The organism is Methylobacterium brachythecii (assembly GCF_014196345.1).
Taxonomy (GTDB): domain Bacteria; phylum Pseudomonadota; class Alphaproteobacteria; order Rhizobiales; family Beijerinckiaceae; genus Methylobacterium; species Methylobacterium brachythecii.
Genome location: NZ_JACIDN010000003.1, coordinates 167,444 through 279,841 on the forward strand (window position 1 = coordinate 167,444; position 112,398 = coordinate 279,841).

Annotated in this window: 109 protein-coding genes and 1 riboswitch (2 of these 110 only partly in view); of the genes, 51 read left to right on the forward strand and 58 right to left on the reverse strand. The window is 67.0% G+C overall.

What is annotated here, in order from left to right; all coding sequences use genetic code 11:
• Window positions 1-375, forward strand: the 3' portion of a protein-coding gene (locus GGR33_RS08440; protein ID WP_183503952.1) for a cyclic nucleotide-binding domain-containing protein. 216 nt of this gene lie to the left of the window's left edge; 375 of the gene's 591 nt are visible here — the last part of the coding sequence; the start codon falls outside the window, past its left edge; it ends in the stop codon at window positions 373-375.
• A gap of 86 nt (window positions 376-461) precedes the next feature.
• Here the strand turns inward: GGR33_RS08440 and GGR33_RS08445 are convergent, their stop codons facing one another.
• From GGR33_RS08445 to GGR33_RS08455, 3 genes are all read right to left on the reverse strand, one after another.
• Window positions 462-884 (reverse strand): cupin domain-containing protein, encoded by a 423-nt coding sequence (locus GGR33_RS08445; protein WP_183503954.1) that lies wholly within the window; start codon window positions 882-884, stop codon window positions 462-464.
• A 33-nt stretch (window positions 885-917) separates the two neighbouring features.
• A complete protein-coding gene (locus GGR33_RS08450; RefSeq protein WP_183503956.1) occupies window positions 918-2,072 on the reverse strand; it encodes a complex I NDUFA9 subunit family protein in 1,155 nt (384 codons plus the stop codon).
• Between the two features lie 189 nt (window positions 2,073-2,261).
• On the reverse strand, window positions 2,262-2,945 hold the full coding sequence (locus GGR33_RS08455; RefSeq protein WP_183503958.1) for an esterase/lipase family protein: 684 nt from the start codon (window positions 2,943-2,945) through the stop codon (window positions 2,262-2,264).
• A 72-nt stretch (window positions 2,946-3,017) separates the two neighbouring features.
• Here GGR33_RS08455 and GGR33_RS08460 point away from each other — a divergent pair, with 72 nt between their 5' ends.
• From GGR33_RS08460 to GGR33_RS08470, 3 genes are all read left to right on the forward strand, one after another.
• Window positions 3,018-4,202: an MFS transporter gene (locus GGR33_RS08460; RefSeq protein WP_183503960.1), complete on the forward strand. Its 1,185-nt coding sequence runs from the start codon at window positions 3,018-3,020 to the stop codon at window positions 4,200-4,202.
• A 108-nt stretch (window positions 4,203-4,310) separates the two neighbouring features.
• Window positions 4,311-6,503: a primosomal protein N' gene (locus tag GGR33_RS08465; protein WP_183503962.1), complete on the forward strand. Its 2,193-nt coding sequence runs from the start codon at window positions 4,311-4,313 to the stop codon at window positions 6,501-6,503.
• Between the two features lie 59 nt (window positions 6,504-6,562).
• Window positions 6,563-6,925 (forward strand): SpoIIAA family protein, encoded by a 363-nt coding sequence (locus tag GGR33_RS08470; RefSeq protein WP_183503964.1) that lies wholly within the window; start codon window positions 6,563-6,565, stop codon window positions 6,923-6,925.
• Window positions 6,926-6,983: 58 nt separating this feature from the next.
• Here GGR33_RS08470 and GGR33_RS08475 read toward each other — a convergent pair whose 3' ends face one another.
• The 6 genes from GGR33_RS08475 to lptF form a co-directional block, all read right to left on the reverse strand.
• Window positions 6,984-7,382 (reverse strand): hypothetical protein, encoded by a 399-nt coding sequence (locus GGR33_RS08475; protein ID WP_183503966.1) that lies wholly within the window; start codon window positions 7,380-7,382, stop codon window positions 6,984-6,986.
• A gap of 440 nt (window positions 7,383-7,822) precedes the next feature.
• On the reverse strand, window positions 7,823-8,674 hold the full coding sequence (rsmA, locus tag GGR33_RS08480; RefSeq protein WP_183505004.1) for a 16S rRNA (adenine(1518)-N(6)/adenine(1519)-N(6))-dimethyltransferase RsmA: 852 nt from the start codon (window positions 8,672-8,674) through the stop codon (window positions 7,823-7,825).
• 5 nt (window positions 8,675-8,679) lie between these two features.
• Window positions 8,680-9,696 carry a 4-hydroxythreonine-4-phosphate dehydrogenase PdxA gene (gene pdxA, locus GGR33_RS08485; protein ID WP_183505002.1) on the reverse strand — a complete coding sequence of 339 codons (1,017 nt, stop codon included), beginning with the start codon at window positions 9,694-9,696 and terminating at the stop codon, window positions 8,680-8,682.
• Between the two features lie 27 nt (window positions 9,697-9,723).
• Window positions 9,724-12,318 carry an LPS-assembly protein LptD gene (locus GGR33_RS08490; protein ID WP_183503968.1) on the reverse strand — a complete coding sequence of 865 codons (2,595 nt, stop codon included), beginning with the start codon at window positions 12,316-12,318 and terminating at the stop codon, window positions 9,724-9,726.
• A 56-nt stretch (window positions 12,319-12,374) separates the two neighbouring features.
• A complete protein-coding gene (lptG, locus tag GGR33_RS08495; RefSeq protein WP_183503970.1) occupies window positions 12,375-13,463 on the reverse strand; it encodes an LPS export ABC transporter permease LptG in 1,089 nt (362 codons plus the stop codon).
• An 8-nt stretch (window positions 13,464-13,471) separates the two neighbouring features.
• Window positions 13,472-14,641, reverse strand: a complete 1,170-nt coding sequence (gene lptF, locus GGR33_RS08500) for an LPS export ABC transporter permease LptF (RefSeq protein ID WP_183503972.1) — start codon at window positions 14,639-14,641, stop codon at window positions 13,472-13,474.
• 208 nt (window positions 14,642-14,849) lie between these two features.
• Between lptF and GGR33_RS08505 the strand changes: the two genes are divergently transcribed.
• The 3 genes from GGR33_RS08505 to GGR33_RS08515 all read left to right on the forward strand — a co-directional run bounded on the left by GGR33_RS08505 (window position 14,850) and on the right by GGR33_RS08515 (window position 18,835).
• On the forward strand, window positions 14,850-16,346 hold the full coding sequence (locus tag GGR33_RS08505) for a leucyl aminopeptidase (protein WP_183503974.1): 1,497 nt from the start codon (window positions 14,850-14,852) through the stop codon (window positions 16,344-16,346).
• Window positions 16,343-17,044 carry a hypothetical protein gene (locus GGR33_RS08510; protein WP_183503976.1) on the forward strand — a complete coding sequence of 234 codons (702 nt, stop codon included), beginning with the start codon at window positions 16,343-16,345 and terminating at the stop codon, window positions 17,042-17,044. The genes GGR33_RS08505 and GGR33_RS08510 overlap by 4 nt, the downstream gene beginning before the upstream one ends.
• 84 nt (window positions 17,045-17,128) lie before the next feature.
• Window positions 17,129-18,835 carry an AMP-binding protein gene (locus GGR33_RS08515; protein ID WP_246412921.1) on the forward strand — a complete coding sequence of 569 codons (1,707 nt, stop codon included), beginning with the start codon at window positions 17,129-17,131 and terminating at the stop codon, window positions 18,833-18,835.
• 7 nt (window positions 18,836-18,842) lie between these two features.
• Here the strand turns inward: GGR33_RS08515 and GGR33_RS08520 are convergent, their stop codons facing one another.
• The 7 genes from GGR33_RS08520 to carB all read right to left on the reverse strand — a co-directional run bounded on the left by GGR33_RS08520 (window position 18,843) and on the right by carB (window position 27,107).
• Entirely contained in the window at window positions 18,843-19,109 is a 267-nt protein-coding gene (locus GGR33_RS08520) for a YARHG domain-containing protein (protein ID WP_183503978.1), read from the reverse strand.
• 178 nt (window positions 19,110-19,287) lie between these two features.
• Window positions 19,288-20,178, reverse strand: a complete 891-nt coding sequence (locus GGR33_RS08525; protein ID WP_183503980.1) for a LysR family transcriptional regulator — start codon at window positions 20,176-20,178, stop codon at window positions 19,288-19,290.
• A gap of 256 nt (window positions 20,179-20,434) precedes the next feature.
• Window positions 20,435-21,412, reverse strand: coding sequence for a thioredoxin-disulfide reductase (gene trxB, locus GGR33_RS08530; RefSeq protein WP_183503982.1), 978 nt, complete (start codon window positions 21,410-21,412; stop codon window positions 20,435-20,437).
• A gap of 56 nt (window positions 21,413-21,468) precedes the next feature.
• Window positions 21,469-22,485 carry a mitochondrial fission ELM1 family protein gene (locus GGR33_RS08535; protein ID WP_284210693.1) on the reverse strand — a complete coding sequence of 339 codons (1,017 nt, stop codon included), beginning with the start codon at window positions 22,483-22,485 and terminating at the stop codon, window positions 21,469-21,471.
• 28 nt (window positions 22,486-22,513) lie between these two features.
• Window positions 22,514-22,978, reverse strand: a complete 465-nt coding sequence (locus GGR33_RS08540; protein ID WP_183505008.1) for a hypothetical protein — start codon at window positions 22,976-22,978, stop codon at window positions 22,514-22,516.
• Between the two features lie 55 nt (window positions 22,979-23,033).
• Entirely contained in the window at window positions 23,034-23,510 is a 477-nt protein-coding gene (greA, locus tag GGR33_RS08545; RefSeq protein ID WP_183505009.1) for a transcription elongation factor GreA, read from the reverse strand.
• A 123-nt stretch (window positions 23,511-23,633) separates the two neighbouring features.
• The gene (gene carB / locus GGR33_RS08550) at window positions 23,634-27,107 is read right to left on the reverse strand and encodes a carbamoyl-phosphate synthase large subunit (protein ID WP_183503986.1); all 3,474 of its coding nucleotides are present in this window, start codon (window positions 27,105-27,107) and stop codon (window positions 23,634-23,636) included.
• Between the two features lie 310 nt (window positions 27,108-27,417).
• Here carB and GGR33_RS08555 point away from each other — a divergent pair, with 310 nt between their 5' ends.
• The gene (locus tag GGR33_RS08555) at window positions 27,418-27,861 is read left to right on the forward strand and encodes a pseudoazurin (protein WP_183503987.1); all 444 of its coding nucleotides are present in this window, start codon (window positions 27,418-27,420) and stop codon (window positions 27,859-27,861) included.
• A 76-nt stretch (window positions 27,862-27,937) separates the two neighbouring features.
• On the opposite strand, the gene GGR33_RS08560 is transcribed toward GGR33_RS08555, so the two are convergent.
• Both GGR33_RS08560 and carA read right to left on the reverse strand, forming a co-directional pair.
• The gene (locus GGR33_RS08560) at window positions 27,938-28,315 is read right to left on the reverse strand and encodes a hypothetical protein (protein WP_183503989.1); all 378 of its coding nucleotides are present in this window, start codon (window positions 28,313-28,315) and stop codon (window positions 27,938-27,940) included.
• Window positions 28,316-28,487: 172 nt separating this feature from the next.
• Window positions 28,488-29,717 carry a glutamine-hydrolyzing carbamoyl-phosphate synthase small subunit gene (gene carA / locus GGR33_RS08565; RefSeq protein WP_183503996.1) on the reverse strand — a complete coding sequence of 410 codons (1,230 nt, stop codon included), beginning with the start codon at window positions 29,715-29,717 and terminating at the stop codon, window positions 28,488-28,490.
• A 250-nt stretch (window positions 29,718-29,967) separates the two neighbouring features.
• Here carA and GGR33_RS08570 point away from each other — a divergent pair, with 250 nt between their 5' ends.
• Together GGR33_RS08570 and GGR33_RS08575 are read left to right on the forward strand one after the other, a co-directional pair.
• Window positions 29,968-30,432: a GatB/YqeY domain-containing protein gene (locus tag GGR33_RS08570; RefSeq protein WP_183503998.1), complete on the forward strand. Its 465-nt coding sequence runs from the start codon at window positions 29,968-29,970 to the stop codon at window positions 30,430-30,432.
• Between the two features lie 100 nt (window positions 30,433-30,532).
• Window positions 30,533-30,913, forward strand: coding sequence for a VOC family protein (locus GGR33_RS08575; RefSeq protein WP_183504000.1), 381 nt, complete (start codon window positions 30,533-30,535; stop codon window positions 30,911-30,913).
• Here GGR33_RS08575 and GGR33_RS08580 read toward each other — a convergent pair.
• Entirely contained in the window at window positions 30,894-31,166 is a 273-nt protein-coding gene (locus GGR33_RS08580; RefSeq protein ID WP_183504003.1) for a pilus assembly protein PilZ, read from the reverse strand. The genes GGR33_RS08575 and GGR33_RS08580 overlap by 20 nt on opposite strands.
• A gap of 313 nt (window positions 31,167-31,479) precedes the next feature.
• On the opposite strand from GGR33_RS08580, the gene dnaG reads away from it, so the two are divergent.
• Window positions 31,480-33,396: a DNA primase gene (dnaG, locus tag GGR33_RS08585; RefSeq protein ID WP_183505011.1), complete on the forward strand. Its 1,917-nt coding sequence runs from the start codon at window positions 31,480-31,482 to the stop codon at window positions 33,394-33,396.
• Between the two features lie 168 nt (window positions 33,397-33,564).
• Entirely contained in the window at window positions 33,565-35,574 is a 2,010-nt protein-coding gene (gene rpoD, locus GGR33_RS08590; protein WP_183504005.1) for an RNA polymerase sigma factor RpoD, read from the forward strand.
• Between the two features lie 161 nt (window positions 35,575-35,735).
• Here rpoD and GGR33_RS08595 read toward each other — a convergent pair whose 3' ends face one another.
• Window positions 35,736-36,098 (reverse strand): hypothetical protein, encoded by a 363-nt coding sequence (locus GGR33_RS08595; protein ID WP_183504007.1) that lies wholly within the window; start codon window positions 36,096-36,098, stop codon window positions 35,736-35,738.
• 375 nt (window positions 36,099-36,473) lie between these two features.
• Here GGR33_RS08595 and GGR33_RS08600 point away from each other — a divergent pair, with 375 nt between their 5' ends.
• Window positions 36,474-37,799, forward strand: a complete 1,326-nt coding sequence (locus GGR33_RS08600) for an adenylate/guanylate cyclase domain-containing protein (protein ID WP_183504009.1) — start codon at window positions 36,474-36,476, stop codon at window positions 37,797-37,799.
• Between the two features lie 36 nt (window positions 37,800-37,835).
• On the opposite strand, the gene GGR33_RS08605 is transcribed toward GGR33_RS08600, so the two are convergent.
• Window positions 37,836-38,228, reverse strand: coding sequence for a retropepsin-like aspartic protease family protein (locus GGR33_RS08605; protein ID WP_246412922.1), 393 nt, complete (start codon window positions 38,226-38,228; stop codon window positions 37,836-37,838).
• Window positions 38,229-38,550: 322 nt separating this feature from the next.
• Window positions 38,551-38,671: riboswitch (TPP riboswitch) on the forward strand.
• A gap of 65 nt (window positions 38,672-38,736) precedes the next feature.
• On the opposite strand from GGR33_RS08605, the gene thiO reads away from it, so the two are divergent.
• From thiO to GGR33_RS08630, 5 genes are all read left to right on the forward strand, one after another.
• Window positions 38,737-39,960, forward strand: a complete 1,224-nt coding sequence (thiO, locus tag GGR33_RS08610; protein WP_183504013.1) for a glycine oxidase ThiO — start codon at window positions 38,737-38,739, stop codon at window positions 39,958-39,960.
• Window positions 39,957-40,166: a sulfur carrier protein ThiS gene (gene thiS, locus GGR33_RS08615; RefSeq protein WP_183504016.1), complete on the forward strand. Its 210-nt coding sequence runs from the start codon at window positions 39,957-39,959 to the stop codon at window positions 40,164-40,166. The genes thiO and thiS overlap by 4 nt, the downstream gene beginning before the upstream one ends.
• Before the next feature lie 23 nt (window positions 40,167-40,189).
• On the forward strand, window positions 40,190-40,993 hold the full coding sequence (gene thiG / locus GGR33_RS08620; RefSeq protein ID WP_183504018.1) for a thiazole synthase: 804 nt from the start codon (window positions 40,190-40,192) through the stop codon (window positions 40,991-40,993).
• A complete protein-coding gene (locus GGR33_RS25870) occupies window positions 40,990-41,763 on the forward strand; it encodes a thiamine phosphate synthase (protein WP_284210697.1) in 774 nt (257 codons plus the stop codon). The genes thiG and GGR33_RS25870 overlap by 4 nt, the downstream gene beginning before the upstream one ends.
• 298 nt (window positions 41,764-42,061) lie before the next feature.
• Window positions 42,062-42,955 (forward strand): hypothetical protein, encoded by an 894-nt coding sequence (locus GGR33_RS08630; RefSeq protein ID WP_183504020.1) that lies wholly within the window; start codon window positions 42,062-42,064, stop codon window positions 42,953-42,955.
• Window positions 42,956-43,165: 210 nt separating this feature from the next.
• Here GGR33_RS08630 and GGR33_RS08635 read toward each other — a convergent pair whose 3' ends face one another.
• Entirely contained in the window at window positions 43,166-44,194 is a 1,029-nt protein-coding gene (locus GGR33_RS08635) for an alpha/beta fold hydrolase (RefSeq protein WP_183504022.1), read from the reverse strand.
• A gap of 276 nt (window positions 44,195-44,470) precedes the next feature.
• On the opposite strand from GGR33_RS08635, the gene guaA reads away from it, so the two are divergent.
• Entirely contained in the window at window positions 44,471-46,042 is a 1,572-nt protein-coding gene (gene guaA / locus GGR33_RS08640; RefSeq protein WP_183504024.1) for a glutamine-hydrolyzing GMP synthase, read from the forward strand.
• 125 nt (window positions 46,043-46,167) lie between these two features.
• On the opposite strand, the gene GGR33_RS08645 is transcribed toward guaA, so the two are convergent.
• Window positions 46,168-46,938, reverse strand: a complete 771-nt coding sequence (locus GGR33_RS08645; RefSeq protein ID WP_183504026.1) for an SDR family NAD(P)-dependent oxidoreductase — start codon at window positions 46,936-46,938, stop codon at window positions 46,168-46,170.
• 120 nt (window positions 46,939-47,058) lie between these two features.
• Between GGR33_RS08645 and GGR33_RS08650 the strand changes: the two genes are divergently transcribed.
• Window positions 47,059-47,562, forward strand: a complete 504-nt coding sequence (locus tag GGR33_RS08650; RefSeq protein WP_183504028.1) for a TetR/AcrR family transcriptional regulator — start codon at window positions 47,059-47,061, stop codon at window positions 47,560-47,562.
• A 66-nt stretch (window positions 47,563-47,628) separates the two neighbouring features.
• On the opposite strand, the gene GGR33_RS08655 is transcribed toward GGR33_RS08650, so the two are convergent.
• Both GGR33_RS08655 and GGR33_RS08660 read right to left on the reverse strand, forming a co-directional pair.
• Window positions 47,629-48,057, reverse strand: a complete 429-nt coding sequence (locus GGR33_RS08655; protein ID WP_183504030.1) for a type II toxin-antitoxin system VapC family toxin — start codon at window positions 48,055-48,057, stop codon at window positions 47,629-47,631.
• Window positions 48,057-48,299: a type II toxin-antitoxin system Phd/YefM family antitoxin gene (locus tag GGR33_RS08660; protein WP_183504032.1), complete on the reverse strand. Its 243-nt coding sequence runs from the start codon at window positions 48,297-48,299 to the stop codon at window positions 48,057-48,059. The genes GGR33_RS08655 and GGR33_RS08660 overlap by 1 nt, the downstream gene beginning before the upstream one ends.
• 226 nt (window positions 48,300-48,525) lie before the next feature.
• On the opposite strand from GGR33_RS08660, the gene purS reads away from it, so the two are divergent.
• Both purS and purQ read left to right on the forward strand, forming a co-directional pair.
• Window positions 48,526-48,765, forward strand: a complete 240-nt coding sequence (purS, locus tag GGR33_RS08665; RefSeq protein WP_183505014.1) for a phosphoribosylformylglycinamidine synthase subunit PurS — start codon at window positions 48,526-48,528, stop codon at window positions 48,763-48,765.
• Window positions 48,765-49,445, forward strand: a complete 681-nt coding sequence (purQ, locus tag GGR33_RS08670; protein ID WP_183504034.1) for a phosphoribosylformylglycinamidine synthase subunit PurQ — start codon at window positions 48,765-48,767, stop codon at window positions 49,443-49,445. Before purS ends, purQ begins: the two co-directional genes overlap by 1 nt.
• A 150-nt stretch (window positions 49,446-49,595) precedes the next feature.
• Here purQ and GGR33_RS08675 read toward each other — a convergent pair whose 3' ends face one another.
• The 6 genes from GGR33_RS08675 to GGR33_RS08700 all read right to left on the reverse strand — a co-directional run bounded on the left by GGR33_RS08675 (window position 49,596) and on the right by GGR33_RS08700 (window position 55,007).
• Entirely contained in the window at window positions 49,596-50,141 is a 546-nt protein-coding gene (locus GGR33_RS08675; RefSeq protein WP_183504036.1) for an adenine phosphoribosyltransferase, read from the reverse strand.
• A gap of 249 nt (window positions 50,142-50,390) precedes the next feature.
• Entirely contained in the window at window positions 50,391-51,635 is a 1,245-nt protein-coding gene (locus GGR33_RS08680) for a glutamate carboxypeptidase (RefSeq protein ID WP_183504039.1), read from the reverse strand.
• Between the two features lie 189 nt (window positions 51,636-51,824).
• Complete coding sequence (locus GGR33_RS08685; protein WP_183504041.1) at window positions 51,825-52,634, reverse strand: inositol monophosphatase family protein; 810 nt, start codon at window positions 52,632-52,634, stop codon at window positions 51,825-51,827.
• A gap of 137 nt (window positions 52,635-52,771) precedes the next feature.
• Window positions 52,772-53,452 (reverse strand): molybdenum cofactor guanylyltransferase MobA, encoded by a 681-nt coding sequence (mobA, locus tag GGR33_RS08690; RefSeq protein WP_183504043.1) that lies wholly within the window; start codon window positions 53,450-53,452, stop codon window positions 52,772-52,774.
• 29 nt (window positions 53,453-53,481) lie between these two features.
• A complete protein-coding gene (locus GGR33_RS08695; protein WP_183504045.1) occupies window positions 53,482-54,615 on the reverse strand; it encodes an Mrp/NBP35 family ATP-binding protein in 1,134 nt (377 codons plus the stop codon).
• Between the two features lie 110 nt (window positions 54,616-54,725).
• Entirely contained in the window at window positions 54,726-55,007 is a 282-nt protein-coding gene (locus GGR33_RS08700) for a hypothetical protein (protein ID WP_183504047.1), read from the reverse strand.
• A 106-nt stretch (window positions 55,008-55,113) separates the two neighbouring features.
• Here GGR33_RS08700 and GGR33_RS08705 point away from each other — a divergent pair, with 106 nt between their 5' ends.
• The gene (locus GGR33_RS08705) at window positions 55,114-55,617 is read left to right on the forward strand and encodes a pyridoxamine 5'-phosphate oxidase family protein (protein ID WP_183504049.1); all 504 of its coding nucleotides are present in this window, start codon (window positions 55,114-55,116) and stop codon (window positions 55,615-55,617) included.
• A gap of 144 nt (window positions 55,618-55,761) precedes the next feature.
• Here the strand turns inward: GGR33_RS08705 and GGR33_RS08710 are convergent, their stop codons facing one another.
• Complete coding sequence (locus GGR33_RS08710) at window positions 55,762-56,274, reverse strand: SRPBCC family protein (protein WP_183504051.1); 513 nt, start codon at window positions 56,272-56,274, stop codon at window positions 55,762-55,764.
• Entirely contained in the window at window positions 56,271-56,615 is a 345-nt protein-coding gene (locus GGR33_RS08715) for an ArsR/SmtB family transcription factor (RefSeq protein WP_183504053.1), read from the reverse strand. The genes GGR33_RS08710 and GGR33_RS08715 overlap by 4 nt, the downstream gene beginning before the upstream one ends.
• A gap of 179 nt (window positions 56,616-56,794) precedes the next feature.
• Between GGR33_RS08715 and pncB the strand changes: the two genes are divergently transcribed.
• Complete coding sequence (pncB, locus tag GGR33_RS08720; RefSeq protein WP_183504055.1) at window positions 56,795-58,087, forward strand: nicotinate phosphoribosyltransferase; 1,293 nt, start codon at window positions 56,795-56,797, stop codon at window positions 58,085-58,087.
• A 92-nt stretch (window positions 58,088-58,179) separates the two neighbouring features.
• Here pncB and GGR33_RS08725 read toward each other — a convergent pair whose 3' ends face one another.
• Window positions 58,180-58,560 carry a DUF983 domain-containing protein gene (locus GGR33_RS08725; RefSeq protein WP_183504057.1) on the reverse strand — a complete coding sequence of 127 codons (381 nt, stop codon included), beginning with the start codon at window positions 58,558-58,560 and terminating at the stop codon, window positions 58,180-58,182.
• A gap of 198 nt (window positions 58,561-58,758) precedes the next feature.
• Here GGR33_RS08725 and GGR33_RS08730 point away from each other — a divergent pair, with 198 nt between their 5' ends.
• Together GGR33_RS08730 and GGR33_RS08735 are read left to right on the forward strand one after the other, a co-directional pair.
• Window positions 58,759-60,147, forward strand: coding sequence for an aminotransferase-like domain-containing protein (locus GGR33_RS08730; RefSeq protein WP_183504059.1), 1,389 nt, complete (start codon window positions 58,759-58,761; stop codon window positions 60,145-60,147).
• 259 nt (window positions 60,148-60,406) lie between these two features.
• On the forward strand, window positions 60,407-61,426 hold the full coding sequence (locus GGR33_RS08735) for an N-acetylmuramoyl-L-alanine amidase (protein WP_183504061.1): 1,020 nt from the start codon (window positions 60,407-60,409) through the stop codon (window positions 61,424-61,426).
• A gap of 28 nt (window positions 61,427-61,454) precedes the next feature.
• Here the strand turns inward: GGR33_RS08735 and GGR33_RS08740 are convergent, their stop codons facing one another.
• The 9 genes from GGR33_RS08740 to ssb form a co-directional block, all read right to left on the reverse strand.
• A complete protein-coding gene (locus GGR33_RS08740; protein WP_183504063.1) occupies window positions 61,455-62,174 on the reverse strand; it encodes a spermidine synthase in 720 nt (239 codons plus the stop codon).
• A 74-nt stretch (window positions 62,175-62,248) separates the two neighbouring features.
• Window positions 62,249-62,710 carry a peptidylprolyl isomerase gene (locus tag GGR33_RS08745; RefSeq protein WP_183504065.1) on the reverse strand — a complete coding sequence of 154 codons (462 nt, stop codon included), beginning with the start codon at window positions 62,708-62,710 and terminating at the stop codon, window positions 62,249-62,251.
• A 278-nt stretch (window positions 62,711-62,988) separates the two neighbouring features.
• Complete coding sequence (locus GGR33_RS08750; RefSeq protein WP_183504067.1) at window positions 62,989-63,462, reverse strand: hypothetical protein; 474 nt, start codon at window positions 63,460-63,462, stop codon at window positions 62,989-62,991.
• Window positions 63,463-63,470: 8 nt separating this feature from the next.
• Window positions 63,471-64,010, reverse strand: a complete 540-nt coding sequence (locus GGR33_RS08755; RefSeq protein ID WP_183504069.1) for a peptidylprolyl isomerase — start codon at window positions 64,008-64,010, stop codon at window positions 63,471-63,473.
• Complete coding sequence (gene coaD / locus GGR33_RS08760) at window positions 64,007-64,534, reverse strand: pantetheine-phosphate adenylyltransferase (protein ID WP_183504071.1); 528 nt, start codon at window positions 64,532-64,534, stop codon at window positions 64,007-64,009. Before coaD ends, GGR33_RS08755 begins: the two co-directional genes overlap by 4 nt.
• Window positions 64,535-64,653: 119 nt before the next feature.
• On the reverse strand, window positions 64,654-65,481 hold the full coding sequence (locus GGR33_RS08765; protein WP_183504073.1) for an outer membrane protein: 828 nt from the start codon (window positions 65,479-65,481) through the stop codon (window positions 64,654-64,656).
• A 334-nt stretch (window positions 65,482-65,815) separates the two neighbouring features.
• Window positions 65,816-68,572 carry a DNA gyrase subunit A gene (gyrA, locus tag GGR33_RS08770; protein ID WP_183504075.1) on the reverse strand — a complete coding sequence of 919 codons (2,757 nt, stop codon included), beginning with the start codon at window positions 68,570-68,572 and terminating at the stop codon, window positions 65,816-65,818.
• A gap of 224 nt (window positions 68,573-68,796) precedes the next feature.
• Window positions 68,797-70,485, reverse strand: a complete 1,689-nt coding sequence (locus GGR33_RS08775; protein ID WP_183504077.1) for a methyl-accepting chemotaxis protein — start codon at window positions 70,483-70,485, stop codon at window positions 68,797-68,799.
• Between the two features lie 265 nt (window positions 70,486-70,750).
• Window positions 70,751-71,320 (reverse strand): single-stranded DNA-binding protein, encoded by a 570-nt coding sequence (gene ssb / locus GGR33_RS08780; RefSeq protein WP_183504079.1) that lies wholly within the window; start codon window positions 71,318-71,320, stop codon window positions 70,751-70,753.
• A 289-nt stretch (window positions 71,321-71,609) separates the two neighbouring features.
• On the opposite strand from ssb, the gene rph reads away from it, so the two are divergent.
• The 5 genes from rph (at window position 71,610) to GGR33_RS08805 (ending at window position 75,386) form a co-directional block, all read left to right on the forward strand.
• Window positions 71,610-72,323, forward strand: a complete 714-nt coding sequence (gene rph / locus GGR33_RS08785) for a ribonuclease PH (RefSeq protein WP_183504081.1) — start codon at window positions 71,610-71,612, stop codon at window positions 72,321-72,323.
• On the forward strand, window positions 72,320-72,955 hold the full coding sequence (rdgB, locus tag GGR33_RS08790) for an RdgB/HAM1 family non-canonical purine NTP pyrophosphatase (RefSeq protein ID WP_183504083.1): 636 nt from the start codon (window positions 72,320-72,322) through the stop codon (window positions 72,953-72,955). Before rph ends, rdgB begins: the two co-directional genes overlap by 4 nt.
• On the forward strand, window positions 72,952-74,139 hold the full coding sequence (gene hemW / locus GGR33_RS08795; protein WP_183505016.1) for a radical SAM family heme chaperone HemW: 1,188 nt from the start codon (window positions 72,952-72,954) through the stop codon (window positions 74,137-74,139). The genes rdgB and hemW overlap by 4 nt, the downstream gene beginning before the upstream one ends.
• A 62-nt stretch (window positions 74,140-74,201) precedes the next feature.
• Window positions 74,202-74,438: a DUF6894 family protein gene (locus GGR33_RS08800; protein WP_183504085.1), complete on the forward strand. Its 237-nt coding sequence runs from the start codon at window positions 74,202-74,204 to the stop codon at window positions 74,436-74,438.
• 186 nt (window positions 74,439-74,624) lie between these two features.
• A complete protein-coding gene (locus GGR33_RS08805; RefSeq protein ID WP_183504087.1) occupies window positions 74,625-75,386 on the forward strand; it encodes a Crp/Fnr family transcriptional regulator in 762 nt (253 codons plus the stop codon).
• A 13-nt stretch (window positions 75,387-75,399) separates the two neighbouring features.
• On the opposite strand, the gene GGR33_RS08810 is transcribed toward GGR33_RS08805, so the two are convergent.
• A complete protein-coding gene (locus tag GGR33_RS08810; RefSeq protein ID WP_183504089.1) occupies window positions 75,400-76,617 on the reverse strand; it encodes a penicillin-binding protein activator in 1,218 nt (405 codons plus the stop codon).
• A gap of 119 nt (window positions 76,618-76,736) precedes the next feature.
• Here GGR33_RS08810 and rsmI point away from each other — a divergent pair, with 119 nt between their 5' ends.
• Window positions 76,737-77,684: a 16S rRNA (cytidine(1402)-2'-O)-methyltransferase gene (gene rsmI, locus GGR33_RS08815; RefSeq protein WP_183504091.1), complete on the forward strand. Its 948-nt coding sequence runs from the start codon at window positions 76,737-76,739 to the stop codon at window positions 77,682-77,684.
• Entirely contained in the window at window positions 77,671-78,042 is a 372-nt protein-coding gene (locus GGR33_RS08820; RefSeq protein WP_183504093.1) for a YraN family protein, read from the forward strand. The genes rsmI and GGR33_RS08820 overlap by 14 nt, the downstream gene beginning before the upstream one ends.
• 4 nt (window positions 78,043-78,046) lie before the next feature.
• Here GGR33_RS08820 and GGR33_RS08825 read toward each other — a convergent pair whose 3' ends face one another.
• Window positions 78,047-78,436, reverse strand: a complete 390-nt coding sequence (locus GGR33_RS08825) for a response regulator (RefSeq protein WP_183504095.1) — start codon at window positions 78,434-78,436, stop codon at window positions 78,047-78,049.
• 273 nt (window positions 78,437-78,709) lie between these two features.
• Between GGR33_RS08825 and GGR33_RS08830 the strand changes: the two genes are divergently transcribed.
• From GGR33_RS08830 to GGR33_RS08840, 3 genes are read left to right on the forward strand one after another with little or no spacing between them, the layout of a single operon-like run.
• Complete coding sequence (locus GGR33_RS08830; RefSeq protein WP_183505018.1) at window positions 78,710-79,609, forward strand: glycine betaine ABC transporter substrate-binding protein; 900 nt, start codon at window positions 78,710-78,712, stop codon at window positions 79,607-79,609.
• Complete coding sequence (locus GGR33_RS08835) at window positions 79,606-80,787, forward strand: ABC transporter permease subunit (RefSeq protein ID WP_246412923.1); 1,182 nt, start codon at window positions 79,606-79,608, stop codon at window positions 80,785-80,787. Before GGR33_RS08830 ends, GGR33_RS08835 begins: the two co-directional genes overlap by 4 nt.
• On the forward strand, window positions 80,784-81,503 hold the full coding sequence (locus GGR33_RS08840; RefSeq protein WP_183504097.1) for an ABC transporter permease: 720 nt from the start codon (window positions 80,784-80,786) through the stop codon (window positions 81,501-81,503). Before GGR33_RS08835 ends, GGR33_RS08840 begins: the two co-directional genes overlap by 4 nt.
• Before the next feature lie 29 nt (window positions 81,504-81,532).
• Here GGR33_RS08840 and GGR33_RS08845 read toward each other — a convergent pair whose 3' ends face one another.
• On the reverse strand, window positions 81,533-82,603 hold the full coding sequence (locus GGR33_RS08845; protein ID WP_183504099.1) for a L,D-transpeptidase family protein: 1,071 nt from the start codon (window positions 82,601-82,603) through the stop codon (window positions 81,533-81,535).
• A gap of 165 nt (window positions 82,604-82,768) precedes the next feature.
• A complete protein-coding gene (locus tag GGR33_RS08850; protein WP_183504101.1) occupies window positions 82,769-83,590 on the reverse strand; it encodes an extensin-like domain-containing protein in 822 nt (273 codons plus the stop codon).
• Between the two features lie 503 nt (window positions 83,591-84,093).
• Between GGR33_RS08850 and GGR33_RS08855 the strand changes: the two genes are divergently transcribed.
• Together GGR33_RS08855 and GGR33_RS08860 are read left to right on the forward strand one after the other, a co-directional pair.
• On the forward strand, window positions 84,094-86,193 hold the full coding sequence (locus tag GGR33_RS08855) for a M3 family metallopeptidase (protein ID WP_183504103.1): 2,100 nt from the start codon (window positions 84,094-84,096) through the stop codon (window positions 86,191-86,193).
• 91 nt (window positions 86,194-86,284) lie between these two features.
• Window positions 86,285-87,133 carry a hypothetical protein gene (locus GGR33_RS08860; protein ID WP_183504105.1) on the forward strand — a complete coding sequence of 283 codons (849 nt, stop codon included), beginning with the start codon at window positions 86,285-86,287 and terminating at the stop codon, window positions 87,131-87,133.
• Between the two features lie 5 nt (window positions 87,134-87,138).
• Here the strand turns inward: GGR33_RS08860 and GGR33_RS08865 are convergent, their stop codons facing one another.
• Window positions 87,139-87,354, reverse strand: coding sequence for a hypothetical protein (locus GGR33_RS08865; RefSeq protein WP_183504107.1), 216 nt, complete (start codon window positions 87,352-87,354; stop codon window positions 87,139-87,141).
• 362 nt (window positions 87,355-87,716) lie between these two features.
• On the opposite strand from GGR33_RS08865, the gene GGR33_RS08870 reads away from it, so the two are divergent.
• On the forward strand, window positions 87,717-88,280 hold the full coding sequence (locus GGR33_RS08870) for a pilus assembly protein N-terminal domain-containing protein (RefSeq protein WP_246412924.1): 564 nt from the start codon (window positions 87,717-87,719) through the stop codon (window positions 88,278-88,280).
• Between the two features lie 73 nt (window positions 88,281-88,353).
• On the opposite strand, the gene GGR33_RS08875 is transcribed toward GGR33_RS08870, so the two are convergent.
• Both GGR33_RS08875 and GGR33_RS08880 read right to left on the reverse strand, forming a co-directional pair.
• The gene (locus GGR33_RS08875; RefSeq protein ID WP_183504109.1) at window positions 88,354-89,856 is read right to left on the reverse strand and encodes a phosphomannomutase/phosphoglucomutase; all 1,503 of its coding nucleotides are present in this window, start codon (window positions 89,854-89,856) and stop codon (window positions 88,354-88,356) included.
• Window positions 89,857-90,047: 191 nt separating this feature from the next.
• Window positions 90,048-90,296 (reverse strand): hypothetical protein, encoded by a 249-nt coding sequence (locus tag GGR33_RS08880; protein WP_183504111.1) that lies wholly within the window; start codon window positions 90,294-90,296, stop codon window positions 90,048-90,050.
• Between the two features lie 373 nt (window positions 90,297-90,669).
• Between GGR33_RS08880 and GGR33_RS08885 the strand changes: the two genes are divergently transcribed.
• From GGR33_RS08885 to ychF, 3 genes are all read left to right on the forward strand, one after another.
• Complete coding sequence (locus tag GGR33_RS08885) at window positions 90,670-91,365, forward strand: 50S ribosomal protein L25/general stress protein Ctc (protein ID WP_183504113.1); 696 nt, start codon at window positions 90,670-90,672, stop codon at window positions 91,363-91,365.
• 93 nt (window positions 91,366-91,458) lie between these two features.
• A complete protein-coding gene (gene pth / locus GGR33_RS08890; protein WP_183504115.1) occupies window positions 91,459-92,079 on the forward strand; it encodes an aminoacyl-tRNA hydrolase in 621 nt (206 codons plus the stop codon).
• A 64-nt stretch (window positions 92,080-92,143) separates the two neighbouring features.
• On the forward strand, window positions 92,144-93,241 hold the full coding sequence (ychF, locus tag GGR33_RS08895) for a redox-regulated ATPase YchF (RefSeq protein WP_183504117.1): 1,098 nt from the start codon (window positions 92,144-92,146) through the stop codon (window positions 93,239-93,241).
• 189 nt (window positions 93,242-93,430) lie between these two features.
• On the opposite strand, the gene GGR33_RS26520 is transcribed toward ychF, so the two are convergent.
• Window positions 93,431-94,072, reverse strand: coding sequence for a septal ring lytic transglycosylase RlpA family protein (locus GGR33_RS26520; protein ID WP_425488758.1), 642 nt, complete (start codon window positions 94,070-94,072; stop codon window positions 93,431-93,433).
• Between the two features lie 122 nt (window positions 94,073-94,194).
• Here GGR33_RS26520 and GGR33_RS08905 point away from each other — a divergent pair, with 122 nt between their 5' ends.
• From GGR33_RS08905 to GGR33_RS08935, 7 genes are all read left to right on the forward strand, one after another.
• Window positions 94,195-95,184, forward strand: a complete 990-nt coding sequence (locus tag GGR33_RS08905; RefSeq protein ID WP_183504119.1) for a MaoC family dehydratase — start codon at window positions 94,195-94,197, stop codon at window positions 95,182-95,184.
• 86 nt (window positions 95,185-95,270) lie between these two features.
• Complete coding sequence (locus GGR33_RS08910; RefSeq protein WP_183504121.1) at window positions 95,271-95,687, forward strand: MarR family winged helix-turn-helix transcriptional regulator; 417 nt, start codon at window positions 95,271-95,273, stop codon at window positions 95,685-95,687.
• Between the two features lie 48 nt (window positions 95,688-95,735).
• Window positions 95,736-96,116 (forward strand): tautomerase family protein, encoded by a 381-nt coding sequence (locus GGR33_RS08915; protein ID WP_183504123.1) that lies wholly within the window; start codon window positions 95,736-95,738, stop codon window positions 96,114-96,116.
• A 231-nt stretch (window positions 96,117-96,347) separates the two neighbouring features.
• A complete protein-coding gene (locus tag GGR33_RS08920) occupies window positions 96,348-97,622 on the forward strand; it encodes an MFS transporter (protein WP_246412925.1) in 1,275 nt (424 codons plus the stop codon).
• Between the two features lie 101 nt (window positions 97,623-97,723).
• A complete protein-coding gene (locus GGR33_RS08925; protein ID WP_246412926.1) occupies window positions 97,724-98,503 on the forward strand; it encodes a DUF4394 domain-containing protein in 780 nt (259 codons plus the stop codon).
• Between the two features lie 60 nt (window positions 98,504-98,563).
• On the forward strand, window positions 98,564-99,103 hold the full coding sequence (locus tag GGR33_RS08930) for a sigma-70 family RNA polymerase sigma factor (RefSeq protein WP_183504127.1): 540 nt from the start codon (window positions 98,564-98,566) through the stop codon (window positions 99,101-99,103).
• The gene (locus GGR33_RS08935; RefSeq protein WP_183504129.1) at window positions 99,100-99,867 is read left to right on the forward strand and encodes an anti-sigma factor; all 768 of its coding nucleotides are present in this window, start codon (window positions 99,100-99,102) and stop codon (window positions 99,865-99,867) included. Before GGR33_RS08930 ends, GGR33_RS08935 begins: the two co-directional genes overlap by 4 nt.
• Before the next feature lie 9 nt (window positions 99,868-99,876).
• Here GGR33_RS08935 and GGR33_RS08940 read toward each other — a convergent pair whose 3' ends face one another.
• Complete coding sequence (locus GGR33_RS08940; RefSeq protein ID WP_183504131.1) at window positions 99,877-100,122, reverse strand: hypothetical protein; 246 nt, start codon at window positions 100,120-100,122, stop codon at window positions 99,877-99,879.
• A gap of 162 nt (window positions 100,123-100,284) precedes the next feature.
• Window positions 100,285-101,382 carry an S-methyl-5-thioribose-1-phosphate isomerase gene (gene mtnA, locus GGR33_RS08945; RefSeq protein ID WP_183504133.1) on the reverse strand — a complete coding sequence of 366 codons (1,098 nt, stop codon included), beginning with the start codon at window positions 101,380-101,382 and terminating at the stop codon, window positions 100,285-100,287.
• 175 nt (window positions 101,383-101,557) lie between these two features.
• Between mtnA and GGR33_RS08950 the strand changes: the two genes are divergently transcribed.
• Together GGR33_RS08950 and GGR33_RS08955 are read left to right on the forward strand one after the other, a co-directional pair.
• Window positions 101,558-101,872, forward strand: coding sequence for a DUF2853 family protein (locus GGR33_RS08950; protein ID WP_183504135.1), 315 nt, complete (start codon window positions 101,558-101,560; stop codon window positions 101,870-101,872).
• 155 nt (window positions 101,873-102,027) lie between these two features.
• A complete protein-coding gene (locus GGR33_RS08955; RefSeq protein ID WP_183504137.1) occupies window positions 102,028-104,649 on the forward strand; it encodes a hypothetical protein in 2,622 nt (873 codons plus the stop codon).
• Window positions 104,650-104,661: 12 nt separating this feature from the next.
• Here GGR33_RS08955 and serA read toward each other — a convergent pair whose 3' ends face one another.
• The 5 genes from serA to cheB all read right to left on the reverse strand — a co-directional run.
• Window positions 104,662-106,254: a phosphoglycerate dehydrogenase gene (serA, locus tag GGR33_RS08960; protein WP_183504139.1), complete on the reverse strand. Its 1,593-nt coding sequence runs from the start codon at window positions 106,252-106,254 to the stop codon at window positions 104,662-104,664.
• A 190-nt stretch (window positions 106,255-106,444) separates the two neighbouring features.
• Window positions 106,445-107,617 (reverse strand): phosphoserine transaminase, encoded by a 1,173-nt coding sequence (locus GGR33_RS08965; RefSeq protein WP_183504141.1) that lies wholly within the window; start codon window positions 107,615-107,617, stop codon window positions 106,445-106,447.
• Window positions 107,618-107,832: 215 nt separating this feature from the next.
• On the reverse strand, window positions 107,833-109,698 hold the full coding sequence (locus GGR33_RS08970) for a response regulator (protein WP_183504143.1): 1,866 nt from the start codon (window positions 109,696-109,698) through the stop codon (window positions 107,833-107,835).
• On the reverse strand, window positions 109,695-111,419 hold the full coding sequence (locus tag GGR33_RS08975) for a response regulator (RefSeq protein ID WP_183504145.1): 1,725 nt from the start codon (window positions 111,417-111,419) through the stop codon (window positions 109,695-109,697). The genes GGR33_RS08970 and GGR33_RS08975 overlap by 4 nt, the downstream gene beginning before the upstream one ends.
• Window positions 111,416-112,398: the 3' portion of a chemotaxis-specific protein-glutamate methyltransferase CheB gene (gene cheB, locus GGR33_RS08980; protein WP_183505028.1), read on the reverse strand. It continues 70 nt past the right edge of the window; 983 of the gene's 1,053 nt are visible here — the last part of the coding sequence; its start codon lies beyond the right edge, outside the window; the stop codon is at window positions 111,416-111,418. The genes GGR33_RS08975 and cheB overlap by 4 nt, the downstream gene beginning before the upstream one ends.

Here is a 112,398-nt window from a genome sequence, read left to right on the forward strand (position 1 = left end):
AAGGACGTCGAGAAGGCCGCTTCCGGCGATCTCTCCCTCGACTGGCTCAAGCCATTCGGCAAGGCGCGCCAGTTCAAGGCGGGGCAGGTGATCTTCCGGATGGGGGACGAAGCCTCGGAGATGTTCACCATCGAGAGTGGGCGCTTCCGCATCCCCGAGCTCGACGTCGAACTCGGTGCGGGCGACGTCGTCGGTGAGCTCGGTATGCTCGCGCCAGACAACCGCCGCACCGGCTCGCTGATCTGCGTCGAGAGCGGGCACGCACTCTGCCTCGCTTATTCGGAGGTCAAGCAGCTCTATTATCAGAACCCGGAATTCGGGTTCTATTTCCTCAAGCTGACCAGCGAGCGGCTGTTCCAGCATGCCGGCCGGTAATCCTCGGCCGAGCCGCGGCACGCTACGGCCGAAGCGACCTGATCCATTGTCCCGTTGCTGCGCTTCGCTCTCAACGACGGACGGGCCTAATCCTTCTGCCGCATGAAGCTGTCGGGCGTGCCGGTGCCACTCTCGACGAAGCGGATGTCGCGCGGGGCACGGCGGGGCGTGTCCACTGAGAGGAACACCATCGGCTCCTCCAGGATCTTCGGCACGGAGTGGACCACGCCGCGCTTGAACACCACGAGCTTGCCCGGGCCGACTTCCACCGGCTCCTCGTCGCCGAACTTCATCAGGCAGCGGCCCGAGAGAGAGTAGAGATATTCGTCACAAGTGGAGTGCGTGTGCGGCGGCGTCGGTTTGTAGACGCGAAACACGCGGGCGCTCGCCGCCTCGTCGTCGGTGAAGCGATGGTCGGCTACCATCGTGTCCGAGGTCTGGGGCAGCCGGGCGGCGTATTCGGCCACGTCGAACACCGCGTGATCCACGACGGACGCTTCGCTCGACATCGTCTGCCTCCCTGGCTCTCTCGCTTCGATCGGCTAGCTGCGTGTTCCCCAGCGCTTGCCCATGGCGCCCGCCGTCGCGGCCCCCTGGCCGATCGCAGGTCCGCTCGCCGTGCGCGGATGATGCGCGGATGGCGCGCTCGCCGGCTGCGGTGCGAGCAGGTCGGGGACGGCTTCCTCGCTCTCGGTGCCGCGGCCCTGCGCGAACTGGCCGTGCTTGCGGTAGGTCCAGAGGTAGCCCGGCACGACGGCCTCGGCGGCGGTCGGCGCGATGCCGAGGCCCTCGATGGTGCGGCCTTCGGACTTCGCTGCTTCCGAGACCACGTTGTCGGTCTGCAGCATGATGACCTGATCGCGGGTCAGCTTGAGATAGTCAGGCAGCAGGCCGAGGGTCGCCGTGTTGACCAGCTCGAGCGCGCGCGCCTGCAGACGCGCCAGCGGCCAGGGCAGATCGACGACGACGCGCTGGCGCATCGTCACCTCGAGCATGTAGCGCACGAAGTATTCCAGCGTGCCGACCTCGGGTCCTCCGAGCTCGTAGACCTTGCCGGCCTCGGCCTTGCCGTCGACGGCCCGCGCGATTGCCTCGGCGACGTCACCGACGAAGACCGGCTGGAACCGGGTGAGGCCGCCGACCAGCGGCAGCACGGGCAGCATGGTGGCGAGCGTGGCGAAGCGGTTGAAGAAGCCGTCGCCCGGGCCGAATTGCAGGGAGGGCCGAAAAATCACCGCGTCGGGACGGGCCTGCAGCACCTCGGCCTCGCCCAGCGCCTTCGAGGAGGCGTAGACTGACTCGGAGGCCGCGTCGGCGCCGAGCGCGGACATGTGGATCACCCGCGCGCCGACCTCGGCCGCAGCGCGGGCGATCTCGCCGGCGCCCTCGGTCTGGAGCCGGGAGAACCGCTGGGGACCGCTCTCCTGCAGGATGCCGACGAGGTTGACGACGATGTCGGCGCCCTCGACGGCGCGGCGGATCGAATCGGGATAGCGCAGGTTCGCCTGCACGGCCACGATCTGGCCGACCCAGCCGAGCGGCTGCAGGAACAGCGCCAGATCCGGCCGCCGCACGGCGACGCGGATGCGGTAGCCGCGCTTGGCCAGCGCGCGCACCACGTGTCGGCCGACGAAGCCGGACCCACCGAAGATGGTCACGAGCTGATCTTGCGGGCGGGTCGGGGGATCGATGCTCATCGCCGAACGAACCTGTCTCAAGCGCATCCCGACGGGACGACCACCGTTTCGGCGGTCGAAGGGGCGCGGCAACACCAAGAACCGAGAGGCCCCACCACGGGAAGACCCGTGGGCCACGGCCTCGCGCAGGCCGCTTCTTAGAACAGTTTCGGTTCAGCGGGGAGCGGCTTTGAGACGCGAAAACGCGCTTCAGCGCGGATCGCTCGCGAAGCGACCCTCCCGCACGAAATGCAGCGCCTCGCGAATTACGCGGCGGTTCCACATCATGCTGACGTGGGTCGTGTGAAGGGTGAGGTGCGCGCTCATGCCGGGAACTCTCGTGCGGGCCACGGTGACGCGACCGTCATTCGGCCCTGGCAGCAGAAGCCAGGACTCGAGCGGGTAGAGGCTGCGGTCGGCCGCGATGACGCCGAGCGGATAGTCAACGGGGCCGAGCAGCCGCACGAGCCCCTCGCTCTGCCGCGTCACGAGTTGAGCCCCCGCAGGTCCGAAGAAGCTGCGGTACAGGCGCAGGCGATGTAGCGCGTCGGCGACCTCGCTCCCCCCATTCGGCGGTGCCAGCATGACCACCCGGCCGAGACGGACCGGCCGGTGCCGCGTGATCAGAGCGCGGGCGACAAGTCCGCCCATCGAATGCGTGACGACGTGAAGCTGCCCGACACGCGCTGAGAAGGCCTCGATCTCGGGACGAACGAGCCCGGCGATGGTGCCGAGAGCGGCCCGCCGTGCCGGATAGTCGATATTGAGCGTAGCATAGCCCGCCGTGGCGAAGGCCCGTTCCAGCTTTCGCATGGAGGCGGCCGTCCGCGCCGTGCCGTGCAGGAGCACGACGCCCTCCGGCCTGGCTTCCGCTGCATCGGCCGCGACGCTCATCGGGCATTCGGCTCGCAGGGCTGTAAGGTTGGAGCGATCATCGACCCATCGTAGCAGGCGAATCCGAACGCGATGACCAAGTCTGGCGCCGGCGGAGCGGGCAGGGGGCTCGGCGGCTACCTGACCCTGTTCGCCGCGCTCTACGGCGCATATGGCGCGCTTTCGCCCTTCCTGCCCGCATTCCTCGGCGAGCGGGGAGCGTCGCCGCAGCAGATCACGCTTTTCCTCGCGGCGGCCACCCTGACGCGCCTCGTCGGCGGCCCCCTCGCGGGACGGCTCGCTGACCGGACCGGCCGGACCCGGACCGTGCTCGCGGCGAGCCTCGCGCTCGCCGCAGCCTCGAACCTGGCGCTGATCGCGGGCCATGACTTCTGGTCGCTGATCGCCATCGGCATCGTCCAGGCAGTGTGGACGGCGCCGCTCGCGCCACTGGCCGATGCCCTGGCGCTGTCGGCGGCACGAGGCGGCAGGGCGTTCGAGTACGGTTGGGTGCGCGCCTCCGGCTCCGCCGCCTTCATCATGGCGACCATCTTGACCGGCTTTCTCGCCGATTTCTGGGGGAGTGCGGCGGGCCTTTGGGTCTGTGGCGCGGCTTTCGCCGGGGCGGCCGTCGTCGCGACACGGGTCGCCACATCGTCCCACCCACACTCTCATCCCGAGGTGATGAGTGGGACAATGCCCTCGCGGAGCGGCTTTCTCGCGCTTGTCGCGATCCCGGCCTTCCGCCGCGTCGTCCTCGCCGCCGCCCTCGTGATCGGCGCTCATGCCATGCACGACGCCTTCGCGGTGATCGTCTGGCGCGAGGCGGAAATCTCGTCCCGAACCGCGGGCCTGCTCTGGTCAATATCGGTGGCCGCCGAGATCCTCGTGTTCCTCTCTGCCGGTCCATGGCTCCTGGCGCGGATCGGGCCGCCCGGCGTGATCGCCCTCGCGGCCTTCGCCGGTGCCCTGCGCTGGGCGGTGCAGGGCGCGACGACGTGGCTGCCGGCACTGGTCGCCATTCAGGGGCTTCACGGGCTGACCTTCGCGGCTCTGCATCTCGCCTGCCTCGCGCTCATCGAGCGATCCGTGCCGGACGGGCTGCGCGCGACGGCGCTCGGCGTCTATGGAGCGCTCGGCCTCGGCCTCGCTTCGGCCCTGCTGACGCTCGCCTCCGGCCAGCTCTTCGGCGTCTTCGGCATTCGGGCCTTCTGGGCGATGAGCGCGCTCAGCCTCGCGGCAATCCCGCTGGCCCTGTCGCTTCGTGCCGGGAAATGACGTAGCGCTCCCCCGCCGCCGAGCGCATCCGATGCGCTGGATCGACAGCGAACCAGTACAAATGTAGAACAAAAGGCCGCGAGCCTGTAGCCTTCCTCGTCAGGTCTCATGCCTCAGATCGCCGACATCCTGATCCCTTTGGCCCTCGACACCGCCTACAGCTATGCGGTGCCGGCCGGCCTCACGCTCGATGAAGGCGATGTCGTGCAGGTTCCCCTCGGCCCACGCGAGATCGTCGGCGTGGTCTGGGGCGTCGAGGAGCGCGCCTCGGGCGGCAACCTGCGTCCCGTCAGCGGCCGGATAGAGGTCGCGCCCCTGTCGGAACCGCTGCGGCGGCTCGTCGACTGGCTGGCGCGCTACACCCTCGCGCCGAAGGGCTCCGCGCTCGCCATGGCGCTTCGCCTGCCCGACGAGACCGCCCGCACCGAGACCATGCGCGTCGGCGTGCGCTCTGCCGGCAAGCCGCCCTCCCGGCCCACCGCCGCCCGCGACAAGGTGCTCGCGGTCGCCGCGGATGGTGGCGTGCGCGGCAAGAGTGCGCTCGCAAAGGAGGCCGGCGTCTCGCTGAGCGTGGTCGACGGACTGATCGACGACGGCGCCTTGGAGTCGGTGGCCCTACTGCCCGAGCCGGTGGCTCTGCCGCCGGACCCGGATTTTCCGCGCGAGACGCCGCTCTCGGAGGCGCAGGATGCGGCGGCGCGAAAGATGATTGCCGCCTTTGACCCGACCCCGTCTTCCGCAGAGGGGAGAGGGTTCGGCGCCACCATCCTCCTCGAAGGCGTCACCGGCTCCGGCAAGACCGAGGTCTATTTCGAAGCCGTCGCCGAATGCGTACGGCGCGGCCGGCAGGCGCTCGTGCTGATGCCCGAAATTGCGCTGACGGCGCAGTTTCTCGACCGGTTCGCGGCGCGGTTCGGCGTGCGGCCGGCGACCTGGCACTCGGGCGTCGGTGGCCGGCGCCGGGAGAGGCTGCGGGCCGGTGTGGCGTCAGGCGAGGTGTCGGTGGTGGTCGGCGCGCGCTCCGCGCTGTTCCTGCCCTTCACCGATCTCGGCCTCATTGTCGTCGATGAGGAGCACGAGACCGCCTACAAGCAGGAGGACGGTGTCCACTACCATGCCCGCGACATGGCCGTGGTGCGCGGCCGGCTCGAAGGCTGCCCGGTGGTGCTCGCCTCGGCGACGCCCTCGATCGAATCGCGGGTGAACGCCCAGCGCGGCCGCTACGGGCATATCGTGCTGCCCGAGCGTTTCGGCGGCCGCCGGCTCCCCGACATCACCGCCATCGACATGCGGCTCGACAAGCCCGAGCGCGGCCGCTTCCTGTCGCCCCCCATGGTAGCGGCGGTGAAGAAGACCGTAGCGGATGGCGAGCAGGCCCTGCTCTTCCTCAACCGGCGCGGCTATGCCCCGCTGACGCTCTGCAGCGCCTGCGGCCATCGCTACCAGTGCCGCAACTGCTCGACCTGGCTGGTGGAGCACCGCTTTCGCAAGGCGCTGGTCTGCCACCATTGCGGCTACACCGAGCGCAAGCCCGAGGCCTGCGTCGAATGCGGCGCCTTCGATCATCTCACCCCTTGCGGGCCGGGCGTCGAGCGCATCGCCGAGGAAGCCGCCGCGCTGTTTCCTGACAAGCGCATCATCGTGCTGTCGAGCGACTTTCCGGGGGGCACCGAACGGCTGCGCCAGGAACTCGAGGCGGTCGCGGCCGGCGAGTGCGACATCGTCATCGGCACGCAACTCGTCGCCAAGGGACACAACTTCCCGCATCTGACGCTGGTCGGCGTGCTCGACGCGGATATCGGCCTCACCTCCGGCGATCCGCGCGCCGCCGAGCGCACCTTCCAGCTCCTGCAGCAGGTCACGGGCCGGGCAGGGCGCGGAGAGCGGCCGGGGCGCGCCCTGGTGCAGACCTATCAGCCGGATCACCCAGTGATCGCGGCCCTGCTCTCGGGAGAGGCCGAGCGCTTCTACGAGGAGGAGATCGGTGCGCGCGAGGCGGCCGGTCTGCCGCCCTTCGGCCGATTGGCGGCGCTGATCGTATCGGCGGCCGAGCGCGAGATGGCGGAAGCGCATGGGCAGGCCATGGCCCGAATCGCCGATCCGCCGGCCGGGATCATGGTTCTGGGGCCCGCCGAGGCGCCGCTGGCGCTGGTGCGCGGGCGCTACCGCTTCCGGCTGCTGGTAAAAACCGACCGGGGAATCGACATCCAGGGCTATCTGCGCGATTGGCTTGCCAGGAGCCCGAAGCCGCGCGGCAGTACCAAAGTCACGATCGACGTGGATCCGCAGAGCTTCCTCTAGGGTTTGGCAGCGTTCCTGCCTTCACACGCAGACTGCGTATCGCGAGGAGCTCGAAGACCGTGCTGACCTACGAGAAAAAGCCCAAATCCAATTTCGCCGAGATCGTCGTCGATGGGAAAATCACCGACGAGGAGATGAACACCGTCATGGCGGCGATGAAGGCCGACCTCGACTCGGGGACCAAGCTGAAGCTGCTGGAGGATATTCGCACATTCGAGGGCATGGAGCCGGCGGCCTTCTTCAAGGACCCCCGCTTCGGCATCTCGATGATGAAGGGCGTGAGCCACGTGGCGCTCGTCACCGATGCGCAATGGCTGAAGGTGGTCGCGGAGACGTTCAGCTTCGTCTCGCCGACGCAGATCAAGGTCTTCGAGCGTGCCAAGATCGACGAGGCGCGCGCCTGGCTCAACGCTGCCGCCTGAGGGCGAGGCAGCTCGCCGATAACGGCGGACCGGTTAACCCGGCCCGTCTTGAAGACCGCTAGTCGGCCTGCGCGGTCCGCGTGGTGTGACGATGCGCCGTCCAGCGGCCCGAGCAGAGCGAAGACACCTTCCAGGAGCCCGAGCCGCTCTGCGTCTGGAGGCGGCCTGAGGCGGAGCCGCTCGCCGCGCTGGTCGCGACGTTGAGGCCGACCGCTCCGTCCTTGCCGACCCGCCCGGTGACCGTGGCACCGCTGCTCGATGCCTTCGCGATCGGACGCACCTGCCCGTCGATCACCGAGAGCGAGTAGCTGTAGCGCGCATCGCAGAACGCGCCGCTCTCCGTCACCAGCTCAACCGACCAGGTGCCATCGTAGTTGGCGTCACGCGCACCCGCCGGCAGGGTGAGATGCGAGGTCAGGCCGGCGGCGAGGGCGAGCGTGAGAGCGAGCTTCGACATGCGTCATCCATCGGAGAGGGTCGGGCGACCCGAAGCAGTGCCCTGCCTCGAACCAGTGAGTACTGAGAATGAGCGCAGCATAGCTGACGAAACGGCGAGAATATGACGCACAGAAGCTGAGCCATAGTAAATCGACCGGATACGGCCAAGTTTGAGTAACATATTCTGTAAAAAATGTACCTGTTGTCGGATGCCAAGGGGCTAATCTTGAGCCTGCTGTCGAAGGTAGATTATTCCCCTTCGAACAGATCCGGGCATCTGACCTTTCACGAGCAGGGCGCCCCAGCCGTTCCAACAGGCAGGCTCGCGGCGCTGCCTCCCAAGCATGGCGACGAAAAAAAGCCCGCGCCGGACGAGCCGGGCGGGGGTGGGAAGGTTTCGCGCTCCTTGGAGGACGGCGCATTATGGTCAACGGCCGCGCGACGGGCCTTAATCCACGCTCACGCTCGTGCCGCGGCTGCCAGGGCACGGGCCAGGGCAACGAAACCCTCGACCGGCACCTCCTCCGCACGGGCCGTCTCCGGCAGACCCGTCGCCGTCAGGAGGCCGATCGGGTCGGGCGTCGCTGCCTTGAGGCTCTGGCGCAGCATCTTACGCCGCTGCCCGAAAGCGGCGCGGGTCACCATCTCCAGCGCTTTCATCGAGCAGGGCAGCGGTTCGCCTCGCGGCACGATCGACACCACGCTCGACGTGATCTTCGGCGGCGGCACGAAGGCGGAGGCCGCGACATCGAACAGGATCGAGGCCTGAGCGCGCCAGCCGCAGAGCACGCCAAGCCGCCCGTAATTCGCCCGATCGTCTGTGTCGGCGACGATGCGCTCGGCCACCTCGCGCTGGAACATCAGCACGGCCCGGTCCCACCAGGGCGGCCAAGCCGCATCGGTCAGCCAATCGGTGAGGAGGGCGGTGCCGACGTTGTAGGGAAGGTTCGCCACAATCCGCGCCGGACCCGTTCCGATCAGCGGACGTGGATCGAAGCCGACGGCGTCTGCGTCGATCACCTCCAGCCGACCGGGATAATGGGCCGCGATCTCGGCCAGGGCCGGCAGGGCGCGAGGATCGCGCTCGATCGCCACAACCTTGCCGGCGCCCTCCGCCAGCAAGGCTCGTGTCAGGCCGCCAGGTCCCGGGCCGACTTCGACCACGGTGACGCCGTCGAGGGGGCCTGCCGCGCGCGCGATCCGTCCGGTCAGGTTGAGATCGAAGAGGAAATTTTGCCCGAGCGCTTTCTTCGGCTCCAGGCCGTGCCGCCTCACCACCTCGCGCAGAGGCGGAAGGCCGTCGGAGGCCATCTCGCTCATGGCCGCGCCGCGAGGCGGTGAGCGAGGCGCAGGGCGGCGATCAGACTGTCGGGCCGCGCGATGCCCTGGCCGGCGATGTCGAAGGCCGTGCCGTGGTCCGGCGAAGTTCGGACGAAAGGCAGCCCGAGGGTGACGTTGACGCCGTCATCGAAGGCTAGCGTCTTGATCGGGATCAGCGCCTGGTCGTGGGTCGGCGTCAGCGCGACGTCATAGGCCGCCCTGGCCCGCTCGTGAAACAGGGTGTCGGCCGGCAGCGGGCCGCGGATGTCGATGCCCTCGGAGCGCAGCTTTGCCACCGCCGGGGCGAGGACGTCGCGGTCCTCGGTGCCCATGGTCCCGGCCTCGCCCGCATGCGGGTTCAGGCCAGCGAGCACGAGCCGAGGAGCAGGCAGGTCAAAACGCTCGCGCAGCCCTGCATGGACGACCCGCGCGGTACGCTCGACGAGATCCTGCGTCAGCAGATCCGGGACGCGGCGCAGGGCGACGTGGATCGTGACCGGAACTACGGAGAGCGTCTCGCTCCACAGCAGCATGACCGGCAGGGGCGCGTCGCGGCCCGGCTCCGTGGCGAGGGCCGCCAGGAACTCGGTATGTCCCGGATGCGCGAAGCCGACCTGGGTCAGGACGAATTTGGCGATTGGATTAGTCACGACCGCCGAGGCGCGGCGCGCACGGACCAGCTCGACCGCTGCGGTGATCGACTCGATGATCGCGCCCGCGTTGGCGGGGTCTGGCAGGCCGGGCGTGGTCGCGACTCGCGTGCCGCTCGGCAGCGGCCAAACCGGCAAGGCACGCGGAAACACCTCGACGGCGTATTCCGGATCGACCTCGGCCACCGGCACGAACAATCCGAGCCGATGCGCGGCGGCCTCCAGGAATTCCGGATCGCCGATCAGCAGGAAGGGCGGGACGTCCCGCTCCGCCCTGGCACGCCAGGCGGCGAGGGTGAGCTCGGGTCCGATCCCCGCCGGATCGCCAAGGGTGAGCGCCAGTGGCGTGTCGTCGGTCATGATCCGGCGACGCCTACAGCAATCCGGCGCTCAGCGCACCGCGGAGATACCGTCGGCGGTCGTGATCGTGTTGACGTTCTGCTTCAGGTCCGCCTCGCCGAGCGTCTTCAGCTCGACTCGGAAGAGCACGGTCTGGTTCTTCTCGCGGGTGCCGAGCGCCGTGGCGATCGGCGAGTTGATGTAGTTCAGCGAGACCGTGGTGCATTCGTCCTGGTAGCCGGCTCCGACGCTCAGCCCGGTCAGGAAGAAGCGGTCGCCGGGCGAATAGACCGGCGGTGCACCCACGGGGTTGGCGAGGTAGTTCGTCAGAGCGTCGTTGTAGAAGTCGCGATTGTCGAGATAGCGGGTCAGGTCGAACAGCACCGAGCCCGAGACGAACCAGTTCGGCGTGACGTGATACGTCGCGGAGGCGGTGATGCCCTCGCGCCGATGGTCGAAGCCGAGGGCCGGCTGCGCGCCGTTATAGGAATAGAACACCGAGGTATCGAGCGGCAGGAACGGCGCGAAGCGCGCGATCACGCCCGCTTCGAAGCGGTTCAGGCTGAAATCGTTCTGGGCGAGCCGGGTGCGGGCGATGAAGGAGATGTTCTTATTCGGCGACACCTGAGCCCGGCCGACGAAATCGGAATACTGGTTCTCCAGGCCGGAATCGAGCCCGACATTGGCGATGTCGCCGCGCCGGAACGAGTTCACGCCGGCGATGGCGATCGACTCGCCGGCCATCAGGTTGGCGTACCAGCCCGAAGGCGTGACCACCGAGTACTGGCCGCCGACATTGGCGCGAATGCCGCCCTCGACGCGATCGTAGCCGGAGAACTTGTCCCACTCGAACAGCGAGGTGTCGTCGAAGACGAGGCTCTGCGCATCCTCGTTCGGCAGACGGCCGATCCGGGTCTCGCTCGGCCGCGCAATCACTTGGGCGATCGGCTCGATCGTGTGAACGCCGAGCGCGCCGAAATCCGAGACGAAGGGATAGCGCCAGTCGATACCGATCGCCGGCATCACCCGGCTTACGGCACCGTCGTTGACCGACGCGATGCTGCTGACGTTGGCGTTCTGGTAACCCGTCAGGCTCGGGCTGTCGAAGAACGTGTCCGCGCGCAGATAGGTGAACGGCGTCCACGCCATCCCGTAATCGTCGATGAAGGTCCGCCGCCAGGAGGCCTGGGCCGACAGGCGGGTATCCGTCCCGGCGAGGCCGCGAACCAGGCAGGTGCTGCGCGTGAAGGTGCTGCAGGTCTCGTAGAGCGGATAGTTGACCCCGCCGACGCTCGGCGAGAACACGTAGGCGTTGGTCCGCGGGATGCCTTGGAAGTCCGTGGCGTCGCGGGTCATGCTCGTGAGGTTCGTCTGGAGGCGCAATTCGCCGCCGAGCACGCCCGGGCCGTTGATCCGCTTGTCGTAGTCGATCACCGGGGCGACGATCGGCTGCTCTTTCTGCCAGTCGAAGCTCGACAGGGACTTGAAGTAGTAGCCGCGCGCCTCGAACCAGGAGCGGTCGCCCTGGCCGATCAGGTAGGCCGTCGACACCGCCTCGCGGAAGTAGTCGGTGGTCACGTTCTGGTTGCGGATGCGGTAGTTGTCGAGGAACCACTTGTCGGTCACGCCGACGACATCCCAGCCCATGCGCCAGCGGTCGTTGATGTAGAAGCGGCCCTTCGACTCCACCGAGCCGCGGAAGTCACGATCCGCCGCGCCGAGCGGACCGGGCAGGAACGCGCTCGGCGTCTGCTGCGAGATGCCGGACAGGCGGATGCTGAATTGGCCGTTGTCGAAGCGCTGGCGGTACTCGGCCTGTCCGAGCACGCCCTGGCGGCTGACGAAGGTCGGCGTGATCGTCAGGTCGTAGCTCGGGTCGAGGTTGATGAAGTACGGAATGCCGGCGCCGGTGCCGAGCGCCGTCGAGGTCACGAAGCGAGGCGTCAGGAAGCCGGTCTTGCGCTTCACCGACGGGTCGGCCGACTCGAAATACGGCAGGTAGGCGATGGGGATGCCGCCGATCTCGAGGGTCGAGTCCTCGTAGTAGATCGTGTGAGTCTCGCTGTTCTGGATGATCTTGGCAGCCTTGATCTGCCAGAGCGGCGGTCGTTCGGGATGGTCCTTACAGGGCTCGCAGGCCGTGTAGGTCGCGTAATCGAAGCTCGTCTGCTCGCCGTCGATCCGCTCGGCGCGGGGCGCCGAGATGCGGGTGCGGAGCGGCTGACCCTTCGACTGGACCGTCGTCTGGATGCGCAGGCTGTCGATGAAGCCGCTCTTGAAGTCGTCCGTCAGCTCCATCCGCTCGCCGGTGACGACCGAGCCGGTCTCGTCGGTGAGTCGGACGTTGCCCTCGGCAAAGACCCGGCTGGTGCCGCGATCGTAGCGGACGCGGTCCGCCTGCAGGATGCGAGCGCCGTAATGCAGCTCCGCATTGCCCCGGGCAGTCACGGTGTTGTGGTCGTTGTCGTAGATCAGCTCGGCGGCCTCGACGAGCAGGCGCTCGTTGGGCTTCGGCTTCGAGGCGGCGGCGAGCTTGTTCTCGAATGCGCTCTGGGCAAGCGCCTGCGACGCCCCGGCGGTGATCGCACCCGAGAGCAGAAGCAGAGCCAAGCCGGCCTGGACCGTGATGTCGGCGACCTTACGCAACGGGTCTCCAAAACCTTTTCCCGGGTCGCCGTCGCGTCTCGCACCTGAAGGCGGGCCTAGCCGTCTTCCTGGTAGAGAAGCGTGAGCGTACCGAGCAAACTCCCTACCACGGCCGGGAACCACGCCGCCACTGGCGGTGTGATCAAACCCGAGGCTCCCAACCCTTCCGCGACCTGTCGGACCACGTAGAGAAGGAAGCCCGCCGCCACCCCGCCGAGCACCAGTTTCCCCACTCCACCAAAGCGGAAGAACCTTAAGGAAACCGTTGCTGCGACTAGCACCATCGCCAAAAACAGCAGCGGCCGGGCGGTCAGGACATCGTACTGAAGTCGGTACCGCGTGGCGTCCAAACCGGACCGTTCGGTGCGTGCGATGGTCTCCTGCAGTTGCCAGAAGGGCACAGATTCCGGGGGGGTAAAGCGCTGCCGCACCTGCCCCGGGTCGAGACTCGACGCGATGAGGTAGGTGTCGAAGCTCTCCGGAGGCGCGTCCTTGGCGAGGAGACGCACGTCCTGCAATTCCCAGTACCCATCGTGCAGGATCGCGCGGGCGGCCTCGATGTGGGCCTCGAAGAGGCCGGTATCGCCGAAGGTGAACACCGTGACTCCGGCGAGCGTCGTCGTCCCCTCCACCGCCGTCTCTGCGCGGATTATCGCCTCTCCGTCGAGGCCGCGCTGGCGCAGCCAGAGATCCTTGCCCGATCCCACCTTCTTCGACTTAGCGAAGATCTTCGCCTCGATCTCGGTGGAGCGCTGCTTCATCACGGCCGAGACCGGGTTGTAGATCCCGATCGACACGGCACCGATGCCGAGCGCGACGAACGCGCCGGGTTGGAGAAACTGCCAGGCCGAGATGCCGGCCGCCCGCGCCACCACCAGCTCCAACTTGCGTGAGAGCTGCAGCAGGGCCGCCATCGATCCGAACAGGACGGCGAACGGCAGGACGCCCTCGGCGACTGCCGGTGTGCGGTAGAAGGCGAGCTTCGCCATCAAGCCGGGCGAGGCGCCCTCGGCATCGCCGGCGCGCCGGAGCAGCTCGACGAAGTCGAGGGTGTACACCAGCGCGAACACGGTGACGAACACACCGAGGATGGTGCGCACGAAGCGCAGGGCGAAATAGCGCCCCAGCGTCGGCCCGATCAGCATCGCGGCGCTCAGCCCGTGCCGAGACGCGGCCGCCGCAACAGGCCGGCGAGCCGGTCCTTCGCGAAGCGTCCGAGAGAGGCGTTGAACGCGCGGACCCGGGCGCCCTGGAAGATCAGCAGGCAGGACAGGCCGGCGGCGACGAGCGGCACGGCGTAGATCGCGACGACGGCACCCTGGCTCCGTACAGCGGCGCTCGAGGCTGCGAAGCCGGCGATGCGGCAGGCGACCACTGCGGTGACCGCGCTGGCCATCGCCAGGCCGCGGCCCTGGCGCGTGGTGCGCGGATCTCCGAGTGCCGCGAAGGCGATCAGGGCGAGGGCCAGCGGGTAGAGCCACGCGGACAGCCTGTCGTGCAGCTCGGCCCGGAAGCGGCCCTTCTGAAGCTTGTACAGGTTCTCGGAGGTATCGGGGAACAGCAGCTGCGAGGTCGAGCGCTCGCGCGGCTTGTAGATGACGTCGCCGTCGGGCGGAGAAAACGCGGCGAGGTCGACCGCGTAGCGCTCGAAGGTCACGATCGAGGAATCGCGCGAGTCCTTCTGCTGGCGATGCACGCTACCGTTGGTGAGCGTCAGGTAGGTCTGCCCGTCATAGTCGGTGACCACGCCCTTCTCGGCGAGGTAGACCACGGTCTTCCCCGCTTCTCGCTTGTCCTGGATGAACAGCCCCTTGAGAGACCCGTCGCGGCCGCGCTCGCGGAAGTGGAAGGTGATGCCGCTATCGAGCGAGGTGAACTGGCCCTCCTTCACGACGTTCGCGACGAAGTCGCCGCGCACGCGGGTGAGCACGTCGCGCAATTCCTGGAAGGAAGAGGGCATCACCTGGATGGTCAGGAAGGCCACCATCACGCTCACCGCCATGGCGAGCGTGAAAAACGGCTTGAGGATATGCCGAGGCGCCATGCCAGCAGCCGACATCACGATCAGCTCGGAATCGCCGTTCAGCCTGTTCAGCGCGTAGATCACCGCGATGAACAGCGCCACCGGCGCGATCACCGTGATCAACGTCGGAAGCGACAAGCCTGTGATCAGCAGGAAGATCAGCAGCGTCTGACCCTTCGCCGTGACGAGGTCGAGCTCGCGCAGGGCCTGCGTCACCCAGATCGTGCCCGTCAGGCCGATCAGGCAGGCGAGGAAAGCGCCGAGTGTGATCCTGAAGATGTAACGCTCGATATGGGTCATCGCCCGTCGCGCCAAGCCGTTCTCGCCGCGGGTATTCCGGATGCCCGCCCGACCCGGAACCCACGGCTCAGATACCCTGAGTTGGGCCGTTTCACGGCGCTCCTCCGTCGCGTTGCGTTCTGCGCCTCAGAGGGTACACAAGACCGGGGCGCCGCTCGTGATCGGGCGAATGACGCCCCGAAGGCAAGAGGGTCGGAAAGCTTATAAGATGGCGGATGGTATCGGAATCGCCTTTCAACCCCTCTCCTCGAAGGGCTCCGGCGACCTCGTCGTCTTCGTGGGTGACGACCTTGCCCTCTCGTCGGCCGCATCGGACCTGCTCGGGACGGCCGGCGTCGAACTGGTCGCACGCGCAGCGGCCAGCGAGCGCTTCAAGGGCAAGTCGCAGAGCGCGTTGACGCTGCCCGCGCCGGCCGGCGTCGCGGCGGACCGGCTCGTCGTGGTCGGCCTCGGCTCCGACAAGGACCGCGCGAAGATCGACTACGTGACGCTCGGCGGCTTCGCCACCGGCAAGGTCGGCGGCCGGACGGCGCGCGTCGCCCTCGACTGGCCGGGTAGCGAGCCCTCGGCACGGGACGTGGCCGACTTCACCCTCGGCGCGCGCCTGCGCAGCTACAGCTTCGACCGCTACAAGACGAAGAAGAAGCCTGAGGCGGAGGACGAGCGCACGACGCAGCTCACGGTGCTGAGCGCCGATCCCGCCGCTGCCGAGAAGGCGGCCGAGGCCGCTCGCGCCGTCGCCGATGGCGTCATCCTCGCCCGCAACCTCGTCAACGAACCGCCGAACGTCCTCTTTCCGGAGGAATACGCTCGTCGGGCCTCCGAGCTGACCAAGCTCGGCGTCGAGGTCGAAATCCTCGACGTCGCTAGGATGCGCGAACTCGGCATGGGCGCGTTGCTCGCCGTGGCCCAGGGCTCGGCCCGCGAGCCGCGCATCGCCGTGATGCGCTGGAACGGGGCCGACGACAAATCCGCGCCGCCGCTCGCGCTGATTGGCAAAGGCGTGGTGTTCGATTCCGGTGGCGTCTCGATCAAGTCGGCCGGCGGCATGGAAGACATGAAGGGCGACATGGGCGGTTCCGCCGCCGTGGTCGGCACCATTCACGCGCTCGCCGCACGCGGTGCCAAGGTGAACGTCGTCGGCGCTATCGGCATCGTCGAGAACATGCCCGACGGCAATTCCTATCGGCCCTCCGACATCGTGACCTCGATGTCCGGCCAGACCATCGAGGTGATCAACACCGATGCCGAGGGCCGGCTCGTGCTGGCGGACGTGATCTGGCACGTGAACAAGGCCTACAAGCCGCGGGCGATCATCGATCTCGCAACGCTCACCGGCGCGATCATCGTGGCGCTCGGCCAGGACATCGCGGGCCTGTTCTCGAACGACGACGAACTCTCCGCCGCGATCACCGCTGCCGGCGAGGCCGCCGGCGAGAAGGTCTGGCGGATGCCGCTGATCCCGGCCTACGACAAGGCGATCGACTCGAAATTCGCCGACATGAAGAACACCGGCGGCCGCCATGGCGGCGCGGCAACCGCCGCGTCCTTCATCAAGCGCTACGTCGGCGAGACGCCGTGGGCGCATCTCGACATCGCCGGCGTTGGCATGTCGTCCAGCCCGAGCGAGATCAACCGCAGCTGGGGCTCCGGCTGGGGCGTTCGTCTGCTCGACCGGCTGGTGCGCGACACGTACGAGGGGTGAGCATCTCGGCGATCCTCGTGGCGGCGGCGCCCCTCGCCGCCGCGCTCGCCGCGCTGCTCGCCGCGTTCGTCACGGGATTCGACCAGAGCACGCCGGCCCCGGCCGAGATCGGGACGCGCTTCTACGGATTCTTCCTCGACCATTATCCGCTCTTCGCCTTCGCGATCATCTATGCCCTCGCGCGGGTGATCGCGGTGGCAATTGCCCCGGGGCCGTCGGCAATCTTGCGGCGCGTGCTCGGAGCGCTCGCCGGCCTCGTTCTGGTGCTCGCTCTCAGCCTGCACCCGACCTTCGGCGGGCTCGTCCTGCGCGGCGGCTTCATGACCGGGGGCATGGCGTTCCTCAACCAGATGCCAATGGGGGCCGCCTACGCGCTGGGCGCGGCGGTTGCCGCATCGGCGTTCGGCGCTGCCATGGGGCTCGGTGTGGTGATCGCCGGACAGCCGTCGCTGGAGCGCGTCGCCCGGTTGCGCCGCATCGGGCGTGGGTTGGCCAGCGTTGGCGGGCGGTTTCTGGCGCTCTGGTTTGCTCTCGCCGTGCTCGGCTTCGCCCGCACCATCGGCTTCGGACCATGGCCTCGGCGCCCGCTCGATGCCGGCGACGCCCTTCTGGTGGCGGCCTGTCTCGTCGTCGCGTTCCTGCCGCACGCGCTGATCTCCGCTGTGCGGGCCAATCAGTCGGCACCGACCGCGGGTTGATCGCTCCCGGCCGATCCCGTTAAGCCAGAGGGCAAGGCGGGCAACCGTACGAGCCGCGACAAGGCTCGACGTAGGGAGAACACCATGGCCGACTCATTGGCCGTAGACCGCAACGGCGCGCGCCCCTGGCTGGCGGCCTATCCGCCCGGCGTGCCGGCCGCGATCGACGTCGAGAGGCTCGGCACCCTCGTCGACCTGATCGAGCGCAGCATCGCCGCCTACGCGGATCGGCCAGCCCTGATCAGCTTTGGAAAGAGCGTCAGCTATCGCGAGTTGGGTGCCTCGGCCGATTGTGTCTCGGCTTGGCTCGGATCGCTCGGTTTGGCCAAGGGCGACCGTGTGGCGCTGATGATGCCCAACGTCGCCGCCTATCCGGCCGCGCTGCTCGGCGTGCTCAATGCTGGTTGCACCGCCGTCAACGTCAACCCGCTCTACACACCGCGCGAACTCATCGGGCAGCTCGAAGACTCCGGCGCCAGGATCCTGTTCGTGCTGGAGAATTTCGCGCACACCGTCGCGGAGGCGTTGCCCAAGCTGCCGAGGCTGGAGCGTGTGGTTCTCGTCGGGCCGGGCGATTGCCTCGGATTGAAGGGCAAGGTGATCGACTTCGCCTCGCGCTACGTCAAACGGGCAGTGCCCCACTTCCAGCTTTCGCCAACCGTCACGACCCGGTTCGATGCGGTGCTGCGCGCCGGACGCCGGCTGCCGCGCCACCGCGTCGCGGTCTCACCGAACGATCTCGCCTTCCTGCAATATACGGGTGGCACGACGGGGATCGCCAAGGCGGCGATGCTGACCCACCGCAACATCGTGGCCAATGTCGAGCAGAGCCGGGCCTGGTTTCAGGTCTCGGGTGGCGATGGCCGGAGACGCACCATGGTGACGGCGTTGCCGCTCTACCACATCTTTGCGCTCACGGCCTGTTTCTTCTTCTTCCTCGGGACCGGCGGATGCTGCCTGCTCATCGCCAACCCGCGAGACGTCAACGGCTTCGTGAAGACGCTGGCCAAGAGCCGTTTCACGCATCTGTCGGGGGTGAACACGTTGTTCAACCTGCTGCTGAACCACCCGAAGCTGCACGAAATCGATTTTTCCGGCGCTGACGGCTACCACATCGCCGGCGGCATGGCGGTCCAGGCGGCCGTGGCCGGCAAGTGGAAGGCGGCGACGGGCAAGGCCCTGATCGAGGGCTACGGGCTCTCGGAAACCTCGCCCGTGGTCTCGATCAATCCCGTCGACCTGCAGGAATGGTCGGGGACGATCGGCTATCCCGTGTCGTCGACCGACGTCGCGATCCGAAGCGCGGATGGCAGGGACCTGCCGTTCGGTGAACCGGGCGAACTCTGCGTGCGGGGGCCACAGGTAATGGCGGGATACTGGAACCGCCCGGAGGAGACGCGCGCTGCGATGACGCCGGACGGATTCTTCCGCACCGGCGACGTGGCGACGATGTCCGAGACGGGCTCCATCCGCATCGTCGACCGGATGAAGGACATGATCCTCGTCTCCGGCTTCAACGTCTATCCGAACGAGGTCGAAGACGTTCTCGCCAAGCACCCGTCCGTGCTCGAATGTGCGGTGGTGGGGGCCCGCTGCGAGGAGGGCGAAATGGTCGTCGCGCATGTGGTCATCAAGGGAGAGACCGTAGCGGCAGACGCCTTGAAGGCCCACGCCCGCTCGCAGCTCACGGGCTACAAGGTCCCGCGCCGCATCGTCTTCCACGACAGCCTGCCGAAGACCAATGTCGGCAAGGTCCTGCGCCGGGCGCTACGCGAGCCCGACGAGGCCTGATCGGAGATTATCGCGGGCAGCCGTAGGACTGCTCGTAGGCCTTGAGCTCGGCGACCTGCGCGCGCTGGCGCGCGGAGAGCGGCACGTCTTCGACGGCATCGTAGGAGCAGCCAGCATTCCCGAAGGTCTGGATCGCGCGCTGCGTCCGGAAGCAATAGCCCTGCTGCTTGTAGATGGCGTTACGCTGATACCAGGCGTCCTCGCAGCCACCAGCTCGGGCTTCGAAAACGCTGGCCGAAAGGGCGAGAATACCGATCGCCGCCAAGAATCGCATGAAGATCCTCCCAGAATGGGGATCTTTCGATCATGTCCCGGGCGGCCTGTCGAGCGAGCGCGGCCTTTAGACCAGGCTGAGTTTTGATGGAAACCATCAAAACTCAGAAAACATGATCAAATCAAAGAGTTAGAGCAGGCTTTCAGCGAAAAGCCGTTTCCACCTTTCGCAGCAGGCTCTAGAACGCCCAGCGCTGCGCCTTGGTCACGAGGAAGTCGCGGAAGGCCTGCACACGAGCGACGGAGCGCATCTCCTCGGCATAGACGAGGTAGCTCTCCATGCTCGGCATCTCGCTGTCGCGCATGATCTGCACGAGGCTCTGGTTCCCGTCGATGGCGTAGTCCGGCAGGATGCCGATCCCGGCGCCCGAGCGCATGGCCTCGTGCAAGGCCGCGACGTTGTTGACGGTGAAGCTGATCGGCCGCCGTTCGCGGCCCTCGCGCCCGATGCTGGCAAGGTAATGCGTCGCGAGCAGGTAGGACGGCTCGTTGCCGCCGAACGAGACCAGCCGGTGCTCATCGAGATCGTCGAGCGTCTTCGGCTCGCCGAAACGCTTGATGTAATCCTCGCTGGCGAAGGCGTGATAGTGCACTGTGAACAGCCGCCGCTGGATCAGGTCCGGCTGGGCGGGCCGCCGCATCCGGATCGCGATGTCGGCCTCGCGCATGGCGAGATCGAGCTCCTCGTTGGTGAGGATCAGTTCGATGCGCACCTCTGGATATAGGTCGAGAAATTCCGAGACGCGCTGAGCGAGCCAAGAGGTACCGAGGCCGACCGTCGTGGTGACGCGCAGATCGCCCGAGGGACGCTCGCTGGTCTCGACGAGGCGGGCCTGCGTGTTCTCTAGCCGGAGCTTCATGTCGCGCGCGGCACGAAACAGCAGGTCGCCCTGTTCGGTCAGGATCAGGCCTCGGGCATGCCGGTGGAAGAGCGGCGCCTTCAGCTCGCGCTCCAAGGCGCTGATCTGGCGGCTGACGGCCGATTGGCTCAAGCCGATATCGTCACCGGCGCGCGTAAAACTGCCGGCCTCCGCGACGTTGAGAAATATCCGGATCTTGTCCCAGTCCACGGCCGTGCCTCCCGTACGCATACCGGGCCGAGCCCCGTCCGGCCCCAGCCGAGCGGTTCATCGCCCCCAGCGTCTTCCGGCCAGCCCCCGATCCCTCGCGATACGTGCACCGAGATGTTCGGTCACACCTTCGCCAAACGGAACCCTGCGCTACCGGCTTCTACCGTCGCTGCATAGCTTAGGACGTCAGACTTGCGAATTGGTTGCGAACGTCCGCGTGCCAACATCTTAACAGACGATGACCTGCAACCGGAGATTATTCGGCGGCAGCCTGAGTTGGATTCTCGCCGACTTCGAGGTTCGCGAGGTACTTCTCGGCCTCGAGCGCGGCCATGCAGCCCATGCCCGCGGCGGTCACCGCCTGACGATAGACGTCGTCGGTGACATCGCCCGCCGCGAAGACGCCGGGGATCTCCGTCTCGGTGGTTCCAGGCTTCACCGTGAGATAGCCGCCATGGCGCGTGGGCAGCTGTCCCTCGAACACCTTGGTGGCCGGCTGATGGCCGATGGCGATGAAGACGCCTTCGGTCGCATGCTCCCGGATCTCGCCAGTGCGGGCATCCTTGAGGCGCAGATGCGTCACGGACGGCGCCGGCTCGGTCCTGCCGCAGATCTCCTCGACGCTGTGATGCCAGATCACCTCGATGTTTGGATGCTTGAACAGCCGCTCGCGCAGGATGCGCTCGGCCCGGAACTCACCGCGGCGGTGGACGACGGTGACCTTGCTCGCGACGTTGGCGAGGTAGAGCGCCTCCTCGACGGCGGTGTTGCCGCCGCCGACAACTGTGACCTCCTTGCCGCGGAAGAAGAAGCCGTCGCAGGTCGCGCAGGCCGAGACGCCGAAGCCCTGGAACTTCGATTCCGAGGGAATGCCGAGCCACTTGGCCTGCGCGCCGGTAGCGATGATCAGCGCATCGCAGGAATAGGTCTCGCCGGAATCGGCCATCAGCCGAAACGGGCGGCTCTTGAGGTCGACCTCGGTGATGTATTCGGAGACGATCGTTGTGCCGACATGCTCGGCCTGCAGGCGCATCTGCTCCATGAGCCAGGGCCCCTGGATTGCCTCGGCGAAGCCCGGATAGTTCTCGACATCGGTCGTGATCATGAGCTGTCCCCCGGGCTGGAACCCGGAGATCATCAGCGGCTCGACCAGCGCACGCGCGGCGTAGATCGCCGCCGTGTAGCCGGCCGGCCCGGAGCCGACGATCACGAGCTTCGCATGCGTATGGGCCATGTCATCCGTCTCCTGGTCCGCGCCGCCGGCTCGACTCCGGCGGCGCGTGAAAGGGCTTAAAGCCGGTCGCGCGTGCTGCCGCCCGCCGACGCGATCCGCCGCCGATGCTCGACGAAGGCCTTCGCCATCGCGTTCGCGATATCCGGCGTGGCGTCGATCGGGGCGTATTGCAGAGCTTCCAGCCGGCCGACGAATGTCTTCAGGGCGCCGGCCATGGCAAGCCCCGCGAACATCCGCCTGTGCCGGATGTAGGTCTTCGGCAGGTCGAACAGAAGGAGCGGCACGCCCGTGCTCGCCGCCTCCCCGACCATGTTGGCGGAGTCCGAGGTGACGACGACCTGATCGGCCAAGGCGAGCATGGCAACGTAAGGGTTGGTGCCGCTGCCATCCCAGTAGAAGCCGCCCTTCTCGGAGACCAGTGTCTCCAGGGCCGCGCGCAGCGCGTCCGGCGTGCGGCGCGACACCGTCAGCATCAGCGACGAGCCGCTGTCTGCGAGGGTGCCGAGATGCTTCACCAGCCGCTTCATGTCGGCCTCGCGATAGCTCAGATGCCGGCTGTTGCCCCCCACCAGGACGGCGACCCTCGGCCAGGAGAGGGCGGCGAGGCGCGGATCGGGCACCGCACGCGCCGCCTGCAGCCGCTCTCGCGAAACCTGATGCGGGGCCGTGAGCGTCGTGAAGACGTTCGGCCCGCGCAGGTCGTCGAAGTCGGGCACCCAGATGAAATCCGCGGCCTCGTGGCCGACGCGCGGGTCCTTGAGAAAGGTCGCGAAGGTTCGGTAGCCCGAGGCCTTTCGGATGGCCCGCATGTAGGGGACGGCGCGCCGGCCGGACGCGATCACGATGTCCGGCAGGGGGCCGGCCAGCGTGCCACCCTTGCGTCCCGGGGTATCGCGAGGATCGAGCGGCCCCCACGGCGCCGTCCAGTTGAACGGCCGGCGGGGAATGCGGCGCAACTCGTAGGGCAGCTTCAGGTACTCGGCGAGGCCAAGGCACTGGTTCTCGTCGCCGGCCTTGCCGTCGGTGACGATCCAGGTCGAGCAACGCGACAGATCCGGGATCGACTCACTCACCGATACGCCCTCGACCACGTTCGACCGGTCACTCGACCGGCAGCGAGCGCACGAGCCACTGGGCGTATTGCTCGGCGATGGCGGTAACGCGGCGGCGCTCCGAGGCGGGATCGTACCAGGCGCCGCCCGAACTCGAGGGAAGAACGGCAAGCTGCGGGTGGCGTGCCAGGATCTGCCCGTTCGCGCCGACGAGCAGTGCCTCGCCGTCGAGATAATCGTTCGATCCGCCACCACCGCCGCGCCCGCCACGGCCACTGTTCCCGCTGCCGGCATAGGGGTTGAGCGAGAGGCTGCGTACCACCACCACGAGGCTCGGCCCGCGTCCGCCGATACGACCGGCGAAGCTCTGCCTCAGCGCGGCAGTGAGGTCTGCGCGCAAGGCCTCGGCCTGCGCGCCGCCGCCCTCCGCCAGGAACGGCCGCACGTCGACCCACACGGAGGCGAAGCGGCCGAAACCGGAGGCGGCCTCGGTCACGCTGGCTTGCGCGAGCATCAGGCAGAGCAGCGCAGAAGCGGCGATCCGGCCTGCGATCGAGTTCCGTGCCACGTCAGCTGCCGTACTTGATCTCGAGCACTTCGTAGGACTTTCCGCCGCTCGGCGTGGTGACCTCGACGGCATCGCCGACGCCCTTGCCGATCAGCGCGCGAGCGATCGGGGAGGAGATCGAGACCCGGCCGGCATGGACGTCGGCCTCGGGCTCGCCAACGATCTGGTAGCTCTTCTCTTCCTCGGTGTCGTCATCGACGAGCTTCACCGTGGCGCCGAACTTGATCCGGTCCCCGGAGAGCTTCGAGACGTCGATGACCTCCGCGCGCGAGATCATGCTCTCGAGCTCGAGCACGCGGCCCTCGTTGTGAGACTGGGCTTCCTTGGCAGCGTGGTACTCGGCGTTCTCGGACAGGTCGCCATGGGCACGCGCCTCGGAGATGGCCGCGACGATGCGGGGACGCTCCACCTGCTGGCGATGCTTCAGCTCCTCTTCCATGGCTGCGAAGCCACGCACCGTGACCGGAACCTTGTCTATCGCCATCGTCTCACGCCGCAATTGAAGAGGCCCGGCCGGGAGCGGACGCTCCCTCCGGGCCAACTATGAAACGTCCGGACCGCCCGAGCGGCCGGACCTCGATGCATCTGTCGCCGTCGCGGTTCAGGCCGCGAAATATTCCTGCAACGCGCGCACCTGGAGGTCACCCTCCAGATAGGCTTTGATTCCCTCAGCCGCCGCCATCGCTCCGGCGAGAGTGGTGTAGTACGGCACTTTATGCAAGAGGGCGGTGCGCCGGAGCGACCGCGAGTCCGAGAGCGCTCCTGCACCCTCCGTCGTGTTGAAGACGAGCTGGACGTCGCCGTTCTTGATCGCGTCGACGATGTGCGGACGGCCTTCTAGAACCTTGTTCACCCGCTCGGCCGGGATGCCGTTCTCGGCGAGGTAGCGCTGGGTGCCTCCCGTGGCGAGCACGCCGAAACCGAGCTCGTGCAGCGCGCGCACCGCCGTCAGGATCCGCTCCTTGTCGTCGTCGCGAACCGAGACGAACACGACGCCCGCAGTCGGGACGGTCGTGCCCGAGCCGAGCTGGCTCTTGGCGAAGGCCACGCCGAAGCCGGCATCGAGGCCGATGACCTCGCCCGTCGAGCGCATCTCCGGCCCGAGCAGCACGTCGACGCCGGGGAAGCGGGCGAACGGGAACACCGCCTCCTTGACGGCGATGTGATCGAGCGTCTTCGGCTTGAGCCCGAAAGCCGACAGTCGCTCGCCGGCCATGATCCGGGCGGCGATCTTGGCGATCGGCTCGCCAATGACCTTTGCGACGAAGGGCACCGTGCGCGAGGCGCGCGGGTTCACCTCAAGCACATAGATCGTGCCGTCCTTGATGGCGTACTGGACGTTCATCAGGCCGCCGACCTTGAGGGCCAGAGCCATGGCCTTGGTCTGGCGCTCCAACTCAGCCAGGATTTCCGGCGACAGGGAGCGCGGGGGCAGGGTGCAGGCGGAATCGCCCGAATGGATGCCCGCTTCCTCGATGTGCTCCATGATGCCGGCGATGAAGACGTCCTCGCCATCGCAGACCGCGTCGACGTCGACCTCCACCGCATCCGATAGATAGCGGTCGAACAGCAGCGGGTTGCGGCCCAGCACCGTGTTGATCTGGCCCGTCTTGTCGTTCGGGTAGCGTGCCTTGATGTCCGACGGGATCAGGCTCGGCAGCGTGCCGAGGAGGTAGTCGGCGAACTGCGCCTCGTCGCGGATGATCGCCATGGCGCGGCCGCCGAGCACGTAGGAGGGTCGGACCACGAAGGGGAGGCCGAGCTCCGAGGCGATCAGCCGGCTCTGCTCGACCGAATAGGCGATACCGTTCTTCGGCTGCTTCATGCCGAGCTTGTCGAGCAGCCGCTTGAACTGGTCGCGGTCCTCGGCGAGGTCGATCGCGTCGGGCGACGTGCCGAGGATCGGCACGCCGGCCGCTTCCAAGGCGCGAGCGAGCTTGAGCGGGGTCTGGCCGCCGAACTGGACGATGACGCCGTGCAAAGTGCCGGCCTGCCGCTCGGTCTCGATGATCTCCAGCACGTCCTCTTCGGTCAGCGGCTCGAAATAGAGCCGGTCCGAGGTGTCGTAGTCGGTCGAGACCGTCTCCGGATTGCAGTTGACCATGATGGTCTCGTAACCGGCATCCGACAGCGCGAAGCAGGCGTGGCAGCAGCAATAGTCGAACTCGATGCCCTGGCCGATCCGGTTCGGGCCGCCGCCGAGGATGATGACCTTCTTCTTGTCCGACGGCAGCGCCTCATCGGCGACGGTGCCGGCGAAGGGGGCGACGTAGGTCGAGTACATGTAGGCGGTGGGCGCCTTGAACTCGGCCGCACAGGTATCGATGCGCTTGAAGACGGGCCGCACGTTCAGCGCACGGCGCTTGGCGCGGACGGCATCCTCCTCGGCTCCCGTCAGCACGGCGAGCCGTGCATCGGAGAAGCCGGCCGCCTTGAGTTGGCGGAAGGCGGCCGGGGTCGTCGGCAGGCCATGCGCCTTCACACGCGCTTCGAGATCGATGATCGCCTGCAGTTGCTCGAGGAACCACGGATCGATCTTGCAGGAGGCGAAGACCTCCTCATGGCTGATGCCGAGCCGCAGGGCTTGGCCGACCTTGAGCAGGCGGTCCGGCGTCGGGATGCCGATCGCCGCCTTGATGGCGTTGTGGTCGTCGCCCTTGCCGAGGCCCTCGATCTCGATCTCGTCGAGCCCGGTGAGGCCTGTCTCCAGCGAGCGTAACGCCTTCTGCAGGGACTCCGCGAAGCAGCGGCCGATCGCCATGGCCTCGCCGACCGACTTCATGGCGGTGGTGAGCGTCGGCTCTGCGCCCGGGAATTTCTCGAAGGCGAAGCGCGGGATCTTGGTGACGACGTAGTCGATGGTCGGCTCGAACGAGGCCGGGGTCGCGCCACCGGTGATGTCGTTGGCGATCTCGTCGAGGGTGTAGCCGACGGCGAGCTTGGCCGCGACCTTGGCGATCGGGAAGCCGGTGGCCTTCGAAGCGAGTGCGGACGAGCGCGACACGCGCGGGTTCATCTCGATCACGATCATACGCCCGTTCTCGGGATTGATCGCGAACTGCACGTTCGAGCCGCCGGTCTCGACGCCGATCTCGCGGAGCACCGCGAGGGAGGCGTCGCGCATCACCTGATATTCTTTATCGGTCAGCGTCAGGGCAGGGGCGACCGTGATCGAGTCGCCGGTATGCACGCCCATCGGGTCGATGTTCTCGATGGAGCAGACGATGATGCAGTTATCCGCCTTATCGCGGACGACCTCCATCTCGTACTCCTTCCAGCCGAGCACGCTCTCCTCGATCAGCACCTCGTTGGTCGGCGATGCGTCGACGCCGCGCTCGACGATGTCGAGGAATTCTTCCCGGTTATAGGCGATGCCGCCGCCGGTGCCGCCCATGGTGAAGGACGGCCGGATGATCGCAGGCAGGCCGATCTCGGCAAGGGCGATCAGGCCCTGGCCCAGCGCGTGCTCGATGTAGCGGCGCCGGCGCTCGCTCTCGCCGCTCGCCCATTGCCGCTCGAACTCGGCGAGTGCCGCCTCACGCGCTGCCGGCTCGGCGCTCCTGGCCTCGATCCGCGCCTTGTCGGCGAGATAGCGGTCCCGATCGGCCTTCTTGGCAGCGGAGGCGTTGGCCAGGGCGGATTTCGGCGTCTCCAGGCCGATCTTGGTCATGGCCTCCCGGAAGAGGTTGCGATCCTCGGCCTTGTCGATGGCCTCGGCCGTCGCGCCGATCATCTGCACGCCGAACTTTTCGAGGACGCCCATCTTCTTGAGGGAAAGCGCGCAGTTGAGCGCTGTCTGGCCGCCCATGGTCGGCAGGAGGGCGTCGGGGCGCTCCTTCTCGATGATCTTGGCGACGATCTCCGGCGTGATCGGCTCGACATATGTGGCGTCGGCCATGTCCGGATCGGTCATGATCGTCGCCGGGTTCGAGTTCACGAGCACGATGCGGTAGCCCTCCTCGCGCAGTGCCTTGCAGGCCTGGGTGCCGGAATAATCGAACTCGCAGGCCTGCCCGATGATGATCGGACCCGCACCGATGATCAGAATCGAGGAAATGTCGGTGCGCTTCGGCATCGTTCGCCTTGAGGTCGTGTGCGGGTCGTCAAACCGCGCGCATTCGCCCTCGCGCATCGCCGACGACACGGCGAGGTTCGAGGCCGGTCGGCACAGGAATGATCGTTAGCGCCCGCGTTTACACGCAGCCGCAGGGGTTTGAAAGGGCGAGCAACAGCCGAGTCCAGCGTCCGCTGCATGGCCGGCGGCAAGAGTATAATTATTCAATTTATCAAGTTGCGTCGGAGATTTGATCAAATTCTCGAAAGCACATAGTCAATCTTGCCGGTCAAAAACATCGGTCAAGTTCAGAATTATTATGAGGAAAAGGATGACGTCCTCCAGAACGCTTTTCGCGGCCGCCATGCTCGCCGCGACCTGCGCGTCGGCTCAGGCCGCCGAGTTCACGGTAAAGATGCTCAACAATGGCCCAGGCGGGATGATGGTCTTCGATCCGCCTTTCACGAAGATTGCGCCCGGAGACACCGTCAAGTTCGTGGCGACCGACAAGGGCCACAATGTCGAGACGATCAAGAACATGGCGCCGGAGGGAGCCGCTCCGGTGAAGGGCGCTCTGGGCAAGGACGAGACCGTCACCTTCGAGAAGGAAGGCGTCTACGGCTTCAAGTGCGCGCCGCACTACATCATGGGCATGGTGGCGCTGGTGGCCGTCGGCTCGAACCTCGAAAACCTCGAGAAAGCCAAGGGCCTCGACCAGAACAAGATGGCCAAGCAGCGCTTCGAGCCGCTCTGGGCCAAGGCGGAAGCCAAGTAGAATTCAGCGGAAGCCAGACAGCAAAAAGCCGGGCCGATCTCTCTCGGCCCGGCTCGATGATAAGAACGCGATGGTCTCAGAAAGCGGCGTGAAGCGCGGCGACGGCCCGGTCGATCGAGAGATAGAAGACGCCGAAGGCGACGACGGCCGCCGCAGCAAATTCATGAGCCTGGTTCGGGAGGGTCTGGAAACGGCGCATCGTCTCGCGGCCGAAATAGGCCGAGAGCCAGGCGAGCAGCAGAACCGCCGGCATGACGAAGAGGTAGGACAGCGTGCTCTCGACGCGAGCCGAACCGGCGGCGGGCTCGATCAGCGCGCGGATGTTGCGAACCCAAGGCGTGTAGAATGCGGCGTAGGACGCAGTGAGCCACGCGAGGCCGACCGCGACGCCGAGATGCAGCGTGAAGTGCCGATGCAACCGCGAGAAGTCGTCACGCGCGTCGTCGAGCGTCATCCCAAAAACCCCATCGAACCGAAGGTGGCCGGGAGCGATTCCGCTTGGATCCGCGTGCCGGCTGCGATGGGTGTCGAGTGCCGTTCAAGCTGGGAGTTTTTGTGGCCGGACAGTGCCGAGACCGTGCTTTAGGCCACCCGCTGCATCGCGTGGCGGCCACGTGGCCGAAAGGTCACGGCGTCTTGCCGACGGTCTCGGCACGGTTGTCGCGCATCAGGCCAACGAAACGCTCGAACAGGTAGTGGCTGTCGCGCGGGCCGGGCGACGCCTCCGGGTGATGCTGGACCGAGAAGGCCGGCCGGTCGGTGAGCGACAGCCCGCAATTTGAGCCGTCGAACAGCGAGACATGGGTTTCGACCGCCGTGTCCGGCAGGCTCTTTGGATCGACCGCGAAACCGTGGTTCATCGAGACGATCTCGACCTTGCCGGTGGTGTGATCCTTCACGGGATGGTTCGCGCCGTGATGTCCCTGGCCCATCTTCACGGTGCGTCCGCCGAGCGCCAGGCCCATGAGCTGGTGGCCGAGGCAGATTCCGAAGGTCGGCACGCGCTTCTCGAGCAACTCCCGGATCACCGGGACGGCGTACGTGCCGGTCGCGGCCGGGTCGCCGGGCCCATTCGAGAGGAAGACGCCGTCGGGCTTGAGCGCCAGGATGTCGGCGGCGGTGGTGGTCGCGGGCACTACGGTCACATCGCAGCCGGCCTGGGCGAGCAGGCGGAGGATGTTGCGCTTCACGCCATAATCGATCGCGACGACCCGGTATCCGTCACCGGCCGGCCGGGTGCCATAGCCGCCCTGCACCGTCCAGGTAGTCTCACCCCAGTTCGAGCGCTCGCGGCTGGTGACCGGGGGGACCAGATCGAGACCCTCCATCGGCGCCAGCGCCGCAGCGCGCGCCTTCAGCGCCTCCCGATCGAATTGCCCCGCTGGATCGTTTGCAATGACGGCGTTCGGCATGCCGTGATCGCGGATCAGCGCTGTCAGCGCACGGGTGTCGATCCCGGTGATGCCGACGATGCCGCGGGCCTTCAGCCAACCGTCCAGATGCGAAGAGGAGCGCCAGCTCGACGGCTGCGTGACCGCCGACGCAATGACCGCTCCGCGCACGCCCGAGGCCGGCGCCGCATCGAGGCTTTCCAGATCCTCGTCATTGGTGCCGACATTGCCGATATGCGGGAAGGTGAAGGTCACGATCTGGCCGGCATAGGACGGGTCTGTCAGGATCTCCTGGTAGCCCGTCATCGCCGTGTTGAAGCAGACCTCGCCGTCGGCGATGCCCTCATGGCCGATGCCGAAGCCTTCGAGGATCGTCCCGTCGGCGAGCACGAGCAGGGCTGTAGCGAGGGGCTCGGCCCAGGGTTCGGGTGCGGGGCGCGCGGAAGCGGCGGCGTCTGGCAGCATCGATCGGATCCGGATGGCTCTCAGCCGCATTCCAGAGCCCTCGGGGGCACGCGTGCGGCGAGCGATTGCGTTGCACATAGCGACCCGGCCGCGCGCGGGCAACGTGGGAGGTTGCGGGGCTCATGATCGCGCATGAACGAGGCGCTCCGGCACGCAGCCGAGAAACGTCCTGCCGCCTGACACGCTGGCGGAGGAGCGTCGGACGGTATAGGCAGCGCCGCTTGGAAGAACGAGCCGTCAGGAACCCACCATGCTGCGCGAGCGCCTCACCGCCGAGATGAAGGCCGCCATGAAGGCCGGCGAGAAGGAAAAGCTTTCGACGGTCCGCATGATCCAGGCCGCCCTCAAGGACAAGGACATCGAGGCGCGCGTCTCGGGCTCCGGCACCGGTCAGATCGACGAGGCCGAGATCCTCTCGTTGCTGCAGAAGATGATCAAGCAGCGCAACGAGGCAGCCGGCGTCTACGAGCAGGGCGGCCGGCCGGAGCTCGCGGCGTCCGAGCGCTCCGAGGCCGCGATTATTGCGAGCTTCCTGCCCCAGCAGATGGACGAGTCGGAAACGCGCGCGGCCATCGCAGCCGCCGTCGCCGAAACCGGCGCTGCCGAGCCGAAGGACATGGGCAAGGTGATCGCCGCGCTGAAGGCCAAGTATGCCGGCCGGATGGATTTCGGGAAGGCCAGCGGACTCGTGAAGGAGACCCTTGCCGCCAAGTGACGGCGCGGGGTCCATCGCTGACCGGTCGTTTCCGCGCGTTTCGAGACTCGGAAGGATCCCGACTCGCGGCTAGCCTCGCATCGATGACGAGGAGACGGCGATGGGTACCGAGATCATTCCTTACCTGTTCTATCGTGACGTGCCGGCCGCGCTCGACTGGTTGCGCCGCGTCTTCGGCTTTCAGGAAGAAAGCCGGCATCCGACGTCTGGCGGCGGCATGCACGCCTCGATGCTGCTCGACGGGCAGCGAATCATGATGGGGCAGGGCAGCGACGCCTGGCGGATGGTCGCGCCCAGCGACGAGACAAAGGCCACCGCTGGCATCTTCGTCTACGTGCCCGACGTTCGGGCGCATCACGCCCGTGCCGAGGCGGCGGGCGCCGAGATCTCACAGCCGCTCGCCGACCACGGTTATGGGCTGACTTACACGGTCTGGGATCTCGACCAGCATCCCTGGTACTTTACGCAGGCGTCGGACTGATCCCGTCCTCGAACACCACCCCGAGCCTCCTGCCGTCGCGCCGCACCACCGCACAGGGGCGAGCGCGCCGATGCGGACCGATCGCGAGGCTGAACCGATCGGGGATCTCCTCGGACCCGGCGACTTCGATCATCGCGCCGATCTGAGACTCGTCCCAGACGAGGCAATCGCGCTGCGATGAGAGGTCGTCGAGGAGGATCGAGCCGAATAGGAACGCGTTCGTGCGCGGCTCCAATCGGCGATTGTCGGTCATGGCGGATGTCCGGAACACGGAAGCCTTGACGGTTGCAGCCTCGTCTTAACAAACCGTTCGGCGGATACTCTAGGTTCGCATCGGTCGGTTGACGGGCGTCGCTCCATCGGCTCCGCGTAGAGCACGGCGACAGCGGCGGCTTGTCGTCGGCTCGTCCCAGGCCGAGAGGGCGCATCTGTGGATTGGATGTGGATCGCCGCCTGCGACCGACATCGAAGAGGTCGGACTGCCGAGCCGGCCTGGGAGCGCTGAGACTCGGCCGGGGTCGATGCGGTACTATGCCGAATCCGACGACCTCCACGACCGGACCCCGTTGCGTTATCCGCCCCACATCCTGGAAGAGATCCGCGCGCGGCTTCCCGCGTCGGACGTGGTCGGCCGGCGCGTGCGGCTGAAGAAGGCCGGCCGCGAATGGCGCGGGCTGTCGCCGTTCAACTCCGAGAAGACGCCGTCCTTCTACGTGAACGATCAGAAGCAGTTCTATCACTGCTTCTCCTCCGGCAAGCACGGGGACGTCTTCCGCTTCCTCATGGAGACGGAAGGCTTGAGCTTTCCCGAGGCCGTCGAGCGCCTGGCCGGCGAAGCCGGCGTGGTCCTCCCGAAGCCTTCGGCCGAGACCGAGCGTGCGGACGAGCAGCGCAGGGACGCGCTCGACGTGATGGAACTCGCAGCCGTTTATTTCGAAGACCAGCTCAGGGGGCAACGGGGCGCGCAGGCCCGCGAGTATCTCGACCGCCGGGCATTGGGGGAGGGGGTGCGCCGCCAGTTCCGCCTCGGCTACGCGACGGGCGAGCGCTATGCGCTACGCGACCATCTCGCCGGCAAGGGCGTCGACAAGGCGCTGATGCTTGAACTCGGCCTTCTCGCGACCAGCGAGACCGTCGCGGTGCCCTTCGACAAGTTTCGCGACCGGGTGATGTTTCCGATCACCGATATCCGCGGCCGTGTGATCGCTTTTGGCGGCCGGGCCATGCAGGCGGATGCCAAGGCGAAGTACCTCAACTCACCGGAGACGCCGCTCTTCCACAAGGGCCGCGTGCTCTACAATCTCAATGCGGCCCGCAAAGCCGCGCATGACCGCGGTACCATCATCGCGGTCGAGGGCTATGTCGACGTCATCGCGATGACGCTCGCCGGGCACGCCGAGGCCGTGGCGCCGCTCGGCACGGCGCTCACCGAGGATCAACTCGGCCTGCTCTGGCGCCATGCAGACGAGCCGATCCTGTGCTTCGACGGCGATAAGGCTGGGCAGAAAGCCGCGTTCCGGGCGCTCGACGTCGCATTGCCGATGCTGGAGCCGGGCAAGTCGCTGCGTTTCGCCATGCTGCCGCAGGGTCAGGACCCGGACGACCTGCTGCGCTCCGGCGGGGCCGGGGCGATCGACACGGTGCTTGAAAGCGCGCACCCCCTCGTCGAGGTTCTGTGGGCACGCGAGACCGAGACGTCGCCGCTCGATACGCCCGAGCGCCGGGCCGGGCTCGCCCGCACCCTGCGCGAGGCGGTTTCGGGCATCCGCGACGAGACCGTCCGCCGGTTCTATCGGGACGACATCGAGAACCGCCTGCGGGAGATGTCCGGTCCTCGCGGCGGACGCGGAGACTACCGAGGTGCCGCGCAACCGGGCCGGGCAAACGGCGAGCCGATGCGCAGGCGCCCGCGGCCGGGCGATCCCCCGCCGTCGCCCCGGATCGATTTCAAGTTCAGCCCGCTCCTGTCGAGCGCGACCCCGCCTCCGCAGGGGAGCGCCTTCCGTGAGCGCGAGGCGATGATCGTGTCGAGCCTGCTCGTCCACACGGAATTGCTGGCAATCGAGGAGGAAGACCTCTCGGAATTGGAACTCGACAATCCCGACGCGCAGGTCCTGCGCTCGGCTCTGCTCGACCACGTCGCCGAGGGAGCTTCGACCGATTCGGAGGTGATGGCCTCGCGCTTGGAACGCGCTGGGCTGTCGGAGGCGGCGGCGCGGCTCGCGGCTCTGGTGAGGCCCGGCGACCGCTGGTCGCTCGACCCGCATGCGGATCCTGCACGCCTGGAAACGACTCTCCGTCAAGCCGTGATCTTGCACCGCAAGGCGGGAACGCTAAATAGCGAACTCCGCCAAGCGGAACGTGCCCTTGCCGACGACCCATCCGAGGCCAATTTCGCTTGGCTATGTGACGTCAAGGAAAGGTTGGCGGTAATCGCCAGCGCGGATGCCGACGCGGAGGATCCGGAGACGGACGAGATTTGACGCCGTGACGCGCGATGCAGATCGCCGCGCATGGTTAACGGTCGGTCAAGCAGGGGTGCGTAGACCGAATTCATCTGCCGGTGACGACCGGTATCCGAATTGCGGCTTTCAACCGGGGCATGCGACCGATCGCATCCGGTGCGGCTGCCACGAAAACATAGGCTGAGCATGGCAACGAAGGCAACCGAGCGGGACGACACCGACGTCGCTCAAGAGCAGCAGACGGACGGTCCTCTGCTCGATCTGACCGATGCCGCCGTCAAGCGCATGGTCAAGCTCGCGAAGAAGCGCGGCTATGTGACCTACGAAGAGGTCAACGAGGTTCTTCCCGACGGTCAGGTCGACGGCGACCAGATCGAGGACGTCCTGGCTCAGCTCGACGACATGGGTATCCGTGTCATCGAGAGCGAGGAAACCGAAGAGACCACCGCCGACAAAAAGCCCAACGGCGAAGCATCGGACGAGGAAGAGGCTGCCGAGGGCGGCGAGGTCGCCGAGGCGGGTCCGACCCGTGCGGTCGCCGTCGCGACGACCACGACCAAGGAGCCGACCGACCGCACGGACGATCCCGTGCGGATGTATCTGCGCGAGATGGGCTCCGTGGAGCTGCTGTCCCGCGAGGGCGAGATCGCGATCGCCAAGCGCATCGAGGCCGGCCGCGAGGCGATGATCGCGGGCCTCTGCGAGAGCCCGCTGACCTTCCAGGCCATCATCATCTGGCGCGACGAGCTGATCGACGGAAAGGTGTTGCTGCGCGACATCATCGACCTCGAAGCCACCTATGCCGGCCCGGATGCCAAGACGGCACCGCAGGTGGCCGAAGGCGAGGAAGCCGAGGAAGAGGGCGACGCCGAAGGCGAAGGCCCGAACCCGCCCGAAGGCGGCGACGACGAAGACGACATGGAGAACAACGTCTCGCTCGCCGCGATGGAAGCGGAGATCAAGCCGCGCGTCCTGGAAACCTTCGACGCGATCGCCGGCAACTATCGCAAGCTGCGCAAGCTCCAGAACGAGGCGAACGAGCGCCAGGCCGCCGGTGAGGCGAATACCTCCGCCCAGGACAAGAAGCAGGCGGAGCTGAAAGACATCGTCGTCACCGACGTGAAGTCCCTCTCGCTCAACGCCAACCGTATCGAGGCTCTGGTCGAGCAGCTCTACGACATCAACAAGCGCCTGATCTCGCATGAGGGCCGCTTGATGCGCGCCGCCGAAGGCCACGGCGTCGCTCGCGACGAATTCCTACGCCACTACCAGGGCTGGGAGCTCGATCCGAACTGGATGGAGCGCGTCGGCACGCTCGGCGGCAAGGGCTGGAAGAACTTCGTCGAGAAGGGCGGGCGGCAGGTCGCGGACCTGCGCGAGCAGATCCTCACGCTCGCCTCCGAGACGGGCCTGCAGATCGGCGAGTACCGCAAGATCGTAAACATGGTCCAGAAGGGCGAGCGCGAAGCCCGCCAGGCCAAGAAGGAGATGATCGAGGCGAACCTCCGTCTCGTGATCTCGATCGCCAAGAAGTACACTAACCGCGGCCTGCAGTTCCTGGATCTGATCCAGGAGGGCAATATCGGCCTGATGAAGGCGGTCGATAAGTTCGAGTACCGCCGCGGCTACAAGTTCTCGACCTACGCGACGTGGTGGATTCGCCAAGCGATCACCCGGTCGATCGCCGACCAGGCGCGGACCATCCGCATCCCGGTGCACATGATCGAAACGATCAACAAGATCGTCCGCACCTCGCGCCAGATGCTACATGAGATCGGCCGCGAGCCGACGCCGGAGGAGCTGGCCGAGAAGCTGGCGATGCCGCTGGAGAAGGTTCGCAAGGTCCTGAAGATCGCCAAGGAGCCGATCTCGCTTGAAACGCCCATCGGCGACGAGGAGGACAGCCACCTCGGCGACTTCATCGAGGACAAGAACGTCGTCCTGCCGATCGACGCGGCGATCCAGTCAAACCTGCGCGAGACCACCACGCGCGTGCTCGCCTCGCTCACGCCGCGCGAGGAGCGCGTGCTGCGCATGCGTTTCGGCATCGGCATGAACACCGATCACACGCTCGAAGAGGTCGGCCAGCAATTCTCGGTGACCCGCGAGCGTATCCGTCAGATCGAGGCGAAGGCCCTGCGCAAGCTGAAGCATCCGAGCCGGAGCCGGAAGCTGCGCAGCTTCCTCGACAACTGATCTGGTCGAGTGGTGCAATCAAAAGCCCCTTCCTGTTGCACAGGGAGGGGCTTTTTCGTTTCGCCGTCAGTGCGAGGCGAAGCCGAAGCAATCCTGAGCCGAGGCGCCGACGCTAAGGATGTTGTCCTGGGTTGCTTCGCTACGCTCTTAAAGACGACAGCTCACTCGGCGACGAAGCGCGTCGTGCCGGCCTTGCGGTTCCAGAACAGGGTCACCTGGGTGATGTTGCAGAGGTTGACCTCGCGGAATTCGGAGGCGTCGCCGTCGTTGTAGACGACGCGGATGTCCCACTTGCAGCCGCCTCCACCCTGTAAGTTGATCTCGGCGCTCTCGCCGTCGCCGATCGCGTCCTTGCCCATCACGTCCTTGCCCCAGTTGGAGCTGCTGACAGGGCCGACATAGACCTCGTCGATCTGGTAGCCGGTCTTGTTGACGATGGTGAAATCTTGCTTGGCCTGAGCCATGGCGAGACCTGGCGCGAAGATCGCGGCCAGTGCGGTGAGACGGATGACGGAAGTCAGCATCGGTGAAGCCCCAAAGTCGTCGCGAGGAGCGGTCGGCTGAAGCCGATCCTTTGGACTCCTCGATTGCCGCGTAGGGCCTTCGGTTAAGCTAGGCTAAAGAAAATGTTACGAAATGTTTCCGGCCGGTGACTTGTGCACAACATGCGTTGAAGCTCGCCTCTCAAAGCGGCCGACGGAGGCATGCGTCCGCTCTGGAAAAGCGTTGACCATGCGAGCCAAGATTGGTTTCAGAGGTGGCGGCGTTTCGGTCTATGCTGACCGGGCATTCGCAGTGGTGGTCGGGCCCGTCCCCAAGCGATTGACGCCGCACTTTTCAACATGAATCGCCCAGCCGGCAAACCTTGCTTTGCCCCAGGGCGTACCCACCTTGGCCATATGCTCGACGAGGACGCCACCACGACGCCACCCAAAGAGCTTGCACCCACCGCTTTCGCCGACGGCTCCGAGGCGCAGGACGTGCCCTTCGGCGCGATCCAGCCGAGCGTCGGCATCCGCGACTGGCTGCTGGGCGAGGGCGCGCGGCTGGAAAATGCGAGCGATCTGCTGGCGGGGCTGGCGCAGCGCCTGATCGACATCGGCGTGCCGGTCGATCGCGCCTCGACGGCGATCGATACCCTGCACTCGGAATATTCGGGCGTGGGACGGGTCTGGACTCGTGAGTCGGGCACGACGGTTCGGCTGTTTCCGCACGGCGAAGCCTCGCACGAGGCCTATCACGCGAGCCCGTTCTATGAGGTCCATCAGAGCGGCGAATGGCTGATCCTCGATCTCACCGAGACCCCGGACGACCTGTTCTCGATCGTACCGGAACTCAAGGCCGAAGGTTTCGCGGCTTATGTCGTGGTGCCCGTCTTTTTCACCAACGGCACTCATAACGGCATCACCTTCGCCACGCGTGCGAAGGATGGGTTTGCGGACGAGGACATCGCGATCCTGCGCTTCATCATGCCGGCGCTCGCCGCGGTGATGGAGATGCGCATCGTCAACAAGCAGCTCGACCAGGTGCTGCGCATCTATGTCGGCGACGAGCCGCACCGCGCTATCCTGTCGGGCGATATCCGCCGGGGTCAGGTCAAGCGCATTCGCTCGGCGATCCTCTTCGCCGACATGCGCGACTACACGCGGCTATCGGCCGACCTGACGCCCGAGGAATCGGTCGAGCTTCTCAACCACTTCTTCGACTGCCTGGTGCCCGCCATCGAGCGGGAGGGCGGCGAGGTGCTGAAATATCTCGGCGACGGCCTGCTCGCGATCTTCCGCGAGCCCGGCGACGACCTCGGCGGCGCCGCCAAGGGTGCGCTTACGGCAGCGCTCACATCTCTCGAAGCACTCGCCGAGGCCAACGCGGTCGGTCGCTTCGGCGACAAGCCGGTCGCCGCCGGCATCGCGCTTCATCACGGCGAGGCGGCTTACGGCAATGTCGGCTCCGGCACCCGGCTCGACTTCACCGTGATCGGCCGGGACGTGAACCTCGCCAGCCGCCTGGCGCGGCTGAACCGGACGCTCGGCGAACCGCTACTCATGTCGAAGCCCTTCGTCGACTTTCTCTGGGGCGATCCGGTATCGCTCGGCGAACACCCCCTCGACGGTTTTCCCGAGCTGATGGAGGTCTATCGGCCGGGACGGGCGAAGGCGGCCTCCTGTATCCGCGTGAGCCAGCCATCCGAGACGAGCGCGGCGGCGGCGCTCACGGCGGACTGACGTCCGTCTTGGCCCTGACGATAGGTGGCGTGCTGCCTATCCGCGCAGGGTGATGCGTCCCTTGGCTACGTTGAACTCGCGCAGTCGCGACAGAAACGACATGCCGAGGAGGTTGGTGCCGAGCAGACCCCGCGGGATCACGGCGGCCTCGACGTCGCGCACTGCGACCGGCCCGATCTGCAACAGGCGGATGCGAACGGGGGCGACGCGAACCGTGCCGTTGGCGGTGCCGACCACCCGTGTGAAGTCGTTGGGGCCGATGCGGATGCCGAGACTCTCAGCTTCTTCCTCGCGGAAGGCGCAGTTGGTCGCGCCGGTATCGACGAGCATCGACACTGTGCGCCCGTTGACGAGGGCGCTCGTCGTGAAATGCCCGCTGCGGTCGGCGTGAAGCGCAATGGCGCCAGTAGAGGGAGCGGCTACCGACATGGCCATCGGCGGCGGAGCCGCGGCATCACCGTTCGCGGCCCTGGTGAAACCGTGTCGGCCAGCAATGATCAAGCAGAGCACGGCTGCGCACGTCACCCATCTGCCAAGGCCTGTCACAACCCGCCCCCTCCTGCCGCGGTGCCTGCCAGGGCACGGTTGTAGAGCTGCACGCTGTGCGTGAAGAAACTCTCGCTGCCCTGACGCCTCTCGCGTGAATGACTCACCTATCGCATGGCGCGGTGTGCGAAAGGTTCGCCTCATCCCAACAATTCTTGCGGTTCGCGACGGGGATTGACCACGCGGCCATCTCGGCCCACATCAGGGGCGTTCCAGGGAGATCCCCGACAAGGGGCTGAGACACCGCTATCGCTTTCGAGCAGCGCGGAAATCCTTCGAACCTGATCCGGTTCATACCGGCGTAGGGATTGGACCGCGGGCGTTTTCAGACGCTCACCCAGCTTCACGAGAAGCGCGGCAATCGATCCTTACGGGTAACCGTGGAGGTCTCGTGTCGGCTGTCTTGCATTCCCCGATCGGCCTGAGACGCGGCCTCGACCGGCCTGCGAATTCTGCTTCACTGCCAGGACGTTGCGACGTCGCAGTGGTCGGCGGCGGCCTTATCGGCCTTTCGATCGCGTGGCGTCTGGCCAAGGCCGGACGCTCCGTCACCGTCATCGAGCGAGGGACCGTGGGCGCCGGGGCGAGCCTTGCCGCGACGGGCATGTTGGCGCCGGCCGCCGAGCACGAGCCGGGCTCCGACCTGCTGCTGCCGTTGGCGCTCGACAGCCTGCGCCGCTGGCCGGAATTTCGCGATGAATTGCAAGCGGATGCGGGCATCGCAATCGACTATCGCGAAGGCGGCACGCTTGTGCTCGCCATCGGCCGCGACGAAGTCGAGCGGCTGCGATTTCGCTTCGATCTGCAGAAGCGGGCCGGCGTCGCGGCCGAATGGGTATCCGGTCCGGAGGCCCGTCTGCGCGAGCCGCTGCTGCGCCCGAACGTGTCCGCGGGCATCCATTGCCCGCTCGATGCCCAGGTCGATCCGCGCCTGGTCATGCAATCCCTGGTCGGCGCCTGCGAGAAGGCTGGGGTGAGGATCGTGGAGCGTTGCGCAGTCCGCCACGTCATGATGTCGGGATCGTCACCCGGTTTGCTCGAGACGAGCCGGGGCACGCTGCGCGCCGACACCGTGATTCTCGCCACCGGCGCCTGGAGCGGGGAGGGCGGACTACTGCCGGACTTTCAAATTCTCCCGGTCCGGCCACTCAAGGGCCAGTCGTTGGCGCTGAAGACCACTCGGCGTACCGGCACGCTGTCTAGCATGGTCTGGACCGACCAGATCCACATGGCCCCGAAAGGCGACGGCACGCTCATCCTCGGGGCGACAGTAGAGGATTGTGGATTCCGCGAAGGCGTCACGGCCGGCGGCCTGTTCGCGCTTCTGGAGAGCGCGCGCCGGGTTCTGCCGGGGATCGAGGAGATGGAGGTCGAGGCCGTCTGGAGCGGCTTCCGGCCGACCTCCGACGACGACGCCCCGATCATCGACGTGCTACCGAACGGCGTGATCGTCGCCACCGGCCATCACCGCAACGGCTACCTGCTCGCCCCCTCGACGGCCTACGCGGTGGCCGAGTTGGTCGAGCGGGGCAGCCTGCCGGATTACGCGCGCGGATTCGGCCTCGGCCGCTTCGCGCAGGCCAGCCAAGCCGAGCAACAGAGAGCAAGGGCATGAGACTGATCGTCAACGGCGAACCCTGGCCGCACGAGGCGGCCGACGTGGCCGCCCTGTTCGCCATCGAGGCGGAGGAGCGCGAGTTGCCGAGCGAGGGCATCGCCATCGCCCTCAACGGGCGCGTCGTGCGTCGGAAGGATTGGGCTGAAACCGCCTTGAGCGAGGGCGACCGCATCGAGATCGTCCGCGCCATGCAGGGCGGCTGAACAGGAAAACAAGGCTTTTCGCCATGACCCACCACGACACCGCACTCACCGCGCAAGGCACCGACGACCTCCTCGAGATCGCGGGCCAAAAGCTCTCGTCGCGCTTGTTCATCGGCACGGCCGGCTATCCGAGCCAGGGCATCATGGCAGAGTCGGTGCGCGCCTCGGGCGCCGAGGTCGTCACCGCCTCGATCCGCCGCGTCTCGCTGCAGGGCCACGGCTCGGATACGTTTCAGAAGCTGAAGGGCAAGCGCTTCCTGCCCAACACCGCCGGCTGCGAGACGGCCCGCGACGCGATCATGACTGCCGAGCTCGCCCGCGAGGCATTGGAAACGACCTGGATCAAGGTCGAGGTGATCGGCGACCGCGAGACCCTCTATCCCGACGTCACTGAGTTGATGGAAGCCTGCCGCCACCTCGTCGATGACGGCTTCACCGTGCTGCCCTATTGTAACGACGATCCGGTGATCTGCGAGCGCCTCGCCGACATCGGCTGCGCCGCGGTAATGCCAATGGGCTCGCTGATCGGCTCCGGCATGGGCATCGCAAACCCGGCCAATATCGAGCTGATCTGCCGGCGCGCGAAGGTGCCGGTCATCGTCGATGCCGGCATCGGCACGGCCTCCGACGCGGTGATCGCCATGGAGCTCGGCGCTGCCGCCTGCCTGATCAACACGGCCGTGGCCAAGGCGGACGACCCGGTCCGCATGGCGGCCGCCATGCGCCACGCGGTGGAGGGTGGCCGGCTGGCCTATCTCGCCGGACGCATCCCGCGCCGCGGTCGCGCCGACCCGTCGAGCCCGCAGCTCGGCCTCGTGGGCTCGTGATCCCTGCGCCACTCCTCGTCGTCACCGACCGGCACGGCGCGCACCGGCCGCTCACCGACACGGTGCGGGCGGTGCTGGAGGGTGGTGCCCGCTGGATCTGGTTCCGCGACAAGGATCTTGAGCCGGAGGCCCGGCGGGACTTGGTCGCTGAGCTGTTGCGGCTGGTACACGAAGCCGGAGGCTGCCTGACGATCGGCGGCAACGCCTGCCTCGCCGCGGAAATCGGCGCCGACGGCGTGCATCTCGGTGGCTCGGTTTTTTCGACCGCTGCCCCCACCGTCATTGCGAGCGAAGCGAAGCAATCCAGGAATCCGCAGCGCTCGACGGGAGAGGCTGGATTGCTTCGCTTCGCTCGCAATGACGGTGGGGAGGACAACGCGCTGGCGGCTCTCCCGGAAACCGTCGCCGCCGCCCGCTATGCCCTGAAACCTGGAGCCTTGGTCGGCCTCTCCGCCCACAGCCTCGCCGACATCCGCTCTGCGACGGCGGCGGGCGCCGACTACGTCACCTTCAGCCCGATCTTCGCGACCGCGAGCAAGCCCGGCTACGGCCCGAGCCTCGGCCTCGACGCCCTGCGCGAGGCGGCCGGCCTCGGCCTGCCGATCATCGCTCTCGGCGGCATCGGCGTGGACGAGGCGCGCCGCTGCCGCGAGGCTGGCGCAGCCGGTGTTGCGGTGATGGGCGGGTTGATGCGGGCCAGTGATCCGGCCGCGGAAACGCACCAACTTCTGGCCGCGCTTTCAGCTCCCCCACCCACCCCCTCATCCTGAGGTGCGGGTGGGAGAGTGGAGGTGGGCTTGCGTCGGCTCGCGCTGCTTTGCTCTGCCACCGGGCGGACCGGAATGTCGGTGCTCGTCGCGACGGGCCGCCATCGATCCTGATCCGGCGGAGCGCCATGCGCCCATCTCGGCCGCATCCCGAGGTCGTTTACTGAGATGCGAAGATTTTCCTGAATTTCCGTGGCCATCGCACGAGGCTTAGCGCAAAGCTTCGGGCGCACTGCCTGCGCGTCCGGGTCGACCGCGCAGGTCGATGACCACAGCGACGCCCTGTCGCTCGGAGGACGGTATGGGACGCATCGCCACGATCACGGCTTTCACCCTCTTGCTCGGCGGACCGTCGCTGGCGGCGGGCGAGACGCCGTTCGAGAAGGTCAAGGGCTGGGAGATCGAGCGCACGGCGCCCGGCTCGAAGGGTCCGGCCTGCCTGATGAGCAAATCGTACAAAGACCCCGACGACGACAACGCCGAGAACGCCTTGATCTTCGCGCTGGCAGGCAACCAGGCCATCGTGAGCTTCGTCTACGAGCACTGGACCTGGAGCAAGGACGAGAAACTCCAGGTTCCGCTGGTCCTCGACAAGAAGGTCGCCATCGCCAAGTCGGCCTGGACAGGTGACGGCCAGACCCTGACGGCTCTGCTTCCGGACAGCATCGTGCCGAACCTGCTGGCCGCCAAGACGCTGGTGCTCAAGCTCGACGGCGCCGACGCGGACTTCAAGCTCGGTGGATTCCCCGAGGCCTACGAGTCGCTGCGACGCTGCGACAGCGCGCCGGCCCAGACGGCCGCAGCCGCAGCCGCAGCTCCGCCGGCAGCCGCCGTCGCGGCCGCGTCATCGACGGATTCCGCCCATATCGAGAAGGCCATGACCTTCCCGGGGGAGGGTAACGTTCCGCCTCAGACGGCATTCGCTCGGACGACACCCAAGATCCTGTTGGCTCTGGCGGTCCGTGCCGTGAAGTCCGGCGACAGCCTCACGACGGCCTGGATCGCGGAGAAGACGGACGGCGTGCCGCCGAATTTCACGATCTCCTCCGTGCAGATCCCGCTCGGGGCGAGTCCCACCGTCTCGTCCAGCTTGAGCAAGCCGGATGCCGGCTGGCCTCCGGGCCAGTACCGTGTCGACGTGAGCCACAACGGCGGCCCCGTCGAGTTCAGCCAGCGCTTTACCGTCCAGCCATAGGGCGCCTGACTTCATCGCGAGCGACGAGAAGACGCGCCGTTCCGCGACACAGTTGAAGCCATCCGCACAGGCTGCGTGGCAGGTGCTTCGATGCGAGCGTGTCCCGCCTCGACGGGGATACTCTTTGCAGCGGGGATCGAAACCTCCGCCGGGGCCGGCTCATCGAACCCCGGCGCCCGTCTCGACCGCGAGCGGGCGCCGGGTCTGTCTCTATCGCTTTGCGATCCCCTCGATCAGCGCCTTGTTGAAGCCGTTGGGGTCCGACATCTGCGGGGCATGGCCGAGCTCCGGGAACTCCACCAGCCGCGATCCGGGGATGGCCTTCGCGGCGGCCTTGCCGAGTTCGGGATAGTGGCCGAGCGTCGGCTTCACCTCCGCCGGCGCAAGGTCCTTGCCGATGGCAGTGATGTCCTTCTGGCCGATCATCAGCAGAGTCGGCACCGTGATCTGCGGCAGGCGGTAGACCACGGGCTGGGTCATGATCATGTCGTAGAGTAGCGCCGAATTCCAGGCGAGCTGCTCCTTGCCGGGGCCGCGATACATCCCGGCGAGCATCTGGACCCAGGGCTCGTAGCGCTCTTCCCAATGGCCGGCGTAATAGGTCGCCTTCTCGTAGGCGCGGATCGTATCCGCCGAAGTCTTCAGGTCGCGCTCAAGCCATTGCGCCAGCGAGATCGGCGGCACGCCCTTGGCGCTCCAATCCTCAAGGCCGATCGGATTGACCAGCACGAGCTGCGCGGTCTCCTTCGGGTAGAGCAGCGCGTAATGCGCGGCGAGCATGCCGCCGGTGGAGTGCCCGATCACGATCGGGTTCTTCACCCCTAGCTTCTCGAGCAGGGCGTGGGTGTTCTCAGCGAGCTGCCGAAAGCTGAACTGGTAGGCGGCCGGCTTGCTCGACTTGCAGAAGCCGATCTGGTCGGGCGCGACGACGCGGTAGCCTGCACCTGACAAGGCGCGGATCTGGCTGTCCCAGGTCGCGGCGCAGAAATTCTTGCCGTGGAGCAGGACGGCGGTCTGCCCGTTCGGGTGCTCGGGGCGAACGTCGATATAGGCCATCTGCAGCGGCTGGCGCTGGGAGGTGAACTCATAGCGCTCGACGGGGAAGGGATAGTCGAAGCCCTGCAGCTCGGGGCCGTAGGCGCTGGCCGGATCGCTCTCTGCGGCCCTGAGGCCGCCAGCGGCGAGGAGGTTGGCCGCGAGCGCGATGGCCAATCCGAGGCGTCGGTTGAGTGTCAGCATGGTCTTCGTCTCGATCTTATCTCTGCGTCGGCGAGGCCGGACGGGCTTTCGGACGACGGGCCGCCTGTACGCCCTCGGTCGCCGGGTGGGCCAGGGCCTGCAGTCTGAAGACGTTCAAGATTTCGAGAAGTCCGGCGACGCGGGGATCGGCGGCACGGCGGCGCGCTGCCGCAAGGTGCGCTACCACACTCCGCTTCGCATGCGGCCCTTGCTCCCCGGCGCGTTGCGCGGTCGGAGGCGCTCGTCTAACTCGGGCCACGACACGCCCGAGGCCGCATGACTCCCCTGCTCGACACCTCCCAGCACGATAAGATCCTGATCGTCGATTTCGGCTCCCAGGTGACGCAGCTCATCGCGCGCCGCGTGCGCGAAGAGGGCGTGTATTGCGAGATCGTGCCCTTCACGAAGGCGGACGCCGCCTTCGACGAGCACCGGCCCAAGGGCGTTATCCTCTCTGGCGGCCCGGAATCGGTGACCTCCGACCTGTCTCCGCGTGCCCCCCAAAAGATCTTCGAGGCCGGCATCCCGGTTCTCGGCATCTGCTACGGCCAGCAGACCATGGCGGCGCAGCTCGGCGGTGAGGTCGAGGGCGGCCATCATGCCGAATTCGGCCGGGCCGAGGTCGAGATTCTCGCAGACTCGCCGCTTTTCCAGGGCGTCTGGCATGTCGGCGAAAAGTACCCGGTCTGGATGAGCCACGGCGACCGCGTGACCAAGTTGCCCGAGGGCTTCGTCACCATCGCGCTTTCGCGCAACGCGCCCTTCGCGGCCGTCGCCGACGAGTCGCGCCACTATTACGCGGTGCAGTTCCACCCCGAGGTGCACCACACCCCGCATGGCGCCCTGCTGATCCGCAACTTCGTGCGCGACATCGCCGGCTGCACCGGCGACTGGACCATGGGCGCCTATCGCGAGGAGGCCATCGCCAAGATCCGCGAGCAGGTCGGCAAGGAAAAGGTGATCTGCGGCCTCTCAGGCGGCGTCGATTCCTCCGTGGCCGCCGTGCTGATCCACGAGGCGATCGGCGACCAGCTCACCTGCGTCTTCGTCGATCACGGCCTGATGCGGCTCGGCGAGGGTGACGAGGTCGTCCGGCTGTTCCGCGACCATTACAACATCCCGCTCGTCCACGTTCAGGCGCAGGACCTGTTCATCAGCGCGCTGGAGGGCGTCGACGACCCCGAGGTGAAGCGCAAGACGATCGGCCGGCTGTTCATCGACGTGTTCGAGCAGGAGGCCCAGAAGCTCGGCGGCGCGGCCTTCCTCGCCCAGGGCACGCTGTACCCGGACGTGATCGAGAGCGTCTCGTTCTCCGGCGGCCCCTCGGTGACGATCAAGAGCCACCACAATGTCGGCGGCCTGCCCGAGCGCATGAACATGAAGCTCGTGGAACCGTTGCGCGAGCTGTTCAAGGACGAGGTGCGCCTGCTCGGGCGTGAGCTCGGCCTGCCCGAGAGCTTCGTCGGCCGCCATCCCTTCCCGGGCCCGGGCCTCGCGATCCGCTGCCCCGGCGTGATCACCCGCGAAAAGCTGGAGGCCCTGCGCAAGGCCGACGCGATCTACCTCGACGAGATCCGCCAGGCCGGCCTCTACGATACGATCTGGCAGGCCTTCGCGGTGATCCTGCCGGTGAAGACGGTGGGCGTGATGGGCGATGGCCGCACCTACGACCATGTCTGCGCGCTCCGCGCCGTGACCTCGATCGACGGCATGACCGCCGATTTCTATTCCTTCGACATGGCCTTCCTCGGCCGCGTGGCGACGCGCATCATCAACGAGGTGAAGGGGATCAACCGGGTGACGTACGATATTACGTCCAAGCCGCCTGGGACGATCGAGTGGGAGTGAGGCCGCGGCCCTCACGGCGCGACCGAGCCCAGGATCAGGCTGACCATCCGCCTGCAGTGAAAGGTGTGCCTGGCCGAGTTCGGTTCGGCGTGGCACACCTCTGAACGGTCCCCGCCTCCAACGCGCTATTGGCGACCGGCCGTGACGCCTCCGTCGACGGGAAGCACGGTTCCGGTGATCCAGGAGGCGTCATCGGAGGCTAGGAACAGGATCGCCTCAGCGACGTCGCCCGGCTGGCCGTTGCGGCCGAGCGGGTGGAAGGCGTCGAAGGTCGGCAGGACGCTCGCGACCTCATCGGGCGACAGGAACGTGCCGTAGACGGGCGTCTCGACGACGGCGGGCGCGACCGCGTTGATCCGGATCTTGTGGGGCGCGAGTTCGATCGCGAGGTTGCGCACCATCGCGTGCACGCCCGCATTCGCCGCGGAATAGGCCGCCGACGGCGTCGCTCCGATCGCCTGAATGGCCCACATCGATCCGGTCTGGACGATCACCCCACCGGTTGCCTTCATCGCCTTGGCGGCGGCCTGCGCGGTGAAGAATTTTCCTTTGAGAATCGTGTCGAGATACCAGTCGTAATCGGCCTCGCTGAGGTCGAGGAACGGCTTCGGATTGAAGACGCCAGCGTTGTTCACGAGGATGTCGAGCTTGCCGAAAGTCTCGACCACGCGATCGACGAGAGCGGCGCCCGTGGCGGGGTCGGCGATGTCGCCGGCCGAGACGACGACCGATCGACCGGTCGGGTCGATCTCGCGCGCCGCCGCCTCTAGCTTGGCCTTATCGCGGCCGTTGATGACGACCTTAGCCCCCTCGGCGACAAGGCGGCGTGCCGTCTCCTTGCCGATGCCCGAGCCGCCTCCAGTGATCGCGGCGACTTTATCCTGAAACCGAGCCATTCCCGTCTCCTTATCTGACGATAGGTAGATAACGACGAGGCAGCTACGCGGCCGCGATCGTGCTTGCAAGTCTTATCTGACGACAGGTAGATAGATTTCTGGCATCGAGACGGAGCAGTCGTGACCGACACCGTAGGGGCGATCCTGGACGCGGCGGAGCGCCGTATCCGCGAGGCGGGCTATAGCGGCTTCAGCTATCGCGAGATCGCGGTGGATGTCGGCGTGAAGGCCGCGAGCGTGCACTATCATTTCCCCTCGAAGGACACGCTCGCCGCTGCGGTGGCCCATCGCTACAATGATCGTGTCCTGGAGGCGGTGGAGGCCGGCATGGCCTCCGGCCTCGACGCGATTCAGGCATGGCGAGCCGTCTTCCGCGATGCTCTTCGGGATGGGCCACGCATGTGCCTGTGCGGGGCACTCGGGGCGGCATCGGCCGATCTGCCGCCCGGCGTCATGGTGGAGGTGCACCGCTTCTTCCGAAGCGGGCTCGACAGCCTCCGAAAGGCCGGCCTGTCCGAGGATCGCGCGACGCAGGTCATGGCCGTCCTCGAAGGCGCGATCCTGATGGCGACGGCTCAGAGCGATCCCGAGATCTTCGATCGCGCGACCGCGGCGCTCGATTGAGTTGACAGGATCGCCGACTCCTACAGCCTCGACGGGACGATCGAGTGGGGGTGAGATGCGGCCTAGCTACGGCTCGATCTTCAAAGCCGGCACCCCAATGAAAGGACCCGCGCCTGCCAGCTTTTGATCGAGCGTGCAGACCGTTGCGCCGTGCTCCGATGCGATGGCGACGTGAGGCGCATCGCCGGCGCGAAGCCCGAGGGTGTGCTGATCGGCGAATTTTGCCGCTGCCCTGAACTGGGCCCCAGACACCGCCAGCACCGTCAGACTGTCGGCAATCAACTTGTTGAACGCCGATAAAGCTGCAGCCCGCTGCTCCAAGGTGATCTGGCCGGTCCTCAACTTGATCGACAAGGCCGACGACGTCTCCGTCATCGTCCAATCGCTGATGACGAGTTGCGCCGCGTTCTGCTCTGCCAGCCATTCGTGGACACGTGGCGTCATCGCCTCGTTGGAAAGCGCGGCGATGATCAGCGACGTGTCGAGGTAGAGCATCAGTAGCGGTCGCCATCCCGCATCGATCGCACGAGATCCGCTGCGCTCTCGGGCTGAGGTGCCATCGTCTCTGTGAGCGATCGGAGCATCGCAACGTCGATTTGCTTACGCTGCGTGCAGATGCTGGTTAGCCGTGCGACCGGCTTGCCCCGCCGCGTGATGTCGATCGACTCGCCAGACTCCACCCGATCGATGAGCTCGCTCAGATGAGCCTTGGCATCTGCCAGATTGACGACGTCCACGGCACGCTCCTGACCATGTAGATGGTCATATAGTCGATCCGACGCGATCGCTCCAGATGCACCCCGCATCAGCTCGCTCGTCCACAGCAGTAGCGCTCGCGCTCTGCCATCGAGTGCCCAAGCCCGACATCTCGGGTTTGCGAATTCGTCCGCTTCGTCCTATCCGCAAGCGGACAAAACGGACGCGCTAGCGTCCCCGACATTCCGCCTACGAAAGTCCCCGATGATCAAGGCCCGCATCGTCGTCACCCTGAAGACCGGCGTCCTGGATCCGCAGGGCAAGGCCATCGAGTCGGCGCTCCAATCCTTCGGCATTCAGGATGTCGGCAGCGTCCGCCAGGGCAAGGTTTTCGATGTGGAGCTCGCAGGCAGCGACACCGAACAGGCCGAGACCACGCTGAAGGCTGCCTGCGAGAAGCTGCTGGCGAACACGGTCATCGAAAACTACGCGATCGAGATCGCCTGATGCGCGCGGCGATCGTCGTTTTCCCCGGCTCCAACCGCGATGCCGACGTGGCGCGGGCGCTGACGCTCGCCGGTGCCGAGGTGGTGAAGGTCTGGCATGCCGACAGCGAGCTGCCCGCGGGCACCGATCTCGCGGTGCTGCCCGGCGGCTTCTCTTATGGCGATTACCTGCGCTGCGGCGCCATTGCCGGCCGGGCGGCCGCGATGGATGCCGTGCGAGCGCATGCGGCGCGCGGCGGCCTCGTGCTCGGCATCTGCAACGGCTTCCAGATCCTGTGCGAGTCGGGCCTGCTGCCCGGCGTGCTGATGCGCAACATCAACCGCCGATTCATCTGCCATCGCCAGATGCTGCGCGTGGAGCGGGCCGATACGCGCTTCACCACGGCCTACACGAAGGGCCAGGTGATCGACGTCTGCGTCGCGCATGGCGAGGGCAACTTCTTCGCCGATGCGGAGACGGTCGCCCGGCTCGAAGGCGATGGCCGCGTGGCCTTCCGCTATTCGGACGCCGCCGGCGATTTGACCGAGGATGCGAACCGCAACGGCTCGCTGAACTCCATCGCCGGGATCTATTCCGAAAAGCTCAATGTGCTGGGGATGATGCCCCACCCCGAGAACTTCGTCGAAGACATGCTCGGCGGTGTCGACGGGCGTGGGCTGTTCCAGAGCCTGGCGGCCTGACGAGTTCGTAGTCCCCCGCGTCATTCCGGGGCGCCGTAGGCGAACCCGGTATCCACGACTGGCCTCGACGGCGCCGCGCATCACGGGTGGATTCCGGGTTCTCGCTGCGCGAGCCCCCGAATGACGGCTGAGGGGCAGCCGCCCCCGTTCTCAGTGCCCCTCGAACTCCACCAGCGTCCGCACCTGGACCCCGAGGTCGCGCAGCTTCTGCGCTCCGCCGATCTCCGGTAGGTCGATCACGAAACAGGCCGCGACCACCTCGGCGCCGAGCTGGCGCAGCAGGGTCACGGCCGCCGTGGCTGTGCCGCCCGTGGCGATCAGGTCGTCGACCAGGAGGACGCGGTCGCCCTTCTTGATGGCGTCGACGTGGATCTCGATCTCGTCGGTGCCGTATTCCAGGGCGTAGGACAGCGAGACCTTGTGGTGGGGCAGCTTGCCCTTCTTGCGGATCGGCACGAAGCCCGAGGAGAGCTGGTGCGCCACCGCGCCGCCGAGGATGAAGCCGCGCGCCTCGATGCCCGCCACCTGATCCACCTGGCCGCCCGCGAACGGATGCACGAGGGAATCCACGGCACGCCGGAAGGCGCGCGGATCGCTGAGCAGGGTGGTGATGTCTCGAAAGATGATGCCCGGCTTCGGGTAATCCGGGATCGACCGGATCGAGTCCTTGAGGGCGTTGTGCTTGCGGGCTTCCATGCGGCGGGGGCCTTTTTATCTCAGTCCGTGGCGGAGCTTAGAGCAGAAGCCGTGCCAGGGGGCCAGTGGCGGTGGAGTACGAGTGGGCTGGCGACTTAGCCCCGTCATTCCGAGACCGTGGAGCGGAACCCGGAATTCCCCCTGTGATGCGAGGTGTCGAGCCCAGTCGTGGATTGCACGCTCTGGACGCCCCTTCGGGTCCGGGTTCTCGCTACGCGAGCCTCGGAATGACGAAGTTGGGTTTGCGGCCTAATTCGCCCCGCCCGTCTCCATGATCAGCCGCGTCAGCAGGTACAGCCGCGGTACGATGCTTTCCACTTCGGCATACTCGTCCTTCGAGTGGATGCCGCCACCGACGATGCCCAGCCCGTCGATGGTCGGCGTGCCGGCGGCCGCGGTGAAGCTCGAATCCGCGGCGCCGCCGCTGCTCTCCAGGGTCAGCTTGCGGCCGATCTCGGCATAGATCGCCTGCGCCTTGGCCGCGAGTCCGTCGGTGCCGGCATTTCGCGGCATCGGCGGGAAGGTGCGGGTGAGCTTGGTGGTCACGCTGGTGTCGGGCACGTGCGTGGTCTTGGCCAGTCCAGAAAGGTCCCGCTCCACGCGGTCGAACTCTTCCGAGACGTAGGCGCGCATGTCGCCCTGCGCCGTCGCGGCATCAGGGATGACGTTGACCACCGTCCCGGCCTTCAGCGTGGTGACGTTGACCGTGGTCTCTTTGGCGCGATCGCCGAGGCTGCCGATCGCGAGCACCTGGTGGGCGAGTTCGGTGGCGGCGTTGCGGCCGCTATCGGGGGCAACGCCGGCATGGGCGCCGCGGCCCTTCACATCGACCTGAAGCTGAGCCGCGCCCTTGCGGGCGATGACCAGCCCGTCCGTCGGCCGGCCCGGCTCGAGGTTGAACACCACGTCGTGCTGGCGGGCCTGCGCAGAGATCAACTCGTGGGAGCCGGCCGAGCCGGTCTCTTCGTTGGAGTTCAGCAGCAGGGTGATGGTTCGGTAATTCGTGTAGCCGAGATCGCGCAGGGCGTGCAGCGCGTAGAGCGCGAGCACGATCCCGCCCTTGTCGTCCATGACGCCTGGCCCGGTGGCGCGGCCACCCTCGATCTTGAACGGGCGCTTGGCCACTTCGCCGGCGGGAAACACCGTGTCCATGTGGGCCACGAGCAGGATGCGGGCGTTGCCCGAACCCGAGAGCGTCGCCACGACGTTCGCACCCTTGTCGGGCACGCTCGACGGCACGGTCTCGACCTTGGCGCCGAGCGCGCTCAGCTCAGCCTTCACCACTTCGGCGACGGCGTCGACGCCCTTCGCGTCGGCGGTGCCGGAATCGATGGAGACGAGCTTTTCGAGAAGCGTCAGGACGGGCTGCTTGTAGGTCTCGGCCTGCTTGAGCACGGTGGCGTTCGGCTCGGCCTGCGCGGGTAGCGCGAGGGCGACGCTTGCTGCGAGAGTTGCCACGGCGAGGCGAGAGAGGCGATTGCGTGGCAAGGGCATGAGATCGTTCCGTGCTGGCTGACGGCGTTCAGCCCGGGCGGTCAACGCAAGTCAAGGCACTGCGCTTCGCCGTCATTGCGAGCGCAGCGAAGCAATCCAGGCCCAACGCGCCGGCGTCGCGGGTGTGGCCCTGGATTGCTTCGGCTTCGCCTCGCAATGACGGGTGCGGAGTGGGCTTGAGCGAACTCGTCAGGCCGCGTTCGCCTTCCGCAAAATCCCGATCAGCTCGCCGTGCAATGCCTCGTTGCCGGCGGCGATCGACTTGGCGGCGGTCTTGGCCGCGAGGGGTTCCGCCCCGCCATCGGCGTTGGTGACGAAGCCGCCGGCTTCGCGCACGAGGATGATGCCGGCCGCGATGTCCCAGGACTGGATGTCCCGCTCCCAGTAAAAGTCGTTGCGGCCGCAGGCGACATAAGCGAGGTCGAGGGCGGCCGAGCCGAAGCGGCGGGCACCGCCGGTCACCTGCATCACGGCGGCGACCTCCTTGAGCAGGCGGGGCTGGTCACCGCGGCCGAGATAGGGCGAGCCGTAGGCGACGAGGGCGTCCGCGAGCTCGGCGCGGCCTGAGACGCGCAGGCGCCGGTTGTTCAGGTAGGCGCCCTTGCCGCGCTCGGCCATGAACAGCTCGTCCTTGATCGGGTCGTAGATCACGCCGGCCACCACGAGCCCGTCGCGCTCCAGGCCTACGGAGATCGCGAAATGCGGGATGCCGTGCAGGAAGTTGGTGGTGCCGTCGAGCGGGTCGATGTGCCAGGTGTGGCTCTTGTCGGTGCCCTCGATCACGCCGTTCTCTTCGAGCACCATGCCGTAGCCGGGCCGCGCCTTCATCAGCGCATCGCGCAGCACGTCCTCGGCCTTGCGGTCGGCTGCGGAGACGAAGTTGCCCGGCCCCTTGCGCGAGACCTGCAGGTTCTCGACCTCGCCGAAATCGCGCTTGAGGCCGCGGGCGGCCTTGCGGACGGCGTCGACCATCACGGTCATGAGGGGGGAGTTGATCATAGAGCGTCCGTGTGCGGCCGGATGCCGGCGCGCTGGATGGGATCGGGGATGAACGCGCTTCTATACGCGTTGCGGCCGAGCGCCATAGGCACGCGCGAATATCTGCCGGCGCGCCGGCGCATCCTCGACGATGAATCCTATCGCAGCAGCCGGGCCTTGTCCGGATCGGCGAGAACCGCTTCGGCCGCCGCCAGGTCGTCCGGTTCGTTGATGTTGAGGAATGGGTCGGACGGCTCGGTAGGCCAGGAGACCACGACCGCGCCGTGCCGCGCGACGAAGGCGCCGACGCGGCGCTCGTCGCGCTCCACCAGAGCCGCGCGGAGGTCGTGCCGCAGTGAAATGGGCCAGAGCGCGACGGTGTAGTGCTTCTTCTCCGAGGCTGCCAGGGCGATCCGGGGGTCGTCCGCGTCGAGGGCGGCGTGAAGCCGGTCGACGAGATCGTATGGGATGAAGGGCGCGTCGCTGGAGACGCTGACGACCCGGCTGATCCCCACCACCACCTCAGGATGAGGGTGTGGGTTGGAAGAGGGGAGACGGCTGCCGTGTTCCGCCGCGAAGTCGAGCGCGGCGAGGATGCCGGCGAGGGGGCCGGGATGTCCGGGGATGCCGTCGGGAAGGATCGGGCCGGGAAACCCGGCAAAGCGCGTCGGGTCGCCGTTGGCGCTCAGCACGAGCCCGGCGCCGCATTGCGGGCTCAGGCGCTCGACGACGCGGTCGAGCAGGGTGCGGCCGCCGAGGCGCAGCAGCGGCTTGTCCCCGCCGCCCATGCGGCGGGCGAGGCCGCCGGCCAGGATCAGCCCAAGAATCGGCTGTGTCATGGTGTCGGCGGCGCCATGCGGCCGGCGCGCTACTCGATGACGATGCGCGGCGCGGCGCGGCCGGCCGGCGCAGCGTTGAGGTTGGACCAGAGCGTGCCGGCGATCTCGCGATAGACCTTGGCCTGCGGTCCGTCCTCGTCCGTCGCGACGACCGGGCGGCCGGCATCGGAGGTCTCGCGGATCACCATGGTCAGCGGCACCTCGCCGAGGAACGGCACTTCGAGCCGCGCCGCTTCCGTGCGTGCGCCGCCATGGCCGAAGATGTCGGACGTCCCGCCGCAATGCGGACAGATGAAGGTCGCCATGTTCTCGATCACGCCGAGGATCGGCACCGAGACCTTCTTGAACATGCTCACGGCGCGGCGCGCGTCGATCAGCGCGAGATCCTGAGGCGTCGAGACGATGACGGCGCCGGAAAGCGGCGTTGACTGGGCCATGGTGAGCTGCGCGTCGCCGGTGCCCGGCGGCATGTCCACCACGAGGATGTCGAGATCGCCCCAGGCAACGTCTCGCAGCATCTGCGTGATCGCGGACTGGACCATCGGGCCACGCCAGATCATCGCGGAATCGGCGTCGATCAGAAAGCCGATCGACATCACCTTGATGCCGTAGCCCTGCATCGGCTCCAGCACCTTGCCCTCGATCACTCGCGGCTTGCCCTCGATGCCGAACAGCTTGGGCACCGACGGCCCGTAGATGTCGGCATCGAGCAGCCCCACTCGCAGACCCTGGGCATGCAGAGCGAGCGCCAGGTTGCAGGCCGTCGTCGACTTGCCGACGCCGCCCTTGCCGGAGGCGACCGCCACGACGTGCCGGACGCCGGGCAGGGCAGGGCCTGTGCGCGGGGGAACCGGCGGCGCGCCGGGACCGGGCCCGGATTGGCGCGGCGGCTGGGCCGGCGGTGCGTTCGGACCGCGCTCGGAGGTCAGGCTCGCAAAGACGCTCGACACGCCGGGCATGGCGAGAATGCGCCCTTCCGCCTCGCGGCGCACGGCCTCGAAGCGCTTGGCCTCGCTCGGGTCGATCTGAATCGAGAACATCACGCGGCCCGTCGGATCGACCACGACCTGAGAGAGCCGGCCGGACCCCGGCAGACTGGTGCCGCCGCCATCGACCGCCACGGTCGACAGGGCCTGGATCACGTCGTCACGGGTGATCGCCAAGGTCAGCTCCTCGCGGCCGGTCAGCGGCCGCCTTCGTCAGCGCGGTGAATACAACAACAGCCCATGTAACCCCGAACGCCCGGAACGCCAGCCCGAAACCGGGGCCGGCCTCAGCGTCTGCGCGAGGGCGGGATGGCGACGAGATTGCATCGCTCCATCGGCCCGCGCACCACCGAGCCGTCGCCGCGCCGGTAGAACCCGTTGCGGACATGGCGACAGCCGGGCGGGCCCGGCAGGCGTCTCGCCCGCTGGATGTGCACGCTCCGATAGCGCCGGTGCGAGAAATCGTGGCCGCCGATCCGCACGCCGGGGCCGAAACGGACCTCGGCCGCGGCCGGCATCGCCGCCAGCAGCCCCAGCATCAGCGGAACCAGGAAACGCGTCTCGCGCATCACATCTCCCCTCGGCCTCGTCTGAACCAACCGGAGGCGCGTCCGTTGTCGGGGCACGTTTCGCTCGGCCCCGCAGCCGGCGATCACCGACTCGTTGGAGAACCTCATGCACCAGGGCAACCATCGCGACCACGAGGGCGCGAAGAAGCTTTTCGAACTGATCAAGGACGTCAAGGTCGCGATGATGACCACTGCCGATCCGGATGGCACGCTGAACAGCCGGCCGATGTGGAACAACGATGCCGACGAGAACGGCGATCTCTGGTTCTTCACGCGGCTGCATTCGCCAAAGACCGCGGAGATCGGCCGCGACAACCAGATCAACCTCGCCTTTGCCGACCCATCGAGCCAGAACTACGTCTCCGTCGCGGGCAAGGCCGAGATCGTCACCGACCAGTCCGTGATCGACCAGAAATGGTCGGCGGCGTTGAAGACCTGGTTCCCCAATGGCAAGGACGACCCGGAAGTCGCGCTGATCCGCGTCCATCCCGAGCATGGCGAGTACTGGGACAGCCCCAACAGCAAGATGGTCCACCTCTACGGCTTCGTGAAAGCCTCGCTGACCGGCAAGAGCCCGAAGACGGAGACGGAGAAGGTGAACTTGGCCTGAGGGTTTCCTCACACACACGTCATCCCGGGGCCGCGTAGCGGAACCCGGGATCCACCCGTGGTGCGACGCCGGCAACGACCGTCGAGGCCAGTCGTAGATTCCGGGTTCTCGCCTTTGGCGAGCCCAGGAATGACGGTGCGGTGTCTAGTTTCCGCCGCCGAAACGCCGATCCAGCTTGCCGATCTGGCTCTGGAAACCCAGCGTCGACATCTTCGTCCAATGCGGATCGGGATGCGGCTCGAGCGTCACGACCATCCGCGTCAGGTCGCCCAACGGCTGAAACTCCACCTCGATCGAGACCTCGTAGGGAGCGACGCCCGCGACGAAGTCGATGATGTGGATCAGGCTCAGCCTGTCGTGCGGCTCGAATGCGCCGAAACGCCCGTTGGTCATGTGCGAGATCGGCTGGCCCATATGCTTCATGGCCGCGATGGCCTCAGGCGCATCCGCGATCATGTCGTATCGGAGCACGCCGCCCGCGCATGCCTCCAGGGCGTGCACGTCGACGCGAAAACCTTCCGGCCCCCACCAGGATTCGAAGCCCTCCTTCGTCGTCCAGAGCTCCCAGAGCGGCTCGGCCGCCGCGGGATAGGTGCGCTCGACGACGACCCTTTCCTGGGCGCTGCCGGTCTGCGCGAACGAACCTCTGTCACTCATGGGCGTGGCTCCTTCTTGGGGGTGGTGCGGTCGCTGCGCTTCTTGTCGAGGGCTGCGCCGAAGCGATCGAGGCGGGCTTCCCAGAGCTCCCGGTAGCCGGAAAGCCAGGAATCGAGTTCGCGAAACGGTTCGGGTCGCAGGGCGTAGAGCCGCTGCTGCCCGTCCGGCCGCATCGAGACGAAGCCGGCCTCGCTGAGGATGCGCAAATGCCGGGAGACGCCCGATTGATGGATGCCGGCCTTCGCGACGATGTCGCTCACCGGCCGTTCGCCCTGGCGCAACGTTTCCACGATGAGCCTGCGCGTCGGATCGGAGAGGGCTTCGAAGGGATTTATATGCATGACAATGTATATGCATATCGATGCATTGATTGGGATACAAGCGGGGCGATGCTAATGAGCGGGCAGAGCGCCTGCTCTTTCGCGGCCCGGCGTGGCATATCGGATTGACTTCACGGGCCCGGGCGTGAGCCTTTGCGCCCGGCGGCCGGACGGGGTCGCGTCAGGGCCGGCCGACTTCGATGCTCGACCTCGCGACTCGCGTCTACAACCACAATTTCCGCATCGACCCGATCATCCGGTCGCTGCTCGACACCGATTTCTACAAGCTGCTGATGGCGCAGACGATCTTTCGCCGCCATCGCGACCTGCCCGTCACCTTCGGCATAAAGAACCGCTCGCCGGCGATCCGTATCGCCGACGAGATCGACGAGGGCGAACTGCGCGCCCAGCTCGACCATGCCCGCAGCCTCAGGCTGACCCGCGGTGAGGCGACCTGGCTTCGCGGCAACAGCTTCTACGGCAAGCGACAGATGTTCGCTTCCGAGTTCACGGATTGGCTCGAAGGCTTCCGGTTGCCGCCCTACGAGCTGGAGAAGCGCGACGGCCAATACGTGCTGACCTTCCACGGTCCGTGGATCGAGACCACGCTATGGGAGGTGCCGGCTTTGGCCATCCTGAACGAGCTGCGCTCGCGCGCCACGCTGAACGGCATGGGCAAGTTCGAACTGCAGGTACTCTATGCCCGCGCGATGACGCGGGTCTGGGAGAAGATCGAGCGTCTGAAGCGGTTGCCTGACCTCTCCATCGCCGATTTCGGCACCCGCCGCCGCCACGGCTTCCTTTGGCAAGATTGGTGCGTGCAGGCGATGCAGGAGGGGCTCGGCGGGGCTTTCCTCGGCACCTCGAACTGCCTGATCGCGCAGCGCCGCGAGGTCGAGGCCGTCGGGACGAACGCACACGAACTGCCGATGGTCTACTCGGCCTTGGCCAACGACGACGCGGCCTTGGCGAAGGCGCCTTACGAGGTGCTGGCCGACTGGCAACAGGATTACGAGGGCAACCTGCTGGTTGCGCTGCCCGACACCTACGGCACCACCGGCTTCCTGGCCGATGCGCCCGACTGGCTCACGGCCTGGACCGGAATCCGTATCGATTCGAAGGACCCGATCGAGGGCGGCGAGGAAGCGATCCGCTTCTGGGAGTCCCGTGGCTCGGACCCGCGCGAAAAACTCGCGATCTTTTCGGACGGGCTCGACATCGCCGACATCGAGCGCATCCACGCGCATTTCCACGGCCGTCTGCGGATCGGCTACGGCTGGGGTACGCTGCTGACCAACGATTTCCGCAGGTTCATGCCGGACAAGCGGCTCGACCCAATCTCGATCGTCTGCAAGGTGATCGAGGCCGATGGCCGGCCGACCGTGAAGATCTCCGACAATCCGTCGAAGGCGCAGGGGCCGGCAGCGGAGGTCGAGCGCTACAAGCGCGTGTTCGGCGTGGGGGAGCAGGCGGCACAGCCCGTGCTGGTTTGATCGGGCGGCCGCCCCCCGCCGCCAGGCGCAACTTCAGCGCGTCGCCCCCGCCTGGCAGATGAGGGCGTCCTGGTCGCTGGTGCCACCGCCGATCAGCTTGCCCTCGACGATGCCGGCACGGCCAGCCGTCCCTCGCCGGCCTTGTTGCGGTACTGGCTCGCGATGAAGAGGCCTTTCAGCGGCCGGATCACCGGGACACAGGCTAGGAGGAGAAGCGGCAGGGTCAGTACCACGTGGACCCAGAACGGCGGATCATAGGCAAGCTCCAGCCAGATGCCGAAGGCCGTCACGGGGAAGGCCATCGTCATCATGATGAAGAAGGCCGGCCCGTCGGCGGGATCGGCGAAACCGTAATCGAGGCCGCACGCCTCGCATTCGGGCTTGAGGGTGATGAACCCTTTGAAGAGGTGTCCCTCGCCGCAGCGCGGGCAACGGCAACGCAAGCCGACGGAGAGGAGCGATTGATCGGTCATCCGTATCTTCTCCACGATCTAAGTCCCTCCATCAGAGCCGCCTAGCACCGCGAATGAGGGTTGCTTCTGCACAATGTATGGCTTACTAATCCATACATTGTGCACTTCTGGGCTCAGCAGAGCCGATAATCAGGTTGCTTTGCGTCGCAACGGCCAGTTTCGCGGTACGCATACAATGTAGGGACTTGTAAGGCAACAATGAAGCTCTGGAGCCCGACAATCGCATTTGGCGGTGGGTCGAAATACCTCGCCATCGTCGAGGCGCTGGCGCGCGACGTGCGCAGCGGCGCGCTCGGGCAGGGTGACCGTCTACCGGCGCAGCGCGCCTTGGCGAAGCAACTCGACGTCGACCTCACCACGGTCACACGCGCCTTCAACGAAGCGCGGCGGGTCGGGCTGATCGACGCGACGGTCGGCCGGGGCAGCTTCGTCAGTCGATCCGCGCCGCCAGCCCCCGGTCGACGCCAGCCGTCCCCCCCGGCCAGCGTCGATTTCAGCATGAACATGCCGCCGCAGCCGCCGGAGGCGCGGCTCGCCGAGCGGATGCAGGCTGGCCTCGCCGCGCTCGCCGCCACGCCGGGCTTCCTCGACCGGTTGCACTACCAGGACAGCGCCGGCGTCATGGCCGATCGCGCCGCCGCCGCCGAATGGCTCGGCCGGAGGCTGGGTCCGGTTCCCGTGCAGCGGGTCCTCGTCGCCAGCGGCGCCCAGACGGCGCTGGCCGGCATCCTCGCCGTGACGCTCAAACCGGGCGATAGCCTCTGCGTGCCCTCGCTGACCTATCCCGGGCTGCGCATGGCGGCAGAGCGGCGCGGGGCAAGGCTCGTCGCGGTAGCAGCCGACGCGGACGGTGTGATCCCCGAGTCATTTCGCGAATGCTGCCAGCGCGCAGGGCCGCGGGCGCTCTACCTCGTGCCGACGCTCGACAACCCGACCACTGCCACGCTGCCGGCGCGGCGGCGTGAGCAGATCGCGGAGATCGCGCGTTCGCACGGTGTCGCGATCATCGAAGACGACGCCTACGGTAGCTTGCCGCCCGACGCGCCCGCGCCATTCGCGGCGCTGGCGGGCGACATCACCTGGCACGTCGCAACGCTGTCGAAATGCGTCAGTCCGAGCCTGCGTATCGCCTACGTGGCCGCGCCCGGGACCGGCGAGGCGGTGCGGTTGTCTTCCGAATTGCGCACCATCAGCATGATGGCTCCGCCGCTCGGCGCCGCGCTCGCCTCGCACTGGATGGCCCAGGGCGAACTCGATGAGATCGTTGGCGCCATTCGCTCGGAAAACCGGCTCCGACAGGCGATCGCCAGGGAGACCTTGGCAGGGCTGTCGATCCAAAGCCAACCCAGCGGGCACCACCTCTGGCTGACATTGCCGGAGACTTGGCAGCGGGCCGAACTCGGCGCGCATGCGCGCCAGCTCGGCGTCACCGTGATCTCGAGCGATGCTTTCGCCATCGGCCCGGCCCCGGAGGCGATCCGGATCTCCCTCGGCGCGGCCCCGGATCGGGAAACGCTTCGCTACGGCCTCAGCCTCCTGGCGATACTGCTGACGCAACCGCCTGGAAGCGTTTCGACGGTCGTCTGATCGAGGCTCGGCCTAACCAAATTGCAGGGCATGATCCGGCTGTCGGGATCGGCATGCGTGTCGTCTATGCCGGCCGGAAACCGATTTGGGCGCGAAGCGGACTGTCCGGTCCGATGCAGACCGTCTGCTAATTCAGTCTCGGCCGCGATCGCGAGAGTGTCGAAATCGCACGACAAAACGCGCTATGCTTGGGTATGTTGTATATGCCACAAGCGAACAGTGGATCAAGACGCGAAAACTAAATCTGGGGCAGCGCGATATGGCTCAAGACAGCATCGTCGGAACCTGGGTCGTGAACCACCTAGAGGGCGCGATTCCAAAATTTAAGTACAAGTACACGTTTTCAGCCCCGACCGGCAATAAACCAGGCTCCGTTCAGTGGCGGGATTTTTGGGACGCCGGATCGAATGGAGTGGGAACTTGGACGCGTATTGGAGGCAGGGTCAACATAAACTGGACCCGGTCGTCGACGACGAACGAATACCTGATGATGGCTCCGACGGTGCTGGGAGATAGAGCATCAGGAGTAGCGACAACCAGCTACGGCACTTTCGCCACGCTGGCTGAACGAACCGACGTCGTTGATCCCACCCAAGATTTGATGCAGCAATGGGCCGACAACTACGGCAACTTCGAGAGTCCGTATATCTGTCCTTGGGCGATACCGTACTCGCTCTACATCGCTCCCAAGAAAACGACCTTCAAGCCCAACAAAGCCCCTTTGACCAAGATCAACGGATTGGCGGTCCATACGACGTGGATCTACCAGAGCCTAAGCGGCCCAGCCTGCGTTTCAAGCTGCGTCAACGATTGGGCCGGGAGAGGAGTCGGAGCGCACTTTATCATCGTGACCGATGGAACGTTGATCCAGGTCAATCCGATCAACCGCGTCGCCAATGCGCAAGGGGGAATAGCCAACAATTTTTGGATCAGCGTCGAGATCCAGACGAGAGAAAGCGAGGCTACACCAAATCAGATCATGTCGGCTCAATTTTTGTTTTCTTGGGTCGTCGGCAAGGTTGGTTGCCGCAAGGCATTGGCTACGGGTTTCGTCGGAGACTGCCTCGTCCCCAAGGATCCTATGCAAGCTGCGCTCGCGGCCAATGCAAAACGGGATTACGATCCCGTGACCAAACGCATTTGCTCAGAGACGACAACCAAACTGAACGAAGCTGTCATGTCTTCGGGGTTGTCTTGTCATTACTGGCTTTACCCCATCAAACCCTGTCCTGGCACACCGCTGCTCAAGCAGTTGCCACTGATCGCAAAAGGCTACTGAGCGCTGCGTATTCGGCTGGATCGGAGCGTTAGCCGCGTCGGCCCCGAGACAGTCCGGAATGCGGCTTGGCTCCTCCGGTCGGGCGAGTCGCGAGCCAGAGCACGTGACGGCGACCACCGCCGCCATGCGCCCGTACCCGTTCCTCCTCGACGGCAAAGCCCGACCGCTTGAGACGGGTGGTGAAAGCCGCATCCGGCCCCTGCGACCAGATTGCCAGTATGCCGCCGGGGCGAAGCGCAGCGCGGGCCTGGGCGAGACCTTCCAGGCCGTAAAGGCGATCGTTCTCCGCCCGCATCAAGCCTTCGGGGCCATTGTCCACGTCGAGCAGGATCGCATCGTATTGGCCGGGCGTCCGGCGAATCTGGGCGCCGACATCGTCCACCCGAAGATCCACGCGCGGATCGTCGAGGCTGCCCCCAAAGATCGGCGCCAACGGGCCGCGCGCCCATGCGGCGACGGCCGGGACGAGTTCGGCGACGACGACGGCGGCGTCCGGCCCGAGCGCATCGAGGGCGGCGCGCAGAGTAAAGCCCATGCCGAGGCCGCCGATCAGGATGCGGGCGCGCGGTCGATCCCGGAGCCGGGCGCAGACCAGCGTGGCGAGCGCCTTCTCGGATGCGCTGACGCGGGTGCCCATCAACTCGGTCGGGCCGATGAAGATCGAATACTCCTCACCCCGCCGCATCAAACGAAGCGGGGTGTCCTCACCGGGGATCGGGCCGGTATCGAGATGCTCCCAGGGGATCATCGGGATGCTCGCTGGGGGGAGTCGGATCGGCCGCGGCGAAGGTGGATCGCCACGGCCAAGGTCTCGAAGAGCGATCAGGCGGTGCCGACGCTCGCCTTGACGATCTTGTCCGGGGAGCGCGGCGGCTCGCCCTTGTTGATGGTGTCGACGACGTCCATGCCTTCGATGACCTTGCCCCAGACGGTGTACTGCTTGTCGAGGAAGCGGGCGCTGTCGAAGCAGATGAAGAACTGCGAGTTCGCCGAGTGCGGGAAGTTGGTGCGTGCCATCGAGCAGGTGCCGCGCACGTGCGGCTCGGCGTTGAACTCGGCGTTCAAGTCGGGGAGATCCGAGCCGCCCGAGCCAGTCCCGGTCGGGTCGCCGGTCTGGGCCATGAAGCCGTCGATCACGCGGTGGAACGGCACGCCGTCATAGAAGCCCTGGCCCGCCAGCGTCTTGATGCGCTCGACGTGGTTCGGAGCGACGTCGGGGCGCAGCGCGATCACGACGCGTCCCTTGGTGGTCTCCAGGACGATGGTCTCGTTGGCCTCTGCCATTCTCGATACTCCTCGAGTTCTTCGGTTTCTGACCGATCGCGCGATCGCGACCGAGTGATCGGGCTACCTGCCCTGGATCGTCGAGATCCGGATGCTGGGTGTGCGGCGTTCGAAGACGCGGTCTTGGCGAAGCCAGCCGCGTCAAGGCCCGCAGACCTACGCGCCGTCTGTCTCTGTTGGGCGAGCGGTTCCCCGTACCAGAGGCACGAGGTCCAGGTCGAGAGACCTATCGGCATGGATCGCAGGCGGCCCGGCCGTCGATGTCGAAGCTCGGCCGTTCAGACGCCCTGGCCCTTCGGTCCGTCGTAGATGAAACGAAGCGAGAGCGGCCGCCCGGCAATGGCGCCGCCAAGCCCTGGGGTGACCCGGGCCGGAGTGCAATGGCGGATCGCCGACAGGCTAGCCTCGACCAGCAAGGCCTTGCCGCGCTCGTCGGCGGGCGTCTTGGAAAACGTGATCTGCGGGGTGCCGATCAGCGAGCCGTCGCGCCGCAAGCTGAAGCGCACGGTGATCTCGGTGCGCTCGAACTTGGCGAGGCCTTCCGGAGCCGTCCAGCAGGCAGAGAGGGCCGGGAAGAGCTCGCGCAGGGTATTGGCGGGATGATCATTCTTCGACTTGGGGTCGATCGGCACCTGAGCCGTGTGCCGAAGCCCCTGAGGAAGGCTGAGCGGTGGCTGCAGCCATCGCTCGTAGGCAAAGGCCGGCGCCGGCAGCGCCACTGCCATCACGGCAAGGGCAGCGAGCCGGCGCATGGCGCGTCTCAGTTCCCGAGCTTCATCGAGACGATCTTGTCGGGGTTGGTCACGGCGCCACCGGGAGCGCCGGCATCGGCCTTTTTGATCTTGTCGACGACGTCCATGCCGCTCGTGACGACGCCGACCACCGTGTACTGGCCGTTGAGGAACGGCGCGTCGCCGAGGCAGATGAAGAACTGCGAGTTCGCGGAATTCGGATCCTGCGAGCGGGCCATGCCGACGGTGCCACGCTTGAACGGCGCGGAGGAGAATTCGGCCGGGATGTTCGGCAGGCTCGAGCCGCCGGTGCCGTTGCCCTTCGGGTCGCCGGTCTGGGCCATGAAGCCGTCCATGACGCGGTGAAACTTCAGGCCGTCGTAAAAGCCCTTCCCGACCAGGGCCTTGATCTGCTTCACGTGCTTCGGCGCGATTTCGGGGCGCAGCTCGATGGTGATGCGGCCGTCCTTGGTCTCGAGGGTGACGGTGTTCGAATCCGCCGATGCGGGCGCGGCGAAACCGAGCGCCGTGGTGAGCGCGAGCGTGAGGATGGCGAGCCGGCGGTTCATGATGGGGTGGTCTCCGTGGTCGTTTCTAGTTTGGCGAAACGGGCCGTCAGTCGCTCGGCCACGATCTTGGGAACGAAGGGCGAGACGTCGCCGCCCATGGCCGCGATCTGCCGAACCAGCGTCGCCGTGATCGGGCGCACGCCGGTGGACGCCGGCAAAAACACCGTCTGGACCTCGGGCGCCATGGCCGCGTTCATGCCGGCGAGCTGCATCTCGTAGTCGAGATCGGTGCCGTCGCGCAGGCCGCGGATGAACATGCTGGCGTTGTGGCGGCGGGCGACCGAGACGGCGAGATCGTCGAAGGTGACGATCTCGACCTCGGCGCCCTCGGCCTCCGCGAGCGGTGCGCAGGTCTCTTTCAGAAGCTCCGCCCTCTCATCCGCCGAGAACAGCGGCGCCTTGCCCGGATGTACGCCGATGGCGAGGACGAGGCGCTGGGACAGACGACTCGCCTGCCGCACCACGTCGAGGTGGCCGTTGGTGACCGGATCGAACGAGCCGGCATAGAGGGCTGTGCGGACCATTGCGCAGCGGGTTAGAGCATTTCGCGCGCGAACGGAACGGCCCCCTTTCGTCAAAAGAAAAAGGGGCTCCGATCGGAGCCCCTCATCGTCTCTGTTCGTGTGGCGCCGGGCCGGATCGATCAGAAGCCGCCGAACTTGAAGTTCAGACCGGCCCGCACGATGCTGCCCTCGGTGTCGAAGCGGGAGTTGTAGCCGACGCCGGGGCCGCCCCGCGTCGCCACCAGGAGATTGCGGCTGCCGAGGTCGTAGCGCAGGTACTCGGCCTTGATCGTGACGGCACTGGCGCGGAACACGTTGAGGAAGGATTCCGTCGGCAGGGCGTACTCGATGCCGCCGCCATAGGCGTAGCCGGTCTCGATGGTCGAGCGGGCGCCGGAATACGTTATCGGAGCAGCGGTGCGGAAGGTGACGCTCTGGCTGACGTCGCCATAGGCGAAGCCGCCGGTTCCGTAGACGAGGACGCGGTCGAAGGCATAGCCGATGCGGCCGCGGACGGTTCCGAGGAAGCCGAGTTCGGTCCGGTAGCTGTTGGTCAGAACGTTCGGGTTGAAGACTGGGTTGAAGATGGTCTCGGTCCGGCGGCGCTGCAGATCCGTGTACTGGGCGTCAGCCTCGATGCCGAACACCACACCGCTGCCGGGCGTGAGCTGGAAGTTGTAGCCGACCTGGCCGCCCGCCGAGAAACCGTCCTGCGGCATCGCCACGTTGCGCCGACGCAGGTTGTTGACGACGTTCGCCTCGAGCGCCCCGATGCCGGTGGTACGGATCGTGTCGCTCTCGCTGAAGGCGTAGCCGGCATTCACGCCGAAATAGGCGCCCGACCAGCTGAAGACCGGGATCGGCACGAACACGGGCGGCGGAGCGGCGCGGCGGGGAAGGTCCGCCGCCATCGCGGTCGTGGAGAGAAAGGCTGCAGCCAGCACAGCCAGCGTGGTGGAATGTCGCACCGAGGTGATCCTACGAATCTGAGTGATCGTAGATCGCAACTTGCTTGACTGACCTCAGCTTAGCTATGACAAATCGGACACATCGATTGTCCAAGCGCCATACAAATCAGTATTACTCCCGAACGAGCAAGTCGCCACTTTAATCCCAGGCAATTAAAATAAGATCTGCCTGCGCTGTTTGTGCCGATAAGCCGCCTTCCGGCAGAAATTGACGTCATTTTTCTGGCGCGACAACCCCGAACCCGCGTTTCGGGCTCGGGGATTCCATTGCATGCGGCAGTGATCGAAGCGGTTTTCGATTCGGAGAATGGCAGTCCTCACGGAATACCGTTGCTCAATCCTCGCCGCCGCCCTCGTCATCCACCTCGACCTCGCCGCCTTCCTCGCCCTCGATATGCTCGACGGACACGACGCGCTCGGCCTTGTCGGTGTTGAACACCGTCACGCCCTGAGAGGCGCGGCCGACGATGCGGATGTCGTCCACCGGCACGCGGATGAGCTGGCCCGCATTGGTGACGAGCATGATCTGGTCGGAGGCCTCCACCGGGAAGGACGCGACGAGATCGCCGTTGCGGCTGTTGACCCGCATCGCGGTGATGCCCTTACCGCCGCGACCGGAGGTCCGGTACTCGTAGGACGACGAACGCTTGCCGAAGCCACGCTCGGAGAGGGTCAGCACGAACTGCTCGGCCGCGCCCATCTGTTCGTAGCGCTCCAGCGAGATCGCGGCGTCCGCCACGGCCTCGTCGGCAGCCTCCGCTGCCTCTGCGGCATCTTCCGTGCTGTCGCCGATGACCGCGCGGCGCATCTTGAGATATCCGGCGCGCTCCTCTGGCGTCGCCTCGAAGGCGTTGAGGATCGCCATCGAGATCACCACGTCGCCCGTCGCGAGGTTGACGCCGCGCACGCCGGTCGAGTCGCGGCCCTTGAAGACGCGGACGTCCTCGACGGGGAAACGGATACACTGCCCCTTGGCCGTCGTCAGCAGGACGTTCTGCTCGGGCTTGCAGATCTCGACATGGACGATGTGATCGCCCTCATCGAGCTTCATGGCGATCTTGCCGTTGCGGTTCACCACCGTGAAGTCGGAGAGCTTATTGCGTCGGACGTTGCCCGACGCGGTGGCGAACATCACGTCGTAGTCGTTCCAGGTGGTCTCGTCCTCCGGCAGCGGCATGATCGTGGTGATGCGCTCGCCCTGGCTCTGGAGCTGCAGGATGTTGACCAGCGCCTTGCCCTTGGCATTCGGCGCCGCGACCGGCAGGCGCCAGACCTTCTCCTTGTAGGCCTGGCCCTGGTCGGAGAAGAACAGCACCGGCGTGTGGGTGCTGGCGATGAACAGCCGCGTGACGAAATCCTCGTCGCGGGTGGACATGCCCGAGCGGCCCTTGCCGCCGCGGCGCTGGGCCCGGTAGGTCGCCAGCGGCACGCGCTTGACGTAGCCGGCATGGGACACGGTGACGACCATGTCCTCGCGTTGAATCAGGTCTTCGTCGTCGACGTTCGAATCGTAGTCGAGGATGACGGTCTTGCGCGGGGTGGCGAAGGCCTCGCGGACTTCGGCCAGCTCGGTCTTGACGATGGCCTGGATGCGAGCGCGGGAGCGCAGAATGTCGAGATAGTCGGCGATCTCTTCCGCGAGCTTCGCCAACTCGTCGCCGATCTCGTCGCGGCCGAGAGCGGTGAGGCGCTGCAGGCGCAGATCGAGGATGGCACGGGCCTGGACCTCGGAGAGCCGGTAGGTGCCGTCATCAGCGACGCGGTGGCGCGGATCGTCCACCAGGGCGATCAGCGGGGCGATGTCGAAGGCCGGCCAGTCGCGGGCCATCAGGGCTTCGCGCGCCGTGTTCGGATCGGGCGAGGTCCGGATTAGCCGGATGACCTCGTCGATGTTCGCGACCGCGATGGCGAGGCCGCACAACACGTGGGCGCGCTCGCGGGCCTTACCGAGCAGGAACTTGGTCCTTCGCGAGACGACTTCCTCGCGAAAATCGACGAAGGCCGTCAGCAGATCCTTCAGGTTCATCAGCTCGGGGCGGCCACCATTCAGCGCGACCATGTTGGCGCCGAACGAACTCTGCAGCGGCGTGAAGCGGTAGAGCTGGTTCAACACCACCTCGGCCATCGCGTCGCGCTTGATCTCGACGACGACGCGCATGCCGTCGCGGTCGGATTCGTCGCGCAGATCCGAGATGCCCTCGATCCGCTTCTCCTTCACTAGCTCGGCGATCTTCTCGATGAGCGTGGCTTTGTTCACCTGATACGGGATCTCAGTGAAGATCAGGGCCTCGCGCTCCTTGCGCAGCTCCTCGACCTCGGACTTCGCCCGCATGATGATCGAGCCGCGGCCCGTGGCGTAGGCCTGACGCACGCCCGCGCGACCGAGGATCGAGCCGCCGGTGGGGAAGTCGGGGCCGGGCACGATCTCCGTGAGCTGCTCGATCGTCATGCCCGGATCGTCCATCAGGGCGACGCAGGCATCGATCAGCTCGCCGAGATTGTGCGGCGGGATGTTGGTCGCCATGCCGACGGCGATACCGCCGGCTCCGTTGACGAGCAGATTCGGGAAGCGCGCCGGGAGAACCGTCGGCTCTTCGCGGGTGTCGTCGTAGTTCGGCTGGAAATCGACGGTGTTCTTGTCGATGTCGGCGAGCAGCGACGTCGCCGGCTTGGCGAGCCTCGACTCGGTGTAGCGCATGGCCGCCGGCGGATCGCCATCTACCGAGCCGAAATTGCCCTGCCCATCGATGAGCATCAGGCGCATCGAGAAGTCCTGCGCCATGCGGACCAAGGCGTCGTAGATCGATTGGTCGCCATGCGGGTGGTACTGACCGATCACGTCGCCGACGATGCGGGCCGACTTCACGTAGCGCCGCTCGGGCAGGAAGCCGCTCTCGTAGGCCGAGTAGAGAATGCGCCGGTGCACGGGCTTGAGACCGTCGCGCGCGTCGGGCAGCGCACGGCTCACGATCACGCTCATCGCGTAATCGAGGTAGGAACGGCGCATCTCGTCGGTGATGTTGACCGGCTTGATATCGGTCGCGGGCGGCGTCGGGGGCTCGCCCGCGCCGGGCTTGTCGTTGTCTGCCAAGGAAAAAAACTCTCTCGGGTCGTCTGGACCGGGTTGCGGTCCGTTTACCCGACTTGGCGCGCCTCCGCCAGCGCGCGGGCGCGTCGCGCGAGAGAAATCTTTGCAAGCCGAATCAGCATCTTAGCTCGGATCGATCGGGGTGCCTCCGGAGGCCCCGAAAACGTGAAGAGCCGGCCACACATTCGCGGTGCGGCCGGCTCTCGAAGTCGGACGAAATGCAGATGCTAGGCCGCGCGCATCTCCGCCAGGAACCGCTCCACCTCGCGGCGCAGTTCTCCGGCATCGCGCGACAGCTCGGCGGCCGTGGCGAGCACGTTGGTGGCGGCCTCGCCGGTGCCGCGTGCATCGTGCTGGACGTGGGCAATCGAACCGGTGACGACGTTCGTGCCGCTCGCCGCCTGGGCGATGTTGCGGGCGATCTCCTGCATCGCGGCCTGCTGCTCCTCGACCGCCGCGGCGATGGAGGTCGAGGCGTGGTGCATCTCGCCGAGCGTCGCGCCGATGCCCTGGATCACGCCGACGGCCTCGCGGGTCGCCTCCTGGATCTGTGCGATCTGTGCGGTGATCTCGTCGGTGGCGCGGGCGGTCTGACCTGCGAGCTCCTTTACCTCGCTGGCGACGACCGCGAAGCCGCGGCCGGCTTCACCGGCACGAGCCGCCTCGATGGTGGCGTTGAGGGCGAGCAGGTTGGTCTGCCCGGCGATGGCCGAGATCATCGCGACGACGTCGCCGATCTTCTGCGCGCCGGCCGAGAGCAACTGGACGGACTGGTCGCTGCGGCGCGACTCCTCCACCGCACGACCGGCCATGCGCGAGGAATCCTCGATCCGGTTGCCGATCTCCTGCGCCGTGGCGGTCAGCTCTTCCGTGGCGGCGGCGACGGCCTGGACGTTGCTCGAGGTCTGCTCTGCAGAGCCGGCGACATCGATCGCCCGCGCGCTGGTTTGCTCGGCGACGCTCGACATGGTGCGCGCCGTGCTCTCCATCTGTGCGGCGGATTGCGACAGGCCGCCGGCCAGGCGCCCGATCCGGACCTCGAAGTTCTCGGCGATCTTCGCCATCGCGCCGCGGCGCGCGGCCTGGCTTTCTTCGTGGGTGAGCGCGTCCTGGGCAATCTGGTCCGCGGCGCGGGCCTTCAGGCTCTCGCGGAAGGTCGCGACCGCTCCCGCGATCTCGCCGATCTCGTCGTTTCGGTCGCTGCCGGCGATCGTGGTGTCGAGGTCGCCCGAGGCGAGGCGGCCCATCGAGGCGGTCAGGGCCTTCAGGGGACGCGACACCGAGCGGGCGAGGTAGATCACCACCCCCAGGCAGACCAGCGCGATCGGCAGGACGAGGGTCAGCACCGACCAGATGGCCTGGGACATCGCGGCATCGATGTCGTCGACGTAGATTCCGGTTCCCATGGCCCAATTCCACTCGGGAATGGACGCGACGTAGCTGATCTTTGGCTTCAGCGTGTCGCTACCCGGCTTCGGGTTCGAGTATTCGAGATAGGGATTGCCCGATTTTGCGGCCTCGATGATCCGACGGGTTATGTATAGACCCGTGGCGGGATCCTTGCTGTCGAACCGGTTGTGGCCGAGATAGTCGCTGCGGATGTGCACCAGCGTATTGCCGCTGTAATCGTACACGAAGATGTAGTTCGAGCCTTCGAAACGCGTCTGATTGAGCAGGTCTTTGACCATGCGCTGGGCGTCGGCCTCGCTCATGGCGCCCGACTTCGCGCGCTCCACGAGCGGGCGCACCGTCGAGAGGGCGGTTTCGATGAGGGTGCGAACCTGCTCGCGCTTCTGCGCGACCATCGAGGACCGGAACTCCGCCATGGCGAGACCGAGACAGGCGGCCGCCAGGAGGCCGGCCAATATGGCGACGCCGATGAAGCGGCGGCTGATGGTGAACCTGAAACGTGACATCGAAACCCGGCGCTCCCTCACGGTGCCGGGCTTGTTCAAGGCAGTCCGCGATCTCGAACGCGGCATGCTCCTCGATTGACGAGGTTTGATCACCGACACATTGGAATGGTGTATTCCAGACGTGGTTAAGGTTTGATGTGCAGTGCCCGCCGATCCGAGACCGGCGAAGGCTGTGTTGCAGCAGGATTACTCTCCGCCGAACCTGGCAGCCTCCGGCCGATCCCAACCGCAACTCGGCTCTGCCGAACGCCGTGCCGATCCGGGCCTAGAACGGGATGTCGTCGTCGAGGTCGTAGTTCGGCTTGCTGCCACCACCGCCACCGCCACCCGAGGGACGTCGATCGCCGCCGGAGGAGCGACCGCCACCATACTCGCCGCCGCCGCCGCCGTAATCGCCGCCGCGGCTGCCGCCCCGATCGCCACCACGGCTGATCTGGCCGCCACCCTCGTCCTCGCCGGCAAAGTCACCGCCACCGCCGCCGCTGCGGCCGTCGAGGATGGTCATCTCGCCGCGGAAGCGCTGCAGCACCACCTCAGTGGTGTATTTCTCGACGCCCGACTGGTCGGCCCATTTCCGGGTCTGGAGCTGACCTTCGATGTAAACCTTCGAGCCCTTGCGCAGGTACTGCTCGGCCACCCGCGCCAGGTTCTCGTTATAGATCACGATCGAGTGCCACTCGGTCTTCTCCTTGCGCTCGCCGGAGCTCTTGTCCTTCCAGGATTCCGAGGTCGCGATCCGCAGGTTGACCACCGGGTCGCCCGAGGCGAGGCGGCGCGTCTCGGGGTCGCGCCCGAGATTGCCGACCAGAATCACCTTGTTCACGCTGCCCGCCATCGCTCTCTCCTTCCGATCACTCTCACTGGGCCGACGTCATGCCCGACGGGGCTTTCATGGGGTGTGCGGGGCCCGTCGGCAACCGGACGCCCACGTTTATGCGCATCGAAAACGTCACGCGTATGTTCTTTTTTTGTTCTTTTGATCCGTCAAGGGTTTTCGTGGCGTCTTCCACTGGAACGGCAGCGTCGTCACGGCCCCTTCACGGCCGGTAGGAGGCGGATCGGCTTGCCGCCCGCGGCGGCTCGGCCTATGAGCCCGGCCTTCATCACAATGACGGGAGAACGGGATGCGGCCTTCGAAGCGCGCTCCGGACGCGATGCGCAAGGTCACGCTCGAGCGGGCGGTCGCCCGCTACGCTGAGGGCTCCTGCCTCGTCACCTTCGGCGAGACCAAGGTGCTGTGCACGGCCTCTCTCGAAGAGCGCGGACCGCCCTGGCTGCGCGGTTCCGGCAAGGGCTGGGTCACGGCCGAATACTCGATGCTGCCGCGCGCCACGCACGAGCGCACCCGTCGCGAGGTCAACTCCGGCAAGCCGTCGGGCCGCACGCAGGAGATCCAGCGCCTGATCGGACGGTCCTTGCGCGCCGTCACCAACCTGCCGGCGATCGGCGAGAAGCAAATCTCGATCGATTGCGACGTGCTCCAGGCCGATGGCGGCACCCGTACGGCCGCCATCACTGGCGCCTGGGTCGCGCTCCACGATTGCTTCTCCTGGATGCGCCAGCGCTCGATCATCTCGGTCGATCCTCTGCGCGACCACGTCGCCGCGGTTTCCTGCGGCATTTACAAGGGCGCCCCGGTACTCGACCTCGAATACGTGGAGGACTCGGCCGCCGACACCGACGCGAACTTCGTGATGACCGGCAAGGGCGGCATCGTCGAGGTTCAGGGTACGGCCGAGGCCGAGCCGTTCTCGGAAGAGCAGTTCCTGGAGTTGCTCAAGCTCGCCCGCGGCGGCATCGCCGAGCTGATCGAACTCCAGAAGCAGACCATCGCGTGAACACGCCCCGCCTTCTCACGGGCCGGGTCGTCATCGCGACCCACAATGCCGGCAAGCTCGTGGAGATGCGCGAGCTGCTAGCGCCGTTCGGCATCGAGGCGGTCTCGGCTGGCGAGCTAAATCTGCCCGAGCCCGACGAGCCGGGCACGATGTTCGCCGAGAACGCGGCCATCAAGGCGCATGCGGCTGCCCAGGCCTCGGGCCTGCCGGCCTTCGCCGACGATTCCGGTCTTTGCGTCGAAGCGCTCGACGGCGCGCCCGGCATCTTCTCCGCCCGCTGGGCTGGCCCGAACAAGGACTTTTCCGGCGCAATGGCCCGGATCGCCGATGAGGTCGCGCGCCGCGGCACGCCTTCGACTCGCGCGCATTTCGTCTCGGCGCTGATGCTCGTCTGGCCCGACGGCCATACCGAGCTGTTCGAGGGGCGCGTCCACGGCGATCTTGTGGAGCCGCGCGGCACGCTCGGCTTCGGCTACGACCCGATGTTCAAGCCGGACGGGCACGAGCGCACCTTCGGCGAGATGTCCTCGGCCGAAAAGCACGGCGTCGACTGGCATAGCGGGGCCGCCCTCTCGCACCGCGCGCGGGCCTTCGTACTGCTCGCGGCGGCATGCCTGCGCAGACCGGGATGACCATCGACGCGCGGGCGCCAGACCACCCGACCCGTGACGCGGGCTTCGGCATCTACCTGCACTGGCCGTTCTGCGCGTCGAAGTGCCCGTATTGCGACTTCAACAGCCACGTCCGCCACGCGGGCGTCGACGAGGCGCGCTTCCTCGCGGCCTTCCGCAGCGAGATCGCCCACACCGCCGCGCGCACGCCCGACCGCACTGTGTCGAGCATCTTCCTCGGCGGCGGCACGCCGTCCCTGATGAAGCCGGAGACGGTCGCCGGCCTGCTCGATGCTGTGGCCGGGGCCTGGAGCATCGCGCCCGAAGTCGAGGTGACGCTGGAGGCCAATCCGACGAGCGTCGAGGCCGAGCGCTTCCGCGGCTACCGGGCGGCCGGGGTCAACCGCGTCTCGCTGGGCGTTCAGGCGTTGAACGATACGGACCTGAAGGCCCTCGGCCGACTGCACAGCGTCGACGAGGCGCTCTCGGCGGTGCGCACGGCCGCCGCGCATTTTGAACGCTATTCCTTCGACCTGATCTACGCCCGGCCCAAGCAGACGCCGGAGGCTTGGCGGGCCGAGCTGAGCGAGGCCATCGCTCACGCGGCCGAGCATCTCTCGCTCTACCAACTCACCATCGAGCCGGGCACGCCGTTCTTCGGTCTCGCCCAGGCCGGCCGTCTGGTACCGCCGGACGACGAAGATGCCCGCGTGCTCTACGACGTCACCCAGGAGGTCTGCGAGAAGGCGGGCCTGCCGGCCTATGAGATCTCGAACCACGCGCGGCCGGGCGCGCAATCACGGCACAACCTGCTGTACTGGCGCTACGGCGAATATGCCGGGATCGGCCCGGGCGCCCATGGCCGCCTCGTCCAGCCGGAGGGGCGCCTCGGCACGGTGACGGAGAAGCTGCCGGAGGCGTGGCTCACCCGCGTCGAGCGCGACGGCCACGGCATCGTCGAGACCGAAAAACTCGTGCCAGACGACGAGGGCGACGAGTTCCTGATGATGGGCCTGCGCCTCAAGGAAGGCATCGACCCGGCGCGCTACACCGTGCTGAAGGGCAGGGCGCTCGATCGCAAACGGCTCGAAACCCTGATCGCGGACGGCCTCGTCGCCATGACCCCAACGGGGAACGTCGCGGCGACTCCTCGCGGCGCGCCGGTCCTCAACGCGCTGGTGACGGAACTTTCCGGGCAAGTGTGAACCTGTAGACAGAAACTCTTGCGGCATCAGCGAGTTACAGGTCAGACCAGCCTGAGGGAACGATGCCGCTTTTTTTCTTTGAGCTCGATGACGGGCTGCGAAGCTTCGACGACAACGAAGGCTCCGAGCATGCGAGCGCCGAGGAGGCGCGCCAGGAATTGGTGGCCGCCCTGGCGATGCTCGCGAAGGACGAGCTTCCGGACGGGCACATCCGAGACTTCACCGGAACTCTGAGGGACGGCGACAGGAGGGTGCTCTTCAACGCAACCCTCTCGCTGCGCAGCGGTTGGGTGGATTGATCAGCGGCCTGCATACCAGTCCCACCTACCCCGTTTCAGAGCGGTCGGAAGTCTTCATCGGTACGCGACCTTGCTGCTTCGACCGACAACCCTGATCAGGGATTGGCTCGGCCAACATGAACTATCGAGAGCACCGCATCTTTTCTCGCGTCTGAAGGGTATGGCCGGTAGCGCCTGGAGTTCGGAATGACCGAAACGCAGATCCTTCGCTCCGACGAGAGCGAGAGCCCCGATGAGCCCAAGTTCTCCGGTAGCCGCAACCGCCTCCTGAGCATCCTCGATCCGCAGGACTTCGCGCTGCTCGCACCCGCTTTCGAGCGCATTTCGCTATCGCTGAACGAGATCCTGCTCGCGGCGCATACGCCGATCCAGCACGCCTATTTCATCGAAGAGGGCCTGATCTCGATCGTCGCCGACGTCAGCAGCACGGAGGGTGGTCGCGTGGAAATCGGGATCGTCGGCTACGAGGGGCTCGTCGGCTTGCCTCTCGTCCTCGGCGCGGACCAATCCCCTCACATCGGCCTGGTTCAAGCCGAGGGCTATGCGCTTCGCATCCCTGCCGCCGACCTTCAGATGGCGATGCACAAGAGCGCGTCGCTTCGCGGTGTGCTCGGCCGCTTCGCGCAGAGCCTCATCGTGCAGGTAGGGCAAACGGTCTATGCCAACGCTGATCTCAACATCGAGGCGCGACTGGCACGCTGGATCCTGATGACGCAGGACCGTCTCGGCCGCGACGAGCTGCCGCTGACTCACAAATTCCTCTCGTTGATGCTGGGCGTGCGCCGCCCGAGCGTGACGATGGCCACCCAGCTCCTGGAAGGAGAGGGCATGATCCGGGCGCGGCGCGGCCGGATCACGGTGCTCAACCGCGAAAAGCTTCTCGACCTCGTCGGCGACGCCTACGGCGTATCGGAGGCCGAATACGAGAGACTGCTGAAGCGGGCCTGAGCCGGAAGCGGCGTCAGATCCCGGAAGGACCGAGGGAGCGCGGTGCCGGGCTCGTCACCGCCGCCGCGCCACCGCGGATCTCGTACACCGCCAGCGCCCGGTCGCTCGCGCCATCCGGCCGGAACCGGAAGGTCCCGTCGATACCGGTGAAGCCCGACGGCGTCGTCAGCGTCGCGTCGGTGAAACGCTGGGTGCCGTATTGTCGGCTGAGGGCCGCGGTCAGCGAGACGGCATCGTAGCCGAGCGACGCCACGCGCGGCGGCACCGACCCGTATTTGGCCTGGTAACGCTGGGAGAACGAGGCGAAGCCGGCGGAATCCGGTGCGGCGAAGGCCCCACCCTGGAAGGCCGGCAGCGCGAGGATCTTCGGATCGTTCCATAGGGCCGTTCCGACCGGACGCACCCGCGAGGGCGAAAATCCCGCCTTTGTGAGCGCTGAAGCCATCGTGACGAGGCCGTCGGCCGAGCCCGGCAGGAACAGCGCGTCGGCCTGCGCATCGGGGCCTGAGATCACGCCTTTCAGCCTCTCGATGGCTGCACCGGGATCGGCCGGCGCGTAGCGTTCCAGGCCCACCACGCGACCACCCTTGCGCGCCACCGCTTCGCGGAACTGCGCTTCGACGGCGTTGCCATAGTTGGTTTCGGGGATCATCGCGGCGAAGGAGCGGCGCCCTCCGGCCGTCACCTCCTCGACGACGCGGTCGACCTCGGACTGGGGCAGGAAGCTGATGAGATACACGCCGCGCGCCGCCACGGCCGCGTCCGTCGAGAAGGCGATCACGGGTTTGCCCGCATTGCGCACCGGCGCACCGACGGCGGCGACGTTGGCCGCGAAGAGCGGGCCGAGCACCACCTCGGCACCATCCGCGAGCGCCGACTGCGCCGCCTCGCGGGCGCCGTCCGGCGTGCCCCGATCGTCCTTTACGACGATGCTGAGATCGGGCTTCTGGAAGTCGTCGTAGGCGAGTTCCGCCGCGTTCCGCAGAGCGGCGCCAACGCTCGCACCCTGTCCCGTGAGCGGTACGATGAGCGCGACCTTGACGCTGCCCGAGCCGATCTGGCCCGCACTCTGCTTCGAGGGCTGCGCCGCAGGTGCCTCGGCCTGGGTCGCGACCGCTTCGGGGCGCGAGCGAGGCGCATCAGGGCCGCCGACGCATGCTGCGAGGGTCCAGGCGAGGAGGCCAGCCAACGCGCCATGCGCGCATCCGATCTTCGGGCGGTCACACCTCATCCAGCGGCCTCCCCAAGCCTCGAACACCTGCACGATGTCGGCGGCCCGGCGAAAAGTAAATGCGAACTGGGCGCCGGAGGCGGTCCGCAACGCTGCACGAGCGTGGCATTGTCGTCCTCATGACACAGCGAATCGACAGGCGTGACCCGAAGCCCGGGGCGGCCAAACCCACCGCAACCTTCACGGCCTTCGGCCTCGCTGCCGAGGCGGAGCCGCTGCCGGCCGGCCTCTACATCGTCGCGACGCCGATCGGGAACCTACGCGACGTCACCTTCCGTGCCCTGCAGACGCTCGCCGCCGCCGATACCGTTCTCGCCGAAGATACGCGCGTCACTCGTACGCTGATGATGCATTACGGGATCACGACGCCCCTCGTTGCCTATCACGAGCACTCGAACGAGGCCGTGCGCGAGCGGATGATCCTGCGCATGCAGAATGGTGAGGCGCTGGCCCTTGTCTCTGATGCCGGCACGCCGCTGGTCTCCGATCCCGGCTACAAGCTCGTCCAGGCCACGATAGACGCGGGTATCGCCATCACCCCGATCCCCGGCCCGTCGGCGGTGATGACGGCAATCGTTGCGGCCGGCCTGCCCACCGACCGCTTCTTTTTCGAGGGTTTCCTGCCGCAGAAGTCAGGGGCTCGCCGGAACCGCTTGGAGGCGCTGGCCGGCATCCCGGGCACACTGGTGCTGTTCGAGTCCCCCCACCGCCTTCCGGAGATGCTGGCGGATGCCTCTGCCGTCCTCGGTGGCACCCGCCCCGCCGCAGTGGCGCGCGAACTCACCAAGCTCTTCGAGACGATCCGGCGCGGCAGCCTCGCCTCCCTCGCCGAGACCTTCGCGGAGGAGGGGGCGCCGAAGGGCGAAGTCGTGGTGGTGATCGGCACAGCCGTGGAAGAAGAGGTGGAGGAGGCCGACACCGATCTCGACGCGCGGATCGAGGCGGCGCTCGCCCGTCACTCGATCAAGGATGCGGCGGCCCTCGTCGCCGACGAGACCGGCCGGAAGAAGCGCGACGTCTACGCGCGTGCCCTGGCGCTCGCCCGGCGCAACGATGAGGGCGCCTGAGAACCGGCGCCGGGCGACCTACCGGCGCGGCCTCGACGGCGAGACCGTGGCGCTCGTCGCGCTCATGCTGAAGGGCTACCGCCCCCTGGCCAGACGTTTTTCTGCTGCCGGCGGCGAGATCGACCTCGTCATGCGCCGCGGGCGCACTATCGTCTTCGTCGAGGTCAAGGCGAGGGCGTCGATCGCCGACGCGCAGGTCGCGATCGACGCGCACAAGCGTCGGCGCTTTTCTCGAGCTGTGCGGGTCTGGCTGGCGCGCCATCCCCCGCCATCGGATGCGACTCTGCGTGCGGATGCTGTTTTCGTGGGGCGCCGGGCATGGCCCGTTCACCTCGTCGACGCATTCGCGATCGAATGAGCCGTCAGGCGTTTGCGGCCTTGATCGCCGAAATCAGCGTCCGCTTGAGATCGGCCTGGCTGAAGGGCTTCTGCACCACGGGGCGGTCCCGGAACGGCTCACGGATGCCGGCGCCGCCATAACCGGTGGAGAACACCAGCGGAAGGTCACGCTCGACGATCGCCTCGGCCACCGGATAGATCGGCTCGCCGGCGACGTTGACGTCGAGGATCGCCACGGCGAAGGTCTCGCGCTGAGCCATGTCGAGCGCGGTGGCGAGCCGCGCGGCAGGTCCCACGATCTCGCAGCCGAAATCGAGCAGCATGTCCTCGAGCAGCATCGAGATGGCGGCCTCGTCCTCGACGACCAGCACTCGTGCGCCTTTGAGGACGTCCTCGTTGGGTTCCGCGCTCACGCCGAATGGTGTCCCCTTCGATTCGCTCCGCTATCGGAACGCTGCCGCGATGGAGGCGGTCTTGTATCGGATTGTCGTGCAAGGCGTATCGGGCCGAGCCCGAAACGCTTGGAGGCGTCGCCTGTTATGCAAGGCGTGTCAAGCTCCCGGCAAGCCGCCTCGGGGCCTCGGTCCGGTGTAATGTTACGCGCCAATACATTCGTTGCAATCCGGCAACCGTCGGCCTGTCGGGCCGATGACCCAACGGGCCAAAATCTGACCCGACGCGGGATGATGGCCGCAGTCGGTGCGTTGGGGCTGGCAATCACCACGCCCCTTCGAGCGCAAAACGGCCGCCCCGTCGTCGTGGCCTCCAAGAGCGATACGGAAGGCGCGCTGACCGGCAGCCTGATCGCCCTGATCCTCGAAGGGTTGGGCCTCACGGTGGAGCGCAAGCTCGGCCTCGGGCCGACGCTCATCGTGCGCTCGGCGCTGCTCGCCGGGGAGGTCGACGTCTATCCCGAATATACCGGCAACGGCGCCTTCTTTTCCGGCACCGAGACCGATGCGGTCTGGAAGAGCGGGGCGGGCGGCTATGAACGGGCCCGGGCGCTCGATGCCGAGCGCGGTCTTGTCTGGCTTAAGCCGGCACCGGCCAACAACACCTGGCTCATCGCGGTCCGCGGCGGCCTCGCCCGCGAGCGCGGCCTCAGGTCCATGGCCGATTTCGCGGACGCCGTGCGGGACGGCGTGATCACTCTCGCGGCCTCGACGGAATTCGTGGAAAGCCCCGCTGCGCTGCCATCCTTCGAGGCCGCCTACGAATTCTCGCTCCCGGCCAGCCGGATCGTCAGCCTGCCTGGGGGCGACACGGCCGTGACGGCGCGGGCGGCCGCCGAGGGGATCAGCGGGGTCAATGCCGGCATGGTCTACGGCACCGACGGTGCGCTTGCAGCGCTCGATCTCACGGTGATGAGCGATCCGAAGGCAGCCCAGATCGTCTACGAAGTCGCGCCGGTGATCCGCGCCGAAACTTTGCAACATCACCCCGGCATCCGCGAGGCGCTCGATCCCGTCTTCGCCCGGCTCGAAGCGAATACGCTTCGCCGCCTCAACGCCAGGATCACCGTCGAGGGCGAAACGGCCGAGGCCGTCGCACGGGCCTACCTCGCCGAGGCGGGCGTCTCGCGATGACCGGCATCGCGAAGCCGCTCGACCTGCCTGCCGGCGTCAGCATCCGATACACGTTCTCCGTGCTCGCTGTCGCGAGCGCGCTCTCCTTCACCGTGACCGCGCTGCCGATGCTTCATCTCGCAGCCAATCGCCTGGTCGTGGGCACGCCGGTATCGGCTGCGGTGCTTGGGCAGACGGGCTGGCTGATCTGCGGCCTTTGCCTGCTCGGCGCATCCTGCATGGGAGCGACCCGCTCGCGTCTCGCCGCGCCGGTCGCGATGGTGGCCTTCGCCATGGCGCTCCTTCTGTTCACGGTGGCGCTCGGTCAGGCCGCCTCCGGCCTGACCGACGGCCAGCCGCCGGCCACGCGCGCCCGGCTCGCCTCGGGAGCATGGGCCGGCCTATTGCTGCTCGCCGGCACCTCGCTCTGGGCCGCCGGCAGGACACGGATCAACGGCGCCGGATGGCTGCTCGTCGCGGGTCTGCTCATCGGGTTCCTGCTCCTCCATCGAGCCGGGGCCTATGACGGCCTCTCGCTCGCCGTGGAGTACCGAGCACGCGAGGCCGTCGTGCAGGGGGCCGTCCTCCGGCACATCGCCCTGTCGGCCGCGGCGGTCTCGCTCGCAGCCGTCAGTTGCGTGCTTCTCTATGCGTGGCGAAGAAGTAGAGGCGTCGTCGAGATCGCCATCAACGGCCTTCAGGTGGTGCCCGCGGTAGCGCTGCTCGGGGGACTCGTCGCGTTGGCTTCGGGCCTGCTCACGGCCATTCCCGCATTGCGGGCGACCGGGCTCTCGGCGCTGGGGCCGGGGCCGGCGATCCTCGTCATTGCCGGCTACCTGCTCCTGCCGTTCTGGCGTGGGCTCGAGGCCGCGCTGCGTGCCGCCGATCCTTCGAGCCTCGATGCGGCGACGGCGATTGGGCTGACGCGTCGCCAGATCCTGCTCGACCTTCACCTGCCTCTCGGCGCCCCGATCCTCGTCGGCGCCCTTCGCGTGGCGAGCGTCCAGGCGATCGGGTTGGCGACGCTCGGCGCCCTGGTCGGTGCCGGCGGCCTCGGCGGGATCGTCTTCGACGGCATGGCGCAGTTCGCACCGGATCTGATCCTGCTCGGGGCGTTGCCGGTCATCGGCCTCTCGCTTTTCGTCGAGCGGGGTTTGAGCCTGGTCGAGGACGCGGTGCATCGACGGTGGCGCGGATGAGGCTTCGCGCGGCCCTCGGTCCTCTCCTCGTCGGCCTCGCCCTGGCCGCACTCAGCCACCCTGCCGTCGCGGGCCTGATCGCTGGACTCTTCGGAGCGCCGGCGCGGCGGCAACTGAGTGCGTCGCGGCTGCTCGAACTCGGCAGCCACCACCTCGCGCTGGCCGGCCTCGGGCTTCTGCTCGTCGGCGGACTCGGTGTCGGCCTCGGGATCACCGTGACACGAAGGCGAGCGAGCGGACTGCGCAGCGCCATCGACACGGCCGCCGCCGCAGCTCAGGCCGTGCCGCCTGTCGTGGTCGTTGCGCTGGCGCTGCCGGTGCTCGGCTTCGGCGGACCGCCGACACTGCTGGCGCTGGTCGCCTACGGCATCATGCCCACGCTGCGCGGCACGGTTGGCGCCATCGAGGCTGTCTCGCCCGAGGCGCGGGAAGCAGGCATCGCCCTCGGTCTGACGCCGCGCCAGGTTCTCACGCAGGTCGAATTGCCGCTGGCCGGTGCGGGCATCCTCGATACGCTGCGCGTCGCCCTGGTCCTGTCGATCGCCACCACCGCCGTGGGGGCGCTGGCCGGCGCCTCGACCCTCGGCACGCCGATCGTCGCCGGGCTGCAGAACCAGAACCTCCTGCCGATGCTGCAAGGCGCGAGCGCGACGGCGGCGCTGGCGTTTCTGGGCGACGCGCTGATGTTGGCCGTCGCCGCGCTGGTGCGTCGATAGCCGGACCAGTCTCGTCGTTGCAGGGCCGTTCACTTGTCCAAGAAGTCGACCTTCGCGTTCTTCTGGACGTGGCTGGCGAGGTCGCGTGCATCCCAGTTCGTCAGCCGGATGCAGCCATGCGACTCGGTCTTGCCGACCTTTTCCGGCTCTGGGGTGCCGTGGATGCCGTAGGAGGGGATCGAGAGATCGATCCAGACCAGACCGACCGGGTTGTTCGGCCCAGGTGCGATCTTGAAGCTTCGGCGGGTCTTCACGCCCTTGAACGCGTATTTCGGGTTGTAGGTGTACCAGGGATCGAAGGCGGCGCGGGTCGCCTTGAAGCTGCCGGTGGGCGCTGGCTTCTCCTCGCTGCCGATCGATGCGGGATAGCTGCGCAGCAAGGCGCCGTCCTCGCCGAAGGCCTGAACCCGCCGCGCCTGCTTGTCGACCTCGATCCGTGTCACCTTCGGGGCCGCCGGCAGATCCTTCGGCTTGCCGCGTTCGAGTGGAGGCACCGCGGCGACCGTGATCACCGTTCCGGCCTCGTCGAGCGCTTTGCCGGGGTTCAGCGCCGAAAGCAGGTCGCGCTGCATGTGGAAGCGTTCGGCGAGCATCTCACGGACGTTGGTATAGTCCATCGACTTGAGGTCGCGCTGCTTTTCGAGTTTCGGCGGGATCTTGGCGAAGGGGCCTCGCACGTCGTCATCCGTGATGGTGTAGCTCGTGACCACCGGGTCGGCGCTCGTCGCCTGCAGTTTATCGAAGACGGCGCGATCGAGGCCGCCGGCCGCCGGAAGCCCCTGCGCGCCGGCATAGACCTGGAGCGCGCCCTTGAGGTTGTCGCCGTCGCGTCCGTCGATGGCGCCGGGCGAGAACCGGGCGCGGTCGAGCAAGACCTGCACCTTGATGAGCAGCGGATCGGGGCGGATGTCCTTACCGGCACGTCGCGTGTTCGCCGCCGACGGCTTTTCGGTCTTCGGCTCGGCGAAGGTCGCGCCGTTGATGGCTTCGATCGTGAGTGGCGCCGGCTCGGGAGCCGCGGCCTTCTTCGCCCAGGCCGGACCGGCGAGACATGACAGTTCGAGCAGCACGACGCCAGCAAACACCCGATACCCGTTCATGGCCGTGGTCGATCCTCGTCGGCGGCCCACGCCGCTGCGATCGATAAGGTTTGAACGAACGGCACCGTTCCCGATGGCGCACAGCGGCTTGAGAACGCAGGCCTTTCGCGTCAGCTCTCCCGTCGCGCTCATCGCGGGAAGACGGGTTCCCCATGAACCCGCCGCCTACTGACAGAGCCGGTACCCCGCCTTCCGCTCTCGCTGGTCGAGGTGCAGGTGATTTGCGTGATGCTCGTCGGAGCCCGGGCCGAGCACCGTGCTGAAAGCCTCGCAAGCCTTCTTCCGAACGTCGGCCACGAAAGCTGCTTCCTTCGAACCCTCAGGCGTCGTTCCGACGAGGATCGGGGTCCGCTTGGCGAAGGTGAAGCCCATCACGTCGACGGCATTCGCAAAGGAATGCTCGCTGAGTTGCGCCTCGACGCCATGGTTCTGTCCACGGCAGACATAGGTACCGCCAAGGGTGAAGCCTTTCAGCGGCTCACCGAACTCCCGGTCGGCGATCTGCTGCACCTCGGCCGTCCAACGCATCAGGCCCTCGGCGAGGCGGCAAGTCATGAGCGCGGGCGCTCCGATGCTGATGCCGCCCCCTAGCGCGCTCACGCTCAACGGGTGCGGCAGACTGCACTGTCCGTTCACGGTCGGCGCGAGCTTGGCATACGTCACGCCGAGCCCGTCGAGACGGCGCAGGCACTCCGTATCCTCGGGCACCGCTGGCGCGAGCTTGGCTGCCTCGTCCCCCGACAGCTCGGCCGGGCGCGCGGGCGGCAGCGGAGCTTCCTCCGGCAAACCGGATGGCGGGGCGAGATCGGGCGGAGGCGAGGCTTTCCCTGGCGCGGAGTTCGGCGATAGCTCGGCCGGGCGGCCGGGCGGCAGCGGAGGCTCTGCCACGCTCGGAGCGCAGGTCGGCAGATCCGGCGGCGATGGCGGCGCGACCTTGAGCTGAAGCGCCTGTGACAACTCGGGCGGCCGCGCCGGTGGCAATGGCATCGCCGGGCCTGTACCCGGCGGAGGCTCGATCCCGGGCGTCGAAAGCGTTGCAGGCGCTTCCGGAGCGGGAGTTCCGGACAGGCCCGGGGGGCGTTCCGGCGGCAGCGGGGGCGCGTCGATCGGCGGATTAAGGGGACGCTCGGCTGCCAGTCCTTCGGGCCGCGCCGGAGGCTCGGGCGGCGAGACGGAGACGGTCGGCACGCAGGTCGGCAGCGGAGACGGATCCGCCGCGACGGGACGCGACGCGAATACCAGGCCCACAAGCAGCAAGGACAGGACAGGGCCGCGGGGACGGTGCGAGTGCGGGCGCATCTGTGCTGTCCGATGATCGGCCGTCGCGCGGCAGCAGCGGCCGCAGAGCAGCGTTGATCGGTTCATTTGCCGAGCGCCGCTAGGGCAGGGACGTCACGGTCCGATCCTTTCGACCGGAGAGCCGGCTTTGCGCCCTGCCACCGGCCCACCTATCTTCGAACGGACAACCAGTGCCGATAACGAGAACGCCGATGACTGCCGAGACCCTGCACGAAACTCCTCCTGCCGCCGCGGGGAAAGGTGTGGGCTCCAATCCGTTCGACGACGCGCAGTGGTCAACGCCCTATAGTCTGGCACCGTTCGAGCGGATCGCGCCGGAGCATTTCGGGCCGGCCTTCGCGAGCGCCTTGGAGGCGCATCAGGCCGAGATCGCAGCGATCGCCGCTGACACCCGGGCACCGAGCTTCGATAACACCGTCGCCGCCATGGAGCGGGCCGGCGAGAGGCTCGACCGCGTCGCCTCGACCTTCTTCAACCTCACCGGCAGCCACACCAATCCCGCCCTGCAGGCGATCGAGCGCGAAGTCGGCCCCAAGCTCGCGCGCCATTCGAGCGCGATCTACCTCAATGCCGAGCTCTGGGGGCGGATCTCTCGGGTCGATGCCGACGCCGAAGCTCTCGGCGAGGAGGAGCGGCGTGTGCTCGACCGCTACCGCACGCGCTTTCGCCGCGCCGGCGCCGATCTCGGTCCCGAGGCCAAGATACGCGTCGCCGAGATCGCGAGCCGCATGGCCGAACTGGGCACGCGGTTCAGCCAGAACCTCCTGGCGGACGAGAGCGGCTTCATACTACCGCTCGACGGCGAGGACGATCTCGCCGGCCTGCCGCCATTCCTGCGTGAGGCGGCCGCCGAGGCCGCGGCCGAGCGCGGAGGTGCGCATGGCCATGTCGTTACCCTTTCACGGTCGCTGATCGATCCCTTCCTGGTCTTCTCGACCCGACGCGACCTGCGCGAGCGCGCCTACCAAGCCTGGACGCATCGCGGCGAGACCGGCGGCGAGACCGACAACCGCGCGATCATCGCCGAGATCGTCAAGCTGCGGGCCGAGCGGGCGCGGCTGCTCGGCTTCGACAGTTTCGCCCATTTCAAGCTCGACGACACGATGGCCGGCTCGCCCGATGCCGCCATGGACCTGCTCCGCGAGGTCTGGGCGCCTGCCCGGCAGCGCGCCTCGGACGAGCGCGACCGGCTCCAGGGTATCGTCCAGGCCGAGGGCGGCAACTTCGCGATCCAGGCGCATGACTGGCGCCACTATGCCGAGAAGCTGCGCCGCGCCGAGCACGATCTCGACGAGTCCGAAATCAAACCATACCTGCCGCTCGAAGGCATGATCCAGGCGGCCTTCGACACCGCCTCGCGGCTTTTCGGTCTGCGCTTCGAAGAGGTGCGCGATGTGCCGCGCTACCACCCCGACGTGCGCGCTTGGGCGGTGACGAATGCGGATGGCTCGGAGGTCGGGCTGTTCCTGGGCGACTATTTCGCCCGTGCCTCGAAGCGCTCGGGTGCCTGGATGAGCGCCTTCCGTTCGCAGGAACGCCTCGCCGGCGACGTGAAGCCGATCATCGTCAACGTGATGAACTTCGCCAAGGCACCCCGCGGCGAGCCGACGCTGCTCTCATTCGACGATGCCCGCACGCTGTTCCACGAATTCGGCCACGCCCTTCACGGGCTTCTGTCGGACGTGACCTATCCGCTGCTCGCCGGCACCGCCGTCTCCGGCGATTTCGTGGAATTGCCCTCGCAACTCTACGAACACTGGCTCGAACAGCCCGAGGTTCTGCGCCGGCACGCGCGCCACTACGGCACGGGCGAGCCGATGCCGGAGGAGTTGCTGAAGCGGTTGCTCGCCGCCCGCACCTTCAATCAGGGTTTCGCCACGGTGGAGTACACCTCCTCGGCTATCGTCGACATGACGCTGCACCTTTCGGCGGCCGGAGAAGACGGGCTCGACGTCCTCGCCTTCGAGGCGGACGCCCTGCAGCGCATCGCCATGCCGGCGGAGATCTCCATGCGGCACCGCTCGCCGCACTTCGCTCACATCTTCTCGGGTGAGGGCTACGCGGCCGGCTACTACAGCTACCTCTGGTCAGAAGTGCTCGATGCCGACGCCTTCGACGCATTCCGCGAGGCCGGCGACATCTTCGACCCGGAGACGGCGGCCCGGCTGCGCCGCTTCGTCTACGGCGCCGGCAACCTGCGCGACCCACGCGACGCCTACACGGCCTTCCGCGGCCGCCTGCCGAGCACCGGACCTTTGCTCAAGAAGCGGGGATTGGTGAAGGCGGCGTAGCCTCGACAATCGGGTCGTAGCACTGGCGGTAACCCTTCAGTAAACAAACGTGCTTAACCAATGCTTCCTGAGACAATCAGGATATTGGGCCATGACGGGATCGGTCGAGAGCGCGAAGGTCGAGGACAAGACGGCCGGCGCGACCAAGTCTTCGCCCGCCGAACTCCTCAAGAAGGCCGTGGCCGGACTATCCGAGCCGAAGCCCGAAATCGCGCCCGCCGTCGCGACATCGATGCCGTCCCCGACGGCCGCGAAACGCTGGATGTTGCCCGTCGACGGCCGGCTCGCCACCGTCGCGACGGTGGCGCTGGTCGTCGGAACCGCCTTCGGCATGATGGCGGCACCGCGGGAGCGTTCGGGGGAAGCCCTCGGCCGGATCGAGGCCACGCTGGAGGCCAACCGTTCGGAAGCCGGCCGCCTGAAAACCGAAATCGCCCATCTCTCGACCGTGCTCGGCACCCTGCGCGAGACCACGACCGCCGCACGCACCGACATCAAGACCATCGCGCCGAGTCTCACCGACCGGGTCGCGCGCCTTGAACAGGGTCTCGACAAGAAGCTCGCGGCTCTGAGCGAGCGCGTCGCTCGCGCCGAGCGGGAGCAACCGGCGCCGGCTGCCGCCATCGAGAAGCGTCCCGCCGCCCCCATCGCAGCGGCGCCGACGACCAGCACGGCCTCCGCGGCCTCGACCCCGAAGGCCGAACCGACCCAGACCGGCAGCATCGCGGATGCGAAGCCCAAGACCGAAACGGTGGAAGCCTGGGCTCTGCGCGACGTCTATGACGGCGTCGCTATGCTCGAAGACCGCAAGCGCCGCCTGCTCGAAGTCGCTCGCGGCGACACGGTGCCGGGCGTCGGGCGTGTCGAGGCCATCGAGCGCCGCGGCCGCAATTGGGTGGTCGTGACCAAGCAGGGCATCATCACCCCACAGACCTGGTGAGTCGATCAGGCGATGTGATCGGCCGGCTGCACCCGAGCACGATCGGACCGCGCAGACGCCGCAGGTTTCGGCGCCTCGGCGAGCGCGCCAGCGCGAGACAAGCGCTCAAGCCCTCGCGCCCGCGCCTCTGCTTTCGCCTCGGGCGTCGCGTACAGGACCGATGCGAGCAGCGCCGCTCCGTCGAAGTCGGTGTCGAGCGTCTTGGTGTCGAACAGCGGCATCTTCGCCTCCCGACCCTGGGGCCGAGCCAGTCCGGCCGTCGGGCAAAAAAGCTCGGCCGTACAGTCGCAACAGGATTGCGCGAATAAAGTTCCGCGAAGTCCTCGTCGTTAACCGTAATTTCACCACTGCATCGCGGGGGCGCTTTTTGCAGTGCGAATGCGCACCTCGACGTCGCCGCGAAGATCAGTTCGCCGGTTCCAGGGATTTTCTACACGGCGCCCGGACTGCGGCCCGACCGCGCAGATGGCCAGCGAGCCGACATTAGCCCTTCCTTCACCAATCCCGACGAATGATGGCGCGCTGGACGACGTCGCCTCGGGCGCGCCTCCGGCCTGTCGAGACCAGCGAGAGCCTCCGCATCATGCGTCGTGTCCCGAGCCCATCCGAGCGAAGCGTGCGCGCCGGCCTGCGCCTTTTGGCCGGAGGCCTCATGCTGGCTGCGGGCCTCGCCGCGGCGGGCGGGAGTCAGGCGGCCGGCGGCCTGGCCGATTCCGACGTCATCTCCGTGATGGTCGACAATGCGAAGGTGGTTCGGCTGCCGGAGCAGACGGCCACGGTCGTCGTCGGCAACCCGGCCATCGCCGACGTCACCTCGCGGCCGGGCGGCGTGGCGATCCTGACCGGCAAGAGCCTCGGCACGACCAACCTGATCGCGCTCGACTCGAAGGGCACGCTGATCACCGAGGCGTCGATCACCGTTCAGGCGCCCATGACCTCCATCGTCTCCGTGCAGCGCGGAGTTGCAGGCCGCAATTCCTACATCTGCGCCCCACGCTGCCAGCCGGCTGCGGTGCTCGGCGACAACAAGGACTGGTTCGACGATGTCAGCGGGCAGGCCGACAGGCGGAGCCAACTGGCCTCGGGCGCCTCGATCCCGCTGACTGCACCCGGTGGTGCCGGCGGCCAGGCTCCCGCAGGACGCTGACGCTCGCCGACGTCGTCGTGAGCGCAGCCAGTCTCATTCGAACTGCCCACGCCGCCGCCGGCCGCGCAGGGTCTCAGATCGTCTGATTGTAGGCCCCGATGCCTTCGTTCTCGCGAAGGATGCCATCGACGGCCTTGAACATCTCGTGGAGGCGCGCCTCTGAGACCGGGCTCTCGATCACCACCACGAGTTCCGGCTTGTTGGAGGAGGCGCGCACCAGACCCCAGGTGCCGTCCTCGGTGGAGACGCGCACGCCGTTGACGGTGACGAGATCGGTAATCTTGGCGCCCCCCACCGTCTCGCCGGCCTCTTTCATGGCCTGGAAGCGCTGGGTCACCTTCTCGACGACGCCGTACTTCACTTCGTCGTCGCAATGCGGCGACATGGTCGGCGAGCCCCAAGTCTTCGGCAACGCCCGGTAGAGGTCGGCCATCGACTTGTCGGGGTTGCGATCGAGCATCTCGATGACCGCGATCGCCGTGAGAAGACCGTCGTCGTAGCCCTGGCCGATCGGCTCGTTGAAGAAGAAGTGCCCGGACTTCTCGAAGCCAGCCAGCGCGCCGAGCTCGTTCACACGGCGCTTGATGTAGGAATGCCCGGTCTTCCAGTAATCGGCCTTCACCGCCTGCGCCTGCAACTCGGGATCGGTGTTGTAGAGGCCGGTCGACTTCACATCGACGACGAAGGTCGCGCCGGGATGCAGCTTCGACAGGTCGCGGGCAAGCATCACGCCGATCTTGTCGGCGAAGATCTCCTCGCCCTCGTTGTCGACCACGCCGCAACGGTCACCGTCACCGTCGAAGCCGAGGCCGACATCAGCGCCATGCTCCTTCACCGCATGCGCGATGGCATGGAGCATCTCCATGTCCTCGGGGTTCGGGTTGTAGCGCGGGAAGGTGTAGTCGGGCGTCACATCAAGCGGCACCACTTCGACGCCGAGCGATTCGAGCAGCTTCGGCGCGAAGGCACCCGCCGTGCCATTGCCGCAGGCCGCGACCACCTTGAGCTTGCGGGTGATGGGCTTGGCGCGTGCCTTGAGGTCGGCGAGGTAGGTGTCGAGGAAGCCCTCTACGAACTCGTAGGAGCCACCGTCGCGGTACTGGAAGGTGCCGCCGCAGACGATTTCTTTGAGACGGCCCATCTCGTCGGGACCAAAGGTCATTGGGCGGTTGGCGCCCATCTTCACGCCGGTCCAGCCATTGTCGTTATGCGAGGCGGTCACCATCGCCACGCAGGGACAATCGAGGGCGAACTGGCCGAAATAAGCCATGGGCGAAAGGGCGAGGCCGACATCCTTCACCCGCAGACCCGCCGCCTGCATACCGGCGATGAGGGCGAGCTTGATCGAGGACGAGTAGGAGCGGAAGTCGTGGCCCGTGACGATGTCCGGCCGCACGCCCATCTCGTGCACCAGCGTGCCGATGCCGAGCCCGAGGGCCTGCACGCCCATCAGGTTGATCTCCTTCGGGAAGAGCCAGCGCGCGTCGTATTCCCGGAAGCCGGTCGGCTTCACCAGCGGAAACTGCTCGAACTCGAAGGTGTTCGGGGTCAGCGAGGCGTGCGGCTTGGGGAACATCGCGGGCCTTTATGAAGCAAACTGGTGGCTGGCCTCATCGCACTTAGAGAGGCGGTCCAGCAAGGGAAGTTGCCCTGCGATCCATAGGTGTTGGAAGATTTTCCGCCGAGGCGGCGCTACTGCGTGTCGAGCCCAAGGAAAAGGCCGCCGGTTACGCCGGCGGCCTCGATCACCAATCAACGCGGCTCGACCTATTTCTTGCCGTCCTTCTTGTCCTCACCGGTGGCCTTCGCTGCCGCTGCGCCGCCCGACGGCGCTGTCGTGGCGGTCGCATCGCCTTCGCGCTTCTCGTAGCCGGCTGCATTCGGCGGCCCCTTCATCTTGCCGTCTTCTGCCTTCATGGCGGGCGTGCCGGTCGGCGGTGCCGCCGCCTTGTCTTCGGCATAGGCCGCGCCAGTCAGCACCAGCGATGTCAAGAGGGCGAGGGATAGGCGTTTCATGACGTTCCTCCTTTGGGTTGGGCAAGAAACGCAAGTTTCAGCGATCATGTTCCAAATAAACTTGGTATCGAACGGCATAGTTTCGTTCACATTTATCCCAGTTTAATTTTAGCATGGTCTGGATTTAATCCGCCTCGCGCGCCTATTATTTTTATTGTTCTACCGCGAAGCGCTCGCGGCCATGGTCGAAGATGCCATTGCGGCAAAGCTTCGCGGCGAGCTCACCGGATTGCCTTCCGGGGCCGTCACCTGTATGAGCCTGCTCGCGTCCCCCGACACCCTTGGAGGCAGGGACGCACTGGGTTCGAGTTCGGGCCGTCCGCTTCGGGCGGCCTTTGTCGTTCCCGATCATGCAATCGAAAAGGATCACGCCATGAGCGCAGTAAAGCCGCTTGAGGCCGTGGCACGCGACCGGGCCGGCAAGGGGGCCGCCCGGGCCGTTCGTCGCCAAGGCCAAGTGCCCGCCGTCATCTACGGTGGAGGCCAAGCCCCGCAGTCGATCGCCATCGACCTCATCCGCACCCGCACGCTGATCTATGCCGGCGGTTTCAAGACCACCGTGTTCGAGATCAATGCCGGCGGCAAGAAGACCCGCGCGATCCCGCGCGACTTCCAGCTCGACCCGGTGTCCGGCGTGCCGCTGCATGTCGACTTCCTGCGCATCGTCGCCGGCCAGACCGTGACCGTCGCGGTTCCGGTGCACTTCCTCAACGAAGAGGCGGCTCCTGGCATCAAGAAGACCGGCGGCACGCTCAACATCGTTCACCACACGCTCGAGCTCACCGTTGCTCCGGACCAGATCCCTGAGGCGATCGAGGTCGATCTCACCGGCCGTGAGGTCGGCGACGTGATCCACGTTTCCGACATCAAGATCCCCGCCGGCACCTATACGGGTGACGCTGGCGAGCCGGTCGCCAACATCGTGCCGCCGACCGTTCTCGGCGCCGAGGTCGAGGCCGAGGAGGCTGCTCTGGCCGAGGCTCAGTCTGCCGAGTCTTCCGAGGAGAAGGCCGAGGCCGAGGCCGAAGCCGGCGAGTCCAAGGACGAAGAGAAGTCCGACAAGGAGTGATCGGCCGGGGCTTTCGGCCCCGTCCGTTTCCTTCAACACAATCGGCTCCGGCTCCATCGGCCGGGGCCTTTTCTTTATCTCGACGGGGCGGCCATGCGGCTCATCGTTGGTTTGGGCAATCCGGGCGCCCGCTACGCGAAGAACCGGCACAATATCGGCTTCCTGGCGATCGACGAGATCGCCCGCGTGCACCGCGCCAGCCCGTTCCGGCGCCGCTTCCAGGGCGAGGCGGCAGAGGTCGTGCTCGGCACCGAGCGCGCCATCCTGCTCAAGCCCCAGACCTTCATGAACGAGTCCGGTCGCTCGGTCGGCGAAGCGCAGCGCTTTTACAAGGTCGCGCTGGAGGACGTGATCGTGCTCCATGACGAGCTCGACCTTGCCCCCGCCAAGCTCCGCGTGAAGAAGGGTGGTGGCAATGCAGGGCACAACGGTTTGCGCTCGATCACGGCCTGCTGCGGGAACGAGTACCGCCGCATCCGCCTCGGCATCGGCCATCCCGGGGACAAGGCGCTGGTCCATGCCTTCGTCCTCAACGATTTCGGCAAGTCGGAAGAGCCCTGGGTCGAAGACCTCTGTCGTGCGGTGGCCGACAATGCCCCACTCGTCGCGGCCGGCGAGAACGAGAGTTTCCAGAACAAGGTCCACCTCGCCATGGTCGGCCGCGGCTGGACCGATCCGAAGCCGCCGGGCAAGGACTCGAAGGCGCAGGGTTGACCCGACGTCTCAAAGAACGTTTTCGAGCAGCCAGGACGGCGCTCGCTGCAGGAACAGGTGATCCATGGGCTTCAAATGCGGCATTGTCGGGCTGCCGAACGTCGGTAAGTCGACCCTTTTCAACGCGCTGACGCAGACCGCCGCTGCGCAGGCCGCGAACTATCCGTTCTGCACCATCGAGCCGAATGTCGGCGACGTGGCCGTGCCCGATCCGCGCCTCGATGACCTCGCCAAGATCGCGACCTCGAAGGAGATCATCCCGACTCGGCTGACCTTCGTCGACATCGCCGGCCTCGTGCGCGGCGCCTCGAAGGGGGAGGGGCTCGGCAACCAGTTCCTCGCCAACATCCGCGAATGCGATGCCATCGCCCATGTCGTCCGTTGCTTCGACGACGGTGACGTCACCCATGTCGAGGGCAAGGTCGATCCGAACGCCGATATCGAGACCATCGAGACCGAGCTGATGCTCGCCGATCTCGAAAGCCTTGAGAAGCGTGTCGTCGCGCTCGAGAAGCGCGCCCGCGGCAACGACAAGGAGGCCAAGGAATTCCTCGACCTCGTTAACCGCACGCTGCCGCTGCTGCGCGACGGCAAGCCGGCCCGTGTCGTCGAGCGCAAGCCCGAGGAAGAGTTCCTGTTCCGGCAGCTCGGCCTGCTGACGGCCAAGCCCGTGCTCTACGTCTGTAACGTCGACGAGGGCGATGCCGACAAGGGGAACGCGTACTCCGAAAAGGTCTTCGCACGCGCCAAGGAGGAGAACGCCGTTGCGGTCGTTGTCTCCGCCAAGATCGAGAGCGAGATCGCGGTGATGGCGAAGGCCGACCAGGGCGACTTCCTTGAGGCGGTCGGCCTCGCCGAGCCCGGCCTGAATCGTGTGATCCGAGCCGGCTACGACCTCCTCGGCCTGATCACCTACTTCACTGCAGGCCCGAAGGAGGCCCGCGCCTGGACCATTACCAAAGGCACCCGCGCACCCGGCGCCGCCGGCGTGATCCACTCGGATTTCGAAAAGGGCTTCATCCGGGCCGAGACCATCGCGTTCAAGGACTACACCAGCCTCAACGGCGAGGCCGGCGCGCGCGATGCCGGTAAGCTCCGGCTGGAGGGCAAGGAATACGTCGTGCAGGATGGCGACGTGCTGCATTTCCGCTTCGCCAACTGAGGTGGAGTTCAGCTGGCTTCAGCGGCGGCCACCGTTGCGGGACCGTCGGAAGCCCGATGTGGGCCTCGATACTGCGCGGATAGGGGGAGCGGCCGCATATGCCCCGGCATTTGGCACAGCTCCCCGACGAGTCCTTCCACGTTCGAGCAATTACGCAGCAATACTCGCGCTGCATTTTTGGTTGAGACACTAATCAGCCTGATACAGCGCAACCATACCTACGCTGGAAATGCCTATGGCATGTGCACTACGGCGTGAGAGATCAATGACATAGGGTCGCCTTGCATTGGTTTTCTGATTGGTGCGATCGGTAATGCGCACGACGACGGCTCGACCGTTGGTTTTGTTGACGACCGTGACCCTGGTCCCGAATGGCAGAGAATGATGGGCCGCGGTCAGTCCATTGGGGTTGTACGGTTCGCCGCTCGCCGTTCGGCCGGGGTGCTCGTAATATGTGGCACGCCCGCTGCTGATCTGACGCCCTCGACTACGCGATACTGTCGTCGCCGTGGCCTCGGACTTAGTCGAGCCCGTCGCCTTGGGATCACCTGTCGGAATCATCGACTGCACTTCGGGAAATGCGAATGTCGGCGGGCGCTGCGTGTTTGCAGTGGTCTGTGCCGAGACGCTTGGTGCGATCGACAGTGAAACGATCGTCACTACTCCAAAGGTCAAGCTTTCAAAGATATGCCTTCGCGCAAACTTCATCACTGCACGTATCCTCAAATCAATGAATGATTTGACGAATGGATAAATTTCATATTCGTTCCAATATGCACGCGAAAGCTTGTGGATACAGAGTTCGAGACTGCTCGCCGCGCCAGGGTCCAATTATATCCGTGTGATGAACCGATCAGACGCGCGCAAGAGGAATCCGGCGCGTTCTGAGAGTGGCCGGCCGGCACCGGCGCGTGCTAGCCGGGAGGCCAATCCCATCCACGATCCGGCCTACGATGCGGTTCCATCATTTCGAAGACCTCGAACCCGGCCAGGAATTCACCGGAGGCCCCATCACGGCGACGCGCGAGGCGATGATCGCCTTCGCCCGTGAATTCGATCCGCAACCCTTCCACCTCGACGAGACGGCGGCGAAGGCGACCTTCGTCGGCACGCTGATCGGTTCCGGCTGGCAAACTGCGTCCTACGGCATGCGCCTGCTCGCCGAAGGACTGATGCTCCAATCCAGCTCGATGGGGTCGCCGGGGATCGACGAGCTGCGTTGGCTGAAGCCCGTCCTGCCCGGCGACGAGCTCAGCGCCACGATCCGCGTCGAGGAAACGCGCCCCTCCACCTCGAAGCCCGACCGCGGCTTCGCCAGGTTCAAGCTGACGATCACCGACGGAAAGGGCGAACCGGTGATGACGCAGGCCTTCGGCGCCATGTTCGCACGGCGCGGCCACACGCCCCCGCCTCGCAGCGTCGTGTTCGAGGAACCGTCCGAGCCGGTGCCGGAGGCTGACGACGCCGTCCTGCTACCGTTCCTGGGAGCGGCCGAAATTGGTGCCGTGCGCGACCTCGGCCGGTACCGTTTCGAGCCCGACGCCATCATGGCCTTCGCCAAGGCCTACGATCCGCAGGTGTTCTACACCGATGCCGAAGCGGCGCGGGAGACCCATTTCGGTGGCCTCTGCGCTTCGGGCTGGCACACCGCCGCCGTCTGGATGAAGCGACTGCACGCGACCTGGGCGCGCGACATGAAGCTCACCGCGCGGCACGGCCCCGTGCCGCAGCTCGGCCCATCGCCGGGCTTCAGGAACATGCGCTGGCTACGCCCGGTCTATGCCGGCGACACGCTCCGCTACGCCACCAAGCTCGTCGGCGCCCGCGCCTCGACCTCGCGGCCGGGCTGGGGGCTCGCTCATCATCACAACACTGCGGATAACCAGAGGGGCGAGCCAGTTTTCGAGTTCACCGGATCGGTTTTTTGGCAGTGGTCGGCCTGATTGGCCCCCACGGCTAATCGGCGCGGCAAGTCGATCGTTGTGAAAAAGGACTTGGCTCAAACGAGATGCGGGCATATACCTGTTTCATGTCTTCCGATGGACCTTGCCTGTGCAGTTCGCTCCGCCGCATCACTCGCTCGGTGACGGCGACCTATGACGCGGCGCTCAAGCCCGTGGACCTGCGCATCACGCAGTTCTCGGTCCTGCGGACACTCTCGCGACTCGGTCCCGTCTCTGTGACGCGGCTCGCGGCCGAGACGGCCCTCGATCGCTCGACCATGGGCCGCAACCTCGATCCACTGGAGCGGCGCGGACTCGTCCGGCTCGAGGTCGGCGAGGCCGATCAACGCGAGCGCGTCGTGCACCTCACGGCGGCCGGCACCGCGGCCATCGACAGCGCCATGCCGTATTGGCGCGAGGCCCAAGGCCGCGTTGCCGATGCGATGGGACCGTCCACCTTCGACGATGTCGCCGAAAGGCTGTCTGCGCTTCAGCGAGTCTAAACCTCTTATTTTGCCCAGAAACGGGTATGCACCCGTAAGGAGAAACCCATGCCCCTCGCACGCATCGATCTGGTCGAAGGCAAGTCCGCCGACTACCGCCGCACCATCGGCGACGTCGTCTACGAGGCGATCGTTTCGGCGCTCGGCGCGCCGAAAGACGACCGCTTCCAGATCATCACCGAGCACCCGGCTGCCGATCTGATCATCGACCCGACCTATCTAGGCATCCAGCGCACGCCGGACTGCGTCGTGATCCAGCTCACGCTCAACGGTGGGCGCACGCTGGAGAAGAAGCAGGCCTTCTACAAGCAGGTCGCCGACGGCCTGAACGAGCGCCTCGGCCTTCGCCGCGAGGACGTGTTCATCAGCCTCGTCGAGGTGCTGAAGGAGAATTGGTCCTTCGGCAACGGCGAGGCGCAATACGCCTAGAGCCACTGGCCCTCATTCCGGGTCTCGCCAGAGGCGAGACCCGGAATCCACCCAAGATGCAACGCTCATCGTCGCGCCCGGTCGTGGATTGCACGCCTCTGGCGCGCTCCTCAGGGGTCGGGTTCAGCTGCGCGGCTCCGGAACGACCGTGGCGCTTTGCCGGCGCTCACGGCCACCACGAACGACTCGATTCAGGACGTCATGTCTGCACCTCCGACCACTTCGACAGGCATGAGCCGCATCCACTACGCCTGGATCGTTGCCGGCATCACCTTCGTGGTGCTGTTGGTCGGGGCCGGTGTGCGCGCGACGCCCGGCATCATGATCGTGCCGTTGGAGCGCGAGTTCGGCTGGTCGACCGCCACGATCAGCGTGGCTATTGCGGTCAACATCTTCCTGTACGGAATGATCGGCCCGTTCGCGGTGGCGATAATCGAGCGCTTCGGGTTGCGGCGCTCGGTCTGCGCGGCGCTCCTCGTGCTCGCGGTGGGGACCGCCTCCACCGTCTGGATGAGCGCGCCCTGGCAGATGCTGCTGCTCTGGGGCATCGTGGTCGGCTCGGGCTCGGGCATGGTCGCCAACGTGCTCGGCGCGACTGTGGCGAACCGCTGGTTCTCGCGCCATCGCGGGCTGGTGCTCGGCCTGCTCACCGCGAGCAGCGCCACGGGGCAACTCGTCTTCCTGCCGATGTTGGCGAGCCTCGCCGTCGGCCAGGGTTGGCGCGCCGTCTCGCTCGCCGTCGCCGCGGCAGCCCTGGCGCTCGCGCCGCTCGCCCTGCTCCTGCTGCGTGATCGCCCGTCCGATCTCGGCCTGCCGCGCTACGGCGAGGAGCAGCTTCAGCCGCGCGCCATCGGCGGCGTGAACCCGGCGAAGCGTGCCCTGCTCGGCCTCGCCACGGGCCTGCGCTCGAAGGATTTCTGGCTTCTGGCCGGTACCTTCTTCGTCTGCGGTGCGTCGACCAACGGCCTCGTCGGCACGCATCTCATCCCGGCCTGCATCGACCACGGCATCCCGGAGGTGACCGCCGCCGGCCTGCTGGCACTGATGGGCCTCTGCGATCTCGTAGGAACCACCGCTTCCGGCTGGCTCACCGACCGCTTCGACAGCCGCAAGCTGCTCGCCTGGTACTATGCCCTGCGTGGTCTCTCGCTGATCTTCCTGCCCTATTCGTTCGACGTCAGCTTCTATGGGCTGTCGCTGTTCGCCGTGTTCTACGGCCTCGACTGGATCGCCACCGTTCCGCCGACGGTCAACCTCGCCGGCCGCGTCTTCGGCGAGGAGAATGCCGCGCTGATGTTCGGCTGGATCGCCGCCGCGCACCAGATCGGCGCAGCCGGGGCAGCGTGGCTCGCGGGTCTCGTCCGCACCAATTCCGGCGACTACTTCGCGGCCTTCGTGTCAGCCGGCCTGTTGTGCCTCGTGGCGGCATTGATGGCGCTGTTCGTGCGGACCGAACGGGCGGATGCCGAACCCGTCGCGGCGGACCCGTATCCGGCGGCCGCATAGAGACGAGCGTGAGCTAGAAAAAGAGCGATCGCCCCTGCATCCGATCGACCCCGTCGTGGCTAGCGCTTCCGATGCCGCCTTCCCGGCAGATGGAGACGACCATGCGACTGAGCATCATCGCCGCGACCCTGGTGGCCGGCACCTGCCTCGGACATACCGCTCGCGCCGACACCGTCGCAGCCCTCGTCGGCGACGCGATGCTGGCGCATGTCGATACGGCCGCGAAGAAAGTCACCAAGACGGTAACGATCACGGGAATCGGTGGCAGCGTGCTGGGCATCGACGTGCGGCCGGCCGACGGCATGCTGTACGCCGTCATCTCCGACGGCAGCATCGTCACGATCGACCCGATGTCGGGCAAGGCAACGGCCAAATCGAAGCTCGACACCATGCTCCCCGCCGGCACCGCGGCGACGGTCGATTTCAACCCCGTCGCCGACCGCCTGCGCGTAATCGGCTCGGACGGCACGAACCTCCGCGCCAATGTCGACGACGGCAAGGTGACGAAGGACGGACAGCTCAAGTTCGCCGAGACCGACACGATGAAGGACAAGACTCCGAAGGTGATGGCCGGCGCCTACACCAACGCCTTCAAAGGCACCAAGGAGACCGCCCTGTTCGACATCGATGCAACCGGCGCGCTGCTGAAGCAGGCTCCGCCGAACGACGGCATCCTGAACACCGTCGGCATGCTCGGCATGTCCGGTGAGGCCGTGGCCTTCGACATCCTGTCCGACGGCCAGGGCGGCAATCAGGCCTGGGCCATGGCCGGCGACACGCTCTACAAGGTGGACCTCGCCACCGGAAAGGGCGAGATGGCGGGCAAGATCGCCGGCGTCACCGGCACGGTGCGCGACATCGCGATCCTGCCCAAGATGTAGTCTCGCTCCACTGACGCGGGGCCGGCCGGATGGCCGGACCCGCCGATCTCCGGGAGGATCATGGAGCCGTTCGATCACGCCTCCGCGCTGGAGGGCTGCGCCCGCGGGGACGCAGCCTCCCTGCGCCGCCTGTACGACCAGGAGGCCGGTTTTCTCCTTGCCGTCGCGCTGAGGATCGTGCGGAGGCGCGAGGTCGCGGCCGACGTGCTGCACGATGCCGTCATGGATATCTGGGAGCGCGCCCACACCTTCGATCGCAGCCGCGGCGCGGGGCGCGCCTGGATCACCAGCATCGTGCGTCACCGGGCGCTCAAACACGTCCGCGCCGCTGGCCGCGAGACGGACCTCGATCCGGAGGCCGGGGCACGGATCGCGGACGAGGCGCCCGACCCATTCGTTGCCCTCGCCGCCTCGCAGGAAGGCGCGCGCCTGCACGGCTGCCTGTCGCAGCTCGACGCCGACAAGCGGCAGGTGATCCTGCTCGCCTATGTCCACGGACTGTCGCAATCTGAGATCGCCGAGCGGCTTGGGACACCGCTTGGGACCGTGAAGGCGTGGGTCCGCCGCAGCCTCATCGCCTTGAAGGATTGCCTGTCATGATCCCGAGCGAGCCCGAAGACCGCGACGTCCTCGCGGGGGAATACGTACTGGGGCTGCTCGACTCCGACGCGACGGCCGAGGTGGAGCGCAACCTCGACTCGGATGCCGACCTCGCCCGTCGGGTCACCTTCTGGGAGGAGAGGTTGCTGCCCGTCTCGGCCGCTCTCGGAACAGCGGAAGTCCACTCGGACCAATGGGCGCGGATCGAGCGGGATCTGGCGACACGTCGGCAGGCTCTCGGCCGCACCTCGACATTGCCGCCAGCACGGCCGCGACCAGCGATTTGGAGCGCCGCATGGCGCAGCCCCGCTGTCTGGCGGGCAACGACGGCCCTCGCCACGGCGGCCGCGATTGTGCTCGCGATCCTTCCGAACCGAGTATCCGCGCCGGCCGAGAGTCCGACGCGCTATTTCGCGATCCTGCATAGCCGTGATGCCGCCGGGCAAGAGAGCGGCCCGGGCTGGCTCATCCAGATCGCCCAGAACGGCACGCTGCGCTCCTTGCCCCTATCCGACGTCACGCCCGGCAGTGGGCGCTCGCTGCAGCTTTGGACCCTGTGGGATCAGGCGCGTGGCCCGGTCTCCCTCGGTGTGCTGCCCCCAGGCGGAGCGATCCGGCTGCCACCGGAGCGCCTCGAATCCATCGGCGACGGCCAGCTCTTCGAAATCACTCTGGAGCCAGAAGCCGGCTCGCCAATCGGGCGGCCGACGGGCCGGATCCTGTTCATCGGCCGAGCCAAGGGCGCAGCGATGCAGTCTCTCTGAGGTTCGAGCTTACACGGTGGCGAACGTGACGAGCGCCGCAACCGACACGGCGCCGACCGTCAGAGCCAGCGCGACGCCCGGCCACCAGCCACGCCACGCGCATGCCATCACCGGCAGCACGAAGACCACCATCAGGACCGTGGTGACGCCCGCGAAATCGGCGCTGAGAACGCGGGTGGTGTGCCCGGACTTTGAAAGCACCGCCACGATCAAGCTCATGAGCCAGATGAAGCCGGCGACCGATCCGAACGCCAAGATGGCCGATCGGACGCTTCCGCGTCCGCGAGGTATCAGGATGTGCATCGTCGGCACCGTCCCATCGTGGGGGCCGACTCGAAGGGCCGGCATTGCGACGCTGATCGCAAACGACGGCTGGGCAGACTGTGATTTATCGCACGCTCGCGGCACGAGGGACGGTCAGGCCGCGCGCCGACGCTCCGGGTAGAGCGATAGCAGCCCTTCCGTGCTCGGCTCCGCCACGCCTCGCTCCGTGATGATGCCCGTCACCAACCTTGCCGGCGTCACGTCGAAAGCCGGGTTGGCCACCGGGCTGCCCGGCGAGACTACCTGCACGGTGGCGAAGTCGCCCTCGTCGGTGCGGCCGGTGAGGTGGGTGACCTCGCGGCCGTCGCGCTCCTCGATCGGGATCTCGGCGACACCGTCGTTCAAGGTCCAGTCGATCGTCGAGAAGGGCAGGGCGGCGTAGAACGGCACGCGGTTATCGTGCGCGGCGAGGGCCTTCAGATAGGTGCCGATCTTGTTGCAGACGTCGCCGGAGGCCGTGGTGCGGTCCGAGCCGACGATGCAGATGTCGACCTCGCCGTGCTGCAAGAGATGGCCGCCGGCATTGTCGGCGATCACGGTGTGCGGCACGCCGTGAGCGTTGAGCTCGAAGGCTGTGAGCGCAGCGCCCTGGTTGCGCGGCCGGGTCTCGTCCACCCAGACATGGATCGGGACACCCGCATCGTGGGCCACGTAGATCGGCGCCAGGGCCGTGCCCCAGTCGACGGTGGCGAGCCAGCCGGCATTGCAATGGGTCAGCACGTTGACCGGTCCGGACTTGCGGGCGGCGATGTCGGAGAGGAGGCGGGCGCCGTGCTCGCCGATGGAACGGCAATTGGCCGCGTCCTCGTCGGCGATGCGGGACGCCTCTGTGAAGGCGACAGCCTCCCTTTCCGCCTCGGGGGTGGCACGTAGCAGGGCTGCAGTGCGGTCGAGGGCCCAACGCAGGTTGATCGCTGTCGGCCGGGTCGCGGCCAGCGTCGCAGCAGCCCGCTCGATGCTCGCAGTCGAGGCATCCTCGCGCATCGCTAGGGCCAGCCCGTAAGCCGCGGTGACGCCGATCAGCGGCGCACCGCGCACCACCATGGTGCGGATCGCCCGCGCGGCGTCGCCCACCGTAGCGAGGCGCTGCAACTCGAAGGCGAAGGGCAGACGGGTCTGGTCGATCACCAGAACGGCGCCGCCATCGGCATCCGGAAAGATCGTGCGGTAGTGCCGGCCGTTGATCTTCATGCCTCGATACACCCTGCGCAATTTACGGTGGAGCGACGTTACCGTGGCCGCCGCGTGCTCTATGATACCGTTCGGCCGTCTGCTTGACTGTGGACGGCCGCGTCTACCCATGCCGCTTCACGTCAAATTGCGGCATTCTGCTGATGACCACGAGCGGTCGTAGGGGAGTTTCGCCATGTCGGATCATCTCGAAGACGTAAAGAAATACGCCAAAGCCCCTGTCAACGAGAAGGCGGTCGAAGGTCTCGCAAAGACCTACCGGCTGGTGCTGTCGAAGGCCGATTCCCGTTATGTCGCAGCCTCCGACAAGGCGGAGCTGGAGACGGTCCGCAAGAACTTCCTTGAGAAGAAGCTTGGTCTGTCCGGTGACGACCTTGATGCCTCGATCAAGGCGGTCGCGGAGAAGATGAAGGGCTCGCGCAGCAAGTCCCGCCTGACCTTCTACTACCTGCTCGCCGAGCATTACGGGAAGCTCGACACGTTCGCCTGAGCGGCGGACGAGCCCAAGCGCTCACGTTGCGCCTCGGCGTGAGCGATCTCGATCATTGGATGACGTCCGGCTTTTTGCGCTCGGGCGTCAGGTAGCGGTCAGCTAAAGCCGCGAAGGTCCTCCTGCCCCGCTTTGCGAGCCAGTCAGGAGTCCCTATGCCCGCGATCCAGAGCGCCGTCCCCCCGACCGGGCGCGATGCACCGCCATTGCCGCCGGCCGAAGGCGCGACCGCCTTTCGGGCCTCCGTCGCGCGCACCACGCCGCCCAAGGACGAATACAAGAAGGCCGGTCCCGATACCCAGGCTCCGGAGGGCTTCAAGATCGTGGGGCCCGAGGGCGAGGTCGCCCCCGGCACGATCCGGTACGAGGCGCAGGACGGCGCCAAGGTGGTCGTCGCGCGTGAGGACAACCCGGATCTCTACGACAAGGCAGTCGCGGCGCGTGGCTACATCCAGGGCGTCAACGAAAGCCTCGATGTGGGCTATCGCCTCGCCGGAGCGACCGAGAGACCGCAGGATTCCGACATCGCCATCGTCGGCTCGCCGACCGAACTCGCCCCCGGTCTGATCCGCTACCAGACGCCCGAGGGCGAGAAGATCCTCGTCGAACGAACCGGCAACGAGGCGCTCTACAACCAGGTCAGCGACCGCTACGACACGCTGACGGAGCCGAATCTCGAGAAACGCCGCAAGGATGCAGGCCTGCCGAGCCTCGGCGAGACCGACACCTCGTCCGCCGAAACCTCGGTGCAGCGCAAGGAGGACGATCCCGCGGCCGGCAAGTTCACGGTCTCGGAACTCGCCGTGAAGACCCTCTACGACGATTACAGCAAGGGCGTCGACGACGGCTCGATCCCGAAGGACGATCCGCGCGCCAAGCTGGTCCGCGCGCTCGAGGCCAAGACGGCCTACGAGGATGGGCGCCAGATCACGCCGTATATCGAGGATACCGGCGGCATCGAGACCCTGTTCGGCGGCACCTATCGGCGGGCCAGCGAAAAGCCTGAGACGCTCACCGGTGCCGACATGCGGGACGTGATCAACGGCCATGCCCTCGACACCGCGACGAACGACCTCTTCGCCAACGAGCAGATCGGTGCCGATTACAGCGCCCACCTCAAGGACGCGGTCGGCCAGGTGCCGGACCACGACAAGCTCGTCGATCGGGCGCGCGACCTCGTCACCAGCCCCGAATACGCCTGCTACATCGAGGGGCTGAAGAGCGACGGCCTCACCCGCGAGGCGCAGACCGACGTGACGCGCACGCTCGCCTCGCTGTCGAGCGTTGACCCGGAGGCCGCCGACAAGGCCGCGCAGGAGCTCCAGGTCAACTCGCTGACGCTCGAATATAACCGGCTCATGGCCGATCCGAGCCAGATCTCGGACGCGGCCAAGACCCAGGCCACCACCGATGTGATGGAGCTCGTGAAGAAGTCGGTCCAGGCCGGCGTCAACATTCCGCGCCGGACGATCGACACCATCGACAAGTACTACAAGTCGATCAAGGACGAGCCCGGCAAGATCAAGCAGCTCCAGGCGACGCTGGAATCCCTCAACGGCGAGAACGTTGAGGGGCGCCAGTTCACGCAGGACCAGCTCGACCGGGCGATGCGCAACGCCCACGTGCCGGTCGCCGAGCAGGGCGGGCTCACGGGCTTTCTCGGTGAGATGAACAAGGCCGGCGTCCTCGGCTCGACGGCCGCGACCGTGCAGATGGTCTCAGGCGTTTACCACCTGACGAAGACCGGCCTCGACGGCAGCTGGGAACAGAACCTCGCGATCGCCAAGGATTTTGTGGGCGGTTTCTTGGGCGGCGGCAAGAACTTCATCAAGCTCGGCGGCGCCATTGCCGATGTCATGGGCAAGCCCGGCACGATCGATGCGCTCGGTCTCGACAAGTCGCTGCCTGAGATCTGGAGCAAGGGCGGCACGGTCGGCCGAGAGCTGCCCGGCGGCGCGAACCGCCCGGCGGCCGGTCCGCCGGTCCTGCCTGAGACCGCTCAAGTCGCCGACGCGTTCTCGCGCGAGATGGGCCAGATCATCAACGGCGTACCGGCCACGAACCTTCCGGAGGGGACGAGAGGCGTCGCCGACGCGGTCACGGGCAATCTCGACGAGGCGGCCCGCGGCGCCGGGATCGCCAGCGATGCCGCGACCCCGTCCGGCATCTCCAAAGGCGCCAGGATCGCCGGATCGGCCGTGAAGGTGCTGGGCAATCTCGCCGACGGTTTCGGCGGCATCGCCGACCTGGTGCTCGGGGGCGTGTCCCTCGACAAGGCGATCAAGGCCGGCGACGGCGACGGCAAGGTCGCTCCTTCGCTGCAGATCGTGAGCGGCGGCCTCACCGCCCTCGCAGCCGGGGCGGAGGGCATCGCGCTGGCAGGCGGATCCGCCGCGATCTCTGCCGGGGTCGGGGCGGCCTTCGGAGCGATCGCGGCGCCGCTATTCCTCGGGGCGGCGGTCATCGGCGGCATCGGCCTGATCGTCGGCGAGGTGCTGGCCCACAAGAAGGTGCAGAAAGCCACCGACGAGGAAGGCCAGTGGTTCAAGGACCTCGCCTATGACGGCCTGATGCAGGGCGATTGGGGCGACAAGCTCGAATACGCCCGATACTCGTTCTATAAGAACGAGGGCCGCGACGCGCCGCAGGACCAGACCTTCTTCCAGTTCCAGGCCAAGGAGTGGGAGCATTTCCGCACCACCCCCCAGGAGGACGGAAGCTCCCTGAACCGGCTCGATGGCGCGCTGCACATCGATTCGGACCCCGCTCACTGGTGAGCGGGGTACTTCTCAGAAGGTGACCGGCCGCACGCGCTTCACCTGCGGGATCGCCTCGATCCGGCGCAGCACGTCGGCCGGCACCGGCGCATCGACCGCGACGAAGGCGATGGCGTTGCCGCCCTCTTCGTCGCGGCCGAGGCTGAATGTGCCGATATTGACGCCGGCCTCGCCGAGCACGCTGCCGAAGGCGCCGATGAAGCCCGGGCGGTCGTGGTTGCGCACGTAGAGCATGTGCGGGGCGAGCGCCGCGTCCATCTCGATGCTGCGGATCTCGACGATGCGCGGCTTGCCATCATGGAAGACGGTACCGGCGGCATCCCGCGGCATGTCTTCGGCATCCACCGTGATGCGGATCAACGACTCGTAGTCGCTGACACCGCCCTCGCGCTTGACCTCGTCGATGACGATGCCGCGGTCCTTCGCGATGACCGGTGCCGAGACCATGTTGATGTCCTGCAGGAACGGCCGCAGCACGCCCGTCACCGCAGCCGAGGTCAGGGCGCGCGTATTCATGTCCGCGACCGCTCCCTCGTAGGTGATGCGGATACCCTTGATCGGCGCCTCAGTGAGCTGGCCGAGGAACGAGCCGAGCTTTTCCGCGAGAGCCACGAAGGGCTTGAGGCGCGGGGCTTCCTCTGCGGAGATCGACGGGAAGTTGACCGCGTTCGAGATCGCGCCGGAGAGCAGGTAGTCGGACATCTGCTCGGCGACCTGCAGGGCGACGTTCTCCTGGGCCTCGGAAGTCGAGGCGCCGAGATGCGGCGTGCAGATCACGTTGGGGTGGCCGAAGAGCGCGTTCTCGGTCGCCGGCTCCGTGACGAACACGTCGAAGGCCGCACCGGCCACATGGCCGGAATCGAGCGCCGCGCGCAGGGCCTGCTCGTCGACGAGGCCGCCGCGGGCGCAGTTGACGATGCGGACGCCGCGCTTGGTCTTGGCGAGGTTTTCTTCCGATAGGATGTTGCGGGTCTTGTCCGTCATCGGCACGTGCAGCGTGATGATGTCGGCGCGGGCCAGGAGCTGGTCGAGCTCGACCTTCTCGACGCCGAGCGCCACGGCGCGCTCCGGCGAGAGGAAGGGATCGTAGGCGATCACCTTCAGCTTCAGGCCGATGGCGCGCTCGGCGACGTTCGCGCCGATATTGCCGCAGCCGATGAGACCGAGCGTCTTGGCCGTCAGCTCGATGCCCATGAAGCGGTTCTTCTCCCACTTGCCGGCCTGGGTGGACACGTCGGCCTGCGGGATCTGTCGAGCGAGCGCGAACATCATGGCGATGGCGTGCTCGGCCGTCGTGATCGAGTTGCCGAAAGGGGTGTTCATCACGATCACGCCCTTGGCGGTGGCCGCCGGCACGTCGACGTTGTCGACGCCGATGCCGGCGCGGCCGATCACCTTGAGGTTCTTGGCCTCGGCGAGCAGCTTGGCCGTCGCCTTGGTGTTCGAGCGGATGGCGAGGCCGTCATAGTTGGCGATGATCGCCGCGAGGCCGTCTTTGTCCTTGCCGAGGTTCGGCTGGAAATCGACCTCGATGCCCCGATCGCGAAAGATCTGGACGGCGGCGTCGGAGAGGGCGTCGGAAATGAGAACGCGTGGAGCGGGCATGGTGGCCTCCGGCTCTTGAGAATGGATGTGGCAGACGCACCCGCGCGAACCCCCTCCCCTCCGCGGGAGAGGGTCTCCCTCGCGTATGCGAGGGTCGGGAGAGGGGTGCGATTTGTCCGGAGAGGGCGTTCCCCTCTCCCACCTCGCATTCGCGAAGCACCCTCTCCCGCAAAGGGGGGAGGGTATTGCGCTATGCGGCAGCCGCCGACAACGCCGCCTTCTCCTGAGCGAAGGCCCAGTCGAGCCACGGCGTCAGCGCATCGAGATCCGAGGCCTCAACGGTGGCTCCGCACCAGATGCGTAGGCCGGGAGGCGCGTCGCGATAGGCGCCGAGATCGTATGCGACGCCCTGCTTGTCGAGCCGGTCGACGATGCCCTTGGCGACCTTTGCGACCACCGCGTCGCCCTTGGCGAGCACGTCGGGATCGGAAATCACCAGGCAGACGCCCGTGTTCGTGTAGGTCGCCGGGTCCTTGGCGAGATGATCGATCCAGGGCGTACGCGCCACCCAGTCGTGCAGCACCTTCGCATTGGCGTCCGCGCGCGCATGGAGTGCGTCGAGGCCGCCGATCGACTGTCCCCATTTCAGCGTGTCGAGGTAATCCTCCACCGCGAGCATCGAAGGCGTGTTGATCGTGTCACCCTGGAAGATGCCCTCGATGAGCTTGCCGCCCTTGGTCATGCGGAAGATCTTCGGCAGCGGCCATGCCGGCACGTTGCTCTCGATGCGCGCGACGGCGCGCGGCGAGAGGATCAGCATGCCGTGCGCAGCCTCGCCGCCCATCACCTTCTGCCAGGAGTAGGTGACCACATCGAGCTTGTCCCACGGCAGCGGCATCGCGAAGACGGCCGAGGTCGCGTCGCAGATGGTGACGCCCTCACGGTCGTCGGCAATCCAGTCGGCATGTGGGATGCGCACGCCGGCCGTGGTGCCGTTCCAGGTGAACACGATGTCGTTGTGCCGCGTGTCGATCGCGTCGAGCGCCGGCAGCACGCCGTGCTCTGTGGTGCGGACGATCGGGTCGATCTTGAGCTGCTTGAGCGCGTCGGTGACCCATTCGGCCCCGAAGGAATCCCAAGCCATCACCTCGACGGGCTTCGGGCCGAGCATCGACCACATCGCCATCTCGACGGCGCCGGTATCGGAGGCGGGGACGATGCCGATGCGGTAGTCGGCCGGCACGCGCAGAACTTGACGCGTCAGCTCGATGGCCTCGCGAAGCTTGGCCTTGCCTGGTACGGATCTGTGAGAGCGCCCGAGGGCAGCGCCGGAGAGGGCGTCGAGGGTCCAGCCGGGGCGCTTGGCAGTGGGTCCAGAAGAGAAATTAGGCACGCGCGGGCGCGTGTTGGGCAGGTCTGTCATGTCAATCCATCCTTACAGATGGGCGCCTCCCGTTGGGGGGAGGTGTCCCGCCGCCGGGGATGATCGACTTCTTGCTGAAAAGCAAGATCGATTTTTCCGACAACCCTGGCGTGTGGCATGAGCATCCCGCCGCCGTTTGCCTGTCGGCCGTGTCTGCGGCGCTGGAGGCTTCGCGCAAATCCCGACCGCAGGCGGGGCGTCCGGCTTTCTCGCCGTCAGGCCGTCAGCAAAGTCGAGACGCAGCGCGCGAGGTCGGCCGACTCGAACGGCTTGGCCAGGACAGGCAGATCGTCCGGGATCGGCATCGCCTCGGCATGTCCGGTCAGGATCAGCACTGGGACGTCCGAGAAACGCTGGCGGACCTCGGCGGCAAACTCGATCCCGCTCATGCCCGGCATGGCCAAGTCGGCAACGACCAGATCGAACTCTGCGCTCTCCATCATCGCGAGCGCCGAGACGCCATCGGACGCCTCGGTCTCGTCGTAGCCGAAACCGTTGAGGAACGAGGCGGTGACGTGCCTGACATCCTCGTCGTCGTCGACAACCAAGATGCGCGCAGGGCCGGTCGCGAGAGCAAGGGCGCCGTCGGCCACGGCGGCTACGTCATCCGCTGCAGCCTCGGCCGATTGCGGCAACGCCAATTCAACCCGTGTGCCGGTGCCGACCTCGCTGGTGATCCGCAAGCGGCCCTTGGCTTGCTGCGCCAGGCCGAACACCATAGCGAGGCCGAGCCCGGTTCCCTGGCCCACGGCCTTCGTGGTGAAGAACGGCTCGCAGACCCGCTCCAGCAGCTCCGGCGGAATACCGGTGCCCTCGTCCGCGACCGTGAGGATGGCGTAGTCGCCGTCTGGGAGGTCGGGGTCGCCCTGAATCGACGCCGCGTGCGTGGTGATGGAGATCGTGCCGCCATCCGGCATCGCGTCACGGGCATTGATGCAGAGGTTCAGGATCGCGAGTTCGAGTTGGTCGGGGTCGACGGAGGCTTGGGGTAGGCTCGGCTCCAGGCTCGTCCTGACGCTGACGAGACCGCCAAGGCTCCGTCCGAACAGGTCGCTCATACCCTCGATCAGCGTGTTCACGTCCACGTTGCGCAGGCGCAAGTCGCCCGACCGGCTGAAGCTGAGTAGCCGCTTGGTCAGGGCCGAGCCGCGCTGGGCCGCGCCGGTGGCGTTGTCGATGAGCCGCTTGACCCGCGGCTGATCGGCGATCTTCGGGCCGGCCAATTCCAGGCTGCCGAGGATTGCGGTGAGCAAGTTGTTGAAATCGTGGGCGATGCCGCCGGCCAGCGTACCGAGCGCCTGCATCTTGTCGGACTGGCGCAGGCGCGCCTCCAGCACCTTCTGCTCGGTGATGTCACGCTCGATCGTCGCCAGATGTTCGATCGCCCCGGAACTGCCGCGGATCGGCACGCGCGTGATGTTCGACCAGCGCTCGATGCCGAGGGGCCCCTCCGAAACGACCACCTCGGACGGCGCCGCGTTCGCAATGGCCGCGGCATCGGCGCGATCGATGGCGTCTGCGCTGGCCTCATCGCGAAAATCCCGCTCCGGATAGCCGATGCAGGCGGCGGGCTCCTGCCCAAGCTGCGATGCCTTGCGGGCGTTCAACCGGACGAGGCGGCCCTCGGCATCCTTGAACGAGATCGCATCGCCGGAATGATTCAGGAGCCCTCGCAGCAGGGCGCGCTCGGTGGCGAGATCTCGCGCGAGGCGATGGCGCTCGTAGGCGTTGCGCACGGTGGCGCGCAGCAGGACCGGATCCCAGGGCTTGGTGACATAGCCGATGATGCCACCCTTGTTCAGGGCGGCGATCACCGCCGACATGTCGGCATAGCCGCTGAGCAGGATCGCCTGCGCGTCGTGAAAGGCGCGGGCGTCGGCCAGGAGCGCATCCCCGGTCATGCCCGGCATGCGCTGGTCCGAGACGATCACCGCGAGATCCGGCTCGGCGCGAAGCAGGTCCAACGCCTCTGCCGGCTTGGAGCAGGTCAGCACCCGATACTCGTCTTCGAAGAGATCTTCGATGGCGACCAGGATGTCCGGCTCGTCGTCGACGGCCAGGATCGTGCCCTTGAGGCTCATGGCTGGTCCGCCTGCCGTGGAATGCCGATCACGAAGCAGGCTCCGCCTCCCTGGGCCACCTCCACACTGAGAGTGCCGCTATGCGCCTGTACCACAGAGTACGCAATCGCCAGGCCGAGTCCGGTCCCGGAGCCCACGGGCTTCGTCGTGAAGAACGGTTCGAAGATCCGTTCGCGCAATTCCTCGGGGATGCCGGGACCGGTATCGCTGATGCGGATCAGGTCCGCGTCCGGCTCGGCGATGGTCGAGATCGAGATCATGCCATCGCCGGAGATCGCGTCGGCGGCATTGCCGAGGATGTTCATCACGACTTGGTTCAGCAACGCTGGCGTGCAATGCATCTGCTGGCGCCCGGAGAAGTCGCGGGTCACCGTGATGCGGTCACCGAGCTTGTGCTGAAGCAACGCCAGGACCGTCTCGATGGCCTCGGGCACGTCGACGAGCGCTCGCTCACCTTCGTCGAGCCGCGAGAACTTCCGCAGGTTGAGCACCAGATCCTGGATCCGAGTCAGTCCGATCCGCATGGAGCCGACACGCTCGCGGGCCTTGCCGAGGGCGCGCCGGCCGGTGTCGCCATCCGGCTCCGGCACATCACCGAGTACGCGTTCCACGGTGCCTTGGTGAGCCAGGATGAAGGCCAGCGGATTGTTGATCTCGTGAGCGATGCCGGCGACGAGTTCGCCGAGAGAGGCCATCTTGGCGGCCTGGACGAGCTTGGCCTGCGCGTCGGTGAGCCGGCGGTTTGCATCGGCGAGGTCGCGGTTGGCCTGTTCGAGCGCGTCGGCGAGCGCCGCACGGGCCTCCGCCGCCTCGGCTTCGGCTCGAGCACGTTCCAGGGCGCGCTCGCGGGCGCCGAATGCGCCCGATACGCGCTGGTTGTCCTCCTCCAGCAACCGGCGGCGGACGAGGCCCCGCACCCGCATGGCCAGGAGTTCGCCATCCGTCTTGACGATGACGTCGTCGGCACCGGCCGAGAAGGCCGCGACGAGCAGTTCCTTGTTCGGCGCGCTGCCGGCGACGCAGACGAGATGGAAGGCCTGACGGCCGCCGGCATCGGACGCAGCGCGGCGGCGCTCCGCGATCTCGCTGCAGAGCGCGTGTCCGTCGTAGGCGTGGCCGTTCAGATCGACGGTGACGCAGTCGAAGGCAGCCCCCGGCGTGTCGAGGGCGGCCAGCGCCGCCTCGCGGCTCGCGGCAGTCTCGACGGCGTGGCCGTCCTGGCTCAGAAGGCCGGCGAAGAAGGTCCGGTAGGTAGCGCTGCCGTCGATCACGAGGATGCGGCCACGCCGGAAGGCCGAGCCGCCGGCCGCTTCCGAATGGACGCTCCCCTTGCGCTCACGCAACAGCGCCCGGATCCGCAGGACCAGCAGATCGCGGTCGGTCGACTTGGCTATGTACGCATCGGCCCCGCTCTCGAGCCCCTGGCGCTCGCCGTCCTGAGCGCCGGTCAGCATGAGCACCGGCAGCGCGCGGGTGCGCAGCGACAGGCGCATCTGCCGGGTGAACTCGTCGCCGTTCATGCCGGGCAGGTGATAGTCGGCGACGACGAGATCCGGCAGACCCTCGTTGAGCCGGTCGAGGGCGGCTTCCGCCGTCACGCAACGCTCGACCGCGAACCCGTGCGATTCCAGCAAGAGGCGCAGTTCGAGTGCCTGGGTCTCCGAATCCTCGACAAGGAGAAGACGCGCAGGCGCCGTCGGTGCAGCCGCCGCGGCGCTCACGATCCGGCCTCGGACAGAGACAGGCGCAGGACCTGGGACGCGATCTCGTCGAGGGGCAGCACGCTGCCGGCGGCGGAGAGGCGCACGGCTGCGGCCGGCATGCCGTAGACGACGGCGGTACTCTCGTGCTCGGCGATGGTCGCGGCGCCCGCCCGATGCATGTCGAGGAGCCCGAGCGCGCCGTCTTCGCCCATTCCGGTCAGCAGAACTCCGAGACCGCGCGGCCCGGCCTGGCGCGCGACCGATCGGAACAGCACCGTTGCGGCCGGTCGCTGACCTCCGACCGGCGCGCTTTCCACGACACGCAGGGTTCGGCCGCCCCCGAGCTCGAGATGCCGGTCGCCCGGCGCGACGTAGACGCGCGACGGTGCGAGGCGCTCTCCATCCTGAGCGATCGCGACCGGCAAGGAGACGACGCCGTCGAGCCAGGCGGCGAAGCCGTCCATGAAGGCGGCCCCCATATGCTGGACCAGCAGTACCGGCAGAGGAAAATCTGCGGGTAGCGCGCCGATGACCTTGGCGAGCGCCGGGGGGCCACCCGTCGAGGCTGCGATCGCCAGCACGGTCGGCTGCGTCTCCAACGACGGCGTCGGCGGTATGTGGGATGCGAGAACGCTCCCCCGCGCCGACCAGCCCGAGCCGATGGGACGCCGCCGGATGACCGGGACGGCGGCCATGATGCGCAGCTGCGTGCAGATCTCGCCAGCCACCGCCTCGTAGCCTGCATTGGTGGTAGCGACCGGCTTCTCGACCACGGAGAGTGCGCCCGCGCGGAGCGCATTCATCGAGATTTTGAGAGAGGCATCCTCGACCGCATCGGCCACCACGACGATAGGCGTGGGGCGTTCGGCCATGATGCGGCGCGTCGTCTCCAGCCCGTCGATGCCAGGCAGGCGGATATCCATCGAAATGACGTCGGGCCGTACCGTCTCGATCGCCGCGAGTGCTTCCTCGCCGGATGCGACGGCAGCGGCGAGCG

Coding starts and splice junctions, on each gene's coding strand:
- GGR33_RS08445 (WP_183503954.1), bottom strand. CDS start 884: ATGTCGAGCGAAGCGTCCGTCGTGGATCACGCGGTGTTCGACGTGGCC.
- GGR33_RS08450 (WP_183503956.1), bottom strand. CDS start 2,072: ATGAGCATCGATCCCCCGACCCGCCCGCAAGATCAGCTCGTGACCATC.
- GGR33_RS08455 (WP_183503958.1), bottom strand. CDS start 2,945: ATGAGCGTCGCGGCCGATGCAGCGGAAGCCAGGCCGGAGGGCGTCGTG.
- GGR33_RS08460 (WP_183503960.1), top strand. CDS start 3,018: ATGACCAAGTCTGGCGCCGGCGGAGCGGGCAGGGGGCTCGGCGGCTAC.
- GGR33_RS08465 (WP_183503962.1), top strand. CDS start 4,311: ATGCCTCAGATCGCCGACATCCTGATCCCTTTGGCCCTCGACACCGCC.
- GGR33_RS08475 (WP_183503966.1), bottom strand. CDS start 7,382: ATGTCGAAGCTCGCTCTCACGCTCGCCCTCGCCGCCGGCCTGACCTCG.
- rsmA (WP_183505004.1), bottom strand. CDS start 8,674: ATGGCCTCCGACGGCCTTCCGCCTCTGCGCGAGGTGGTGAGGCGGCAC.
- lptG (WP_183503970.1), bottom strand. CDS start 13,463: ATGCTGATCGGGCCGACGCTGGGGCGCTATTTCGCCCTGCGCTTCGTG.
- lptF (WP_183503972.1), bottom strand. CDS start 14,641: ATGACCCATATCGAGCGTTACATCTTCAGGATCACACTCGGCGCTTTC.
- GGR33_RS08505 (WP_183503974.1), top strand. CDS start 14,850: ATGGCGGATGGTATCGGAATCGCCTTTCAACCCCTCTCCTCGAAGGGC.
- GGR33_RS08515 (WP_246412921.1), top strand. CDS start 17,129: ATGGCCGACTCATTGGCCGTAGACCGCAACGGCGCGCGCCCCTGGCTG.
- GGR33_RS08520 (WP_183503978.1), bottom strand. CDS start 19,109: ATGCGATTCTTGGCGGCGATCGGTATTCTCGCCCTTTCGGCCAGCGTT.
- trxB (WP_183503982.1), bottom strand. CDS start 21,412: ATGGCCCATACGCATGCGAAGCTCGTGATCGTCGGCTCCGGGCCGGCC.
- GGR33_RS08540 (WP_183505008.1), bottom strand. CDS start 22,978: ATGCTCGCGCAAGCCAGCGTGACCGAGGCCGCCTCCGGTTTCGGCCGC.
- carB (WP_183503986.1), bottom strand. CDS start 27,107: ATGCCGAAGCGCACCGACATTTCCTCGATTCTGATCATCGGTGCGGGT.
- GGR33_RS08555 (WP_183503987.1), top strand. CDS start 27,418: ATGACGTCCTCCAGAACGCTTTTCGCGGCCGCCATGCTCGCCGCGACC.
- GGR33_RS08560 (WP_183503989.1), bottom strand. CDS start 28,315: ATGACGCTCGACGACGCGCGTGACGACTTCTCGCGGTTGCATCGGCAC.
- carA (WP_183503996.1), bottom strand. CDS start 29,717: ATGCTGCCAGACGCCGCCGCTTCCGCGCGCCCCGCACCCGAACCCTGG.
- GGR33_RS08570 (WP_183503998.1), top strand. CDS start 29,968: ATGCTGCGCGAGCGCCTCACCGCCGAGATGAAGGCCGCCATGAAGGCC.
- GGR33_RS08575 (WP_183504000.1), top strand. CDS start 30,533: ATGGGTACCGAGATCATTCCTTACCTGTTCTATCGTGACGTGCCGGCC.
- GGR33_RS08580 (WP_183504003.1), bottom strand. CDS start 31,166: ATGACCGACAATCGCCGATTGGAGCCGCGCACGAACGCGTTCCTATTC.
- rpoD (WP_183504005.1), top strand. CDS start 33,565: ATGGCAACGAAGGCAACCGAGCGGGACGACACCGACGTCGCTCAAGAG.
- GGR33_RS08595 (WP_183504007.1), bottom strand. CDS start 36,098: ATGCTGACTTCCGTCATCCGTCTCACCGCACTGGCCGCGATCTTCGCG.
- GGR33_RS08600 (WP_183504009.1), top strand. CDS start 36,474: ATGCTCGACGAGGACGCCACCACGACGCCACCCAAAGAGCTTGCACCC.
- GGR33_RS08605 (WP_246412922.1), bottom strand. CDS start 38,228: ATGTCGGTAGCCGCTCCCTCTACTGGCGCCATTGCGCTTCACGCCGAC.
- thiS (WP_183504016.1), top strand. CDS start 39,957: ATGAGACTGATCGTCAACGGCGAACCCTGGCCGCACGAGGCGGCCGAC.
- thiG (WP_183504018.1), top strand. CDS start 40,190: ATGACCCACCACGACACCGCACTCACCGCGCAAGGCACCGACGACCTC.
- GGR33_RS08630 (WP_183504020.1), top strand. CDS start 42,062: ATGGGACGCATCGCCACGATCACGGCTTTCACCCTCTTGCTCGGCGGA.
- GGR33_RS08635 (WP_183504022.1), bottom strand. CDS start 44,194: ATGCTGACACTCAACCGACGCCTCGGATTGGCCATCGCGCTCGCGGCC.
- guaA (WP_183504024.1), top strand. CDS start 44,471: ATGACTCCCCTGCTCGACACCTCCCAGCACGATAAGATCCTGATCGTC.
- GGR33_RS08645 (WP_183504026.1), bottom strand. CDS start 46,938: ATGGCTCGGTTTCAGGATAAAGTCGCCGCGATCACTGGAGGCGGCTCG.
- GGR33_RS08655 (WP_183504030.1), bottom strand. CDS start 48,057: ATGCTCTACCTCGACACGTCGCTGATCATCGCCGCGCTTTCCAACGAG.
- purQ (WP_183504034.1), top strand. CDS start 48,765: ATGCGCGCGGCGATCGTCGTTTTCCCCGGCTCCAACCGCGATGCCGAC.
- GGR33_RS08675 (WP_183504036.1), bottom strand. CDS start 50,141: ATGGAAGCCCGCAAGCACAACGCCCTCAAGGACTCGATCCGGTCGATC.
- GGR33_RS08680 (WP_183504039.1), bottom strand. CDS start 51,635: ATGCCCTTGCCACGCAATCGCCTCTCTCGCCTCGCCGTGGCAACTCTC.
- GGR33_RS08685 (WP_183504041.1), bottom strand. CDS start 52,634: ATGATCAACTCCCCCCTCATGACCGTGATGGTCGACGCCGTCCGCAAG.
- mobA (WP_183504043.1), bottom strand. CDS start 53,452: ATGACACAGCCGATTCTTGGGCTGATCCTGGCCGGCGGCCTCGCCCGC.
- GGR33_RS08700 (WP_183504047.1), bottom strand. CDS start 55,007: ATGCGCGAGACGCGTTTCCTGGTTCCGCTGATGCTGGGGCTGCTGGCG.
- GGR33_RS08705 (WP_183504049.1), top strand. CDS start 55,114: ATGCACCAGGGCAACCATCGCGACCACGAGGGCGCGAAGAAGCTTTTC.
- GGR33_RS08710 (WP_183504051.1), bottom strand. CDS start 56,274: ATGAGTGACAGAGGTTCGTTCGCGCAGACCGGCAGCGCCCAGGAAAGG.
- GGR33_RS08715 (WP_183504053.1), bottom strand. CDS start 56,615: ATGCATATAAATCCCTTCGAAGCCCTCTCCGATCCGACGCGCAGGCTC.
- pncB (WP_183504055.1), top strand. CDS start 56,795: ATGCTCGACCTCGCGACTCGCGTCTACAACCACAATTTCCGCATCGAC.
- GGR33_RS08725 (WP_183504057.1), bottom strand. CDS start 58,560: ATGACCGATCAATCGCTCCTCTCCGTCGGCTTGCGTTGCCGTTGCCCG.
- GGR33_RS08730 (WP_183504059.1), top strand. CDS start 58,759: ATGAAGCTCTGGAGCCCGACAATCGCATTTGGCGGTGGGTCGAAATAC.
- GGR33_RS08735 (WP_183504061.1), top strand. CDS start 60,407: ATGGCTCAAGACAGCATCGTCGGAACCTGGGTCGTGAACCACCTAGAG.
- GGR33_RS08740 (WP_183504063.1), bottom strand. CDS start 62,174: ATGATCCCCTGGGAGCATCTCGATACCGGCCCGATCCCCGGTGAGGAC.
- GGR33_RS08745 (WP_183504065.1), bottom strand. CDS start 62,710: ATGGCAGAGGCCAACGAGACCATCGTCCTGGAGACCACCAAGGGACGC.
- GGR33_RS08750 (WP_183504067.1), bottom strand. CDS start 63,462: ATGCGCCGGCTCGCTGCCCTTGCCGTGATGGCAGTGGCGCTGCCGGCG.
- GGR33_RS08755 (WP_183504069.1), bottom strand. CDS start 64,010: ATGAACCGCCGGCTCGCCATCCTCACGCTCGCGCTCACCACGGCGCTC.
- coaD (WP_183504071.1), bottom strand. CDS start 64,534: ATGGTCCGCACAGCCCTCTATGCCGGCTCGTTCGATCCGGTCACCAAC.
- GGR33_RS08775 (WP_183504077.1), bottom strand. CDS start 70,485: ATGTCACGTTTCAGGTTCACCATCAGCCGCCGCTTCATCGGCGTCGCC.
- ssb (WP_183504079.1), bottom strand. CDS start 71,320: ATGGCGGGCAGCGTGAACAAGGTGATTCTGGTCGGCAATCTCGGGCGC.
- rph (WP_183504081.1), top strand. CDS start 71,610: ATGCGGCCTTCGAAGCGCGCTCCGGACGCGATGCGCAAGGTCACGCTC.
- hemW (WP_183505016.1), top strand. CDS start 72,952: ATGACCATCGACGCGCGGGCGCCAGACCACCCGACCCGTGACGCGGGC.
- GGR33_RS08800 (WP_183504085.1), top strand. CDS start 74,202: ATGCCGCTTTTTTTCTTTGAGCTCGATGACGGGCTGCGAAGCTTCGAC.
- GGR33_RS08805 (WP_183504087.1), top strand. CDS start 74,625: ATGACCGAAACGCAGATCCTTCGCTCCGACGAGAGCGAGAGCCCCGAT.
- GGR33_RS08810 (WP_183504089.1), bottom strand. CDS start 76,617: ATGAGGTGTGACCGCCCGAAGATCGGATGCGCGCATGGCGCGTTGGCT.
- rsmI (WP_183504091.1), top strand. CDS start 76,737: ATGACACAGCGAATCGACAGGCGTGACCCGAAGCCCGGGGCGGCCAAA.
- GGR33_RS08820 (WP_183504093.1), top strand. CDS start 77,671: ATGAGGGCGCCTGAGAACCGGCGCCGGGCGACCTACCGGCGCGGCCTC.
- GGR33_RS08830 (WP_183505018.1), top strand. CDS start 78,710: ATGGCCGCAGTCGGTGCGTTGGGGCTGGCAATCACCACGCCCCTTCGA.
- GGR33_RS08835 (WP_246412923.1), top strand. CDS start 79,606: ATGACCGGCATCGCGAAGCCGCTCGACCTGCCTGCCGGCGTCAGCATC.
- GGR33_RS08840 (WP_183504097.1), top strand. CDS start 80,784: ATGAGGCTTCGCGCGGCCCTCGGTCCTCTCCTCGTCGGCCTCGCCCTG.
- GGR33_RS08845 (WP_183504099.1), bottom strand. CDS start 82,603: ATGAACGGGTATCGGGTGTTTGCTGGCGTCGTGCTGCTCGAACTGTCA.
- GGR33_RS08850 (WP_183504101.1), bottom strand. CDS start 83,590: ATGCCATTGCCACCGGCGCGGCCGCCCGAGTTGTCACAGGCGCTTCAG.
- GGR33_RS08855 (WP_183504103.1), top strand. CDS start 84,094: ATGACTGCCGAGACCCTGCACGAAACTCCTCCTGCCGCCGCGGGGAAA.
- GGR33_RS08860 (WP_183504105.1), top strand. CDS start 86,285: ATGACGGGATCGGTCGAGAGCGCGAAGGTCGAGGACAAGACGGCCGGC.
- GGR33_RS08865 (WP_183504107.1), bottom strand. CDS start 87,354: ATGCCGCTGTTCGACACCAAGACGCTCGACACCGACTTCGACGGAGCG.
- GGR33_RS08870 (WP_246412924.1), top strand. CDS start 87,717: ATGCGTCGTGTCCCGAGCCCATCCGAGCGAAGCGTGCGCGCCGGCCTG.
- GGR33_RS08875 (WP_183504109.1), bottom strand. CDS start 89,856: ATGTTCCCCAAGCCGCACGCCTCGCTGACCCCGAACACCTTCGAGTTC.
- GGR33_RS08880 (WP_183504111.1), bottom strand. CDS start 90,296: ATGAAACGCCTATCCCTCGCCCTCTTGACATCGCTGGTGCTGACTGGC.
- GGR33_RS08885 (WP_183504113.1), top strand. CDS start 90,670: ATGAGCGCAGTAAAGCCGCTTGAGGCCGTGGCACGCGACCGGGCCGGC.
- pth (WP_183504115.1), top strand. CDS start 91,459: ATGCGGCTCATCGTTGGTTTGGGCAATCCGGGCGCCCGCTACGCGAAG.
- ychF (WP_183504117.1), top strand. CDS start 92,144: ATGGGCTTCAAATGCGGCATTGTCGGGCTGCCGAACGTCGGTAAGTCG.
- GGR33_RS08905 (WP_183504119.1), top strand. CDS start 94,195: ATGCGGTTCCATCATTTCGAAGACCTCGAACCCGGCCAGGAATTCACC.
- GGR33_RS08910 (WP_183504121.1), top strand. CDS start 95,271: ATGTCTTCCGATGGACCTTGCCTGTGCAGTTCGCTCCGCCGCATCACT.
- GGR33_RS08915 (WP_183504123.1), top strand. CDS start 95,736: ATGCCCCTCGCACGCATCGATCTGGTCGAAGGCAAGTCCGCCGACTAC.
- GGR33_RS08920 (WP_246412925.1), top strand. CDS start 96,348: ATGAGCCGCATCCACTACGCCTGGATCGTTGCCGGCATCACCTTCGTG.
- GGR33_RS08925 (WP_246412926.1), top strand. CDS start 97,724: ATGCGACTGAGCATCATCGCCGCGACCCTGGTGGCCGGCACCTGCCTC.
- GGR33_RS08930 (WP_183504127.1), top strand. CDS start 98,564: ATGGAGCCGTTCGATCACGCCTCCGCGCTGGAGGGCTGCGCCCGCGGG.
- GGR33_RS08935 (WP_183504129.1), top strand. CDS start 99,100: ATGATCCCGAGCGAGCCCGAAGACCGCGACGTCCTCGCGGGGGAATAC.
- mtnA (WP_183504133.1), bottom strand. CDS start 101,382: ATGAAGATCAACGGCCGGCACTACCGCACGATCTTTCCGGATGCCGAT.
- GGR33_RS08950 (WP_183504135.1), top strand. CDS start 101,558: ATGTCGGATCATCTCGAAGACGTAAAGAAATACGCCAAAGCCCCTGTC.
- GGR33_RS08955 (WP_183504137.1), top strand. CDS start 102,028: ATGCCCGCGATCCAGAGCGCCGTCCCCCCGACCGGGCGCGATGCACCG.
- serA (WP_183504139.1), bottom strand. CDS start 106,254: ATGCCCGCTCCACGCGTTCTCATTTCCGACGCCCTCTCCGACGCCGCC.
- GGR33_RS08965 (WP_183504141.1), bottom strand. CDS start 107,617: ATGACAGACCTGCCCAACACGCGCCCGCGCGTGCCTAATTTCTCTTCT.
- GGR33_RS08970 (WP_183504143.1), bottom strand. CDS start 109,698: ATGAGCCTCAAGGGCACGATCCTGGCCGTCGACGACGAGCCGGACATC.